General features: G+C 45.4%; 83 protein-coding genes and 2 tRNA genes. 67 read left to right on the forward strand and 18 right to left on the reverse strand.

Annotation, left to right across the window (positions count from 1 at the left end; translation table 11 throughout):
• From B3N33_RS08170 to B3N33_RS08180, 3 genes are all read left to right on the forward strand, one after another.
• Positions 1-1,143 (forward strand): S41 family peptidase (locus B3N33_RS08170; protein ID WP_292592941.1); only part of this gene is annotated, 1,143 nt, incomplete at its 5' end.
• Positions 1,144-2,274: a beta-aspartyl-peptidase gene (gene iadA / locus B3N33_RS08175; RefSeq protein WP_292589861.1), complete on the forward strand. Its 1,131-nt coding sequence runs from the start codon at positions 1,144-1,146 to the stop codon at positions 2,272-2,274.
• A gap of 5 nt (positions 2,275-2,279) precedes the next feature.
• Positions 2,280-2,771 (forward strand): flavodoxin family protein, encoded by a 492-nt coding sequence (locus B3N33_RS08180; protein WP_214079057.1) that lies wholly within the window; start codon positions 2,280-2,282, stop codon positions 2,769-2,771.
• Positions 2,772-2,783: 12 nt separating this feature from the next.
• Here the strand turns inward: B3N33_RS08180 and B3N33_RS08185 are convergent, their stop codons facing one another.
• Both B3N33_RS08185 and B3N33_RS08190 read right to left on the reverse strand, forming a co-directional pair.
• The gene (locus tag B3N33_RS08185; RefSeq protein ID WP_214079058.1) at positions 2,784-3,332 is read right to left on the reverse strand and encodes a manganese efflux pump MntP family protein; all 549 of its coding nucleotides are present in this window, start codon (positions 3,330-3,332) and stop codon (positions 2,784-2,786) included.
• Positions 3,333-4,123: 791 nt separating this feature from the next.
• Complete coding sequence (locus tag B3N33_RS08190) at positions 4,124-4,513, reverse strand: hypothetical protein (RefSeq protein ID WP_214079059.1); 390 nt, start codon at positions 4,511-4,513, stop codon at positions 4,124-4,126.
• Between the two features lie 342 nt (positions 4,514-4,855).
• Between B3N33_RS08190 and B3N33_RS08195 the strand changes: the two genes are divergently transcribed.
• The 3 genes from B3N33_RS08195 to B3N33_RS08205 all read left to right on the forward strand — a co-directional run bounded on the left by B3N33_RS08195 (position 4,856) and on the right by B3N33_RS08205 (position 6,379).
• Entirely contained in the window at positions 4,856-5,068 is a 213-nt protein-coding gene (locus B3N33_RS08195) for a non-canonical purine NTP pyrophosphatase (protein WP_214079060.1), read from the forward strand.
• Positions 5,069-5,137: 69 nt separating this feature from the next.
• Positions 5,138-5,458: a hypothetical protein gene (locus B3N33_RS08200; protein ID WP_214079061.1), complete on the forward strand. Its 321-nt coding sequence runs from the start codon at positions 5,138-5,140 to the stop codon at positions 5,456-5,458.
• Between the two features lie 96 nt (positions 5,459-5,554).
• A complete protein-coding gene (locus tag B3N33_RS08205; protein WP_214079062.1) occupies positions 5,555-6,379 on the forward strand; it encodes an alpha/beta fold hydrolase in 825 nt (274 codons plus the stop codon).
• A 22-nt stretch (positions 6,380-6,401) separates the two neighbouring features.
• Here B3N33_RS08205 and B3N33_RS08210 read toward each other — a convergent pair whose 3' ends face one another.
• The 4 genes from B3N33_RS08210 to B3N33_RS08220 form a co-directional block, all read right to left on the reverse strand.
• A complete protein-coding gene (locus B3N33_RS08210; protein ID WP_214079063.1) occupies positions 6,402-9,077 on the reverse strand; it encodes a cation-translocating P-type ATPase in 2,676 nt (891 codons plus the stop codon).
• Between the two features lie 66 nt (positions 9,078-9,143).
• On the reverse strand, positions 9,144-9,356 hold the full coding sequence (locus B3N33_RS13045) for a GNAT family N-acetyltransferase (protein WP_366934695.1): 213 nt from the start codon (positions 9,354-9,356) through the stop codon (positions 9,144-9,146).
• Positions 9,277-10,092: a hypothetical protein gene (locus tag B3N33_RS08215; RefSeq protein WP_292592943.1), complete on the reverse strand. Its 816-nt coding sequence runs from the start codon at positions 10,090-10,092 to the stop codon at positions 9,277-9,279. Before B3N33_RS08215 ends, B3N33_RS13045 begins: the two co-directional genes overlap by 80 nt.
• Before the next feature lie 209 nt (positions 10,093-10,301).
• Positions 10,302-10,706 (reverse strand): DUF4332 domain-containing protein, encoded by a 405-nt coding sequence (locus B3N33_RS08220; RefSeq protein ID WP_099828708.1) that lies wholly within the window; start codon positions 10,704-10,706, stop codon positions 10,302-10,304.
• Positions 10,707-11,599: 893 nt separating this feature from the next.
• On the opposite strand from B3N33_RS08220, the gene B3N33_RS08225 reads away from it, so the two are divergent.
• Together B3N33_RS08225 and B3N33_RS08230 are read left to right on the forward strand one after the other, a co-directional pair.
• Complete coding sequence (locus tag B3N33_RS08225; RefSeq protein WP_292589860.1) at positions 11,600-11,905, forward strand: hypothetical protein; 306 nt, start codon at positions 11,600-11,602, stop codon at positions 11,903-11,905.
• A 9-nt stretch (positions 11,906-11,914) separates the two neighbouring features.
• Positions 11,915-12,274: a Pr6Pr family membrane protein gene (locus B3N33_RS08230; RefSeq protein ID WP_292592973.1), complete on the forward strand. Its 360-nt coding sequence runs from the start codon at positions 11,915-11,917 to the stop codon at positions 12,272-12,274.
• Positions 12,275-12,382: 108 nt separating this feature from the next.
• Here B3N33_RS08230 and B3N33_RS08235 read toward each other — a convergent pair whose 3' ends face one another.
• From B3N33_RS08235 to B3N33_RS08245, 3 genes are all read right to left on the reverse strand, one after another.
• Positions 12,383-12,649, reverse strand: a complete 267-nt coding sequence (locus B3N33_RS08235) for a hypothetical protein (protein WP_214079068.1) — start codon at positions 12,647-12,649, stop codon at positions 12,383-12,385.
• Between the two features lie 788 nt (positions 12,650-13,437).
• Positions 13,438-14,424 (reverse strand): hypothetical protein, encoded by a 987-nt coding sequence (locus tag B3N33_RS08240; RefSeq protein WP_292592945.1) that lies wholly within the window; start codon positions 14,422-14,424, stop codon positions 13,438-13,440.
• A gap of 29 nt (positions 14,425-14,453) precedes the next feature.
• A complete protein-coding gene (locus B3N33_RS08245) occupies positions 14,454-15,377 on the reverse strand; it encodes a 6-bladed beta-propeller (RefSeq protein ID WP_292592947.1) in 924 nt (307 codons plus the stop codon).
• 352 nt (positions 15,378-15,729) lie between these two features.
• Between B3N33_RS08245 and B3N33_RS08250 the strand changes: the two genes are divergently transcribed.
• The 6 genes from B3N33_RS08250 (at position 15,730) to B3N33_RS08275 (ending at position 20,059) form a co-directional block, all read left to right on the forward strand.
• On the forward strand, positions 15,730-16,872 hold the full coding sequence (locus B3N33_RS08250) for a pyridoxal-phosphate-dependent aminotransferase family protein (protein WP_214060718.1): 1,143 nt from the start codon (positions 15,730-15,732) through the stop codon (positions 16,870-16,872).
• Positions 16,872-17,795 (forward strand): hydroxyacid dehydrogenase, encoded by a 924-nt coding sequence (locus tag B3N33_RS08255; RefSeq protein ID WP_292589858.1) that lies wholly within the window; start codon positions 16,872-16,874, stop codon positions 17,793-17,795. The genes B3N33_RS08250 and B3N33_RS08255 overlap by 1 nt, the downstream gene beginning before the upstream one ends.
• Before the next feature lie 31 nt (positions 17,796-17,826).
• Positions 17,827-18,006, forward strand: a complete 180-nt coding sequence (locus tag B3N33_RS08260) for a ferredoxin (RefSeq protein ID WP_214060720.1) — start codon at positions 17,827-17,829, stop codon at positions 18,004-18,006.
• A gap of 149 nt (positions 18,007-18,155) precedes the next feature.
• Positions 18,156-19,031 carry a DnaA ATPase domain-containing protein gene (locus B3N33_RS13050; RefSeq protein ID WP_422655903.1) on the forward strand — a complete coding sequence of 292 codons (876 nt, stop codon included), beginning with the start codon at positions 18,156-18,158 and terminating at the stop codon, positions 19,029-19,031.
• A 52-nt stretch (positions 19,032-19,083) separates the two neighbouring features.
• Positions 19,084-19,539 carry a helix-turn-helix domain-containing protein gene (locus B3N33_RS13055; RefSeq protein ID WP_414674199.1) on the forward strand — a complete coding sequence of 152 codons (456 nt, stop codon included), beginning with the start codon at positions 19,084-19,086 and terminating at the stop codon, positions 19,537-19,539.
• A gap of 145 nt (positions 19,540-19,684) precedes the next feature.
• Positions 19,685-20,059 (forward strand): FMN-binding protein, encoded by a 375-nt coding sequence (locus B3N33_RS08275; protein WP_292592949.1) that lies wholly within the window; start codon positions 19,685-19,687, stop codon positions 20,057-20,059.
• A 118-nt stretch (positions 20,060-20,177) separates the two neighbouring features.
• Here B3N33_RS08275 and B3N33_RS08280 read toward each other — a convergent pair whose 3' ends face one another.
• Positions 20,178-20,657: a nuclear transport factor 2 family protein gene (locus B3N33_RS08280; protein ID WP_214059889.1), complete on the reverse strand. Its 480-nt coding sequence runs from the start codon at positions 20,655-20,657 to the stop codon at positions 20,178-20,180.
• Between the two features lie 182 nt (positions 20,658-20,839).
• Between B3N33_RS08280 and B3N33_RS08285 the strand changes: the two genes are divergently transcribed.
• From B3N33_RS08285 to B3N33_RS08380, 20 genes are all read left to right on the forward strand, one after another.
• Positions 20,840-21,829: a DUF1175 domain-containing protein gene (locus B3N33_RS08285; protein ID WP_292592952.1), complete on the forward strand. Its 990-nt coding sequence runs from the start codon at positions 20,840-20,842 to the stop codon at positions 21,827-21,829.
• A gap of 15 nt (positions 21,830-21,844) precedes the next feature.
• The gene (locus B3N33_RS08290; protein WP_292589854.1) at positions 21,845-26,326 is read left to right on the forward strand and encodes an MG2 domain-containing protein; all 4,482 of its coding nucleotides are present in this window, start codon (positions 21,845-21,847) and stop codon (positions 26,324-26,326) included.
• The gene (locus B3N33_RS08295) at positions 26,323-26,880 is read left to right on the forward strand and encodes a hypothetical protein (RefSeq protein ID WP_292592954.1); all 558 of its coding nucleotides are present in this window, start codon (positions 26,323-26,325) and stop codon (positions 26,878-26,880) included. The genes B3N33_RS08290 and B3N33_RS08295 overlap by 4 nt, the downstream gene beginning before the upstream one ends.
• Positions 26,873-28,654, forward strand: a complete 1,782-nt coding sequence (locus B3N33_RS08300) for a M3 family oligoendopeptidase (protein WP_292589852.1) — start codon at positions 26,873-26,875, stop codon at positions 28,652-28,654. Before B3N33_RS08295 ends, B3N33_RS08300 begins: the two co-directional genes overlap by 8 nt.
• Positions 28,655-28,752: 98 nt before the next feature.
• Complete coding sequence (locus B3N33_RS08305; protein ID WP_292592956.1) at positions 28,753-30,117, forward strand: MATE family efflux transporter; 1,365 nt, start codon at positions 28,753-28,755, stop codon at positions 30,115-30,117.
• Positions 30,118-30,253: 136 nt separating this feature from the next.
• Positions 30,254-31,711 (forward strand): DNA polymerase III subunit gamma/tau, encoded by a 1,458-nt coding sequence (gene dnaX / locus B3N33_RS08310; protein ID WP_292592958.1) that lies wholly within the window; start codon positions 30,254-30,256, stop codon positions 31,709-31,711.
• Positions 31,712-31,713: 2 nt separating this feature from the next.
• Positions 31,714-32,079, forward strand: a complete 366-nt coding sequence (locus B3N33_RS08315) for a YbaB/EbfC family nucleoid-associated protein (protein ID WP_214059979.1) — start codon at positions 31,714-31,716, stop codon at positions 32,077-32,079.
• Positions 32,080-32,091: 12 nt separating this feature from the next.
• The gene (gene gap / locus B3N33_RS08320; RefSeq protein WP_214079079.1) at positions 32,092-33,087 is read left to right on the forward strand and encodes a type I glyceraldehyde-3-phosphate dehydrogenase; all 996 of its coding nucleotides are present in this window, start codon (positions 32,092-32,094) and stop codon (positions 33,085-33,087) included.
• 60 nt (positions 33,088-33,147) lie between these two features.
• Positions 33,148-35,115 carry a triose-phosphate isomerase gene (tpiA, locus tag B3N33_RS08325; RefSeq protein ID WP_292592960.1) on the forward strand — a complete coding sequence of 656 codons (1,968 nt, stop codon included), beginning with the start codon at positions 33,148-33,150 and terminating at the stop codon, positions 35,113-35,115.
• Between the two features lie 83 nt (positions 35,116-35,198).
• Complete coding sequence (locus B3N33_RS08330) at positions 35,199-35,444, forward strand: hypothetical protein (RefSeq protein WP_292592961.1); 246 nt, start codon at positions 35,199-35,201, stop codon at positions 35,442-35,444.
• Between the two features lie 11 nt (positions 35,445-35,455).
• Positions 35,456-35,737, forward strand: a complete 282-nt coding sequence (locus B3N33_RS08335) for a cell division protein ZapA (protein WP_214079081.1) — start codon at positions 35,456-35,458, stop codon at positions 35,735-35,737.
• Entirely contained in the window at positions 35,727-36,554 is an 828-nt protein-coding gene (gene murI / locus B3N33_RS08340) for a glutamate racemase (protein ID WP_214079082.1), read from the forward strand. The genes B3N33_RS08335 and murI overlap by 11 nt, the downstream gene beginning before the upstream one ends.
• Positions 36,551-37,513, forward strand: coding sequence for a gluconeogenesis factor YvcK family protein (locus tag B3N33_RS08345; protein WP_214060784.1), 963 nt, complete (start codon positions 36,551-36,553; stop codon positions 37,511-37,513). The genes murI and B3N33_RS08345 overlap by 4 nt, the downstream gene beginning before the upstream one ends.
• Positions 37,510-38,436, forward strand: a complete 927-nt coding sequence (gene whiA / locus B3N33_RS08350) for a DNA-binding protein WhiA (protein ID WP_214079083.1) — start codon at positions 37,510-37,512, stop codon at positions 38,434-38,436. Before B3N33_RS08345 ends, whiA begins: the two co-directional genes overlap by 4 nt.
• Complete coding sequence (gene nrdR / locus B3N33_RS08355; protein ID WP_214060782.1) at positions 38,437-38,898, forward strand: transcriptional regulator NrdR; 462 nt, start codon at positions 38,437-38,439, stop codon at positions 38,896-38,898. It begins immediately after the preceding gene.
• A 17-nt stretch (positions 38,899-38,915) separates the two neighbouring features.
• Positions 38,916-39,389, forward strand: coding sequence for a transcription elongation factor GreA (gene greA, locus B3N33_RS08360; protein WP_099828686.1), 474 nt, complete (start codon positions 38,916-38,918; stop codon positions 39,387-39,389).
• 12 nt (positions 39,390-39,401) lie between these two features.
• Complete coding sequence (gene lysS / locus B3N33_RS08365) at positions 39,402-40,907, forward strand: lysine--tRNA ligase (RefSeq protein WP_292589850.1); 1,506 nt, start codon at positions 39,402-39,404, stop codon at positions 40,905-40,907.
• Positions 40,908-40,917: 10 nt separating this feature from the next.
• Positions 40,918-41,379, forward strand: a complete 462-nt coding sequence (locus B3N33_RS08370; protein WP_214060780.1) for a GatB/YqeY domain-containing protein — start codon at positions 40,918-40,920, stop codon at positions 41,377-41,379.
• A complete protein-coding gene (locus tag B3N33_RS08375) occupies positions 41,376-42,746 on the forward strand; it encodes a GlmL-related ornithine degradation protein (RefSeq protein WP_292589849.1) in 1,371 nt (456 codons plus the stop codon). Before B3N33_RS08370 ends, B3N33_RS08375 begins: the two co-directional genes overlap by 4 nt.
• Before the next feature lie 65 nt (positions 42,747-42,811).
• Positions 42,812-42,887, forward strand: a tRNA-Gly gene (locus B3N33_RS08380).
• Position 42,888: 1 nt separating this feature from the next.
• Here B3N33_RS08380 and B3N33_RS08385 read toward each other — a convergent pair.
• Positions 42,889-43,422, reverse strand: a complete 534-nt coding sequence (locus B3N33_RS08385; RefSeq protein ID WP_292592963.1) for a dihydrofolate reductase family protein — start codon at positions 43,420-43,422, stop codon at positions 42,889-42,891.
• Positions 43,423-43,513: 91 nt separating this feature from the next.
• On the opposite strand from B3N33_RS08385, the gene B3N33_RS08390 reads away from it, so the two are divergent.
• The 6 genes from B3N33_RS08390 (at position 43,514) to disA (ending at position 51,755) form a co-directional block, all read left to right on the forward strand.
• Positions 43,514-45,448, forward strand: coding sequence for a hypothetical protein (locus tag B3N33_RS08390; RefSeq protein ID WP_292589847.1), 1,935 nt, complete (start codon positions 43,514-43,516; stop codon positions 45,446-45,448).
• A gap of 9 nt (positions 45,449-45,457) precedes the next feature.
• Positions 45,458-46,129 (forward strand): tRNA1(Val) (adenine(37)-N6)-methyltransferase, encoded by a 672-nt coding sequence (locus B3N33_RS08395; protein ID WP_243392200.1) that lies wholly within the window; start codon positions 45,458-45,460, stop codon positions 46,127-46,129.
• 5 nt (positions 46,130-46,134) lie between these two features.
• Positions 46,135-46,764 (forward strand): dTMP kinase, encoded by a 630-nt coding sequence (gene tmk, locus B3N33_RS08400; protein ID WP_099828681.1) that lies wholly within the window; start codon positions 46,135-46,137, stop codon positions 46,762-46,764.
• Between the two features lie 5 nt (positions 46,765-46,769).
• Positions 46,770-49,262 (forward strand): ATP-dependent Clp protease ATP-binding subunit, encoded by a 2,493-nt coding sequence (locus tag B3N33_RS08405; RefSeq protein ID WP_214079086.1) that lies wholly within the window; start codon positions 46,770-46,772, stop codon positions 49,260-49,262.
• 101 nt (positions 49,263-49,363) lie between these two features.
• Positions 49,364-50,689: a DNA repair protein RadA gene (gene radA / locus B3N33_RS08410; RefSeq protein ID WP_214079087.1), complete on the forward strand. Its 1,326-nt coding sequence runs from the start codon at positions 49,364-49,366 to the stop codon at positions 50,687-50,689.
• On the forward strand, positions 50,676-51,755 hold the full coding sequence (gene disA, locus B3N33_RS08415) for a DNA integrity scanning diadenylate cyclase DisA (protein ID WP_214061338.1): 1,080 nt from the start codon (positions 50,676-50,678) through the stop codon (positions 51,753-51,755). The genes radA and disA overlap by 14 nt, the downstream gene beginning before the upstream one ends.
• Here the strand turns inward: disA and B3N33_RS08420 are convergent.
• From B3N33_RS08420 to B3N33_RS08435, 4 genes are all read right to left on the reverse strand, one after another.
• Positions 51,736-53,022, reverse strand: coding sequence for an amidohydrolase (locus B3N33_RS08420; protein ID WP_292589844.1), 1,287 nt, complete (start codon positions 53,020-53,022; stop codon positions 51,736-51,738). The genes disA and B3N33_RS08420 overlap by 20 nt on opposite strands.
• A complete protein-coding gene (locus tag B3N33_RS08425) occupies positions 53,019-53,765 on the reverse strand; it encodes a WecB/TagA/CpsF family glycosyltransferase (RefSeq protein ID WP_292589843.1) in 747 nt (248 codons plus the stop codon). Before B3N33_RS08425 ends, B3N33_RS08420 begins: the two co-directional genes overlap by 4 nt.
• A 68-nt stretch (positions 53,766-53,833) precedes the next feature.
• A tRNA-Leu gene (locus B3N33_RS08430) sits at positions 53,834-53,923 on the reverse strand.
• Positions 53,924-54,023: 100 nt separating this feature from the next.
• Positions 54,024-54,725: a DUF3298 and DUF4163 domain-containing protein gene (locus B3N33_RS08435; RefSeq protein ID WP_214079090.1), complete on the reverse strand. Its 702-nt coding sequence runs from the start codon at positions 54,723-54,725 to the stop codon at positions 54,024-54,026.
• A gap of 396 nt (positions 54,726-55,121) precedes the next feature.
• On the opposite strand from B3N33_RS08435, the gene glpX reads away from it, so the two are divergent.
• The 10 genes from glpX to B3N33_RS08485 all read left to right on the forward strand — a co-directional run bounded on the left by glpX (position 55,122) and on the right by B3N33_RS08485 (position 65,595).
• A complete protein-coding gene (glpX, locus tag B3N33_RS08440; protein ID WP_214061335.1) occupies positions 55,122-56,135 on the forward strand; it encodes a class II fructose-bisphosphatase in 1,014 nt (337 codons plus the stop codon).
• Between the two features lie 141 nt (positions 56,136-56,276).
• A complete protein-coding gene (locus B3N33_RS08445) occupies positions 56,277-56,864 on the forward strand; it encodes a type 1 glutamine amidotransferase (protein ID WP_214061334.1) in 588 nt (195 codons plus the stop codon).
• A 21-nt stretch (positions 56,865-56,885) separates the two neighbouring features.
• Entirely contained in the window at positions 56,886-57,716 is an 831-nt protein-coding gene (proC, locus tag B3N33_RS08450) for a pyrroline-5-carboxylate reductase (protein WP_214061333.1), read from the forward strand.
• A complete protein-coding gene (locus B3N33_RS08455) occupies positions 57,700-58,941 on the forward strand; it encodes a glutamate-5-semialdehyde dehydrogenase (RefSeq protein ID WP_292589837.1) in 1,242 nt (413 codons plus the stop codon). Before proC ends, B3N33_RS08455 begins: the two co-directional genes overlap by 17 nt.
• Positions 58,941-60,002 carry a glutamate 5-kinase gene (gene proB / locus B3N33_RS08460; protein WP_099828671.1) on the forward strand — a complete coding sequence of 354 codons (1,062 nt, stop codon included), beginning with the start codon at positions 58,941-58,943 and terminating at the stop codon, positions 60,000-60,002. The genes B3N33_RS08455 and proB overlap by 1 nt, the downstream gene beginning before the upstream one ends.
• Positions 60,003-60,245: 243 nt before the next feature.
• A complete protein-coding gene (locus B3N33_RS08465) occupies positions 60,246-61,586 on the forward strand; it encodes a TldD/PmbA family protein (protein ID WP_292592966.1) in 1,341 nt (446 codons plus the stop codon).
• Positions 61,587-61,598: 12 nt separating this feature from the next.
• A complete protein-coding gene (locus B3N33_RS08470; protein WP_214060325.1) occupies positions 61,599-62,834 on the forward strand; it encodes a metallopeptidase TldD-related protein in 1,236 nt (411 codons plus the stop codon).
• 32 nt (positions 62,835-62,866) lie between these two features.
• Complete coding sequence (locus B3N33_RS08475) at positions 62,867-63,877, forward strand: Gfo/Idh/MocA family protein (protein ID WP_214079094.1); 1,011 nt, start codon at positions 62,867-62,869, stop codon at positions 63,875-63,877.
• Between the two features lies 1 nt (position 63,878).
• Entirely contained in the window at positions 63,879-64,853 is a 975-nt protein-coding gene (locus tag B3N33_RS08480) for a Gfo/Idh/MocA family protein (protein WP_214079095.1), read from the forward strand.
• 79 nt (positions 64,854-64,932) lie between these two features.
• Positions 64,933-65,595 (forward strand): class I SAM-dependent methyltransferase, encoded by a 663-nt coding sequence (locus B3N33_RS08485; protein ID WP_214060277.1) that lies wholly within the window; start codon positions 64,933-64,935, stop codon positions 65,593-65,595.
• Between the two features lie 432 nt (positions 65,596-66,027).
• On the opposite strand, the gene B3N33_RS08490 is transcribed toward B3N33_RS08485, so the two are convergent.
• Both B3N33_RS08490 and B3N33_RS08495 read right to left on the reverse strand, forming a co-directional pair.
• Entirely contained in the window at positions 66,028-66,168 is a 141-nt protein-coding gene (locus B3N33_RS08490; RefSeq protein WP_214060278.1) for a hypothetical protein, read from the reverse strand.
• A gap of 173 nt (positions 66,169-66,341) precedes the next feature.
• Positions 66,342-67,346: an SIS domain-containing protein gene (locus B3N33_RS08495; protein WP_214060279.1), complete on the reverse strand. Its 1,005-nt coding sequence runs from the start codon at positions 67,344-67,346 to the stop codon at positions 66,342-66,344.
• Between the two features lie 137 nt (positions 67,347-67,483).
• Between B3N33_RS08495 and B3N33_RS08500 the strand changes: the two genes are divergently transcribed.
• From B3N33_RS08500 to B3N33_RS08555, 12 genes are all read left to right on the forward strand, one after another.
• Positions 67,484-68,293 carry an alpha/beta fold hydrolase gene (locus B3N33_RS08500; protein ID WP_214079096.1) on the forward strand — a complete coding sequence of 270 codons (810 nt, stop codon included), beginning with the start codon at positions 67,484-67,486 and terminating at the stop codon, positions 68,291-68,293.
• A gap of 172 nt (positions 68,294-68,465) precedes the next feature.
• Positions 68,466-69,488 carry a 3-oxoacyl-ACP synthase gene (locus B3N33_RS08505; protein WP_214060281.1) on the forward strand — a complete coding sequence of 341 codons (1,023 nt, stop codon included), beginning with the start codon at positions 68,466-68,468 and terminating at the stop codon, positions 69,486-69,488.
• An 11-nt stretch (positions 69,489-69,499) separates the two neighbouring features.
• Entirely contained in the window at positions 69,500-70,246 is a 747-nt protein-coding gene (fabG, locus tag B3N33_RS08510) for a 3-oxoacyl-[acyl-carrier-protein] reductase (RefSeq protein ID WP_103134389.1), read from the forward strand.
• Positions 70,243-71,421 carry a TetR/AcrR family transcriptional regulator gene (locus B3N33_RS08515; protein WP_214060282.1) on the forward strand — a complete coding sequence of 393 codons (1,179 nt, stop codon included), beginning with the start codon at positions 70,243-70,245 and terminating at the stop codon, positions 71,419-71,421. Before fabG ends, B3N33_RS08515 begins: the two co-directional genes overlap by 4 nt.
• On the forward strand, positions 71,418-72,716 hold the full coding sequence (locus B3N33_RS08520) for an acetyl-CoA hydrolase/transferase family protein (RefSeq protein WP_099828662.1): 1,299 nt from the start codon (positions 71,418-71,420) through the stop codon (positions 72,714-72,716). Before B3N33_RS08515 ends, B3N33_RS08520 begins: the two co-directional genes overlap by 4 nt.
• Positions 72,717-72,726: 10 nt before the next feature.
• Positions 72,727-73,926 (forward strand): acetyl-CoA C-acetyltransferase, encoded by a 1,200-nt coding sequence (locus B3N33_RS08525; RefSeq protein WP_214060283.1) that lies wholly within the window; start codon positions 72,727-72,729, stop codon positions 73,924-73,926.
• Between the two features lie 100 nt (positions 73,927-74,026).
• The gene (locus B3N33_RS08530; RefSeq protein WP_099828660.1) at positions 74,027-75,262 is read left to right on the forward strand and encodes an ABC transporter substrate-binding protein; all 1,236 of its coding nucleotides are present in this window, start codon (positions 74,027-74,029) and stop codon (positions 75,260-75,262) included.
• Positions 75,263-75,323: 61 nt separating this feature from the next.
• Positions 75,324-76,262: a branched-chain amino acid ABC transporter permease gene (locus tag B3N33_RS08535; protein WP_292592978.1), complete on the forward strand. Its 939-nt coding sequence runs from the start codon at positions 75,324-75,326 to the stop codon at positions 76,260-76,262.
• Positions 76,259-77,197, forward strand: coding sequence for a branched-chain amino acid ABC transporter permease (locus B3N33_RS08540; RefSeq protein WP_099828658.1), 939 nt, complete (start codon positions 76,259-76,261; stop codon positions 77,195-77,197). Before B3N33_RS08535 ends, B3N33_RS08540 begins: the two co-directional genes overlap by 4 nt.
• Position 77,198: 1 nt before the next feature.
• The gene (locus B3N33_RS08545) at positions 77,199-77,915 is read left to right on the forward strand and encodes an ABC transporter ATP-binding protein (protein WP_214060286.1); all 717 of its coding nucleotides are present in this window, start codon (positions 77,199-77,201) and stop codon (positions 77,913-77,915) included.
• On the forward strand, positions 77,915-78,619 hold the full coding sequence (locus B3N33_RS08550) for an ABC transporter ATP-binding protein (RefSeq protein WP_099828656.1): 705 nt from the start codon (positions 77,915-77,917) through the stop codon (positions 78,617-78,619). Before B3N33_RS08545 ends, B3N33_RS08550 begins: the two co-directional genes overlap by 1 nt.
• Positions 78,620-78,653: 34 nt before the next feature.
• Positions 78,654-79,619 carry an alpha/beta fold hydrolase gene (locus B3N33_RS08555; protein ID WP_292592968.1) on the forward strand — a complete coding sequence of 322 codons (966 nt, stop codon included), beginning with the start codon at positions 78,654-78,656 and terminating at the stop codon, positions 79,617-79,619.
• Positions 79,620-79,802: 183 nt separating this feature from the next.
• Here B3N33_RS08555 and B3N33_RS08560 read toward each other — a convergent pair whose 3' ends face one another.
• Entirely contained in the window at positions 79,803-79,898 is a 96-nt protein-coding gene (locus tag B3N33_RS08560; RefSeq protein WP_258006229.1) for a hypothetical protein, read from the reverse strand.
• Between the two features lie 1,183 nt (positions 79,899-81,081).
• On the opposite strand from B3N33_RS08560, the gene B3N33_RS08565 reads away from it, so the two are divergent.
• The 5 genes from B3N33_RS08565 (at position 81,082) to B3N33_RS08585 (ending at position 87,627) form a co-directional block, all read left to right on the forward strand.
• A complete protein-coding gene (locus B3N33_RS08565) occupies positions 81,082-82,254 on the forward strand; it encodes an ROK family protein (RefSeq protein WP_292589887.1) in 1,173 nt (390 codons plus the stop codon).
• A gap of 12 nt (positions 82,255-82,266) precedes the next feature.
• The gene (gene xylB / locus B3N33_RS08570) at positions 82,267-83,742 is read left to right on the forward strand and encodes a xylulokinase (protein WP_214061090.1); all 1,476 of its coding nucleotides are present in this window, start codon (positions 82,267-82,269) and stop codon (positions 83,740-83,742) included.
• A gap of 14 nt (positions 83,743-83,756) precedes the next feature.
• A complete protein-coding gene (gene xylA, locus B3N33_RS08575) occupies positions 83,757-85,079 on the forward strand; it encodes a xylose isomerase (protein WP_099828653.1) in 1,323 nt (440 codons plus the stop codon).
• A gap of 568 nt (positions 85,080-85,647) precedes the next feature.
• Entirely contained in the window at positions 85,648-86,277 is a 630-nt protein-coding gene (locus B3N33_RS08580; protein ID WP_292592970.1) for a YkgJ family cysteine cluster protein, read from the forward strand.
• Positions 86,278-86,382: 105 nt separating this feature from the next.
• A complete protein-coding gene (locus B3N33_RS08585) occupies positions 86,383-87,627 on the forward strand; it encodes a hypothetical protein (RefSeq protein ID WP_292592971.1) in 1,245 nt (414 codons plus the stop codon).
• Positions 87,628-87,670: the final 43 nt, after the last annotated feature.

Consider the following 87,670-nt stretch of genomic DNA (forward strand, 5'->3'; position numbering starts at 1 on the left):
GAGTGGAGGCAGGACATCGGGTTTCTCGAAGAGAAACTGCTGAGTACTCACCCTAATGCATTCTTCAATACAGATGAGGGTACGTTCAGACAGCTTCTGCGAAGTCTGGAACGCGATCTGGAGAATCTGTCGTCCAGCGAGATCTACACAAGGCTTACAGAAATCGTCGCATCGATTGGAGACGGCCACACTGCGATCTATCCCGATAGCAGGCTTGCCGTGTATCCAATTTACACTTACTGGTTTACTGACGGGCTTTATATAGTCGCCACATCGGATAGTGAAAAGCACCTGCTGAACTGCAGAGTAGTTGAGATTGCAGGCCTGGAAGTCGAAGATGTCTTTGAACGGTTGAGAAAGGTTGTATCATTCGACAATGAATGGGGATTTCTCCAATCTCACTCTGACTATTTGAATAAAGAAGAGATTATGAAGGGCCTGGGAATGGTTGACATGGATGGAAATCTTCTTCTTAAGGTCGAAAAGGAAGGAGAGATAATTGAAGCCTCCGTAAAGCCTCAAAGAGAAGTATTTCATTGGTTACAGAAGAGAGCGGATGAGATAGACAGAACCTATCAAGGAAGGAAGTACTGGTATCAGTACTACCCTGATTCCAGGATCTTGCATTTTCATTATGCTTCATGTGGTTCGGAAAAAGGAAACCCGTTCATACTGTTTAATTGTAGAATGTTTCTATTCACCTGGACCAACCCAGTAAGCAAATTCGTTCTTGATCTCAGGGGAAATAGAGGAGGCAGCTCTGTCGTTCTGGCACCCTTTATTCTAAGAATGATGATAGATTGGAGATTGAACAGAACTGGAAAGCTCTTTGTTCTAATCGATCGCGGAACCTTCTCTTCGGCAGTTCTCAATGCCATTTCCATGAGAAAACGCACAAACGCGATCTTTGTGGGTGAACCGACCGGTGGCAGTCCGAGGCACTATGGTGAAGTAGAGAAATTTCAGCTGCCTAACTCGGGAATTTCCGTAAGTTGTTCAACCACTTATTGGAAGACTACATCCGATACATCGGAAGCTTTTATGCCGGACATATTGGCGGTGAGATCCTTCCAGGACTATTACGAAATGCGCGATCTAGCCTTTGAAGCCGTTATGACCTATGGATGGGAAGGGGAGGAATAGATGTTAACTCTGTTTAAGAACGTTGAAGTATTTGCTCCAGAACCTCTCGGAAGGAAAGACATTCTGATTTCTGGAGAGAGGATTGTCGAAATCGATGAAGGGATCGACGAATCGGCCGTTCGGTCGCTCAGGGGAGATGTATTCGACCTAGGTGAGGCGTATGCGATTCCCGGATTTGTTGACGGGCACGTGCATCTAATCGGGGGAGGCGGAGAAGGAGGCTTTTCAACAAGAACTCCTGAAGGTTCTTCGCATCAATTCGCCGAAGTCGGTACCACGACAGTTGTTGGAATGTTGGGCACCGATGGTGTTACCAGAGATCACGCTTCTTTGCTTGCAAAGGTTAGGGACTTCCGAAACTCGGGGATAGATTCTTACATGCTGACAGGCTCTTACAGATACCCTTTGAAGACGCTTACGGGGGATGTCATGAGGGATATTGTATTCATTCCCGAGATAATCGGCGTGGGCGAGGTTGCCGTCTCGGATCATAGAAGCAGTAACCTTAGTTCCACAGAGCTTCAGAGATTTGCTATGGACGCGCGTGTGGCCGGAATGCTTTCCGGCAAGGCTGGAGTGACCGTGCTGCATCTTGGAGATGGACAGGAGAAGCTTAAACCTCTTTATGAAGCAGTTGCCGACGGTACTCTCAATCCACGACAGATTATCCCTACACACATCTGTCGATCGGAGGAACTCCTAAGTCAGGGCATCGACTGGGTGAGCAACAAGGGCGGATATATTGACATCACTGCGGATGAACAAAGCACACACCTGGTTCTGAAAGACATCTACAGCAAGAAGATCAGATTCGACAGGATCTGTGTCTCTTCTGACGGCCTCGGTTCTCTTCCCAGATTCGATGATGAAAAGAACCTGGTCGGGATAAGGCCGGCACCGGTCGATACTCTTCTTAAAACCTTCACAAGATTGGTCAAAGGCAGAGGTCTTCCGATACATGAAGCTCTGAAGCCTTTTACGGCAAACCCGGCTGCGTTCTATCATCTGCAGAGAAACGGAATTGGGCTGCTCAAGAGGGGAGGCTCTGCAAACATCTTATTCATTGATCGGGATTTCCAGATAGTCGAAGTGATTTCCAGTGGAAGATCAATTTTGGAAAAAAGGCGATGATCGGTGTGAAACTATGTGCAGTTTATTACAGTAGATCTGGTTCGACAAAGGAAATTGCGGAAAGCTTTTCCGATTCTATTGGTGCAGAACTCTTCAAACTTGAAGACAAAAAGCCCTTGAAATCGATATCCGGTCTCTATGCGCTGCTTGGCCTCGGAAGTCCGTTGAAGGAACCGCTTCCAGATATCGGCAGTTTCGAATTCCTGGTGCTGTTGACTCCAATTTACGCCTGGCATCCTTCGCCTCAGATGAATACTTTCGTGAACAATGCCGATCTGAAAGGCAAGAGCGTGTTTCTAGTAGGTGTAGGAGCAGGTGAGACAAATGAGAAAGCTCTAAAGAGATTCTCCGCAAAAGCCGAAAAGGCCGGCGCGAAAGTAGTCGGGACGAAAAACTTCAAAGGATTGCAGATTAAACAGGATTTGAAGGAGGTCAAATCGAATCTTATAGAAAGCGGGAAACAATTAGCCGGAATCATCGAAAGACTTGTCCAATAGACCTAAATAGACCTAGTAGAGATGTTCGAAGAGGATCTTTAGTCCAATCGAGATTAGCACAATTCCTCCGGTTGCTTCCATCAACTTGCCGAATTTCTGACCCAGTCTCTGTCCGCCCGTTACACCTAGAGCGGAGAGCGTTGCAGTTATCAATCCCGTCATCATAGCAGTGAGGATGATTGGTTTTCCAAGGAATGCGTATGCACTCCCTACAGCCAGTGCATCTATAGAGGTAGCTATCGAAAGTAAGATGAGCGTAAGGCCTCTGGTTCGATCCTTGCATGAGACTTCTTCTTTCCTGTCAAGAGATTCGAGCAGCATCTTTCCGCCGATACTTCCAAGAAGAATGAAGGCAATCCAGTGATCGAAATCCATTATATAGTCTCGAAAGCTTGCTGCGAGGAAGTATCCGATGATCGGCATTCCAAACTGGAACAGTCCAAAATGAAATGCTACCCTGAAAACATGTCTGCGGGTTACATCCTCCAGAGAGATTCCAGCACATATTGAAACGGCAAATGCGTCCAGTGCTAGACCGGTTGCGACGAGCAGGTTCTCCATCTGAAGCTCCTGGTGTGAGATACCTAGATGGTAACACACCGAGAGACGAGAAGTCTTCAGAAAGAAGCAAAAGCATACTCACTACTGCTTTCAATCATGCGGAAACCGGTTTTCCTCTCGGCGTTTCATTCACTTCACCGGTCTTTCAGCAGAGGTCCTCTGGAGACAGAGAACGTGTGCTCTCCACCACCAGATTGTCTGACGATTCTCAAGAACCACTCTGCTCCTTCTGCGAAATTTGATAGCTTATATTCTGTGAACCGCTATAACTGACTCAATAAGCGTACCGGTATGGGTAGCGGCAGACCGGGTGGAGCCGGCAGCGGGGAAATTCTGGACGAGAGTCACCCGCGTCACGTCCGAAGCCTGCATCGTTTTGATCGCTTATGCTACGTAAAGTTCGTACAATCCTTCTCCGGAGGACGATACTCTGCCTTGAACCTGCTGTTGTTATAGAGCATCTTGATAAAGACGCCCCTTTGCTCGAAAAGCGTGGTTGGTCATGACAAGGAAGAATCGAGACTCTCAATCAAGTACAGGGTGTTATTCGCCACCGAGAGTGTGGCCGCCACCTTTGAGCGGCCTCCGAAGTCAACCAGCCAGTTCAATCATCCTAGTTGTTCAGAGGTTGATGGCTTTTGGCCTTCGGGTAGAACGATTTTTGTGATCTTCGTGTGAGTAATTGCTCCGTCACTGAAAGATCCTGGAATTCTTTAGAGGGCTTCCCGTGAGATTCGAGAAATACTGTTTGAAACATCATCTGTGAGAAAACCAGTAGAAATACTCCTCCATCATCTGCTAAGCAGGTCCTTCTCAGTTTTCCAGAAATCATTTTCAGAACTGTGAACTGAAAATCCATTTATCTGTCCTTCCATAGTTCTGAAAAGTGAATCTGTTTCACGATCCCGCTGAGCAGAATCCCAGGCTAACTCACCCGGAAGCAGGAATTTCAGTTCCGTTGATGCCTGTGAAAAGAAGTCTTGTTCTTCCCCGGATTTTTCGACGTATTCCCAGTGAATTCTGTACAGTGAAGCAAGGGCAGAAGGGGGAGCAAATTCTACTCTCGATATTCTAGCGTTTCCACTGCCGTCAATTACTATAGTGTCTTCTCTTTCATACTCCATGGAAATTGCGCTGCAAGCCACAAGGAGTAAAAACAGAACAATAAGAAATTGCTTCATATCGAACCCTCCCAGTCCATTGTCGAGGGAGTGGCTTTGATTGAGGCGGCAAGGGTAATTGGTTCGATAGGAAACTGGCAGTGAGAAGTCGACTCCCCTACGCTTTCATTATATGCTTTTGGAGTCCCAACACAATACGACCGATATGACAATCCGACTGGAACGGACCCTATGTAATCTGTTCGCTGCATTGGAGTTATCGCAGGACTATTACTTCAATCTTATAGGCCGATAGCTCATATTGCCAAGGAGCGAGAAGCCTCATCCGTATTATGGATCGCCAAATGACCGGGGTGTTATCATTGAAGAAGGGAGTACAATGTGGTTCGTAGGGGTGCAAGGATGGAGCTTGTCTATGGTAAAAGAAACCCGGCAAAAGTGAGGAGCACTAAGACGATGCTTGATGGACTGGATCTCCAGATAAAAGACCTGTGTTCACTCGATCATCTTCCGACTGTTGAGGAGTCCGGAATTAGTCCTCTCGAAAATGCCAAAACAAAGGCGGAGGCTTACTATCGCTTAATTGGCAAACCCATCTTTGCTTGCGACTCCTGACTTTACATCGAAGGCCTAGATTTTGAACTTCAGCCGGGAGTGAAGATCAGAAGGCTGGGTGACAAGGTTATGAATGACGACGAAATGATCGACTACTACAGTAGGCTTGTAGCCGGACTCGGAGGGCGGACAGTGGCTCATTATAGAAACGCCATCTTTCTTGTCTTGAGCGACGATCGAAAACGCTGGCTGATGGATGACACGATAGAAGAGACGTTTTATCTTGTGAGCAAGCCGCATTCGATAAGAGTTGAAGGGGTCCCTATGAATTCGCTCTCTGTTGATGTTCAGTCGGGTAAGTACTTTGTTGACCTTACCGACGAAGAAAGGGCCAGTGCTTATAGCTGTCGTAATGGCTTCAGGAATTTCTTCAGCGAAGCAATCCGTTAATATGTTAATATGTTGATGTGCATTCTATAAGAGCAATATCGTATCCCGCAGCTCATGAAATGCTATTAAGCAGCAAGGCAATAAAGGGAGGACAAAATGGCTTACAAGACAATTAATGGAACTCGACTTTACTACGAGATTAGAGGCAATGAAGGAGGAAGCGAGACGGTCGCCTTTTTCAATGGAGTCATGGCTTCGACGAACAGCTGGTCGCTGCAAACAGGTGTCTTTGAGAGATTCGGGTACAAGATTCTCCTTCACGATTTCAAGGGCCAGCTTCTTTCGGAAAAACCGGCTGGGCCTTACACGTTCAGAGAGCATGCTGAAGAGGCTTTGCTTCTAATGAAGGAACTGGATATTGACAAAGTGCACATAATCGGTACTTCTTACGGAGGCGAAGTAGCTCTAAGATTTGCCATTGATTTTCCTGAGATGGTTAAGTCAATTTCAATCATTGATTCGGTGAGTGAGCTCGACGAGGTTCTAAAGCTTTTTATCCGCAATTGGAAAGAAGCAGCTGGCAAAGGTGACCCTGTGAAATTCTTCTGGAATATGGTGCCGACAATCTACAGCAATTCCTTCATCAAGAGCAATATCAAGATGCTTGAAGAGCGAGCGGATGCATTGAAAAGGGTATCAGAGGACTACTTCGAGGGCCAGATAACTCTATATGATACGTTCTTGAGCGACGTGTACATGAGCGATTCGCTTGGAAGAATCAGCTGCCCAACGCTTCTAGTCTGTGGCGAAGAAGATATTCTGAAGCCCAGGAGGTTTTCGAAAATCATGGCGGACAGGATCCAGAGATCGGAATTCGCTGTTATTCCTGATTGTGGTCACGTGACAATATTTGAAAAGCCAGACGTACTGAACAGCCTGCTTCTAGGCTTCATTATGAAGAACTCAGATCTTGAAGCTTAATTAGTTTTATGACCGTTATCAGTCAAGAGCTTCTTCTTTGGAATAGCTTGAAAAGCTCCATCACTACCAACAGAGGCGCTGCACATGCCAGCAAAATCAGCCACTGGGAGATCGAAACAGGAGAAACACCGAGCAAGTTCTGGAATAAGGAAGTGTTCATTGCAATCAGGTGGAGGCCGTGTGCTGCAATAACTCCAAAAACCAGAATGTAGTTTCTCCTAAGGGGTACTCTGAAGGCCGACTCTGTTTCTGATCTGCAATTGAAAACATGAACATTTTGCATAAGGACAAACAGAAGAAGAAGTAGATTTCTTGCGGAGTCCTCTTCCATTCCGGAACCCAGAAACACCATCCAGGCAACAAAGGCAACAAGCCCCATTGAGAACCCTGACAAGAGTGTCTCTCCAATCATCAATCTGTCGAAGATCCCCTGGTCTGTTCTTCTTGGGGGATTCTTCATCACCCCGGGTTCGCCTTTCTCGAAGGCAAGGGCAACGTCTTGTATTCCATTCGTGACAAGGTTTAGCCAGAGAATCTGAACCGCAACTAAAGGGAGAGGAACATTGAAGATCACCGCGAGAACAAATAGCAGAAGTTCAGCGGCGCCAGTCGATATCAATAAGTAGATCACTTTGCGAACGTTTGCAAACGCGAACCTACCCTCCTCTATTCCCGATACTATCGAAGCAAAATTATCATCTGTGATGATTATCGAACCGGTATCTTTGGCAACATCTGTACCCGAGCCCATTGCTACACCTATGTTTGCCCTTTGCAGTGCAGGAGCGTCATTCACACCATCACCCGTAACTGCTACGAAGTGGCCTTCTCTCTTCAGTGCTTCAACGATATGAAGCTTCTGGACTGGAGAAACTCTTGCAAAGACATTAGAAGAAAGGCATAGGTTGGCAAATTCTTTGCTTTCGTGGTCGCCAGCGCTCTCGAGGTCTTTGCCCGTAACTACTTTGTCGTTCTTTCCTATGATTTCGAGTTCTTCTGCAATTGCTTTGGCCGTAGACGGGTGATCTCCAGTTATCATAATGACTTTGACTCCAGCATCCTGGCTTTCTCTGACCGCACCTTTGACTTCCGGCCTCAGCGGATCTATGAATCCGACTAGTCCGATGAACACAAGGTCGTTAATCTCATCAATCTCAATATCATCACGGTCTACTTCACCTGAAGCGAAGGCGAGCACTCTGTAGCCGCCTTCAGCCAACGAAAGCGCTTTAGCCTCAATTTCTTTGCTGTCGAGCTCATTGGTGCTACCGTCATCATTCAACACAGTTTTGCATCTCGAAAGGATCGTCTCGACCGCTCCCTTCATAGCACATATCTTTTTTCCCTGGAATTCATAAATGGCTGCAGAGTATCTCTTCTCCGATTCGTATGGAACTTCTCTCAATACCCGAGTCTCTTCACGAAGCGACTTCGGTGAAAGACCCGATTTGTAGGCCATTGAGAGAAGAGCAACGTCCATTGCGTCACCACTTTGATGCCACTGGTCGTTCTCCTTTTCGAGAACACCTTCATTGGCTATAACGGAAATCTTTATTAGTTCTTTCAGAGCTTCGGGAATCTCATGTTCGATTCCTTGAAACTCTCCTTTGTCGTTATATCCTTCACCACTTATTTCATAGTCCTTTCCAGAAGCTAGTCTTACAATTCTTGCAGTCTGCTGGTTAACTGTAAGTGTTCCGGTTTTGTCACTGGCGATGACGGTGCAACTGCCGAGACTCTCAACTGCTTCGAGCTTTCTGACAATAACGTTCCTTTTTGCCATCCTGCTCGTTGCGACTGAAAGCGCAACAGTTAGAGCAACGGGAAGCCCCTCGGGGATGGCGGAAACAGAGAGCGCCACGGCGAGAAAGAATACGTCGGAAAGAGGGTATCCTTGCAAGAGTCTGAGCAGAGCGAAACCGGCCGCTGCTATCAGCACAATATATGCAATCTTGCGCGTGAATTCCTCCATCCTAATCACGAGAGGAGCCTTCCCTTGCTCGGATCCAGTTACGACTTCTGCAATCTTTCCAATTTCGGTGCTGTTGCCTGTTGCGACTACGACTCCCTTTGCTCTACCCGTTATCACTGTTGAACCGGCAAATGCCAGGTTCTTTCGATCGCCTATCTCAAGATCTTCGTCGAGTTGATCCGTGTTCTTCTCAACGGTAGTAGATTCGCCTGTTAGAAACGACTCGTCGACAGAAAGATTGTTGGTTTCTATTAACCTGATATCAGCGGATAACCTATCACCCGACTCGGCTAGAACAATGTCTCCAGGCACCAGTTCATTTGAGTTTACCGTTCTGGTCTCCCCATTGCGTATTACTCTTGATTCCACTTTCATGATTTTCAATAGAGCCTCGGCGCTCTTCTCGGCCTTGAATTCTTGAGTTGTTCCGATAATTGCGTTCAGGACAACTACGGCAAGGATAAAGATTGCATCATCGGGTTCACCAATTATCACGGAAATGAATCCAGCAATCAGGAGTATGTAGATCAAAGGGTCCTTGAACTGCGAGAGAATTATCTGGAGGATAGTGACGGGTTTTTTCTTTGGGAGTTCATTTGGACCGAATCTGTTTAACCTCTCTTTGACTTCTTCTGATGAGATTCCCTCCTTCGAGCTATCCAGATTCTGGAGGGTTTCCTCTACCGAAAGCTTATACCACTTTGTGTTTTCAATACTCTTCTGCATTGTTCCCCCCTGCATCAACAGGAATTCGAATTTCCTGGTTTTGAGAAGGCCCTCAATGAACTGACCTCAATTGCTCTGGGTAATGAAATGCTTCACCCAAGGTCTGCAATATCTAGAAGTATCCTTGAATCCAAATTTCCTGTAGAACTCGACAGTCGAATTCATGAATGATCTTTCAATGCCAAATGATTTCATTCTTCTAATGCCTTCCAAAAGTAGTTGAGTTGCAAAACCGAGATTTCTGTAGGCAATGTGTGCCGACCGGTTCAAAGTTTCCATATCGGTTTTCCAGATCGAGCCAAATCGTACAAAAGGAGGCATGCTCGCCATCGGGACCTACAACAAAAAGGTCTAGCTCTCTCCCGTAATCAGGAGCTTTCCGAATCTCTCTGAAAGCGTCTGCTGGAGGCCAATGTGAAGGTGGACAAAAACCATGAAAGGCCATCGCCTTTGCTCTTGATCTCTTGATCGAATCGTCTTCTTCAGCAACACTGAGTACTTTGTATCCTACCGGGAAGGAAGGAGTCTCTACATCATCGTGAATCTCATAGACAAGATAGGGATTAGGTGTCTCCAGTCTGATGTAGACTCTCTCCTCTACCACCGATTCAAGATCTTTGACATAGAGTTTCACGAACCCATATCCATTTGCCCAGTCTGCAAGGTTCTCTTCAATGTAATCGATAATCTCAGGACAAAGAAACCCGTAATTCGGATGGACTTGTATCCAGGCTTCTCCGGGCTCTTCGTTTTCGGAATGTGCTACTGCAACTACTTCTCCATCGCCGGTTTCCCAGATTCCAATTCCGTTTTGCCAGAGAGGAGGTTCGTCTCTGTGGTCCACATGTGGTCTCATCGGAACGCCGAAATAACTCGGTGAATAGTACTTATGGAGAGGTATGATGTGAAATCTACAGATATTCCACCTGTCGATGGTCCAGTTGAAAGGTCCTCCATAGAGTGGGAAAGTCTCTATTATCAGGTCTCTTATCCTCATGTAGTCAATTTCTGGCACATAGCCTCCTCATGGTGACATCTTTCTTCAAAGAGATCCCTCCCTGAACATAGCATGAGACTTTCTGCACCGAATAATCGTTAATTATACCATAGCAGCAAATCCAACAACGTCCCCAAGTCTCTCGCTACAGTACAACCAAAAGAAAGGGCCGGAATTTACCCGGCCACTTTTCATCAGTCTCGAGCTGTTTAGCTTATCTGAGGAGCTCAGTACTGAATCGCTCTAGGAAGCTTCTTGGCCTGCTCAATCCAATTCAGAATCTGTTTCTTGGATGGTAATTTGCGCACGAGTCTCTTTGCTGCATTTACTTCCACTACCTTTTCATAAAGGTTATCACCGTTTCTCTTAGAGAGTTCTGGCACTGTGTCGACTCCAGCTGCTTCAAGTAGTTCAGAGTATTCTCCCCCGATTCCCTTGATTCTCATCAAGTCTGCGTGATTCACCCAGGTAAGGATGGTCTCTTCAAGAATATCGGTTTTCTTAGCAAGTTCGGCTCGTGCCTTCTTTGTTTCGCAGGTCTTCAGAAGCGCTTCGATTGAGTTTACACCCGCATCCTTGAGCTTCTTTTCAAACACGGGTCCAATCCCTTCTACAATTGTGAGTTTCGCCATTGATCTTCCTCCCTTCTATATAGTGGTTTTGATTTCAAACTATCCCGCAACTGCTCTGTTACAACTACATGATTCACTTGGCCATTTCTTGAGCAAGTCCCCAACGGAGGAACTCTCGCAATCAACAACTTGCCCCTCTTTGCTCTTGTCAAGCAAATAGGATGACATCCTCTAAACATCTCCGCCGCTGCCCTATTTACAAAGCAATCACTTGTTGGCTCGGAATCAGCATTTTCATCTTTTTACTCCTTGTCAAGGACCACCAGAAGCAACTATGCCAGTTGCCGAAGAATGTCTGAAACACGATTGGGCTATAGTTTTGTCGGCTCCCAAGATTCTTCTTCATTTCATTTTCCACATAGTCCTGTTTAGGCATCTCAGACTCTTTGGTCTTGTGAACGGCTGAGATGGATATACGGACATTCTCTGGAGTATCTTCCCGATGCTTCTTCAACCCTTTGCTGAGAGATTCAAAACCTTGCTCAGTCGAGCAGTAGAGCAAAAGCCCCTTTAAAAGCGTAGGGACACAGGTTAAGTGAGTTCTCTGACCTTCTCCGGAGTTGTATTAACGGATCGGGCTAGTTCCGAAGCGTCATCTTCTTCACAAAGCTGCTTCAGCTCGAGATCAAATAGCCTCACAAATGGCCTCCTTTGAAATTAGGTAACACCAATGTTATTATACTTCCTTGTTATAAAAAGAAAGGTACTTGGAGAGAGTCGACACTCGAGGAAATCAATACTCCTGGATTCAGTCCTTCCGAAACCTACTAATACGGACTTTAAGACTAGCAGATTCTATTATTCAGTATGTTGGCTGTGAATCATTGGAGTTCAAAACTCTTCCGAGAGCTGAATTACGAGCGCACCGAATTCTTCGATACTAGGAGCTCAAAGTGAAAAGGAAAGTGAATCTGATTTCTCAATTATCGTTGTTCTGTATCTCTCTTTCTGGAATAGCCTTTCAACTGTTATTGTCCAGGAATCTTTCGGGAGCACTGATGCAATTGAGCTACTACACTTTGCAGACGAATCTGATAGTCGCAATAGTCGCCCTCTTGAATGCAGTATTCTCCATAAGGACAGCAAAATCACAAATAACAGCCGGATTACTGCGCATTATCACGGGTGGTTCGGTGTTGTGGATAACAGTGACTATGACTATTTACCATCTCCTTCTTTCGGACCGCTATAGGCCCTGAGGACAGGCTCTGTTCGCTAACAACCTTTTGCACTACGTTACACCGCTTCTCGCGATAATCTTCTGGCTAATCTTTGAAGAAGGGAAATCATATAGGTTTTTCTATCCCTTGCTCTGGGCAGTATATCCTCTTTCCTACGCGGTTGTTTCGGTGATTCGAGGAGCCATAACAGGTTTTTTCCCTTACTGGTTTCTAGACCCCGCTGCGACCTATCCAAACGGAATTGGTTCATATCTAAATCTCTTCATCTTCACTCTTGTTGTCGGTCTGATTTTCATTGCGACCAAGTATCTAATGGTCTTCTTGAACTATCTACATCTTTCTGGCGGTCGCTTTGCAAATCTATTCAAGAATAATAACCGGATTTGATTAGAAAACTGACCTAGAAGTCAGTTTGTATTGATTCATATCTCTTGTCCTTATGTAAGTTAAGAAAAGGAGGGCTAGGCCCTCCTTAAGAGAATTAACAACTCGCTGTTAGCGTGTTCCCAAACCTTTGCGGTATCCTCTTCCTTCGCCGAAAGACTTCCCCGCTTCGCAACTACCATTTCTCAAGCGTTTCTGAAGCATCTCTCCGTCATTAGGACATGACTCTCCTACGTTGGCTTCAGTTCTTTCAGCAAAACGCGGGCACTCTTCGGAAGCAAGTCTAGCGCCCTTGTTTCCTCTGAGTTGCTGACCAACAGCATAGGTTAGAGTTGCCGCCAGGAAAAGTACAAGTACGATTATGACTACTTTCTTCATCCCTATGCACCTCCTTCATTCAAGCAGTACACAAGATATTACTATCCATTCCTTAGAGTTTCCTTAGATTCTCAACTTGGACGGAGCGAATAGCATCACCTAATCAGCAAACAGATCGTGGAGTTCCACGTAGATTTAATTATGCTGTTCATTGAATAATCGAGATTCGATATCACTGCTTTGACCGAATCCCTTCAAGAACAAAGAGGAAATACGAATTGAACCAAGTGATCTCTCCTTTCTTCCCTAGAGTAGTTGAGCATCTCTAGTTCCAAAACGTATGCTAGAACTCCCTCAATGCATTAGCATCTGCATTCCAAAGCTTTGTAGGTGATTGCATTTTCCAATTGTCGCTTTGCTAGAAGAGTTTTCGTAATAAACACTAGGGAGAATTTGAAAGGATTTTCGCTCGTTAACATTATGTTCTGCTTGAAACCCGTGAATCAATGTTCTGACATTCTGTGTTCTTGGGGACTTCTTGGAGCTCCTAGTAACCGCTTGGTCTTTCCTGCACTATCATTCTATGACTTCCCTAACGGTATTGTTCATCTCGTGAAGAATGAGAACCTCCAAGTAACCTTCTATAACATCCCTCCTTTATTGAAGGGTGACCTAAAACTACCCGCTAGCAAAGCCCCTTGAAAATCGTGACGCATTTATCTTTCGGTTCCACCGCTCAACAAAAACCTTGAAATAGAGTTTTGTCGATTTCATGCCGATTATTTCGTAGATCTGTTCAGTTTGAAAGCGGAAAAGAAGAGGGCCCTGATGAGCCCTCTCTACAAGATTCAGTAGTAAATCAATTCAAGAAGCAGGTAGAAGGTATTTATGCTTTCATGGTATCCATCTATCTCCCAGTAATACAGATCGTAGCTGCCATCGTCATATACTTCGAATTGGCAGTACACTTCTGCTGGAATCCCTCCAAGGTCGAAGGTTCCATAGAACTCTACAATATCGAGATCATCTGTTGATAGAAAGTAGTCCCAGTATGGATCGTAGAAGAAACTGTCAAAGGCTTCCCCTAGCGTCATCCAGTTGTAGTACACGTCGAAATATGAGTTCTTGACGTCCGTGATTTTCGATGCAAAGATTGAGTTCAACAACGTATTAATCAACGTATCGTCCTGAGTAACATCGTCAACTCCGAGGTAAGCGATCTCGAAGGTCCGTTCATCGACGTTTACTATGAACTGGAAGAGAGCTTCAACAAGCTCGTCGTTGCTGTAGAAGAAGCCCGAGAACTCTACAACGTCTAGATTGTCGGAAGTAAGGAAGTAATCCCAGTAACTATCGGCGAAAAAGCTGCTGAAAGACTCTCCTATTACCCTGTCGGGGAATTCGTAGAAGAAACCGTCTCTTACTATGGAGATTGCTACAGCAGCCCTATCGGGAAGAAAGATCCTCTCCAAAAAAGCGTACTGGCCGCTATTATCCTGAGGAACTCCATTGATCTCCCAATAGCTCAATGTGAAGGTAGAGTCCTCTTCTACAACCGAGAATCGCATCAGAACCGTTGAACTTCCCCTATATTCATCCGCGAAGCTGCCGTTGAACTCAACAATGTTTTGCGTTCCTTCCTTCAAATGCTTCCATCTTGACATCTCGAAGAATGAGTCAAAGGCTTCGCCTATGGGCACATCGGGGAAATTATTGAAAGTTCCGTCAGTTACAATACTGATGAACTTCGCACTGTCTTGTGGCAATAACCGCTGGGAGAAAGCGGAGCTGGCGATAAGGACTATCAAAATCAGCAAAACAGAAAATTTCTTCATAAACCAACCTCCTTTGTCCTATACCTTGATTAGTAATTGATCTTGAATCTTTGAATCCTATTTCCTAATTGCTCCAGTACAAACACATTGTCTTTACCGTCGACACATATATTGAAAGGCTTCGTAAATAAACCACTTGTAGTTCCTACACCTCCCCACTCAAAGAGGAAGTTCCCGTCCGGATCAAGAACTAGTATCATACTTGTCATTTTGTTTATAAAGAACAGATTTCCAAAACGATCTACCACAGACTCTCCAGGCTGGCCCCAGTTGCCTTCATAGGTTGAGGCCCAGTTCGAAATGTAGTTCCCTTGGGAATCAAACTTCTGGATTCTTCTCATTATGTCGTCCGATACGTAGATGTTTCCATTGCTGTCAACGCTCAACCCCGATATTGAGGCGAGATTGCCGGGGTTCATTGCCTCGAACATGTTTACCTTTGCGCCTACTGTCAGCAGAAGAGTTCCTTCCCCGTCGAAAACCTGAACTCTTTGATTGAAAGCATCGCCTACATATATTGTGTCTGCGCCATCGATTGCAATATACATAGGTCCGTCAAACTGACCGGGTTCTGCACCTTTACTTCCCCAAGACTTCACAAACTTGTTCTCGTTATCGAACTTCTGAACTCTGCCATTCTGGGAATCAGCGACGTATATACTGCCTTTTGAATCTACGACAACATCATGCGGGAAAAGGAATTCACCTCGCTCGCTGCCAAACCTTCCGAAGGACATTTGGTGCTTTCCGGTGCTGTCGAAAACCTGAATTCTATGATTAAGTGTGTCGGCTACGTAAATGAAATCTTTCCCGTCTGAGGCAAGCCCCTGAGGGTCACTGAACTGTCCGTCCTTGTTCCCTTGAGACCCCCATGACTTTTCGAAAGTCACGGACAAACCTAGCAACGAAATAGAAGAAATAATTAGAATTGTAAGAATGGCAAACCACTTCAAAAAATCCACCCCTTTTGGCATCTCATTTTGCCTGTCTGATCTTATCATCCCTGATGCTCAAAACAGAACGATTTCATACACTCGTATCGGGTGATTCCGGGTCTTCGGCCGCAAATGAAAATGAAGGAACGAGGAAGGCGCAAAACCAAGTATAAACGTGATGTGATGCTTCTACCAACAATCATTGTCCTTGTTTGAGGTTACCGGGCGTTGCCACATAAAGCTACGTGTTCTAAACTATAGATGAGATGTCGCTGATTATTTCTCATAATCGATGGTGATTCAATTTAGCAAGTACATACCCTAACATAGAATGAACACCAAAAACCAAATTAAATTGGAGGTGCCTCAATTGGCAAAGATGATTAAGAAGAATTACCTACTTGCTCCCGGACCGACACCGGTTCCTATCGATGTACTACTTGAAGGTGCTAGGGATACTATTCATCACAGAACTCCACAGTTCAAAAAAATCTTTGAAGATGCGGTAAGCGGCACTAAGAATGTCTTCAAGACGGAGAATGATCTATTCATTCTAGCTTCTTCAGGAACAGGTGCCATGGAAATGGCCGTCACGAATATTGTAAATCCCGGCGAGAAAGTTATAGTTTGCAGTGTTGGAAAGTTTGGCGAAAGATGGCTTGAGCTAGCAAAGACTTTTGGTGCAGATGTTGTCTTGTTGGAGAGGGAGTATGGAGATTTCTACACTCCGGAAATGGTTGAAGAATCCCTCAATGCCAACCCGGATGCGGTTGCAGTTCTGACAACTCTTAGTGAGACATCCACAGGCACTGTAATGGATATCGAAGGTATCAGCAAAGTTGTGAAGAAGGCCGGCAAGCTGATTGCGGTTGATGGTATAAGCGGTCTTGTTGCAGAGCCCTTGCTAACGGATGAGTGGGGACTGGATATCGTTGTCTCCGGTTCCCAGAAGGGTTTCATGCTGCCTCCTGGACTGGCCTTCATATCATTCAGCAAAGAAGCCGTTGAAAAGGCTAAGAACACGAAATCCACAAGCTACTATTTTAATCTGAAGAAATATCTCAAAGACCCTCTTCCATGGACGCCCGCAGTTAATTTGATCTATCAGCAGAGCCTTGCAGTAAAAATGCTCCTTGACGAAGGCATGGAGAATGTGTGGGCACGACACGAACTGATGGGAAAGGCAACAAGAGAAGCCATAAAAGCAATGGGGCTGGAGCTTTTTTCCAAGAGACCGGGAAACGTCCTCACTTCTGTCAAAGTACCTGAAGGAGTCGACGGCGGCAAAATCGTCTCTATTATGAGAGACGAATATGGCGTAACAATCGCAGGAGGACAGGGCACGATGAAAGGTAACATCTTCAGAATTGCACACCTCGGCTACATGTCCGACTATGACGTAGTAATTGCCCTAACGGCTCTTGAGAAAGTCTTGCGAAGACTCGGCTTCAATGTCGAGTACGGGACCGGAGCGAAAGTCGCTATGGAAGTATTCGAAAAGGAGGGTGCGTGATGCTCAGACTGCATGCTAACGATCCTCTGGACAAAACCGCTATGAAGATACTCGAAGAAAGCAATCTCTTCCAGATATCTGCAGAGCATCTCGATAGAGATCATTTGCTTGAGATAATGCCTGAGGTTGAAGTGCTCGTTGTCAGGAGTGCGACGAAAGTCACATCAGAGATAATCGAGGCAGGGAAGAAACTCAAGCTAATCGCAAGAGCCGGAGTTGGGTTGGACAATGTAGATGTCGAGGCGGCAAAGAAACACAATATCCTTGTTAGAAATACGCCTGGCGCGAACGCGATATCGGTGGCTGAGCTGACTTTCGGATTGCTTCTTGGACTGGTCAGACATATTCCAAGAGGTACTTACGGAATTAAGGAAGGAAAGTGGGAGAAGAAGGAGCTCAAGGGTACCGAGATCTTTGGCAAGACTATAGGATTGATCGGGTTTGGAGCAATAGGCAGGGAAGTAGCAAAGAGAGCATTGGCATTTGGAATGAACGTCTGTGCGTACGATCCTTTTGTTAAGGAAACCGATTTGGAAGTCGATCTGATGGACACCGTTGACTCACTTATTGAGAGATCGGATATAATATCGCTCCACATACCCCTCACTCCCGAAACGAAACACATAATTGGCGAAAAAGAGATCTCCCTGATGAAGGACGGCGTTATTATTATCAATGCAAGCCGAGGCGGGACCATAGATGAACAGGCACTCTACAACGGATTGGTTTCAGGTAAGGTTTCTGGAGCAGCCCTTGATGTTTTTGAGGTAGAGCCGCCGTCCGACGAGTTGAGAAGGAAACTTATCGGACTGGGGAACGTAATCTGCGTTCCTCATGTAGGAGCAAGTACATCGGAGGGTCAGAAGAGAGTTGGCCTGGAGATGGCCAAGATAATCGTAGAAGAATGCAAGATCATGATATAATGCACATGATTTTTCTGGTGGAGGTGTGAGTGTGAAAGTATACGTAGACAAAGATACTTGTATTGGATGTGGCGTGTGCGAAGGAATATGTCCCGAAGTCTTCAGAATGAATGATGATGGAAAGGCAGAGGTGATTGTTCCGGAGACAGAAGCGGCTTGTGCTCAGGATGCCGCTGATTCTTGTCCAGTTCAGTCAATAAAAGTAGAATAGTTTCCAATTCTTAACAATCACATGTAGGGGCAGACAAATGGTCTGCCCCTTTCTATAGTGGAACACAAAATTTGTCTATTTTTTCTGCGTGTTAAGTCTGGTATAGTAGTAATTGCTTCGGAGCTACATATTATTCGTTATTTCCTATTATGCGGTTCGCTTCAGGGTTACAGCTATCATCCGTGGAGGTCGTTGTGTCTAATTCTATAATAAGCACTCTTAAGAAGAAGGTCTCAAAGAAAACGTGGGACAACTGGTTCTCCACATTTGAATTGAAAGAAGTCGAAGATGAGAAAGTGGTTTTCTCTGTTGCCAATCTATTCATAAAGGATTGGCTCCAGACAAAATACGGAGGAGTCATTTCCGATTCAATATCAAGTATCCTTGGAAAGAAAATGCCTTTCGAAATAATCTACAAAAGCAAAGAGACCCCCTCGGAGGAGCAAAGCGATTCAAGAGTTTCCGGTTCTCTGTTGAAAAGAAAGCCGCTGATGATTTCCAACCTAAACCCGGAATACACATTCAGCAATTTCGTTGTCGGGAGCGAGAATAAGGCGCTCTACCAAGTTGCGCTTGATGTTGCCCAGAATCCGGGCAAATATAATCCCTTCTTCGTATACGGAGATGTTGGGCTGGGTAAGACACATCTCCTGCAGGCAATCGCTCAAGAGACGATGAACAGTTTTCCCGACAAGAAGGTGCTATACATAACAAGCGAGCAGTTTATGAACGACATGATCCAGTCTATTAAAGAAAACAACATTCAGAAATTCAGAGACCACTACAGAAAGAAATCCGACATTCTGTTGATCGACGATATCCAGTTTCTAATTGGGAAGAAAGGAGTTCAAAACGAGTTCTTTCATTCATTTAATGAGCTTCACGATTCGGGAAAGCAGTTGATAATATGCTCTGATAGAAATCCTGAGGAGCTTGATACTTTCCATAGCAGACTCAAATCAAGATTCCAGATGGGNNATGTCGATCCAGGAGCCCCAGCCTTCTACGAGATTTCATATTGCTAAACAGCTTGCTCAGAGAGAGTCCGTTTCACTTCCGGACGATGTGGCGAAAGTTTTGGCCGACAATATCGACGGAAACTTAAGAAGACTTAGAGGCGCAATCATAAAGTTGATAGTTCACAGCAGTGTTTTCAGATCACAGATAGACCTTTCTCTGGCAACTCAAATACTTCAGTCTTTTACGGGATCAGTGAATGTTCCTGTATCTCAGAGACCGATAGACCAGATCTATGCTGCTATTGAGAAGATTATGAAAGTTACCAGAAAGGAGATTGAATCGGGAAGTCGAAGTAAAGATATAGTTCTTGCCAGACAGCTGACAATGTACATTCTGAAAAACCACTTCGGCAAACAAGTAACGGAGATAGCAAGGGAAACCGGTAAGCAGCACTCAACAGTGATTCACTCTCTGAAGAAGATTGATAAAAGCGTCATGATGGGTAAGGGTGCCACAAAGCTCTTGTTTGATGACATTATCGGGATGCTCTCTTCGAATTCCGCTGCCGTTTGACCTCTTGGACCTGAATCAGAAATGAGTTACGTGATTTTCGGAAAATAGCCGATAAAAGTAATCCGAATATTTCATTCAGGAAATCTCTCGGGTTGTGATGCGAGGGATAATTTCTTAACAAGCTTTTTATGGATGGGAGGTATCGATGAAATACACGATTAGCGTTTCGATTTTCTTGGCTCTCGCTATGGTGATAATCGGAGTAGTATTCAACTGGCAAGTCAATAGGCCTGAGAAGATTCCACAGATCAATTCACAACCATTTGGCAATCTGGAAGATGGAGTGTATGTTGGACGAGAAGGTTACGTTGGACTTGAGGTTGAAATACTGGATGGGAGGATAATTGAGATAAGAATTGTTCAGAATCGTTCAGACAGGTATGCTAGAAGTGCAGAAGCCTTAACCGAAAGAATTGTTGAAGCTCAGAGTCTCGATGTAGATGTGATTACCGGAGCCACAGCGACAAGTGAGTCAATTGTTGCAGCGGTAAAGGCGGCAATAGGCGGAATCGAAGATTAGATCACCGTTCATGAAGAACAGATAGATTCCAAAGCAAAAAGCCGATATAGTGCGCTGCATCGTCTTACGTGTTTTGTAAAGAATATGAATACCACTTCATATTATTATATTATTGCAATTACATGCTAGCAGGCTCAAATAAACTGATAATCGGATTGTTGAATTCTCCGGAAATCTTCCATTGACTATCAATTCCCGTCAAGAAGATCATACTCTCGCCGCTCTTTGAATACTTCTCTTCCCCAGATGAATAGTCGAGAGTGAAGGACACAGTCATTGTTGCTTCTCGGGAGTCTCTTTCAACTCTATCTACTTCAACAGTGTAACTAATGCCATCGTAGAGTTCGAAGAAGTCCGCATAGAAGGAGGCAACGGTGTCTTTTGGAAGCGTTCTTCCTAATGGACTTCCCGAAGTGGCGATCCAAATCTCTTCTGCGTAGAGCTCAAGAATTCTGTCTTCCCTGCCCCTGTTGATCTCGCGCTCCAGCCTCGCAATCAAGCTGTCGGGTCTTGCCAGTATATATCCAACGCAACCAGAAGTGAGAATCATAGAGATAATCATCACCACTGTAGCAAAAAAGGCTCTTCTCCTTATCATATCGTCACCCCCCGCTCATCTTCTTCTCTTAATAATAACAGATTTGCTTATCCAAGAATCTTTCAAAAGAATAAGTGAACCTACAAAGAGGAGGATCTTAACTATCTGCTTTTCCCGAACAAAAACCTCTATCCAAAGTCCTATCATTGAAGGAGTATGATGGTTTACAGAGGGGGATTGCATTGAAAAGAATCAGTCTTGTGTATTTCGTTCTGGCTCTCTTGATAACTACTTTCCTATCTGCGACATATTTGAGTTTTAGAGGTAGTTTTGAACGGATAGTAGTTGATAGAAACGGTATTAGACGTGGCGACGCTTTCACAGTTAAGGTTCCTGATTCGCTTTTCGGAAGGCCTTCCTTAACATACGTGAGAGGAGCAACCCTGGAAAGCTTGTCAGCCGATCGAGGGTATACTCAATACTCTTTCGTTGCTGACGATAGCGACGCGGTAGTTGTTATTTCGTTTCAAGGACTATTCAAAGCACGTAAGACTGTCTCTCTAGAGTTCGAGGATTTCATCGATATCAATTCAGATGGCTTCCCCGACAATCTAGTGCTTGATTTGGAAGATACAGAGAACTTCAGAACTTGGTTTGTGAATATTTCAGCTTATCAGGTTATTGAGTTTTCCAGCAGGTGGAGCTCTCAAGAGCGGGATTGCAGCGGGCTAATAAGATTCGCAGCTAGAGAGGCTCTCAAAAGGCATGATGAACAGTGGTTTCTTGATTCGGGTATTGACAAAGAGCTTTGGTACGAAAAGACAGGAATAGACTTGCAAGCGGTACCTGACGTTAAGAAGTACAACTACCCGGATATACCAATTCTGAAGAATAGAATCTTCATCAGTAACACCGGAGAATTCACTTATTTTGCCGATGCTTACAACCTGATTCGTAGTAGTATGGTATTTGAGGGAAGAGATCTCAGCGTTGCAAGACCTGGAGATATAATCTTTTTTCACCACCCCTCTCCATCAACTTTTCACTCGATGATATACACTGGCGATGGGTTGATCTATCATACCGGACCTCTTTCCGAAAGTGATTCAGGTGTTCTGAAGCTCTGGAGAATAGATGATTATTTACGAACGATGCCTTATCAATGGTTGCCAATATACAACAACGAAAACTATCTCGGGGTATATTCCTTCAAGTTTCTACCCCGCAAGTGATGGAGAGTGAAGGCAATGAGAAGAATCTTGGTGTTTCTTATTATTCTGTTATTCACAGGTTTAACGGCACTTGCTTTTCAAATTCAGCAGTACGGTTATGAGCTTAGATCATCTTTCGTAGAGTTGTACTCTATGGACTATCCACCTACCATATACACAGACGACAAGGATAGCTACATCGATATCAAGATTTATGATTTGGACGAGCAGGATCTTACTGGGGCGATCACCATCGGGGATGTCGGAATCTCCGGCGATCCACTCTACGCTTTCAGGCAGACAGTAAAGGAGAAACAAAGGATATACTTGCCCGAGAAAGCTCTAATGGGCCTAAGACTGATTGTTGTTTCGTCGCAGTCAGGAAGTGCCAAACTGATGACAAGCTATCGTATGGTTGGAGCTCAGCTGCTTGCTTATGAAGATGGAGCGATGATGAGACTCTGGAAAAAGGAAGATTCCAGCTTCATTGACAGCTTCTCCCTTTACAGACTCATAGACGGGGAGTTATTGGGACGGACAGAAAATGGAGTGTTCGTTTTTGACTATCTTCCCACGACAGGAGATGCAATACTTGTTCAATCTGCCAATGGATCGATCCTGTGGAGGCCGGGCGAGTATGATTACTATTTCTCGTCTCGAAACATCTCTCTGATATTCACTGATCGACCGGCATACAAAGCCGGTGAAGTTGTTAATTTCAGAGCTTTCATAAGGGAGATAACATCTTCGGGCTATCAAATACCTAGAACTAATTCTGTAGAAGTTGAAATAGTAGATCCATTAAACAGGAGCGTCTTCACTGAAGAGTTGAGCCCGGATAACCTTGGCTCTGTTAGTGGTACGTTCCGAACATACTCCGAAATCACCAGGGGATCCTACAGGATTATCATCCGGTGGGAAGGAAACGAGGACTACTATTACTTCCAGATTGCCGACTACAAAAAGCCTACGTTCTTCACAACAGCGGAATCTGCATCAAAGGCATTCAGAAAGGGAGAGGCAGTTACAATCAACGTTTTGTCCGAGTACTACTTCGGAGATCCCGTCTCGCTTGGCAAAGTAGACTACACGATATACAAGGGCAGTCAGTATATTGACAATGGATCTGCGAGACTTGATGGCCTGGGTAAAGCGGTGATTGGCTACTCTGAAGAGCTTGAGAGCGGTTCATACTACGCGGTTATTACTGTCTCAGACGATACCGGTATGCAGTCACGAAGTACGGTTGACTTCAAGGTAGTACAGGGAACATTCGACTTCAATGTTGACTACAGATTCACCGATAAAGAAGCACTCGTGAAAATCGAAACAAGATTGAACAACGATACACTTGTTTCCAAGGCATTTGAGATGAAGGCGTGGTATGAAGAACCTGTAATTCTAATGGACGAAGGAAAACAGGTTGAGAAGAAGCTTAAGATCAACATTTTCAGGGAAGAACTTTCCACTGACAGTGGTGGAAGGGCAGAGATTCTGATCAATCTTAGGGACGTCCCGCCGGATACGGTTGTGTATTTCGAGGCCAACGGGGCTCCTTCAAATGAACCGGAAGTGGTTAACAGATATTCAGTCTATACTAGTGGGTACTATGACTACTACGGGTCTATTCTGGTGGATTCAGTTGAGTCTGCTGCTCCTGGCTCCAAGGCAAGAGTATCATTCTATACATCATCTCCAATGGATCTTTGGGTCATTGGTGATTTTTCGGGTGAATTCAAGCAGTTTCCTTTCAGTTCTACGGAGGGCAAGAACACTATCGAAATAGAGATCCCCGAGAACTATGGTTACGAGAACTTCATGCTCTTTATCGTTGGATATAAGAACTATCAGATTATTCAGTCAAGAGTCATCGAAGTTGAGACTGCTTCAAGAGATCTTTCAATCAATGTGCTTACTCAGGATAGATATGAACCTGGCGATACCGTCAATATGAAGCTGCAGGTCCTCGATGATGAAGGGAATCCCGCCGTTGTAGGACTGACGGTTTCAGTAGTATCTCAGGCAATGCTTTCTCTCTTTGAAGGCGATTCCGATCGGTGGAAGGAATCACTGGGCAGTCCCTTCAACAGGGGTTTCAACACTATAAGCATAAACGACCTGTATTATTCTGCCTACCCGTCAATAGCCAAGCTAGGAGATCTACTGGAATCTCAACCACCCGCGGCCGAATCTAAGGTGATTGGTGGTGCTCCTTTCGGGATGGGCGATCGTGGTGGAAATGGTGAAAGCTTGACTTCGGACGTGAGAGCCAGGAAACTTTTCAGCGACAGCGCCTTCTGGTCTGTTGGAACTTTCACCGATGAGAGCGGCTTTGCAGAACTGTCGTTTGTTGTGCCGGAAGATCTCGATACATGGACTGTCAGAACTCTTGCGGCCGACTTTTCGGGAGATTTCAGCTACGAGAAGTCTAGTTTCGAGACTTGGAAGCCCATGACCGTTAGCAGTTTCCTTCCGGAGTTTCTGATCGCTGGCGATACAGTGAATCTAGTCTTTTCCGTGAAGAATAATCTTGACACTCGTATGCCTGTCATCACCGGTTTCTATGTTGATGATGAAGTCATTGAGGAGAAGGGAGCAACTATTGACGCCTTCGGAAGTCTTTCCTTCAGCTATCAGATGGTTCTAAGAGATCTCTTGCCTTCGGAGAAGGAAGAGAGTCTCAGAGTTAAGTTTGTTGTTGAAGGAAGTCGCGGCTCCGACGGTGTTGAATACGAAATTCCTTTGAAGCCAAGGTACTCATATATCCGATTTGGCGACCTTGACTTTCTTGAAGGAAATAGAGTAATTGAATTTATGGAAGACTCAATTGGTAGTGTTACCATCTCTTCCACAATTGATCCAATTCTTCTTGAAGCAATAAGGTATCTGGTAGATTATCCCTATGGCTGTGTGGAACAGACAATGAGTAGGCTTCTTCCAGCATTGGCGGCTTCTCAACTACTTGCAGGTGCCGATGAGTCTTTTGCAGACAAAGTCTCGGTTGTAGTTGGCGATGGTCTTGAACGCCTCTTTGGCTATCAGCACTACGACGGAGGTTGGGGTTGGTGGAAAGATGACCAGAGCACTCCATTCATGACGTCTTACGTGATGTTAGGTCTATATCTTGCCACAGAAAACGGTTACGATATAAATAGGGATGTAATCGCGATGGGGTACTCGGCATTGAAGAGTCTTAACAGAGACAAGCCGGATCCTTTCCTTCAGTATGTCATTACACTGTTCAGCAGGAAACTGCGAGACCCGATAAGCTCAATCGTAGATTATAAGAATGATGTTGCTTCGATCGTTTTGACCGCGCTGACATACGAGACTCTAAACATGGACGCCAAGGCGGTTGCACTTTTTGAGGAGGCCATGGAGTATGTCGACCTAGGCGCATCTGACGTTATCTCGGGTAGCAGTTTCAACTATTTCTTTGACGATACGGTTACTCTCTCTTTCCTTCTGAAAGCTGCGGTAGATCTAGATGTACCTTCTGCAACAGTTGCAGAAATTTCCAAAAGACTCCTGAAGATGGGAAACGGCAGTTATTGGTATAGAACATCATCGACCGCTATGGCTATTCTCTCACTTTCATCAGTTAGCAGCTCGCTTTCAAAGGATGCGGAAGTTGAAGTGGTTTTTGAAGACGGGGATGTAGTCTTCGAAGGCGGGTTGGAGGATTCAATAACAATACCGATTACTGGAAAGACGATTGTTATTGAAAGCTCTGAAATGGTAGCGGTATCGATTAACGGAGAAACGGCAGTTAGGTCAGAGGAAATCAAAGCCGAAAACGCGGGTCTGATTGTCGAAAGGGTTCTGAGAAGAAAGGTAGCCGTGCCCATGGATGATACTCACGTTCTCACCACACCTCAGATAGACTCGCCTGCCGTAGTTACTTCGATCAGGACGCTGTCGGCTGACGAAGTAGGTTCTCTTGAAATAAGTGCCTCCAAGACTATTGAAGGGATGGTTGTTGCGATAGTAGACGGTGAGCTGAAGCTTTCAAACTTTGGACTCGGTCTCAAGATCTACGAAGGCGATGTTCTCGGTATTAGCAATGGCGAGATAATCGTCAGGTCGGTTGAATACAGTTACTACAATGACGCCACGATGGAGCTTTTCGCTGTTAAGCTTGGTAAACCCGGCCCGATAAGAGTCGGGGAGACGATAGTCTCCGAAGTGAGAATAAGGATTCCCGATACCGTTCCCTATGTTGTGGTCGAAGATATGTTGCCCTCCACAGGAATCTCCGTTGAGGAGAACATTGAGGGTGACACACTCGGATACACAAAATTCTACTATTTTGACTACTACTGGTGGGGATACACCTTCAAGGATGCAAGATACGACCGCATAGCCTTCTTCTTCAATGACGGAGGAGAGTTCGTGACGAAAAGCAGCTGGAGAATTCTCACCAGAGGGGAATTCATTATTCCTCCTGTACAGGCATGGGCAATGTACGATGCAGACTATCGGGCAAACACAGAATCGGTAATGCTGAACGTTGAATGAGAGCACTAGCTATTGTTGTCATTTTGCTACTTCAAGTGACGGTTTTTTGTTTCACAAGCGCGTATGTCTCATGGGAAATGCCAGAGCTTGAAGGCTATAGAAGCTTGCTTGAAAGACTAACGGGAAGATCTGTAAACGGTACCTATATTCTAATTATCGCTTCCTCGGCCGGAGAGTTCTCTGAACTCTCCGGCATAGGTTATTGGTTTCTCGCTGCAGCAACTGGAAACACGATTATTGTGCAGCCGCTTAGTCTAGTTCAGAACCTGCCGCGAACGCTTGCACATGAGATGAGCCATCTCATTCTGAGGGATTACCAACTTCCCTATTGGCTAGAAGAAGGTATTGTCTGTTATATTACGGGTGAGTGGGTTGGTCGAGAAGAAATCATTCTTGACGAGGTCAAGACTCTTGATTACTCGAAGATGGATTTCATGACATATCGTTCGTACAGTTATACTTGTTGGGTAGAAGTATCCAGGCTTCTTCGCAATAGATCTTTTGGAGAATTGATTGCAGAATTTGGAGAAGGAGGTAAACGAAGAATTGAGTGACGGGAAACTGGTTCAGTGGGATCTCACAAGATTGTACGGTTCGCCGGACGATCCCTCCCTGGAAGAAGACATACGAATTCTGATAAGTGAGAGTGATAAGCTTATTAAAGACTTCAAAGGGAGAATTCAGACCGAGAGTGTCAAGGCTAGCGAACTGAAGATAGCTATTGAAAGAGAAGAAGACCTTATGAACCGTTTTTTCAGATTATCGATGTTCTCGTTCTTGAGCCACTCAACAGACTCTAAGGAACCAGCTGTTCAGAAGCTCCTTCGTAAGATAGATGATCTTGAATCGCAACTTGAAAGCAAGCTTCTCTTTCTGAAACTCGAACTTTCGAAAGTCTCCGAGGACTTCTTTAATAGTCTTATGAATTCTACCGAACTAGCAGATTACAGACATCATCTCGATCTCATTCGAACTCAAAGGAAGCACATGCTTTCTGAGCCGGAAGAAAGAATTATGGTTCTAAAAGAGATAACGGGCAAGAAGGCGATTCTGAATCTCTATGATGAATTCACATCGAGTTTTACGTATAGAATTACTACCGGTGCATCGGAAGAGACGCTCACAGAGAGTGAAGTGGAGACTTTAAGAAGAGATCATGATTCGGAGCTTAGAAAGAAGGCCTTTGAAAGCCTCTTTAGAAAGGCGAAGGAAAACAGTATTGTTCTGACCAATCTTTACAATTCTCTTTCCAGAGATTGGGACTTGGAAGCAGACAAGAGGGGATATGATTCCCCTATTTCAATGAGGAACGAACTGAACGAAGTCTCAGATGAGGCAGTGAATTGTATCATCGACGCCACCACCGATGGTTATTCTGTTGTTCACGACTATTACCGACTGAAGGCGATAATTATGGGGAGGGAAGCCCTTCTCCACAGCGATATATATGCTCCTGTTGGAACTTCAGACAGGACATTTGATTGGCAGGAAGCGAAGAAGATGATTCTGGAGGTTATGGGAAACTTTGATCCCCGGATTGAAAGTATAGTTGCTAGATTCTTCGATGAGGATTATATTCATGGATCGATCATGCCGGGAAAGCGAAGTGGAGCTTACTGCGCGTATGCCTCGCCAAGAATGCATCCGTATGTGCTCGTCAATTACAATGGCAAGATGAGTGATGTTTTGACACTGGCACACGAACTAGGCCACGGCCTTCACGGCGTTCTGGCGTCCAAACAGACCCTAGTTAACTATGATACGCCGCTTACAATGGCCGAAACAGCCTCTGTTTTTTCTGAGATGCTTATGACGGACTTTCTTTTGAAGAACATTGAAGAAAGAGAGGAGAAGATCTCTTTTCTGGTCAACAGGATTGAAGAGATATTTGCAACAACCGCAAGGCAGAACATGTTCACCAGGTTCGAGATCTCTGCCCACGAGAAAATGTCAGGCGAGTATCTGGCGTTTGAAGAACTATCCGAGCTTTACTCCAAGGAGCTCAAACTCATGTTTGGGGACACCGTTGATTTTCTCCCGGAAAGCGAGTTCGAATGGGCTCGCATCCCTCACTTCTTTCATACCCCTTTCTATTGTTATGCTTACAACTTCGCCCAGCTTCTCGTAATTTCTTTGTACAGGAAATACCTTGAGGATGGGGCTGTCTTCAGAAGAAAGTATATCGCTTTACTTGAAAGCGGTGGATCGGAATCTCCCAAATCTCTTCTGCAGAAAGTAGGCATAGATGTCTCAGATCCTGTCTTTTGGCAAAAGGGAATTAGTTTTATCAAGGAGAATTTCCTTGATACACTGAGGAAGATGATCTAGACCTGTTCCGATCTCTAGAAAGGGTGTATAATTCCTGTGTCCATTTTGGACTCGGGCATTCTTTCACATTTCTTCACAAGGTAAGCTAGGGGGCAAAAATGGCAAGGGATCTTACTCAAGGGAGCATTCTGAAGAATCTTCTTATAATGTCTGTGCCTACAATGATAGGGTTCAGCGCACAGATGGTTTACGACATTGTAGACATCTTCTGGATTGGGCGCATCTCAGGCGAAGCAATTGCAGGAGTTACGATTTTCACCACTCTTTTTTGGATTGTGGATATTCTCAATTCGATAATCGGGCAGAGCTCAATCTCCTTGATCTCTCAGGGCTTCGGAAAAAAGGACTTCGAAGGAACAAGTAAGGCGATAGAACAGACAATTACTTTCAAGTTCATTGTTGCTCTGATTTCCGCTGTTCTAGTTGCCTCCTTCCTAAAACCATCGCTAGGATTCTTTACTGACGATATGAAAGTAATGAGATCAGCTCTTGATTACGGCTATATCAGACTGTTTTTCCTGCCAATGATGTTTTCGTCTTACTCTGTCAACACGGCTCTCAGATGCATAGGGGACGCAAAGAGTCCAATGTACATAATGATGTTCGCGAGTGTTCTCAATATTTCTCTCGACCCAATAATGATGTTTGAAAAGATTCCGGGGACATCCATTCCCGGATTTGGCCTGGGCGTTTTTGGTGCGGCCGTCGCTACGGTAATCGCTCAATCAGCAGCATTTCTATTGGGATTCTACATTCTTTTCTCAGGAAAGGAAGGCGTAAAACCAAGACTGTCCGGGCTTTTCAGGCTTGATAGAGCTATAGACAAGAAGCTCTTGACTATAGGGCTTCCAACTGGGCTGGAGGGGTTCTTCAGGAACTTGTCAGCTGTAGTAGTTCTGAAGTTCGTTGCCTTCTACGGGACTGCTGCGGTTGCGGCAGTAGGAGTGACGGGGAGGCTTTTTGGACTAGCGTTTATGCCTCTTGTAGGGCTTAGCATGGGCGGCTCTGCGATGGTCGGTCAAAACCTGGGAGCTGACAACGCCGACCGTGCAAGAACCACAGCCAGAACCGCTGCCTTAATCGGGTTCTTTTTCATGTTTTTCTTTGCACTAATAGCCTTCTTTGCAGGCGAGCATGTTATCGCTGTGTTCAATAAGGATCCGGAGATAATTGCTTACGGTGCCAGTTTCCTGAAATACGGCTCACTCGGCATTTCTGTCTTGGCATACGGTTTTGGTCTCTCATCGGTCTTCGGAGGGTCCGGGTACAACTTCCCGTTCGTGGTGGGGAGCGTAGTATCCAGGTGGCTTATTCAAGTGCCAATATTGGTCATTGCAGTGTTCGTGTTGAAGGCCGGCATAGTTTGGGTCTGGCTTTCATATGTATTCTCGGATATTGCAGAGGCTGCGGTGATGGTCTTTTACTATTTAAAGGGTAAGTGGGTGAAGAGAAGGGTCTACTAGCGAAAGTCGAATTCATTCCCAAGTGCTGCAGATGGATGAGTTAGTTATGAATTTCACTAACTGTTTCACTTCGGTCATCTCTGCAGCAAACAAACTTTGGGTGATCTGCTATAATTCAGATGAACGGGTGATTAAGATGTCTGAGGTTTTGTATAGGAAATATAGGCCTAGAAAATTTAGTGAATTGGTTGGGCAGGATCAAGTGAAAGAGATCCTAGGAAGAGCAATAGAGAAGGATTCGGTTTTTCATGCTTACATATTCTCTGGCTCTAGAGGTACCGGGAAGACAACTAGTGCAAGGATCGTCGCCAAAATGCTGAACTGTCTTGCAGAGGATTCTGAGAAGCCTTGCGGTATTTGCGATTCATGCAAAGCGATTGATGCTTCTTCACACATGGATGTCATTGAGCTGGATGCAGCTTCTTACAGAGGCATTGACGAGATCAGGAAAATCCGGGATGCAGTATCGTATAGACCTGTCATGGGCAGATTCAAAGTGTACATAATTGATGAATTCCATATGCTGACCAGGGAAGCTTTCAATGCACTTCTTAAGACTCTTGAAGAACCTCCCGATAAAGTGATTTTTATTCTTGCAACTACCAATCTTGAGAAGGTTCCTGAAACAGTTCTTTCACGATGTCAGATCTTCTATTTCAAACCACTCATCGAAAGAGACATAGCTATTTATCTGGAAAGAATCGCAAAATCTGAAGGTTTGGAATATGACGACAAAGCATTGAGGTTCATTTCGAAAGCCGCACACGGAGGCATGAGAGACGCGGTTAATCTTATGGAGAGAGTTGTCTCTTATTCGGGTGATGTTAGTGAAGAATCTGTTAGAGCTACTCTTGGTATTCTGCCCGAAGAAGTTGTTAAGGAGTTCATTACTGCATTTTCTTCGGGAGAGCCGGCTTCGATATTGAAAATCTCTGAAGAGATCCAGTCTGCAGGATATACTTACGAAGTCTTCCTTGAACAGGTGATCGATACTGTGAAGGATCAGCTGATCGCTGAATCAACTGATGAGCGTTTCAAGCTCTTGCTTTCTTTATGGGAGATCACTAAAGAGCTCAAATTTGCCGAGGATAAGAGAGGAACATTTGAAGTAATGGTCCTTCTGAAGAGTGGTTATGAGAAGTCGGCAGTAGAGAGAATTGGTAAGTCTGAAAACGTAAAAAGCGAAGTTTTTGAAACGAGTGATAAGTCCGAGAAAGCTCCAAAAAGAGACACTGCGGAAGAGAATAGTTTGTCCAAACTTATCGACCATCTTCGAAATAACAACTTCGTTCTGCTCTGGACTCTTCTAAGTCTTTCGAAGATTACTAGAAGCGAATCTGGCGGGGTATTAACTCTGGAAGCGGACAGCAACTATTCTTACGATCTTCTGAAAGATAGACTTGAGTCGCTGAACGGGATTGCAGAAGATTTAATCGGGAAACGATTCCTTCTCTCCAATGAATCAGTTGGAGGCAATCTCTTTGAAGGTCTGGATAAAGATTCTCAGGAATACGTTAACTTTGTGATTTCAAGCTTGGGGCTGAAGGACGACATATATAAAGGAAAGATAAAGATAGACCTTGAGGAGGACTAACAATGGCAAAGAAATTTAGAGGTCTCGGCGGAAAGAACTATGGAGGTTCCAGGAAGGGATCAAACATGAGTGAACTTCTGAAACAGGCTCAGAAAGCACAGGAAGAAATGGAGAGCCTGGAAGAAACCTTCAAGACTTTGGAGGTGACGGCTTCTGCCGGAGGAGGAGCGATAAACGTTGTTGCAACTTGCGACTATCGCATTAAGTCGATCGAGGTCGAGCCTGAGATAAGAGAAGAGGATTTTGAGATTGTTCAAGATTTGATAATTGCGGGGATAAACGAGGCGTTAGCAGAGGTAGCGAAGAGAAGAGATGAAGAAACGGCTAAGGTTACAGGATCGCTCAATCTACCTGACAATATACTTTAGGAGGTGTAAGAGATGTACAAAGTAGCAATTAACGGTTTTGGAAGAATTGGAAGACTTGTTTTTAGAGAGATGGTAAAACGCGGGGATTTCGATGTAGTTGCAATCAATGACCTAACCGATGCAGCTACCCTGGCTCATCTTCTCAAATATGATTCGGTTCACGGGAGATTCAAGGGTTCAGTGGAGGCTAAGGATGGAGCGATTGTTGTAAATGGCAAGGAGGTTAAAGTTTTCGCAGAGAAGAGTCCTGCAAACCTCCCCTGGAAGAACCTTGGCGTTGAACTGGTCATTGAGTCTACAGGCGTCTTCAGAAACAGAGAGAAGACAATGCCCCATATTGAAGCCGGGGCAAAAAAGGTATTGATTACTGCCCCTGCAAAGGGTGAAGTGGATGCGACAATCGTACTTGGTGTCAACGACGATATGCTGAGGCCGGAGATGAAGATTGTCTCTAATGCCTCCTGTACAACTAACTCTATTGCGCCAATAATAAAGATCTTGAACGATAGTTTCAAGATTCAGAAAGGTTATTTGACGACGGTCCATGCTTATACGAACGATCAGAGAATTCTTGATTTGCCTCACAGTGACTTGAGAAGAGCGAGGGCTGCTGCCGCCAATACGATACCCACTTCAACAGGCGCCGCTAAGGCAGTAGGGCTTGTCATTCCTGAACTCAAAGGCAAGCTTGATGGAATAGCTATGAGAGTTCCTGTAACTGACGGTTCAATAACTGATCTAACCGTGGTTCTCGAAAAAGATACAACAGTGGAGGAAGTAAATGCGCTCGTGAAGAAAGCGGCGGAAAACGAACTGAAGGGAATAGTCGAATATACTGAAGAAGAACTCGTTTCCTCGGATATTGTCGGAACAACGGTGTCTTCAGTATTTGACAGCAAGCTTACTGCAGTGATGGGTAATCTTTTGAAAGTTTGCGCTTGGTATGACAATGAATATGGCTATTCTTGCAGGGTAGTCGATCTTGCTGAGAAAATGATGAAGATGTAATTCTCGATTTTTTCTGACGGGGCCTGGAGGCCCCGTTTTATTGAGGAAAGGAGGTAAGAGATGTCTAAAGTTCTAACACTAAGAGATGTTGATTTGAGTGGAAAGAGGGTGCTTGTAAGGGTCGATTTCAACGTTCCTCTAGATAAAGAGACTGGTGAAGTGAGTGACGATACTAGGATTGTGGCTGCAATACCAACGATAAAGTACGTAGCCGAAAATGGTGGAAAGACAATCCTTGTTTCCCATCTGGGGAGGCCCAAGGGCAAGAGAGACCCTAAGTACTCAATGGAAAAGGTTAGCAAAAGTCTGGAAAGGCTAATCGGCAAGCCCGTTGCCTTTGTCCCTGATTGCATCGGAGATGAAGTGGAGAAAGCTGTCTCAAAGATGAACAACGGAGATATTCTTCTTCTGGAGAATGTTAGGTTCTACCCTGAAGAAGAGAAGAATGATCCGGAGTTTTCGAAGAGGCTCTCTGCGATCGCGGACATTCACGTAAACGATGCTTTCGGAACAGCACATAGAGGTCATGCATCGAATGTGGGTGCTGCCCAGTACTTGACCAGTGTACCTGGTTTCCTTATGCAGAAGGAAATCGAAATGCTTGGCATGGCCGTTGAGAGTCCCAAGCACCCCTACGTAGTCATTTTAGGAGGAGCAAAGGTTTCCGATAAGATCGGAGTCATTACGAATCTTCTGGAGAAGGCCGATAGAATACTAATCGGCGGTGCGATGATGTTCACATTCCTTAAGGCTCTGGGGAAGCAAACTGGTGACTCCCTGGTTGAAGAGGACAAGATCGAGCTGGCAAAGGAGATAATGAGGAAAGCCGAAGAGAAGAAGGTTGAGCTCGTCCTCCCTGTTGACACGGTTGTGTCCAAGGAAATCGCTGCAGGTAGTGAATCGAAGACGGTTCTCATAGATGAAGGAGTCCCATCCGGCTGGAAGGGACTTGACATCGGGACATCAACTATTGAGCTATTCAGAAGCAAGCTGGTTGACGCCAAAACCGTTGTTTGGAACGGTCCTATGGGGGTCTTCGAGATCGATGATTTTGCGAAAGGAACCGAATCGATCGCGAAGACGCTGGCTTCGCTCAAGGGTGCAGTAACGATTATCGGAGGCGGAGACAGCGCAGCCGCTATCAACAAGTTTGGCTTGGCCGACAGAGTTTCTCACGTATCAACCGGTGGCGGGGCTTCTCTTGAGATGCTTGAGGGAAAAGAGATGCCTGGTATAAGGAGTCTAGCGACTAAAGAAGGTAAAAAAAAACGTAGAATAATGGTCGCCGGAAACTGGAAGATGAACAAGTCGCCCAATGAAGCGCGAATGTTCGCCGGTTTCCTTGCATCTTCAATCGGTAACGAGAAGGCCGTTGATGTTGTAGTATTTCCAACAAGCCTTTCAGTTGCTGGGGTGGCAGACATCCTCAAGGACACGTCGATTAAGGTCGGAGTCCAGAATGTCTATCCTGCAGATAGTGGAGCCTTTACAGGCGAGATTTCTGCGCCTATGCTTTCGGACCTTGCGGTGGAGTACGTTCTTGTTGGTCATTCAGAACGAAGGCACATATTCGGCGAGACAAGCGAGATGACTAACGAGAAAATCAAGGCAGTATTAAGAGAGGGCCTAGTTCCAGTATTCTGTGTTGGGGAAACTCTTCAAGAACGGGAATCAGGCAGGACGGAGCAGGTTCTCGAAGAACAGATCAGAAAAGGTCTTGCCGGCCTTGACAAGAGTGAGGTTGAGCAAGTGATCATAGCGTATGAACCAGTATGGGCGATCGGAACTGGTGTTGTGGCTACTCCCGAACAGGCCGAGGCCACCATGAAGTACATAAGGAGTTTATTATCGTCGCTATACGAGTGCAGCGTGGCAGAGCGAACAAGAATTCTCTATGGTGGCAGTATCAGACCGGATAACTTTGATTCCCTAATCGCTATGGAGAACATTGACGGTGGTTTGGTGGGAGGGGCCAGCCTTCAAGAGAGCTTTGTCCAACTGGTAGCGATAGCAAAGATTTACGCTTAATCAGAGCGATATAGCAACCGCCCGAACGGGCGGTTGCTCGCGTTTTCTTTCTCTGTTGAGGTGTTATAATCTCAAAATAGGGGGTGTCGTTCTTGGACAGTTATCAGGAGCTTGAACTAGTCGTAGACAAGATGGTTGAGGAATTCAACCGTCTCAGGAAGGAAAACGAACAGCTCTGGACGCAGCTCGAGACAGCACAGAAAAAAGTTGAGGAATCCGAGCTAAGAATCCGGGAACTTGAACTCCGCCTTGAAAGTGAGTCAAGGACAATTTCTTCATTAATAAAAAGGGTAAGAGGCAGCCTCGTCGAAGACAGCAAGAAAGTATAAGGAGTCGAACAATGAAGCGATCAGTCACTCTGGACCTCGGAGGAAGGAAGTACACTTTTCTTACAAGCGATCCTCAGGAACTCGTGGATCAGGTCTTTTCAAAGATTACGGAGATGTACATTTCAATGAGCAAGAACGAAGAGGAAGTGGGCTATGAGAAGTTGCTTGTGGGGATTTCTGTGAACCTTGCACACGACCTTGCAAGAAGTCAGAATGAACTACTTAGGCTAAAGGTGAAATATGAAGAGGTTCTTTCGGAATACTTCCAGGGACGTGACGAGGTTGAGAAATAGTCTGAGGATCGGAGTCTTCGATTCTGGAATTGGTGGCCTCACAGTTGTGAAAAGACTATTGGAAGCCTTTCCCGAGGGAGTAAGCCTGCACTACTTTGCCGACACTGCGAGGGTACCCTATGGCTCAAAGCCAGTTGAGACACTGAGAAGGTATGTCAGTGAGATCTTCGACTTTTTTGCCCAGTTGGGTGTCGATGCAATCGTCACTGCCTGTAACACTTCCGATTCTATACTCTCTCAAAGGGAGAAGACGGAGCTGACTACTCCATACTTCAGCATCATCGATCCAACAGCGAAGTTTCTTGGGGAGACTGCACCCGACAAGTCGACAGTTGCAGTGATCGCAACTGAGAATACTGTGAAGAAGTCTCTATATTTAAGAAGGCTGTTTCGTTATGAAAGCATCAGCAAAATCTTACAAAGGGCCTGCCCGCTTTTCGTTCCTTTGATAGAAGAGGGAATCTGGGAGGGTGAAATCGTTGATTCGATCGTCAAGTATTATTTGACAGACCTCGCTAAGATTCAACCGGACTTCTTGATTCTTGGATGTACTCATTATCCGTTTATTAGGAGTTCGATCGAGTCGCTTTTGTCTCCCAGGACAAGGATCATAGACCCCGCGGAGTACATTGTCAAGAATGTTGCCGATTGGGCAACGATTTCCTCGCATGATTCATCTACTGTTGAGTATTATGTAAGCGGTAATATTCGCTTTTTCCAGGAGATTCTTGGAAGATATCTAGGAAAGGCGGAAAACGTCAGGGGCGTTGACCTTACGTCTTCAGGGATTGCTTTGAAGGAACGAGTTACATCATGAGCAAGACGGTTTTGATAGGTGGCGGAACTGGTCTCTCTACCTTTGCAAGGGTCCTGAAGCATTACGATAGTAGTTTAACGCTTGTAGTTGCAGTTACGGACGATGGTGGAAGCTCAGGATTTCTCAGGGAAGCCATGAGCATGCCCCCGCCAGGGGATGTAAGGAATAACGTGATTGCTTTGGCTGATGATGAGGAATTCCTAACAAAAGTCTTTTCGTACAGATTTGAGGCTCGCGCTATGAATGGTCATTCTCTTGGCAATATAATTATTGCAGGTCTTACTGAGATGTTTCAGAGCTTTCCAGAAGCGGTCCTCGCAGCCTCAAGAATGCTGAATATCAAAGGGAGAGTCTTGCCCGTAGCTGACGATCTTGTGCATCTTGTGGCTGAGATTGATGATGGATCATTCATTAAGGGAGAGTCAAAGATATCGGCTGCCGGAAAGAGAATTGAAAGGGTATTTCTCGATAAGGCTGTGAAGGCACTTCCAGAGGTTTTGGACGCAATAGAATCTGCAAAGACGGTAATTGTGGGCCCCGGCAGCCTGTTTACAAGTGTTGTACCCAATTTCCTGGTTTCCGGGGTCAGAGAGGCCTTCGGGAAGTCTAGAGCAAATAAGGCCTACATATGTAACATTATGACCCAACCTGGGGAGTCTACAGGTTTTTCACTTGCCGATCACGTCAATGTCGTTGAAGACTATAGTGGGGTGACTTTTGACATGATCTTTTGGACTGAAGTGGGAGAAGTAGAGCCTGCCGTGCTGAATAGGTATTATGAAAGGGGTTCTATGCCGGTGAGAAACGATATGCTTACCGATACTCGAGTTAGGGTAGTTTCAGGCGGTACTGCAGAGCTGATTGATGACGGACGGAGCCGTCTGGTCGTTCGTCATTCGAGAGACAGCATTCTGTCGATCCTGAAAGAGCTGAATCTATTGGGAGAGGAAAAGATGTGAGCTATGCCGACAAACTCAAAGAAGAGCTTTGTCATCTCCCGTTGGACGACCAAGACGAGTGCAGATCTGAATATCTGGGTTTTGTTAAGTCGAGAGGGACATTACGATTAAGAGGAAGTACCGCTTTCCTCGTTATCCCGCTTACATCTATAACGAGTCTTAAAAGGCTGTTTCAGATTTCGAAGAAGCTTTCCATGCCGATTCATGAAACACAGGTAATAGAAGAAATCAGATTAGGAAGAAAGAGAGGCGGAGAGCTTAGTTTTCGCTTTGAAGAGGTAGAAGAGTTCCTCCGAAAGAATGGCATTTCAGTCAGAGATGACTCCATACCAGAACCCGTTAGAGATGATCCGGTCTACTTCGGTGCGTTCATCAGGGGACTGTATTTGGCTGGAGGTTCGATTGTTGATCCATCCAAGGAGTATCACCTGGAAATAACGCTTGATACTACTGAGGCTTTTGTTAGTTCACTGAAGGAGTACATATCAGACAATTTCAACATCAAGATCGGAATAGTAAGAGTAAGAGATAAGTTCAAAGCATATGTGAAGTCATCGCTTGACCTAATAGAACTGCTTTCTCTCATGGGGGGAAAGAAGACGGTGACGAGACTTTCGAGCGCGGTCGAAGTAAGAAAGATCAGGAGCGATGTAAGCAGGACTCTGAATTTCCTTACAGCAAATGCAAACAAGTCTGCTCAGGCAATGGCAAAGCATGTAAGAGCCATAAGAATCATCGATAGGAAGTACGGCATCGACAGATTGGATGAGGATCTTCGTCAAGTTGCAATCCTCAGGATTGAAAACGAGGATCTTAATCTGAGAGAGCTGGGCGAGATTATGAATCCGCCGATGAGCAAGTCAGCAGTATATAATAGGTTGAAGAAGCTCATGGCATTGGCGGAAGAGTTGGGAGATAGCTAGATGAAATGTCCTTTTTGTGGTGGAGATTCGACAAGAGTTCTTGATTCAAGGCCGACCGATGAAAGCACTTCCATTCGGAGAAGAAGAGAGTGCGAGAGTTGTGGTGCAAGATTTACTACCTACGAAAGGTATGAGAGGCTTCCTTTCTTAGTTGTTAAGAAGGATGGAAGGAGAGAGAAGTTCAGCAGGGAGAAACTCCTAAACGGGCTACTCAGAGCCTGTGAAAAGAGGCCCATATCTGTAGACACAGTCAACAGGATAGTAAATCAAGTAGAAAACGAGGTAGTGAAATCGGGAAAATATGAAGTAATCTCAAGCGAGATTGGTGAAATGATAATGGCGGAACTTAAGTCCCTGGATAGGGTTGCCTACGTCAGATTTGCATCTGTTTACAAAGAATTTAGGGACATAGACCATTTCATGGATATAATTGAGGAACTCAGAGACGATAGAGATCGTTGAATGGAGGGATTCAGTTCGTGAAAAAGCAGGTTATCTACCTCACGCAGGAAGGTTTCGACAGAATGAAAGAGGAGCTCGAGAGCCTAAGGAAGAAGCTCATGTATGATATTGCGGAGCGGATTAAGGAGGCAAGGGAGCTCGGAGACCTTAGCGAAAATAGCGAATACGACGAGGCTAAGAACGAACAGGGAAGAATCGATAGCAGGATAAAGCAGCTTGAGGAAATTCTGAATAATGCCGAGATTATTGAAGATGACGGAGATACAAGCTCTGTGAAGCTCGGTTATGTAGTTGAGCTTCAGAATATAGAGACAGGCGAAAAATCTCAGTTCAGAATTGTTAACGCACAGGAAGCCAACATTTTCGAGGGAAAAATCAGTTCCGATTCTCCGATTGGGCGGGGAATCCTGACTCACAAAGTGGATGAAGTGGTGAGGGTGAAAACCCCTGCAGGCTGGGCTAAGTACAAGATTCTTACCATCGGCAAGTGATGGGGGATATTTATGGGTGAAGAAGCACGAAGACAAAGAATTGAAGAGATTAATCAGATGCGCAATGAAGGAATCGAGCCGTTTCCGTATCGTTTCGACAAGACTCATTGGGCAGATCAAATCAAGAGAGAGTTTTCCTACCTCAAGGACTCCGAAACAAAGGAAGATACGACTGTAAGAATCGCGGGAAGAATCGTGGCGATGAGAAACCACGGAAAATCAGCCTTCTTTGTTATCCGAGATAATTCCGATAGGATCCAGGCCTATGTAAGGCTTGATGGGGTCGGTGCCGAGAACTTCGAAGTCTTCAAGAAATTTGTGAATATCGGAGATTTCGTCGGAGTAGTCGGTTTCCCATTCAAGACTCATACAGGTGAGATGTCGGTCTTCGTCAAGGAATTTGAAATACTCTCAAAGGCGATACGAATGATGCCCGAAAAATGGCACGGAGTAAGGGACAAGGAGATAATCTACAGGCAGAGATACGTCGAAATGCTTTCAAGCGATGATGCTCTCAGAAGGTTCAAGGTTCGTTCGGAACTGTTCAGGCTTGTTAGAGAGTTTCTTCAGTCTAAGGATTTCATCGAAGTGGATACACCAATGCTCCACTACTTGACGGGAGGGGCATCAGCAAGGCCTTTTAGGACTTACATAAACGTTTTTGAATCGGACATGTATCTTAGAATCGCCGAAGAGCTATTCCTCAAGAGGTATCTCGTTGGTGGATTTGAAAGGATATTTGAAATCGGAAAGAATTTCCGCAATGAGGGAGTATCCTACAAGCATCATCCTGAGTTCACTATGATGGAGCTGTATTGGGCTTATGCGGACTACAACGACATAATGGACATCACCGAAGAGATGATCAATTACGTCGTGCGTGAAATCACGGGTTCTGAAAAGATTACATATCAGGGAAAAGAAATCGACTTTTCCAGACCATGGCGAAGAGTGAGGATGGCAGATTTTATCAAGGAGAATCTAGGCGTAGATATTTTGAAAGACTCCGATGAAGAACTAATAGCCATTCTGAAAAAGAACAATACTGAACTCGAAATCAAGGAAAGGGGCCACTTGATTGAGAAGCTCTGGGATCTCGTCGAACATAATCTTGTGAATCCCACTTTTGTGACCGAGCATCCGGTGATAATCTCCCCACTGTCGAAAGTCCACAGAGAAGATTCTAGAGTGACCGAAAGATTCGAGTTGATAATCAGCTCAATGGAAATGGCCAACGCCTTTAGTGAACTGAACGATCCGATAGAGCAGTACAACCGTTTTCTTCACCAGGCTAGCTTGAGAGATATTGGAGACGAGGAAGCTCAGATGATGGATCAAGACTTCATAAGGGCTCTTGAATACGGAATGCCGCCTACTGGAGGCTTGGGGGTGGGTTGGGATAGAGTAATCATGCTTGTTACAGATTCGCCGTCAATTAGGGATATCATTCCGTTCCCGCTCGTGAGACCGATCTCTTTTGATGAAGAAGAGTCGCTAAGCGACATCGAGGATCTGTAGAGGTGATTTTATGAGTCTGTTTGATCGAATCCAACAAGAGATGAAAGAAGCCATGAAATCCAGGGATTCCCTGAAAACCAACACACTTAGGGGAGTTATCGCTTCAGTGAAGACATATCTTGCGTCTTCTGAAGAAACAAGAGGCGCAGAAGTTACCGATGAGTTGCTGATAGATCTCATTGCGAAGGAAGCTAAGAAACGCGAAGAATCTATTGAGGCTTACGAGAAGGCCGGGAGAGACGATCTCGTTGCAAGCGAATCGGCAGAGCTGGAAATCCTTAAGCGATTTCTTCCTGAGGAAATGACCGTTGATGAAATTCGGAAACTTGCATTGAAGACGATTGATGATTTAAAGGCCAATAATCCGTCAGATCTGGGCAAGGTAATGAGAGAACTGATGGCTAGACTGAAGGGAAGAGCAGATGGCAAGCTGGCCAACAGGATCGTAAGGGAGCTCCTTGAAAGCAGATGAGAATTGAGTTCCTGACTGCAGAAATCGGGAGCACCACTACGGTGCTCTCTGCTTTTTCTTCTGACGCTTCTGGATCGATGAGGTTTCTTGGACAGGGTGAATCCTATACTACAGTTGATGAGCAAGATGTGACAATTGGGATAGAGAAGGCTTTGAGAGCTCTTAAGATATCTCTTCGCATTGACAGTCTTGAATGGGATGCATTCCTCGCATCTTCGAGTGCGGCCGGTGGACTCAGAATGACGGTTCATGGACTTGTTTATGATATGACAGTAAAAGCCGCCAGAGAAGCGGCGCTTGGGGCTGGCGGAGTTATCAAGTTGGTAACTGCTGGCAAGCTCTCAGAAAGAGATCTGAAGAGGATAATGGAAACAAGTCCTAAATTGATTCTTCTTGCGGGCGGGGTAGACTATGGGGAGAGAGAGACGGTAGTGCGCAACGCTGAAGTTCTAGGAAACATAGATCACGAAATCCCCATTGTCTATGCAGGCAATTCCGCGGCAGCCGATGAGGTGGAGGAGATAATCTCGCAGAAGGGGCGAGATATTCACATTGTAGATAATGTGTACCCTCGCATAGATGAACTCAATGTCGAGCCTACCAGAGAAGTAATCAGAGAGGTTTTCTCGAAAAACATTGTAAAAGGACCTGGTATGGAGAAGATCTACTCAATGATCAACAGACCAATAGTTCCTACTCCAGCTGCGGTAATGCTTGCAACAGAGTTATTTTCCAGTTTTCATGGGGACGTTGTTGCTGTAGACATAGGAGGGGCTACAACGGATGTCGATTCCGTTACAGATGGAGACCCCAAAATCGCTTCAATGCTGGTTTCTCCTGAACCGAGATCCAAGAGAACAGTTGAAGGAGATCTGGGGATCTACGTTAATGCCCGTCACGTTGTTGAACACATAGGCAGGGACAAACTGAAAATCGAGTTTCCTCATCTAGATAAAATCGTGAGCAACCTTACTCCCTATCCCAAGGACGCTAATGATGAGGCGTTCTCTGCTCGTTTGGCAACGTATTGTTTCGAGACTTCAATCAGAAGACATGCCGGAGGCCTCAAGCAGTTCTTTGGGCCGACTGGAAGAATAGAAGTGGCTTACGGCAAGGATCTGACTGCCGTTAGGTCAGTAATTGGCACAGGAGGAATTCTCAGCAGGTCTCGGTTTGCCTCGAAGATTATGGAGAGTATAAGAAGTCTATCGGCGAAACATGAAAAGGAACTCCTTCCAAGAAAGGAAGTCAGTCTTTTCAGGGATAGAGACTATATTCTTGGAGCCATAGGTCTGATATCTACTGTAGACTCTTCGTCTGCTGCGGATCTTGCGAAAGCTTCTTTAGAAGAACTTGTAGACATTTGATTGGAGAACGATCCTTCTAGAGTGATTGACAAGCATTTCACCAGGGTGATAGAATCTCCATGAATGCGGGTGTAGCTCAGTTGGTAGAGCATCAGCTTCCCAAGCTGAGGGTCGCGGGTTCGAGTCCCGTCGCCCGCTCCATCTATTTCACATCATAGACCATAAGAGTTGCTTCACCGAGTTGACGGGACTCTCTGAGTTTCATTTCCATTTTACGACTAAGGTTTTCTCCCAACCCTTTGATTCCCTTGCTCAAGATGGGTTCAAACGTGATATGGAGTTCGTTGATTAAACCTTGATTGGCGAATTGATCAAACGTTTCTGCTCCACCTATTAGGCATACCTCCTTGAAACCTCTCTTCTCAAGCTCTTCAAGTAGTTCAAGGAGCGTAGTCGAAGTAAAGAGCAATTCTCTCGAGTTCCGGTATCTCTCCGGATGCCTTGTCAAAACTATATTTAACCTTCCGGATAGAGGTCTTCCGATTGCCTCGTGGGTTTTTCTACCCATAATGACTACTCCTATTCTTGATGTTAGAGATTTGAAGTACTTCTTATCTTCGCTGGATGTCCATTCGCTTCTGTCATCATGAGACAGCGCAATTTTACCGTTTACCGTGCTTGCAAATACTGCAATAACTCGCAGGTTGAACACCTCCCGATCCGCATTTGGTTTCATTACTCGTTGATTGTATCTTTTTTCCCCAACTTCTGGCAACATTCCGAGAGTCAGTTTCAGAAAGATGTGTTATTCTTCTTAAGATGGGAGTGTGAAGGACATCAGGAAGATTAGGTGGCTATTTGTCGTTACGTTGTTGGTCGTAATACTTGGTGCTTGCAGTGACAGTACGAGTCACAGCTTGTCAATAGTGAACATCGAATGTGAAGGTACTATGTGTTATTTGAAGCTGGATGTGTCTTCTCCCGGCAGAGACCTTCCTTCGGTTCTGGTTACCGTCGGTCGATCGCCCCTTGACGGCAATGATGGAATGAAGTTCAAAGGCTCGGAGATCTCCTTTGAGCTGAAAGAGCATGGCACTCATTCGATTTATGTGACTCTGATCGAGGGAAAGAGATTCTTGACTACGCCGGCCTATGCGAAAGCAACCGTAAATCTTCAGCCACCTAACGCTCCGGTATTTCGATGGAATCTCGCACATGGAGAGGTGACTCTGACTTTGGAGACAGAGACCAATGGTTCAGTTACCGACTACCTTATTCTCGTTAACGATACCGAATATGGTTCATCGGATGGGGTCTTTACTTTTCCTATTGAGAGGGACAACGAATACATAGTAAAAGCATTCTCAAGATCTGGTTCCATCACTTCAAAACCCTCAGTAATTGATTTGAGACTTTCTGAGGATTTTCCTCCTGTCGTCGACCTGTCAATAGGACAACCGTATTTGGGAGGGTCACTTGGAGCAGCAATAAGCGACGATTGGGACAGCGTTGCCGATCTTTCGATTAGGGCCTATATTGAAGAAAGTGGAATCCCCCTTCTCTTTGACGGGACAAAGTTGATTCCGGAGATACCTCTTCCGGAAGGACTGAATACTCTTGTAGTTAAAGTGATAGACTCTTCCGGCAACAAGACCGAATGCAGAAGACAGATTCAAGTTATTCGCAAGACTTCGGTTGATCTTCCCGAGCTCTATATTGAAGAGGGTACAATCAGAAATGCAAGATGGAGTGCTTCAGAAGGTCCGGTCGAATTGCAGAGATACAGAGATGGCGAATGGATAACACTTTCTACTCATATGCCAAACGAAAGGTCTTCTGTGATAACCAAGGAAAGCATATCTGAGAATGGCGACTTGTACAGAATTGTTTTCGAGTCAGATAGAGAGAGATTCATGCCTTCAGTTCCGGTGTTCGCGAAAGAAAGTCTGTTCAGGAGATTCAGTACTGAGGTTATCTCGTCCTTCTTGGGAATGGACGCTCTACTAGTTGGAGGTAACGACTACAGGTTCTACGGAAACATTGTTGTAAGAGACGGATCGGTGATGAGAGCCGAATCTGGCTCTTCTCTTACAATTCCTAAGGGTAACACCCTTTTGGTGAGCGGAGTTCTTGATCTAGAAGGGCGGAAGGATCGAATTTCGGTGAACCCGGGAGGTTCAACCGGTACTATTGAAGTTGCAAATAATGGGGTCCTGATTGCGAGAAGCGTGGATTTCAACAACACCAGAATACTGGTTAAGGAAGCTGCTGTAGTTGTCTTTGAGAATTGCACCTTTTCCAGAGGGCTCGAGATAGAAGGAGCGCGTACTGTCCAGATATACGGGAGCAACGTTAAGGGCGAAGTTGTCGTTGAGAACGTTAGAGAAATGCTTGTTCATGTTAGCGACTTTTCGGGAACCGAAGTCACTTTCAGCAATCTCGGAATGGCAATGCTCTCCAGGAGCGATATGAAGTCTCAGACCCTTCGAGTTATCAACTCGCGGATCGAAGTGGTTGATTCTCTTATCGAATCGAAGAGTGTTCTGGTGAACAAGACCTCCCGATTCTCATTTATCGGAGGTCCGTTGATCGATACAGTAATTGAAGTCTCCGGTGCGTCTTCTCTTCATATTGATGAACCTCAAATAATCGGAAGTGTTACGATCGACATTAAAGAGCTGTCGCGTCTATCCGTTCAGAAGAAAGTGGAGGGGTTACTCGAGATTCTTTCAGATGAAAAGTCTGCAATCAAGGTGTTCTGAGCTATGGGAATGAGTTTTAGAGAATTCGATCCGCATGTTCTTGAGCGATTGAAACTGGATTTCACTTCTCCTCATGCTCGTGTAAACCACGGCACGGTATTATTATCCTGGTTTATTGATCCCCCAAAGGGCTCTAGGACTGTTCTTGAACTGGGTTCTGGGAGTGGAGCAATATCGATCTTTCTTGCGAAGACCTTCGGCCTGAAGGCTACCGGGCTGGAGATCGATAGAAATCTCCGCGATATTTCGGTCAAGAACTCATATTCGAACTGCGTGCAAGAACTCACAACTTTCATCAATTGCAATATAGAAGAATACTTGAGAGACAAAAGTGAAGAGGTCTACGATGTAGTGATCGCTAATCCGCCGCATTTCGTTCACTCAGGAGTGGAAAGCCCCGATGAAAGAAGAAACATTGCAAGAAGGACCGATCGTGAATCCGCGAGAATATTCGCCTTTGCCACAGGTAGACTCTTGAAGAACAGAGGCGCGTTCTTTTTTCTGCTGCATCCTAGAGATATGACGAAGTGGTTTCGTCTTCTGGAGGATCAAGGTCTTGGGATTCACAGAGTACGTTTTGCACATGGATCTCTTGACAAACAAGCTCAGCTAGTTCTTTTGAGCGGAAGAAAGGGTTCATCGTCTGAAGTCGTTGTAGAACCTCCAATAGAGATGAGGTGAAAGCTATGTTCGTTAGTATAGAAGGAATAGACGGATGTGGAAAGACCACTCAAATCAAACTCCTCGAAGAGTATTTGAGTCTATTAGATGTGGAGTTTGCAATTGTCAGAGAGCCTGGAGGAACTAGAGCTGGCGAGGAGATCAGGGAGATACTTCTCCACAAGGATTATCCTTTATGCGCCGAATCGGAATTGCTCCTATTCATGGCTGCCCGCGCTCAGATTGTCAGAGAGGTCATAAAGCCAGCTCTTGAGAGCGGTCGCATAGTCATCGCCGACAGGTTCATGGACTCATCAGTTGCTTATCAAGGAGTCGGAAGATGTCTTGGGCGTGAGATTGTCCAGTTGATGAATTCTTTTGCAGTGGCAGACACATTACCTGACATCACCTTGTATATTGATGTACCGGCTGATGTTGCTATCTCGCGGATGAGAAAAGAAAGGAAAAATGATAAAATAGAAGTAGAGAGTTTAGAGTTTTTCGAAAGAGTAAGAAAAGGATACGAAGAATTGATGGCTGAGAATAGAGAGAGATTTGTTGTTATAGACGGAACAAACAGTGAAGAGAGAGTGCAACAAGACATCAGAAAGGCTTTGTCAGTTTTCTTAGGAAAGAGGAAGCCAAATGGGAGGTGACGATAATGTACTTCGACAAGTTTTCTGAAGGCGCTGCCCAAGTATTTGTGACAGCCCAGGACGAGGCTAGAAGTCTCGGCCACCCTTACGTTGGAACTGAACACCTCCTCCTAGCGATCATCAAGGTTGATAATGAGCAAACAACTAGGATTCTGAGAAACTACTCGATTACATACGAGAGAATCTCCAGAGAAGTTACTTCTATGGTTGGAACGAATGTACATCAGTCTGTAGTTGGGGCTCCACAGATGACCCCGAGAGCAAGGAGAGTTATCGAGCTAGCAAATGACGAGTCGAAGATGCTCGGACAAGACAAGATTGATGTGGAACACATTATGCTCGGGATCGTTCGCGAAGGAGAAGGAATCGCGGCCCACATTTTGAAGCAGATGGGAGTGAACTTGTCGCAGCTTAGGAGAGAGATCATTGAAAACATCACGGGCGACTGGGAAGAAGGAGGAAGTGAGCAGCCTGATAATGTTTTCGTTCAACAAAGTCCGACAATGAGTTCAGCGATTAAGCAGCTTGAGGGCTTTGGCACCGATCTTACTGCTATGGCCAAAGCGGGAAAACTAGATCCGATTGTTGGTAGAGAGATTGAAAGGCAGAGGCTAATGGAGGTTCTTTCCAGACGGAAGAAGAACAATCCCGTCTTGATTGGAGAACCTGGCGTCGGAAAGACGGCGATTGTTGAAGGACTCGCACAAATGATTGTTGATGAAGAGGTTCCCGAGACACTCAAGAATAAAGTCATTTTTGCACTGGATGTAGCTTCACTCATAGCCGGGACAAAGTACAGAGGTGAATTTGAGAAGAGACTGAAGAAACTCATCCATGTTGTGAAATCCAACGGGAATATCATTCTGTTCATAGATGAAGTCCATACGATAGTTGGCGCTGGTTCGGCTGAAGGTGCCGTAGATGCTGCAAATATCCTAAAGCCAGCTTTGGCCAGTGGGGAGATTAGATGTATAGGCTCGACAACTCCTGATGAATACAGGAAGTACATAGAAAAGGATGCAGCTCTGGAGCGGAGATTTCAGAAAATCTATGTGACCGAACCGTCTCCCGAACAGTCTGTAGAGATTCTGAAAGGTATAAGACACAAGTATGAACTTCACCACAAAGTTCATTATACAGATAAGGGTCTGGAGGCGGCGGTAACTTTGTCACATAGGTACGTGTCTGACAGATTCCTTCCTGACAAGGCAATAGACATCATTGACGAGGCAGGTTCCAGGGCCAGACTGAAGAAACTCACAGTACCGAATGAGTTGAAGAACATGCAGGGAGAGATCGAGGTTCTTAAGATAAAGAGAGAGACAGCTGCAGCAGATCAAGAATATGAGAAGGCGGCTCAGCTTAAAGAGAAAGAACGTCTGATACAGCAGAAATATAGAGACGGTTATAACGAATGGAGAAGCAGGGTCGATTCCGAGATAGTAACTCTCGATGATGATGAAGTCGCCGAGATCGTATCCAATTGGACTGGGATTCCGCTCAGAAAACTTGAGGAGACCGATAGCGAGAAGTTGCTGACTCTTGAATCCGCGTTACACGAAAGGATAGTATCCCAGGACGAAGCAATTACCGCCGTTGCAAAGTCAATTAGGCGTGCTAGGAGCGGTCTTAAAGATCCTAGAAGACCGATTGGAGCCTTCCTATTCTTAGGTCCTACAGGAGTCGGAAAGACTGAACTAGCGAAGGCCTTAGCCGAGTACTTGTTTGGGGATGACAAGGCCCTTGTCAGGTTCGACATGTCGGAGTATATGGAAAGGTTCTCCGTTTCCAGGCTTATTGGAGCACCTCCAGGCTATGTTGGTTATGACGAAGGCGGAACCCTGACAGAACGAATAAGAAAGAGGCCTTTTTCGGTGATACTTTTTGATGAGATTGAGAAGGCACATGCCGATATTTTCAACATTCTTCTACAGATAATGGACGATGGTAGACTTACCGATTCGCAGGGTAGACAGGTCGACTTCCGGAATACCATAGTTATAATGACAAGCAATTTAGGCGGGGAATTCATAAACAAAACGAAATCTTCGATAGGTTTTGTCGAGTCTATTCAGGAGGAAAAAGAATATGAGGCCATGAAAACTTCTGTCCTCGAAGAGGTAAAACGAACTTTTAGACCTGAGTTCCTTAACAGACTCGATGAGGTAGTAGTATTCCATCAACTAACCAAAGTTCAGATTAAGTCGATAATCGATATACTAATGAACGATATGAGAAAGAGACTTAAGGAGAAACGCTTGAGATTGCTTCTTTCGGAAGCAGCTCAGGACTTTCTGGTCGATGAAGGGTTCAACCCTGTATATGGTGCTCGACCACTGAAGAGAGCTATCCAGAAGTACGTTGAAGATCCTCTTTCCGAAGAACTTCTCAGAGGAAGATTCCAAGAAGGGGATCTAATAACGGCTGAAGTTGACAACAGAGTTCTCGTCTTCAAGAAGAAGAAGGATGAGAAAACTGAAGTGAAAGCAGTTACCTAGAGCTCATTCCAGATAAGATAGCAAGGGGGGCAGTTTCTCGCCCCCCTTTCTGGAATCTAAGGATAGGGGGTGCAGTAGCCGCAGCAAAGCGGTTGTAAATGATGAAGAAGAGAAGAAGTTACGTTTGCGAAGTCTGTGGTTATGATTCCCCTGCCTGGTTCGGCCGTTGCCCTTCCTGCGGCGAGTGGAATACCGCGGTGTCTTTTACTGCAGAAGGAAGCCGCGAAGAAGCTTCCTCGATTGCAGACCTAGAGGCTAGACCTCTTTCTGAAATCGACACTAGACAATCCTTGAGAATAGACACTCACATCGAAGAGTTGAACAGATCTCTTGGCGGCGGTATAGTACCCGGTAGCGCAATTCTTGTCAGTGGAGAACCTGGAATTGGGAAGTCTACTCTGATGCTGCAACTATCAGACTTGGTGGCAGATGAGAGACCCGTTCTTTATTTATCTGGGGAGGAATCTGTCCATCAACTGAAGTTGAGGGGCGACAGACTTCGGCTACTAAACAAGGAACGAATAGAAGTTGTATCCACTAACGAAATAGACGCTCTCAGATCGCTTGAGATTGGAAAGTACGGAATGCTGGTGGTAGATTCATTGCAGACCATAAGGGTGTCAAGCGCTCCTTCTTTACCCGGTTCTGTGGTGCAAGTCAAGGAGTGTGCAAACATGCTCGTTTCACTGGCGAAGACCTCTGAAATACCTGTTATGATAGTATCTCACATAACTAAAGGTGGGCAAATCGCTGGTCCAAAGCTTGTGGAGCATCTTGTCGACACAGTCCTTTATTTCGAATCAAGCAAGACGGGATACAGGTTCCTTAGAACCGTGAAGAATCGATTTGGTCCATCCGATGAAATCGCCGTCTTCGAAATGACTGCGGAAGGGCTGAAAGAGGTTCCTGACATAAGTAGCCTCTTTGTTGAGGATTACACAAGTGCTCCCGGCAACGTAGTATCGGTTATCTACGAAGGCTCGAGATCCTTTCTGGTAGAAGTTCAGGCGCTCGTTTCGAAACCAGTATATGGAACCCCCAGGAGGCTATCAACCGGAGTGCCACTAGAAAGACTGCTTCTAGTAACCGCCGTGCTGAATAAGAGGGCGGGTATTCCACTGGACAGTCTTGATCTATACCTTAACGTTGCAGGAGGGCTTCAGATAGAGGATACCGGTGTTGACTTGGCAATTGCAGCAGCTTTGATATCTTCGTACTCCGATACATCAATGTCTGAAGGTGTAGGCTTTTTTGGTGAGATCGGCCTCGACGGGACCATTCGCTCAGTATCTTCAACAGAGAAGAGGCTGGAGAGAGCTAGAAAATCATCTTTCTCAAGGATAGTCTCGCCAGAGGGAAGAAATGGTATAAAAGATGTGAAGCAACTCTTGAAAATCATCGGAGGTATGAAGAGTGGAAAGGAGTGAACTAATAGAGAAAATCAAGAAGATTGCGCCGGGGACTCCTTTAAGACATGCTCTCGATGATATACAGGATGCCAGCGTGGGAGGTCTGATTTTCTTTGTCGATGACTACAAGAAGTATGGTCAGCTTATGCAGATAGGGTTTCTTCTGAACTGCCAGTTCAATCCTAACAAGTTGTATGAGTTAGCCAAAATGGATGGTGCGATCGTGGTGGATGATGATCTCACAACGATAGTCGGAGCTAACGTTCAGCTGATTCCCGATCACACGATCCCGACCAATCAGACAGGCATGAGGCACAGGGCTGCCGAAAGAATGGCTAAAGAGACGGGCAAGATGCTTGTTGCGGTCTCAAAGAGAAGAAATACGATGACTATCTTTTTGGGCGATTACACTTATACCTTGAACAGTGTTGAGACGCTTACCTCTAAAATAACTCAGACAATAAGAACGGCAGAGAAGTACAAAGAGGCCTTCATTGAGGCGCTGCAGGGAATAGAATTCATGGAGCGAGCAGGTTCACTCACGCTCTTTGATGTTGTTAAGACAATACAAAAGGGACTGATGGTCCTTCTAATTTGCGAGGAAGCAGAGTTTACAATAGCCGAATTAGGTAACCACGGAAGATTCCCTGCATTGCAACTAGCAGAGATTTTGGTGAATGTTAATGAAGAAATCGAAAGTCTCGTCCTGGATTTCAGTGAACAGTTACTTGATCAGGATAATCTTGAAGAGGCAATCGGAAAATTGAGGAATCTAAGCGAAAAAGAGATAAGCAGTTTCGGGGTAATATTGAGACATCTTGGATACGAAATTAACACTGCCTCTCAGGCTGTTGAGTATTTCATTAGATCAAGAGGAATACGTTTTGCTCGGCATATACCTAGAATTCCTCTTCAGGTCGCAATAAACCTGGGCAAGGAATTTGGGACGCTATCTAATCTTCTTGAGGGAACGGAAGACGAACTGATGGATGTCGACGGAATTGGCGAAAAGCGTGCCTCTGCAATAAGACACGCAATTGAAGTTTACAAGAAGTCCGGCGAGATCACAATTCCAGGTTTCTGAGCTCCTTAGAGAGATCTTTAAGCTCTTTCTTCGAAATTCTCTGAGGGAAACCTTTGTCAAGAATCAATTCCCCTGAATTCCAAACCTTATCAAAACTCGTGTCAAAGAACGATTTCAGGACCAATTGAAGTGTTATAGGCAAATGAGAATCGAACTTTTCCAGGTCAAGGCAGGACCTCGACAACGCCAGGTCGGCCGAATAGCCTTCTTTAAGCACTCCCGTACTTTTTCCGAACAACTTCTGGAACAACCTGTGGTTGTTATCGAAGAGAGTCTTTCTTATCTCATAATCGATGAGATAATTGTCGAAACCCCTGTGGTACCTTTCAGTAAGAATAACTTCCTTTGCCTCTCCCAACATATCCGAACCAATGAATCCTGTACCCAAACAAACTTGCATCCCCCGACCGAGTAGGTCGGATATGTTTGACTGAAAGCTACCTGCGTACATTTCTGATCTGAGTGATTTCGTCACGAAGATTCTCCGGGAAGAGATAATATCCATGTCAGTTTCGCTTAGATTACCTCCGTAGATGACACCACATTCGGATCCAAGGATACCGTTTTTCAGGAGTCTCTCTATAAGACTCTCTCCCCACCTGAGAAGGCAAGTCTCATTCTCTCTCTTCATGTCGAAAATGAAGAGGTTCAGATTCATCCCTTTTTCGTACAGCTCTCTCAATTTTCTCAGGCTATCTTCGTTATAGGTGGCAAGCTCACTTACGTAGACTATTGGGCAGAACGTGGAGTCGCGAGTAACGCTTTCCCAGCGCTCCGCGATGTTGTCAATTGTCTCCTCGGTCAATATAGGTCCGACAGCAAGGTAAACTCCGTACTTGGCTGCGACTTCCTTGTAGAATGTTGGATCGATTTCAGGATGATCGACTATTGGGCTGCTGATTGCGACAGAACCACTCCTGATTGCTTTCAATACGGCGACTTCCGCAGAAAGCCTTACTAAAGAAGGGTTAATCTCGCTTCTGACGGATTCCAGCAGATTGCTGAAAAAGCTTTTGTTAGTCTGATTATCTTTAAGAAGTTTCAATGGGTATGAGGAGATGCTGGAATAGACGCTGTAATGTGCATTAAAAAACGAAGGCAAGAGAATTCCCCTTTCGCCGTCGATTATCTCTTCGTCTTCTTGGATGCTGTACTCTCTCCTCGGTCCGACAAAAGTGATCTTCCCATTCTCAAATCTAACCAAAGCATCATCCACAAGAGGGTTCTTCAGATCATTTGTGAATGCCAAAACATTAGTTACGATCATCTGGAACCACCTCTTTTTGATTCGAAATAGGATCTGATAACGTAACACTCAAAGCTGAATAATTTAGGGATAATCTTGAGTCGTTTTCCAGGTTCTTGAAATATCCTGTACAGCCACTCAAGGCCGGCTTTCTGCATGAACAAAGGAGCTCTCTTCAGATCGCCTGAGATAACATCAAAAGAACCACCGACTCCCATCAAAAGCATGGCGTTAAGTCTGTCAAGGTTCTTCGCAATCCAGATATCTTGTCTTGGAACACCCATACCGACAAAAACAATATCCGCTGATGAATTGTTTATTTTCGAAACGATTGTATCACTTTCCTCTTGTGTGAAAAAGCCGCTGTGATACCCAACGATGTCTATTAGTGGAAATCTTTGTTTTAGTTTTTCGGTAGTCTTTGTTACGATACTCTCTTTCGACCCCAGAAGGAATATCTTTTGACCCACCCCGGATGAAAGTTCGCAGATTTTAAGCATTAGGTCTATTCCGGGTACTCTTTCAATTCTTTGTTTTGAAATCAGCTTGATCGCTTTCAGCACACCGCTACCATCGGGAACTACATAATTGACTGTACTCAGAGCCTTCTTGTATTCTTCGTTGTTGATGTATTCATAAGCAATCAAGGCGTTGAGCGTGAGCACATGTGATCTCACTCCCAATTGCGTTCGCTGTATGAGCTCATCGGCTGCAGAAACGAGGTCTTTTTCCTGGAGATCAAAATCAAGGAACTGCAAACACACACCTCCACACTTCATTAAAGCACAAATGAAAACCTTTTCAACGAAAAGAGGAAGGCTAAGCCTTCCTCTGGTGCCGAGGGCGGGAATCGAACCCGCACGGGGCTCTCAACCCCAGCGGATTTTGAGTCCGCCGCGTCTGCCAGTTCCACCACCTCGGCCAGCAATAAAACTTTACCATCAATGATTATTGGTGTCAACGAGCGTTCACTCAGAAATAAGCATAGAAATCACTTTGGAATGCAAGCCAGGTAAGAGTTATCAGTTGCCAAGCAACTCCTCAAGCGAAAAACAAAACTCAGGCATTCCAACTGCCCAGGGACCGATTTCGTACGGTTGGAAGTAAATGCAGAGCCTTCCTCCCTTAAGGTAGAAGCCCTGATCCGACGTGACTCCTTCAAAGTACTCAGGCCAGAGATCATCGCGGGCAGAGATTTCTTCCTTAATCAATCCGTTCAATTTCTCTTCAGTTTTTTTGCTTCCGAGAATGTTGTGCAAAGCAACAAGTCGGGACTTCTCCAGATCGATGTTATACGTTCTTCTCGATGCGTTTGGATGTGCGCCTCCGGTGAACTCACTGAAGACCATGTCTATGCTTAGAATTCCATCACTAAGATAAGCGGAGTAAACAACATAGACATCGAAAGTTCTGAATGGCCACTCAGAAGTCTTAGACTCTTCAAAAGCTTTCCGGGCCAATTCCTCGATTTCGCTTCTATACTGGGATATTTCACCCTCGATAGTAGAATTCAGAAACTGCTCGAAAGGTCTGTCTCTAAGTCCATTGACTGAAGGTATCTGTACATTTACGGCACAGATTTCGGAATCCTCAATTAAATTCTCTCCAAGAACGGAGATCAGTTTCCCTTGAGAAACAAAGATCTGCTCAGGAAGATCGACCGTATAGGAGAAGACAACGGCCAGTGCAATAAATAGATAGCCTGCTATCAACAGCTTACGCATACAATTCCCTCCTTTTGATCACTTGAAAGACCGGTTCGGTATTCTTCACAACCGGAAGCGTTCTCCTGCGATCATCTAGTAAGATCATATCACTGACAAATCGGGATTAGTTGCCTATCAAGAAAGTGTGGATCGTGATCATTGAGAGATCAATGGCTACAGATATTGATTGTCGCAGAATCAGGAAAGTTTCTAATCGTTCAAGCTCTGTTATCGTTTCTCACAACGGTCTTCTGTACAGAATGAGCAGTGATTTGCAGCAAATATCGGTTCCGAAAAAGCACAAACGCTTCGCAATGTTTCTGACAACTACAGAATTCGAAAACGGGCGCTGAATTCATTCAGCAAAAAAGCCTTATTCCGGTGCTATGATTATCACATGGGGGGGTGATAGTCTTGATTGCAGAAATAACCCTAGATATGGTGAGGGTGACAGAGGCGGCGGCCCTCTTTTCTAGTGTTTATCTTGGCCGCGGTAACAAAGAAGCAGTAGATCAAAGAGCTGTAGATGCAATGAGAGGTATTTTAGATTTGCTCGACATGAAGGGAACCATAATCATTGGCGAAGGAGAAAAGGACGATGCACCAATGCTGGCTGCCGGAGAGCATGTTGGAAAGTGGAATGACGACGATCCGGAAGTCCTTATCGCTGTTGACCCGGTAGATGGAACCAGGTTGGTTGCGAATGGAAGATCTAATGCGTTAAGCGTGATTGCAGCAACTGAAGGAGGCAAGGTAGCTCCTTTACCAACCTACTATGTAGACAAATTGGCGGTTGGAAAGGAGCTTGCAGGAAACCTGGATATCGACGCAACTCCACGAGAAAACCTCCGTATCGCGGCAGCTATCCTTGGTGTCAAAGTATCGGAACTGACGGTGACAATGCTCGATCGAGAGAGGAACTACCCTCTCGTTGAGGCCGTTAGAGCTGTCGGTGCAAGAATCAGACTGATCAATGATGGAGACATTGCTGCGGCAATCGCGACTGCTCTTCCTGATGGAGGGACAGAAATCTACATGGGCGTTGGAGGCTCTCCAGAAGCAGTTCTGGCTGCAGCGGCACTTCAGTGTATGGGTGGTGAGATCCAGGTGAAGTGCTGGCCAAGAGATTCAGAAGAGATTGAAAAGGTAGATAATTCTTCGTTTGAGCTTGATAGAGTCTATCGAACAAAGGATCTGATTGATGGTGAGGAGGTTGTCTTCAGCGCCACCGGAATAACTGACGGTTCATTCCTGAAGGGTGTTCGCTTCACCCATAACCAGGCTATAACCGATTCTATCGCCATGCGATCAAGCACCAGAACGGTTAGGAGAATAAGGGCTTATCACGAAATCGCCTATAAGACCATTACAACGAAATCGGGAGGTGAAGTCTTCATTTTCAACAGCTTGCTTGGTAAGAGAGGTTAGTAGTTTATCCGCAGTTCTTTACTTCCCTGAGTTTGGAGGTCTGAAGTCGTTTCAAATCACAATTGATCTGCTTTTCATTTTGCGGACAGCTACCACTAGTTAAAGTGCTATAATTGCCGCAAAACAGAGGGGGGAGACTCTGTGATTTGCGTCTTGGTGAACGACACCGATTTTGGGACATCTGTATCGCCTGTTGAAAGCGCTTTGGAGACAGCAGGCGTAGCATACAGAACCTGGAGGATATTTCTTGAGGGCTTTCCTGAAGATGGATCGGGATGTGATGGTCTGGTTCTGTCAGGAGGCTTCTCGATGAGCGAGTATTTCGATGGTGGTGCTCTTTCTTGGGGAGCCTCATTTGTTAAGGATTTTCATGGTCCTGTTCTGGGTATTTGTCTGGGAATGCAAATCTTGGCTCGGCTCTTTCAGGAATCCTTGGTAGCCTCGCGTGAGCTCGGAGTATCAAAGGTTAGGTTGGACACTTCGAATGAGCTGTTCAGGGGAATGAAATCGGAAGTGAATGCCTATCAGCGTCACAACTATGGCCTTCCATACATTCCCGGTGGCTATTATCAAATTGCATGGGGGGAATCGACCTTCATACAAGGGATAGCTTCTCTTGACGGATCGCGATTCGGTGTGCAGTTCCATCCAGAGGAAATCGAACTTGGTTCTGAAGAAGAGTTGCTGAGAATCTTCTCCAACTTCTCGACTATAGTTAATTCTCGCTAGACAGCTATTCAGGAGGGGAAAATGAAAATAGGCATTATTGGTGTTGGCAACATAGGTGGTATTTTTGCGAACAGACTGCTTCACGAGCTGCATGACCTTGAGCAGCTTTACTTGCTGGACAGGAATCTCGACAGACTCTCCGGTCTTTCTGCCGAAAGTGAAAAAGTGGTAATCGCAAAGAGTCCAAATGAAGTTCTTTCCAATTGCACCCACGTGATCATTTCGGTGAAACCTCAAGACTGTGGGGAGCTATTCCTGGAGATAATTAACGGAAAGAACGACGGTCCAGTGGTTATCAGTACTATCACCGGGATAGAAATCAAGGTCATTTCGAAGAATACAGGACTGGAGAAGATTGCAAGGATCATGCCAAATGTTCCGAGCGCTATCGGACGAGGGGTAACGGGATTCGTCTGCTCGACTTCTTTGACCGGAAGGGAGAAGAGAGAAGTGGAGAGAATTCTTCTTACGATGGGCGACATAGTTGAGGTCCGTGAAAAGGACCTCGCAGCTGTAACGGCTTTGAGTGGAAGCGGTCCTGCATTCGTCTTCGTGATAGTGGAATCGCTGATCGATGTTGGTTTGAAGATGGGCCTTTCCTATGATGTCGCTAGAGAGCTAATTTTAGGAACTCTCGGAGGGTCTGTTGAACTCCTCAAAGTTAAAGGCAATCACCCGGGCGAATTCAGACATCTAGTAACTTCCCCAGGAGGAACAACCATCGAGGGAATTTACTCCTTGGAAAGGGAAGGACTTAGGGGAACCATAATGAAAGCGTTGTTTGACACTTACCTAAGAGCAAGGGAGATAAATTCCGAACTGGAGGTGACCGAAGATGGATCTGCTAAGTAAGGGAGAGAGAGTTAGGAATGCCTCCAGAAAACTCAGGCTGATCACCACAGAAGAGAAGAACGATGCAATTTCAATGATTGCTAAAGAGATTGAAATGCATAAGGATGTGATTCTCAGAGCAAATGCTGTCGATGTCTCCAACGCCAGAGAGAAAGGAACGAAGGAATCGCTGATAGACAGGCTAGCGCTTTCTGAAAGTAGGATACAAGCCATGGTTCAGGCTTGTCGCGAAGTTATAGTGCTGCCTGACCCGGTAGGCGAAATAGAGAGTACGCGGCTACAGAAAGACGGCCTTCGAATTTCGAAGGAAAGAGTGCCGATAGGAGCCATCGGAATGATATTCGAGTCAAGGCCCAATGTAACTGTTGATGCATCGATCCTTGCCATAAAATCGGGAAATTCTATCCTTTTGAAGGGAGGAAGCGACGCTATTAACTCGAACAAGGCCATCGTACTGATAATGAAGAAAGCACTTTCTCTGGCCGGGCTTCCGGATGGTTCCATTGAGTTGGTTGAAGATACTTCACGCGAAGTAGTGAAAGAGATGTTGGAGATGAACCAGTACCTTTCTCTTATAATCCCAAGAGGTGGCGCTGCTCTCATCAAGTTCGTTGTTGACAATTCTAGAATCCCGGTTATAGAAACCGGTACTGGTAATTGTCACATCTTCGTCGATTATGGTGCTGATTTGGAAAAATCGGTTTCGATTGTCGATAATGCGAAGACTCAGAGGCCAGGTACCTGCAATGCAGTCGAGACATTACTTGTCCACAGAATGATTGCGGCCGAGTTTATTCCTCGGGTCGCCAGTGTTCTTACCGCAAAGGGAGTAGAGCTCAGAGGTTGCGCAGAATCGATAAAATACTGGAAAATGAATCCTGCGACCGAAGAGGACTACTTCGATGAGTTTCTCGATCTAATACTTGCAATCAAGGTCGTAGAGAACGTAGAAGAAGCTATGCAGCACATTGAGAAGTACTCATCGGGACATTCGGAATCGATATTAACAAATGACTACTCCAACTCCAGGCAATTCCTTAGATGCGTAGATTCTGCTGTTGTCTACGTAAACGCTTCAACAAGATTTACGGACGGTGGAGAGTTTGGGTTCGGGAGTGAAATAGGTATCAGCACCCAGAAGCTTCATGCACGCGGTCCGTTTGGCCTGAAGGAACTTACAAGCTACAAGTATACGATACTAGGGGATTACCAGGTGAGAAAGTAATGTCAAGAATCGTGTTGAAAGTCGGATCAAACCTCCTGGTAAAAAGAGATGGCGAGATCGACAAGAAGTACATAACAGAGCTAGCAAGGGAAATAGCTATTCTGAAGTCGTCAGGTAATCAGGTTGTTCTTGTCTCTTCAGGGGCTAAAGCAGCGGGCTTCGGTTATCTTGAAGGGAGAAGAACATCTAGCGATTTGTACATGAAGCAGGCTCTTTGTGCTGCGGGTCAGGTTCAGCTAATGAAACTATACGAAAACGTGTTCGATCTTTTTGGCGAGAGAATAGCTCAGATCCTGGTCAACAGAGACGATTTTGGAGACAGGAAGCGATTTCTTAACCTGCGGAATACTCTTATAGGGTTGATAGAATTGGGTCTGATCCCTGTAGTGAATGAGAACGACACAACATCTACCGAAGAGATAATGTTTGGAGACAATGACATTCTCGCCTCGATGTTTGCAATAGGATGGCAGGCCGATCTTCTGATACTGATGTCCACTGTAGAGGGAATCGTAGACGAAAACGGTGAAGTGATTTCGGTGTTTGATACATCTAGGAGACTAAAGAACATAGAGAACTCCTCGTGGGGTACAGGAGGCATTAAGACCAAAATAAGAGCTGGACGGGCCGCATCTGCAAGCGGTATCAGAAGCTGCATCTGTAATGGGAGAGACTTGAATAACATAGAGAGATTTGCAAAGGGTGATGACATTGGAACCGTATTTCCCTCGATAGAATCGCCAGGTGCCCGGAAAACGTGGATTGGATTTCTCTCTACTCCGAAAGGGAGTATTAAGATCAACCGAGGCGCAGAAGGCGCAATTGCAAGAGGAAAGAGTCTCTTGGCCATAGGCGTGGAAGAAGTATCTGGAGACTTTTCTGAAGGCGAGGTGGTTAGTATACTCTCGGTTGATGGGTCGGAAATTGCGAGGGGAATCTCTAACTTCACCTCGCTTGAAGTCGATAAGATAAGGGGAGTTAGAAGCGACAGGATATCATCGATTCTTGGTCACGACTGCGCAAAAGTTGTGGTCCATATTGATAACTCTTACCGTATCTGATAGCTCTGGCTGAGCAAAGATTAGCTGCCTTCTACAGAGGGAAGGAAACCGGGATCAGCGAACTATCACTGTAATAGTAAACCGCCTCATGAAATGCTTGACGACAGCTTTCTAGCTTTGTTTTCCGGTCAAGCCGGTGAGAATCTGTGAGAGACGCTTATTTGGCGCTAAGCCGAGAGTAATTGACTTGTTTCTATTGACATCGTTATATACTCTTACTGAAATAGTCGTTGGAGGTAGGATATGTTTGATTTTCCCGAATATGTTTACTCTGATGTTAGGGTAGAGGAAGTCTCGAATAGCAATATAGTTGTTACTCTAGGAAGAACGGATAACATGAAGGAACAGAAATACGTTGCGGCTTTCATCAGGATTTTCGATGGAGAGAGGTGGTATTTCAGTTCTACTACGGACCTGAACTCTGTTCAAGGTGAGATCTACAGGCTGGCAGATCTTGCTAAAAAGAATCCATCTATCGAAGCGAACCAGATAGTTCAGAAGTTTCAGGTAAACAAGGGTTCGTTTTTGAGATTCGAGAAATCATCGGATATCTCAACTATACCTCTTAAGGAGAAGCGCGATATTCTTTCTACCTATTTTCCCATAGTCGAAGAAAGTGGTCTCGTGAGATTTTGGAGGGGCCAATACGTAGACCAGAGAGTTGTCAAGAGCTTCTTATCCAGCAAGGGAGCAGATTTGAAGTTCGATTATCAAAGGGTGGGCTTCAGAATGCTCTATCAAATGGCCGATGGAGAAGAGCAGCTTATGGACAGATTCGACCTTGCCGGTAACGAGTTAGAATCGATCAAAGAACTTTCCGAGGACGTCAGGAAGTCAGTTGAAGCTTCTGAATACTTCATAAGAAACGCAAAGTCTGTGATCCCTGGAAGATATCCGGTGGTTCTTTCTCCAGAGGCGGCAGGTGTGTTTGCGCATGAGAGTTTTGGTCATAAGAGTGAATCAGACTTCATGCTCGGAGACGAGACGATGATGAAAGAGTGGAAAATAGGCAGAAAGGTCGGCAGCGAAATCCTTTCAATAGTAGATGATGGAAATAAACCTGGAGTAGGTAACGTTGTTTTCGATGACGAGGGAACAAAAGCTGAAGAAACTTACTTGATAAAGAACGGTTGTCTTTCAGGGAGGCTTCATAGTGCCGAGACTGCTGCCGCTCTAGACGAGGAGTTGACGGGAAACGCCAGGGCCGTGAGCTTTGAGTTCGAACCTGTAGTTAGGATGACGACTACCTACATCCTGCCGGGAAGGCTCTCCTTTGATGAATTACTTTCAGGTATCAAAGAAGGACTCTATGTCGATTCACTAAACCATGGTTCAGGAATGTCTACATTCACTCTCGCTCCCTGCAGAGCTTATATGATCAGAGATGGAAAGATCGCTGAGCCTGTGAAGATTTCTGTTGTGACGGGAAGTGTTTTCCAGACTCTTAACGAAATAGAGGGACTAACCGAGGAATTCAAGCTTCTGTCATTTGCGCTTGGAGGATGTGGAAAGATGGAACAGTACCCTCTTCCCGTTGGATTCGGCGGACCGTACGTGCGTGTACGTTCGTTGAATGCTCACTAGGAGGTGCTGACTATGACTAAAGAGAGACTTGTCGTTCATTATACAGAGAGTGCTGTGAAGATAGTTCAAACTCGGGTTACTTCAGTAAGAAAGAAAGACATTCTTCGAACTTCAATTCGTCTTTACGATGGTAAGTCAATGGGTGTTGCCGGTGCTTTTGGAAATTGCGATGAGCGAGAGCTCATAAAAAAAGCAAGAGAATCTCTCGAGCTTGGAATTCCTTATGCTTGCGAACCTTGCAAAGAACTAAAGAGAGAAGAACAGCACGAATCAGATCTTCAGAACGAGGCGGAGCTTCTGGAAGCTGCAGAAGATATCCTTGAGAGACTGAGAAGAGATCAGCCACAATTCAGTTTCAGTCATTTATTCAAGTCGGCTAGGGTAGAGTCTTTTCTGGAGAATGATCTCGGTCTTGATCTGAGATCGTCTCGAGAATCTCTCAGCATGGAACTAGTAATAAAGGACAAACAGTCATCTAACATTATCGATGCAATGACAGGATACGAAGGAAGAGAGTTCCGAAAGGATTCGTTTGTAGGACTGACTAATATGATTTGTGATGCATACAAGAACCAGCTCCACGACATAGAAGAAGGAGTATATCCGGTAGCTTTCATGTCGGGCGACATGACGTATTACAAGAAACTCTATGAGTCTTTGAATGGGATGCTGTTTGGTTCTGGCGGATCCCTTTTGTCAGGGAAAGTCGGTGAGAAGATCTTTTCCGATAGAGTCACTCTCTTGCAGACGCGTAACGTCGATGATGGTTTCTTCGAACCGTTTTTTGATCTAGAAGGGACTGTAAATCAGTTGGATAGATTTGCTCTAATTGAGAGCGGAGTGCTAAAGTCGCCATATACGGATAAGAAAACGGCTACAACTTTTAATCTACCTCATACTGGTTCTGCAGGTGGAGAGTACGATGGTTTGCCGGAGCTGGGGATACCGAAGCTTAAATTCGCTGAATCACAGGAAACTGCAAAACAGCTTCTCAAAGGTCAGAAGGCTATCTTCATTCTAATTGCCAGTGGAGGAGACTTCACACAGGACGGGCGCTTTGCAACCCCGGTTCAACTTGCCTTCCTGTTTGATGGAGAGAGGTTTGTCGGAAGGCTCCCCGAGCTGAGTTTGAGTTCTCATATGTATGATATGTTTGGCAAGGACTTTCGCGGGGTCTCAAACGACGATTTTCTGGGAGCGGAGAATTCGAAGATGACGATAATAGATATGAAGGTGAGCAAACTGTAGCGTTTTTCTTCCCAATAGTCTGGAGGTGTGATGTGCGCCCGATAGCAATAGTTGGAGCCGGAATGATGGGAAACGTTCATGCTCGGTCATATAGAACGATAGATGAAACGAGTCCCTTATCGATAGTCGATCCAGTTGGAAGCAGAGCGAAGGTTATCTCCGACAAATATCGAGCAATCGCTGCAAGTTTTGATGAAATCCTTGCAGATGACGAAATAGAAATAGTTGATATCTGCACGCCGACTTTCACTCACAGAGATCTTGTAGTCAGAGCTCTCGAGGCGGGCAAGCATGTCTTCTGCGAAAAGCCGGTAGCACTGAAGATTGAAGACGCCGTGGCAATGGACAAGGCGGCCAAAAAAAGCGGCAGAGTGTTTATGGTGGGCCACGTCGTACGCTTCTTTCCGCAGTATATTAAGGTTAGAGAACTCGCTTCCTCAGGTGACGTTGGCGAAATCGTAATGGCTAGACTTTACAGAGGAGGATCCTTTCCCTCGCACGGTATAGATAACTGGTTTGCAGATATCACCAAAAGCGGCGGGGTCTTCATCGATCTCTCCATACACGATTTTGATTTTCTTAGAAAACTGCTTGGCCCGGTGAGAACCGTCGAAGCGAGGTCCGTAGAACTCAGCTCGACAGTGAAAAAGCCTTCTTTCGATCACGGCATGGCGATTCTGAGGTTCGAGTCCGGCGCACTGGCCCACATCGAAGGCAGCTGGGCCGAACCGGCCGACATGCCGGTTGGATTTGGAACATCTTACGAGTTCATCGGCACTAAGGGAATGATCACGAACAGCTACGAGAGAGAAACTACGCTTCGCCTTCAAACCTCAATCGACGGCAAGCCCCTATACTCTCAAGAGAATCCGATCTTGAATGATCCATATACCGAGGAGCTGAAATCGTTCATACTATCGATAGAGGAAGGCAAAGAAGTCCCGGTGAGCTGTGAAGAGGCTACAGAATCGTTGAGAGTTGCACTGGCAGCCAACCTGTCGGCGAGACTGTTGAGACCGGTAGAACTCTCGGAGGTGTCGTGAGATGACTAGAATTTCGATTCTTGGAATAGCTCACATGCATGGCTACAGCTACGTCAAAGCGTTGAAGGGGAAAAGAGATGTTGAGATTGTTGGGATATATGACCACGACAGATCAAGGATGGCAAGAGCGAGCACTGCTCTTGAGGTTAAATCGTACGACCACCCCGAAGAGCTTGTAGCTGCAAGCGACGGAGTAATAGTTGCAAGCGAGAACTCAACTCACAGAGAGTTCGTGGAAATCGCTGCTCGATGCGGAAAACATGTATTGTGCGAAAAGCCGATTGCCACATCTGTTGAAGATGCCGAGGCTATGATAGACATATGTCATATAAACAACGTTAGGCTTCAGATGGCTTTTCCGGTGAGATATAGTGCCTCCGTAAGAAAGGCCAAAGAGTTGATCAAGAATGGTCTTTTGGGTGAAATCGTCAACCTTGTTGGAACTAACCACGGGAGAATGCCTGGAGGCTGGTTCATAGATCCCGAACTTAGCGGTGGTGGCGCTGTTATGGACCACACCGTTCACGTTGTTGACACCGTAAGATGGCTCCTCGACTGCGAGTTCAAACAGGTCTACGCCGTATATGACACCCTGATTCACGATACACGTGTCGAAGACTGCGGACTGGAGATGTTCAGACTTTCAACGGACCAGTACATGACGCTTGACTGCAGCTGGTCGAGACCGAGAATCCATCCTTACTGGGGTGATGTGACTATACACATTGTGGGAACCAGAGGTACTCTCTTTCTGGATATCTTCAACTCTAAGATTGAAGTCAGTTCCAGCGAGAAAGGAAATCGCTGGGAAAACTACGGAGATGATCTCGATCAGCTTTTGACGAGAGAGTTTCTTGAAGTGATTCATTCTGGGAAGGAACCTTTGACTAATGGAGAAGACGGATTGAGAGCTCTTGAAGTGGTCTCTGCTGCCTACAGGAGCTTTCGGGAAGGAAGGGAGATCGAGATTGTTTGACTCGATCTTCTTTTTTCGCCTTGCTTATTCATAAGGCGTATAATCTAGGTGTTATGATAACAGTCATGAGGTGAGTTGTTTGGAGCAGCAGTATGACCGTAGAAAACTTGAACAGGAGTTTGACAGCCTTCCCGAAGCTTCGCCTATAGCAGATATCGACCCATTCAAGGGAGACATAATCGCAATGGTGGGAGCTCTTGCTCTTGATTTTCTTGAGCTTGGCGCGGATGACGTTCTGCTAGATATTGGAACCGGGCGAGGGAGATGGGCCGTGGCAGCCAGTCAGCATTGCAAAAAAGTAATAGGTATAGACATAAGTAAAAGGATGCTCGAAGATGCAAGAATGAACGTTGCAAGCGCGGGAGCCGAGAATGTAGAGTTCTATAGAGGATCTTTTGAGGACCCGTGTGAAGAGACGGATATTTCGCAAAAGAATGTAAACAAGATAGTCGCTATATACTCTCTTCACCATCTTACTGATTCTATGAAGGCGGAGGCAATCTCAAAGCTTTCAGCGATGCTTAAACGTCCTGGGCGGATTGTTGTCGGCGACATCATGTGGTTCGATGACCCTGGCAAGTACAGGGACGAATGGGATGAGGTCTATTTTGATGACAGCGAGACAGATCATCCGGCGAGCATCTCGTTCATGCGAGAGATCTTTGAAAAATCTGGTGCAGAAGAAATCGAGATTCTTCAAATTCATCCGTTGGTGGGGTTGATATGCGCCTCCTTTTCCTAGCGATGTCTTCAAGATAAGTATATTCTGAAAGTCTCCAGAAGCCTTGAACCGCGAAGTTTTGATGAAAACTGGAGCTTCGCTTTTTTGTGCCAAGTCGAAGAATTCATGTATAAGAGAAGTCTTGATCGATGAATCCGATTTAGGTGGTATCCTATACCCGGATTCTTACCTCATCGCTGCACACATCATCATCTTTGGAGTTCAGTCACCTTATTACTGAGTTCCTGAACTAGTAATCGTTATCAATAGACCTGATGTCGCATTTCTACGCTATTGATTATAAGTCCCCGCATGAGCTGGAGAGACCGCTTTCGGCTCAAAGACCCGCTTGTCAATAAACGCTGCACGCTGAGCGCTGTGAAAAGCCAAGAAGCAAAAATAGAGACTGCCCGGTTTCTGTGGTCTATACCATTCTTCGCCTCTTTTGTTCTGTCATTCTGCAGTGATGTTATACGGGATCTGCTTTCTCTCCTCACTCTTGGTAATCTCGAATATGGTTTTTCTCGAAACGGAGCTCTCGGTGTTGGTCCCTCTTAGTCTTGCACTCGTTCCTTCAGAGACACCCTCCGCCAATGCGTAGCCCTCCTTCAAGGGAGGACTTAGGATCAGGATCATCAAGAGCCAAATACAGCATGTATTGTCAAGGGCGAAGGAGCATGATATGATTTCTCACTTACTCCCTAACCTATAGGTAGTGATGAGGACATCGTACGGGTGGGAACTTCTGCAACAAGTACTCTATATTTCTATTCCTTGGTCGTTACTTTCGTTCCGTAGACTCCTGCCCCAGGATCGAAACCCCGGTTTCTCGCTATCTCTTCAACGGACTTCTGAAGAACATTCATCATCGGAATTGAGGCAAGCACTTCGTCTAGACCTTCGGAAACATATATGGACTCTACACTCTCTTTCTTTAAATTCGTTAGCGTTATTAGGTCACACTTGTCTGAAATATCTCTGTGTAGTTCCTGCATCAGGTTTTGGGTTACACCTTCCGGATTCATAGTGAGTACAACCGGTCTGTCAATCAACAGATCAACAGGGCCATGCCTGAAGGCTGCTCCTGCGTAGAAAATCAAGCTAATCTTAGCGACTTCGGCAAACATAAGTCTTGCCATGCTGCCAACTCCGAGGCCGTACCCTCTTGCGACAAGAATCTTCTCCCTCTTCTCAGAAAGAAGAGTGGCGAGCCAAGACAAATCAAGAGAAATCGCCTCTTCTATTCTTGAAGGCAGTTCAGAGAAATTCAACGATCTTCCCGTCTTTGAAGCAGCAATCAACAACATTAAGACTACGCTGTTTACGAAAGTCTTGGTAGCACCCATAGATCTTTCATTTCCGGCCTCAAGGAGGAAAACCCTTTCACCTGGAAGAAAATTCGCGGCACTGCTCTGTTCATTGTTCGTGATCAATGCCATCACTGGAAGTAGTTCCGTGTTATCTTCAATGAACCTCAGCAGCTCAGCGCTTTCACCAGACTGACTGATCAGGAAGATGGTGGAATACAGTTTGAGGAGCTCCCTGGATGAGTAAGATATAAGTTCGGACATTTCAAGACTTGCGGCGTCTACCCCTGATGATTTTAGAAAGGTAGCTGCCGTCTCCGCCGCATGGAGTGAAGCTCCCATCCCTGTAAAAAGTACCCTCTCGAAATTAAGACTCTTCGCCTTCTTCGAGATAATGCCAGAAGAGGAAAGGAGTCTTCTAACGGCATCTGGTTGCTCTAGCATATCCTGCATGAATTTCGACATGTTTATCATCCTTTCATTGTGGGAATTCTCGATCCTAAAGGAATTGATAATAGCTCACCATTAAGAGTTTATCATCTCGGAAGAGTGTTTTGACTAATCGGTGGTATTGGTGCCATAATTAGTGCGGAGGTGAAGCTATGTCGTTAGTCACAACAAAAGATGGTACCCGGATATATTACGAAGAACATGGAGATGAGAGCAGACCATCGCTTGTCATTCTTAACGGGATAATGATGTCCACGAGTTCATGGGCGGGTTTTCTGACAGATTTCTCCAAGCATTTCAGACTGATACTCATGGATTTCAGGGATCAGGGACGGTCCGAAAGGAAGCAGTCACAATACTATATCTCTGTTCACGTGAATGATCTTGTCGATCTACTTGACTTTCTGAATATCTCTAAAGGAAATATAGTAGGTCTCTCTTATGGTGGACAGGTGGCGGAGATGTTTGCAATAAAGTATCCAGAGAGGGTCAAATCATTGGTCCTCGCGAACACCCCTCCAAGAATCTCACCTTTCCTTGCTGAGTTAGGCGAAGCGTGGAAGGAAGCCGCAATGCTATACGATGGGGAGAGGTTCTTCAAACTTGCAATTCCGTTTATATACTCCGACTTGTTCTATAACAGAAACCTGAACTGGCTGAAAGAAAGGCAGAAGACCTTTAAGTCAACTCTCAATCGGGAATGGTTTGAAGGTTTCATAAGGCTTGTCTCTTCAAATCCTGATTTCAACGTGCTGGATGAGCTTCACAAGATTGAGTGTCCAACGTTACTTCTTGGTGCTGATAGAGACATTATTACCCCAATTGAAGAGATAGAGATGATTCACGAAAAAGTAAAAGGCTCCGAGTTTTTGGTTATTAAAGATGCGGGTCACGGAGCTTTCCTCGAAAAGTCAGGAGAATTCATTACGGCTGTAATAGGCTTTGTTCTAAAGAATTGTTAGTAAACAAGACAATGTAGAAGTTATTCATCTTACTTCGACAATAATCCTCGTTAAACGGCTCAAATCGAACTTAGAATCTCAACGCGTTTAGTGTATTCTTAAAGTGAGAGATGATTCATCTTTCATTTATGAGAGATGAATCACGCCGCGCAAAGTGTGAGGGGTGATCTTGGTGAGTTCAGTTCCGGTAATTGGCATAGCGGGAATCGGGACATACATACCCGACAGTTACATGACGCCCGACCAGATAGCTGAGGCGACTGGAATTCCTCGAGACGTGATAGAACTGAAGTTCGGGGTGAAGAGGAGATTGCTTCCAGGACCAGAAGACACAACGAGTAGCATGGGAATAAGAGCCGCAAGGAAAGCTCTCGAAAACTCCGGTACTCATCCCAAAGATGTCGATTTGATAATCTGGAATGGAGCTCAACACAAGGATTATCCTTGCTGGTTGGCCGGATTAAAGGTGGCCGACGAGATTGGGGCAACAAATGCCTGGTCGTTCGATATGGAAGCCATGTGCGGCTCGATGATGGCTGGCATGGATATCGCAAAGAGCATGATGATAGCGCGAGACGACGTGGAAACAGTGCTCCTTGTAAGCGGCTATAGGAATGTTGATCTGATGAATCTCTCCGAGCCCTCTACTTCTTTTATGCTGGATGTTGGAGCAAGCGGAGCGGCAGTAGTCATGAAGAAAGGGTATAACGAAAATGTCGTTCTCTCCTCCGCATTCAAAGGTGACGGCTCCTTTTCCGAACTTTGTGTCGTCCCGGTAGGCGGAACAAAAAAATGGCCGATGAGCAGAGAAGATGTGTCGGAATACCATTTTCGTGTCCAGGGAGACACAGCAGAATTCAAGAAGCGTCTTGGAGAGACGACAATGCCCAACTTCTATTGGGTTATCAGAGAGTCTCTAAGAAAGAGCGGCTACTCTGAAAGTGATATCGATTATTTAGCAATTCTACATTTTAAAAGATCGGCTCATTTTGCAGTTCTTGAAGAGCTTGGGCTGAAGGAAAATCAGAGTACGTACCTTGATTACTACGGCCATCTTGGACAAAATGATCAAATTCTCTCAATTGAATTGGGTTTGAGAGAAGGAAAGATCAAAGACGGTGATGTGATCGTTATGGTCGGCGCCGGATTAGGCTTCGTCTGGGCCGCAACAACCGTAAAATGGGGCAAAGTTTAGGAGGCGTAAAGGTGAGAATGGAAGGTAAGGTTGTCATCATTACTGGTGGCGCAAGAGGTATTGGTAAAGCAGCAGTTGAGAGATTCACGAGAGAAGGGGCGATAGTCTATGCCTGCGATATGGATACTGAAGGTCTTGAAGGCTTGAAGAATGAATTCGCCGAGCTCCCGGGAAAGGTAATACCAAAGAAGCTGAATGTGACGGATAGAAAGGCAATAGCTGATTTGGTCAACGAAATCAAGAGTGAGTATGGTCACATTGATGGGCTTGTTAACAACGCTGGAATCACTAGGGATGCACTGATCCAGAGAATGACGGAAGAAGATTGGGATCTAGTTATCGACGTGAATCTGAAGGGTGTATTTAACATGACACAGGCTATTGCGCCTGTGATGCTTGATCAAGGTTATGGTGCAATTGTCAACACCTCTTCAGTTGTCGGAGTGTTTGGAAATATCGGTCAGTCAAACTACTCCGCCTCCAAAGGAGGAGTAATAGCCATGACAAAGACTTGGGCAAAAGAGCTTTCTAGAAAAGGAGCCAAGATCAGAGTTAATGCTGTCGCTCCTGGTTTCATTAAGACTCCAATGACTGAGAAAATGCCCGAGAAGATAATTACAGCGCTCGAAGAGAGGATACCGTTGAAGAGAATGGGTCTTCCCGAGGAGATTGCAAATGTGTACTTCTTCCTGATTTCTGACGAAGCAAGTTACTTAACCGGTCAGGTGATCGGTGTCGACGGGGGACTCGTGATTTGAAGATCTCTCGAAGTGAGAGAACAAGATTACAGATAAAGCAGGCGGCTGAAGAGCTGTTCAGTCGTCTTGGTTTTGAGATGACGTCTGTTGCCAATATATGTAGGACCTGCGGATTGTCTAATGGAGCCTTTTACAGACATTACGCAGGAAAAGAACAGGTGTTTAAGGAAATTGTACAGGACATTAAGGCTGAATTCGAGGCCGCAACAACCTCGATAACCGGTCGTGATTCCAGAGAAAGACTCTTCAATCTGTATAGAACTGTCTTCAATATTCTTTGGGGATCGAGGAAGAAATTTATCGCATTCCACGAAGCCGAGTATAGATTTCCCGATGTTGAGAGTTCGGTCGACAAGACCTATAAGGATTCTCTTCTTTCAACTATCTCTATAGGCAAGTCCACACTTTCAATGCCCGAGTTTTGGTTTCTTGTTGGTAGTTCGAGATTTACTGCTATCTACTGGATTATCTACAACGGAACAAGGGTTCCTGATTCCACTGTAGAGTCGTTGGTTGATTTTACTCTGGGTGGATTTGTTAAATCTGAGCAATTTGACAGAGAAGCACTTGATTTCACTTTTGACAGAACAATGGCAAGCGGAGGTACCAAGGCGAAAGAAGTCATTCTTCTTGCTGCGGAAAGGCTTATGGGCGAGAAAGGGTATTTCGAGACTTCGATTTACGATATCACGAGTAGGGCAGGTTACGGTCAAGGTACATTCTACTTGCATTTCGAAAGCAAAGAGAAACTCCTTCAGGAGCTTGTTTATCAGGCAAACAGGAATCTCAGGAGAACAATGAGAGACGCCGTTTCCGGCGTTGAAGGAAGACTAAACAGAGAGATCAGGTCTTACAAGGCGTTTCTTCTGTTCATGGATGTTCACAAGGAGCTCTACAACATCGTGAGAGAGTCGGAATTTGTGCAGCCGGAGACAGGCCGCTTCTACTATGAAAGACTCCTCACATCATACATAAGTTCGCTTGAAGAGGCCAGATTCAAGAATGAGATTAGACAGATTGACTCGCGAGATCTTGGAGTCTTCTTGATGGGGATCGGACACTTCATGGGTCTGGATCTTCTCTTTAGGAATGAAAAGGAATACGAGAAATGGGACGAGCATCTGATAGAACTTGCTTCGCTAATGGCAAAAGGGTACGGAGGTGCTTTTAGTTGAATTGGAAGGATGAATATAAGAAGAAGAGAATTAGCATAGAAGAAGGCCTCAGGAACGTAAGATCTGGTACAAAAATCGTGACCAGCATGGCCGCTATGGAAGCTCGGGGTCTTCTTGAAAATCTCCACAGGGTTGATGGTGTCGAAAACGTAGCAGTAGCAACTTGTTTGAACATTGGCGAGTACCCCTTCTTTGTTAACAGAGAGTACGAAGGAAGATTCCTTAATGAATCATGGTTCCACTCGACGGGTGCTAGGAAGGCAGTTAGCAACGGACTGAGGACTGTAACCTACATTCCGAATAATCTACATACTGCTGGCGTGGAACGTATTATGGCCAACAAACCCGACATATTCTGGGGAGTCGCATCTCCCATGGACAAGAATGGTTACATGACGGTTTCCCTTTCTACCGTTTACGAGAGGGACATGGTTGAGAACGCGAAAATGGTGATCCTGGAAGTAAACGACAGGGCTCCAAGAACCCATGGGGACACACATGTTCACATAAGCGAAGTTGACTATGTGATAGAGAACAGTTTTGATATTCCTGAGCTTCCCGATACCGAACCCTCGGAGACGGAGATGCGAATTGGCGAGCATATATCGTCATTAGTTGTAGATGGCGCCACTCTGCAGATCGGAATCGGCGGTATTCCAAATGCCGTTGCCAAGTTGATGGAAGACAAGCATGAACTTGGAATACATACCGAAATGTTCACGGAGTCCATGATTCATCTCTTCGAAAAGGGAGCGATAACGAATTCGAGAAAGAGTCTCTGGAAAGGAAAGTTCATTGCTACTTTCGCCCTTGGAACGAAGAGAATGTACTCCTTTGTGGAAGACAATCCTGGGGTTCTTTTGCTTAGAGGGAGCTATGTGAACGATCCTTACGTCGTTGCGCAAAACGATAACATGGTATCCATAAATACTGCCATATCCGTTGATCTAACAGGACAGGTGTGTTCGGAAGCAATCGGAACAAGGCACTATAGTGGCACAGGAGGACAGCTTGATACTCACAGAGGGGCCTCTATGGCGAAGAACGGAAAGGGGATAATTGCTCTGAGGTCCACCGCCAAGAAGGGAACCGTTTCCACAATCGTTCCTCTTCTCCCTCTGGGTTCTCCGGTAACTGTGCCTAGGCAGGATACTGATTATGTTGTCACTGAGTTTGGAATCGCGAGGTTAAAGGGTCTAAATGTCTTCCAGAGAGTAGAGTCTTTGCTTAACATCTCTCATCCCGATTTTAGATCTGAGTTAAGAAAACAGGCCAGCGAGGTTGGATTGATTTAGGAGGTTTTTGATGAAGAAGGTCTTCATAGTTGGTGCAAAGAGAACAGCAATAGGTACTTTCGGAGGGGCTTTGAAAGATGTTCCGGCGGTCGAGCTTGGTGTTACTGCATCAAGGGCTGCGATAGAACAATCAGAGGTAGACCCCAAGAACATCGAAGAAACCATAATGGGTTGCATATTGACTGCCAATCAAGGTATGGGACCGGGAAGGCAGGTCTCAATCGGAGCAGGCGTACCTATCGAGAGTCCCGGATATCTAGTGAACATGCTATGCGGATCCGGAATGAAATCGACGATGATCGGGGCCCAGGATATCCTTACGGGCGAAGCCGATCTGGTCTTGACAGGTGGTATGGAGAACATGTCTATAGCCCCTTACATGCTGGACAAGGCAAGGTTTGGTTACAGAATGGGCAGCGGCTCCATAACGGATCACATGATAAGAGATGGGCTAACGGATGTTTTTAACGATTATCACATGGGCGTTACTGCGGAAAATCTCGCAGCAAAATACAGCATAAGCAGACAGGAGCAAGACGAATTTGCACTTGAAAGCCAGAAGAGGGCAAAAGAAGCAATCTCCGCAGGAAAGTTCAAGGATGAAATCATTCCCGTTGTCATAAAGCATAGAAAGGGAGACATTGTATTCGATACCGATGAGCATCCTAGAGATACAAGCATGGAGATTTTGGCGAAGCTGAGACCTGCATTCAAGAAGGATGGTTCAGTAACGGCAGGGAATTCATCGGGAATCAATGACGGTGCAAGTGCAACCGTCCTGGCAAGTGAAGAAGCAGTAACGAAGTACGGGCTTAAACCGATTGCAGAGATAGTCTCATTTGCTCAGGCGGGAGTCGATCCAGCATATATGGGATACGGTCCTGTTCCAGCCGTTGAAAAGGCTCTCAATAAAGCTGCGATGAACATCAAGGATGTAGGGCTTATCGAGCTCAATGAGGCTTTCGCTTCTCAGGCGCTTTCCGTGATTAGAGGACTTATGGAGATCTACGGAGTCACAAAGGAATGGCTGATTGAAAGAACCAATGTTAATGGAGGTGCAATTGCTCTTGGTCATCCCATTGGAGCCTCAGGGAACAGAATCATCGTTACGCTCGTCCACGAAATGGAGAAGAGAGATCTCGAATTCGGGCTTGCTTCCCTTTGCATCGGCGGAGGAATGGGAACCGCAGTAGTTGTCAGGAGAGTCTAATTTCTGAATCACAGGTAATGCCGCTTTTTGGGAAAGAGTTTTCTTGTTCCAACGTTCTTTTGAAATCATCTGGAGTACAACCTACGTAGGAGGTGGGAAAGTGAAAAAGGTATTTTTGGTTCTACTTATGGCTGCTGTAACTTCACTAATCGTTTTTGCAGCTACTCCGATCAAGATCGGTGCTGTTCTTCCCTTGGGTGACATCACCGGAGATCAGGCTGCAAAGGCAATGAGACTTGCAGTAAGTGAAATCAACGCAGAAGGCGGTTTACTAGGACGACCTCTGGAGTTGATAGTAATTGATGACGAAATGACGCCGGAGAAGGGTGCGGCAGCGATCTCCAGGCTTGCTACCGTTGATAGAGTGGACTTTTTTGTCGGTGGTATGAGCACTGGAGTTCACTTCGCGCAGATTCCTGTTATGAAGAGCTTCCAGAAGGTCACAATCTGGATAGGTGCTGCCGGTTCGCAATGTGAGGTTGCAGTCGGTCCGGACGCAGACTGGTATTTCCATCTGCATCCATGGGATTATCAGCAGGGAGCCAGCTACGGCCAGGGTTGGACGGATCTGGCCGAAGCCTATCCTGATATTGAGATCAACAAAGTCTTCCTGGCGTATGAAGAAGGAGCTTTCGGCACCGGTTCTCATGAAGCATATTTGGTCCTTCAGGCACTGGCTGCAGAAGGCCAGGGAGCTTGGGCAGAAGTCATGAGCGACTACATGGGAGTTTCGTTCAAGAGTGCTGCACTTGGCGGAGGAGATTACCGAGCGATGCTTCAGCAGGCGAAGAAATATGACCCGGATCTTTTCGTTTGGGCGGGTTATGACGCGGATGCTCTTCCAATGCTCCAGCAGGCAAAGGAAGTCGGGTTCTCACCAAAGTTCTTTGTTGGAGCACCTCCAGGATGGCCGGCACATTTCGGCGACTCTCCCCTGGCAGAAGGAGTTACCCTATACGGAATGTGGGCTCCAACGATCAACAGAATCAGCCCCGTAGCCGAGCACTTCTGGAATGCCTACATTGAGATGTTCAAGGAAGAGCCGGCAACTTACTTTGCTCCTCTCGGTTACACTAACATTTACTTCCTTGCAGAAGGAATCAAGGCTGCAGGTACTATTGAGAAGTCTGCGCTTATCAAGGCCCTGGAGCAGGTGGAATATGCGTCTCCAATCGGTGATGTCTTGAAGATTGCGCCAAGTAACGTCATAAAGCACCAGGGCTTCACTGCTCAGAAGATACTTCAGTGGCAGGGTGGCGAACAGCACGTAATATGGCCTCTAGAGTTAAAGACAGCTGAACCTGAATATCCATTCCCTTCCTGGGATGGGAGATAGTCTGATTTAGGTCGGGCAGCAATGCCCGACCTTATTATCTGAAAAAGTTGCTACCAGGGTGGTGAAAGACTTGGAAAAGATCTCTTTCTTGAGAAAGCATAGAGGCATTTTGATACTTGTCGCGATACTTGTGGTTGTCGCGGTCTGGAGGCCGCTAGCCGCGATTTATGGCGTTCAGAGAGGTAGTCTTTATGCACTGATAGGGCTTCCTCTGGCTCTAACTCTCGGAGTAGTCGGAATAATGAACCTTGCCCACGGCGATTTGCTATCGCTGGGAACTTATATTGTTTATCTATTTGCAGTCAATACCGGTATGGATCCTCTTGTTTCGATAATCCCCGCGTTTTTCCTGCTATTCATTCTAGGAGTTGTTATCTATAAGCTTACGGTAACCAGGGTTCTTAAAGCAGGACACCTTAACCAGCTGCTTCTCACTTTCGGGATATCGATGATAGTTCTGGAACTCATGAAGGTTATCTGGACTACCCGGCCAAGAAGCGTCTATGTTGACTATTCTTCGTCCTCAACGACGATTGCCGGCGTTAGATTCGGTACTTACGAGTTGCTTTACGTTGTGTTAGCGTTTGCAGTGCTAATCGCTCTTCAACTCTTTCTAAAAAAGACAAGATTAGGGCAGGCTACCTTTGCAGTCGGTCAGAATCCTCGCGGAGCAAAGATTGTAGGGATAAACACCGATTTCGTCTATCTCTTTGTTTTTGGTTTATCGGTCGCCATACTTGGTATTGCAGCAGGGGTAATGGTGCCGAGATTTGCAATCTTTCCTTCTGTGGGCGCGGCATTCACTATGAAATCATTCAGTCTAGTTGCAATGGCAGGTCTCGGTAACCTAACCGGGATTCTGATAAGTGGTATTGTTCTAGGAGTGGGAGAGGCAATCGTTCAATCGATTCCCGGATATGCCGGTTGGTCTGACATCGTGTTCTTTGGAGTACTGATAGCAGTTATCATGATTAGATCCTTAAGGAGGCAATCACTATGAAGATTATTAAACCGATTCTCCTTCTGATTGTTCTCGCAGCGGCTGTGATGCTGCCACTGCTCACGGAAGCATACTTCATAAGTGTTGCCATAACGATACTTACGTTCATGACTCTTGCATTAAGCTGGGACATGATGTTACGAACGGGTCAATTGTCATTTGGCACAGCAGGCTTCTTTGGTCTGGGAGGATACGCAGGAATCATCGCTGCAGCTGATCTTGGAGTTGATCCTATCACAGGAATCATAATCGGTGGACTTGTCGCCGGAGTTGTATCTCTGGTTCTGGGTATGGCAATCCTCAGACTTAGAGGTCTTTACTTCGCTATTACTACAATGGCTCTAGCGAGCGTTTTTATGGTCATCATAAGGAACCTTCACAAGATCTCGGGTGGTCCGAGCGGTAAAGTCGTTTTGAGCACCCTCTTCAACTACGATTCCAACAAGGTCTACTGGTTTATGCTGGGTGTTGCCTTGATTACAATAGTAATTTCAGAAGTATTCCAAAGAACCAGAATACACTTCGCCATTGACTCTATCAGGGCGGATGAGACCGTTGCTAAATCTCACGGAGTGAACATATACAAGTATTTGATATTCGTCTTTGTTGTAACTTCGATGATTCAGGGTGTGGTCGGCGCGACTTACGCTCTGCAGTACGGCTTCGTTTTCCCCGAGAGCAGCTTTTCGGCTCATTATCTTCTCTTGCCGATAGCGATGGCCCTGGTTGGGGGAATCTACTCAACAATAGGTTCAGTAATTGGAGCGATAATTCTTGGGCTATCCTCTGAGTATCTTAAACTGATCATGCCGTACGGCCACCTGATAATCTACGGTGTGATTATTGTTGTGGTAGTCCTCTTCTTACCCAACGGTGTATATGGCGCAATCAAAGATGTTCTTGGTTTCAGAAAACGCCGTCTGGAGGAACGATAACATGAGTATACTCAAAGTTGAAAAAGTAACTAAGCGCTTTGGCGGGCTTGTAGCTGTAGATGATGTCACAATGGAGATTCGGCAGGGCGAGATTCTAGGGCTAATAGGTCCCAATGGCGCAGGAAAGACAACGCTTACAAATGTGATATCGGGACTACATACTGTGAGTGAAGGCAGAATATTCTTTGATGGTACGGATATTACTTTTCTGCCTACTCACAAGAGATGCCATTTGGGTATAGCCAGAACTTTCCAGATTGCGCGCCCCCTTAAGAATCTCACCGTAGCTGAAAATGTTATGGTTGGTGGGCTGTTCGGAAACGGAGAAAAGCTAAAGGATGGTCGAAAGAGCGCGATTAAGCTTTGCGAAACGATCGGTCTTGCTAAACCTAATGAAGTCCTTGATAAGATAACTGTCTTGGATATCAAGAAGATCGAAATCGCCAGAGCTATGGCAACAAAGCCAAAGCTTCTTTTTCTAGACGAGGTTATGTCGGGTTTGAATATGGATGAAACCAGAGAGATGATAGACACTGTAAGAAAGATTAGAGATACAGGTGTGACAATCTGCATAATAGAGCACGTCATGAGTGTAATTAGAGAGATTACTGAGAGAGTTATTGTGCTAGACAGAGGAGCAATTATCGCTGAAGGTCCATATAGTGAGGTTTCACAGCAACACAACGTGATCACCGCTTATTTGGGGGAGGATGCCTGATGCTTGAAGTCAAGAACGTAAACGTCTCATACGGGAGAATTCAGGTTGTAACGGACTTCTCTTTTTCGGTTGGAGAAGAAGCCGTTGGACTTTTCGGCCCCAATGGAGCGGGAAAGACCACCCTGATAAACTCAATCATTGGTTTGGTTAAACCTACGAGCGGAGAAATACTGTTTGAAGGGGAATCTCTCATCCCGTACGAAACCCATACGATAATAAGAAAAGGTATATCTGTAGTGCCTCAGGACGGTGAGCTCTTTCCTATTATGAACGTTCTCGAGAACCTGAAGATTGGAGCTGCCTACATCAAGGAGGCGAGAGATAGAATTGAAGAGAGGCTTGATTTTGTATTCAAGATCTTTCCGATTCTTAAGGAACGCGCTTATCAGCTGGCGGGAACTATGAGCGGAGGTCAGCAGAGAATGCTTGCAGTGGGCCGTGCTCTGATGGCGGTTCCTAGACTTCTGATTCTAGATGAGCCTTCAGTGGGACTCCAACCTTCTCTGGTTTCAGAGCTCTTTGAGAAACTCTTAGCCATAAAATCTGAAGGAGTCTCTATGATTCTCTCTGAGCAAAACGTTAGGCAGGGTCTGAAAGTAATCGACCGGGGTTACGTCATAGAGAACGGAACTCTTGCAATCGAGAGTACTGCGGAAGACCTTATGCATAATGAATATGTCAAGCGCTCTTATCTTGGTTTGTAGGGTAGACTAAGAGGCTTCTTAGAAGTGATTTGAAATGCGAGAGAAGCAGTTGGCAGTGGTTCTGATGACCTACCTGGTCTTCATGACAATCGGTTTTGAGAGAAATGCTTTTGCGCTGGAAGTTGGTGAAAGTGCTTCGATTGTGTTCAAAGATGTTAATACGAAAGATAATGATCGAGAAACCAACTTGCTAGACGGGAGGGAGTTATTCATGAAGAGGCAGATTGCTAAGAAGTACGTTAAAGTTGTCGACAAGAAGATCTTCTATCTTGAAACCGTGGATTCTGAAGGAATTCCAGTGGTCTTTGTCCATGGAAACTTCGCCTCGAGCAAATGGTTCGAGCCTTCTCTAGAGATTCTTCCGCGGAGATTCAAAGGTTATGCAATTGACTTGCCGAATTTCGGAAGGTCGGATAGGCTTGAAGAAGTAAGTATTGAAGATTACGCGAACTATGTTATTGATTTCATACTTGAGATGAAAGTTGACCGAGTAGTATTAGTCGGTCACTCTTTAGGTGGAGCGGTTGCTCAGAGCGTGGTTGTGAAGAGACCCGATCTGATCGACCGGGTTGTTCTTGTCGATCCGGCTCCGCCTGACGGACTTACTACACCTGAAGAGGCCTATCCATATCTTGAGATGTATAAGGGCAACAGAGACCTCCTGAAGAAGGCTCTTGTTGGGGTTATGCCGACAAGAGCGGAGGACGAGTTTCTAGAGGCTCTGGTTGAAGAGGCGCTCCTGATGGACGGAAGGTGTTTTGTCGAAAATGCCAGGGCTCTTGACAGATACGATTTTACTCAAGAGCTAAAAGGGACCGAAGTTCCCTTTCTGATCATCGTGGGAAAGCTAGATCAGATAATCTCAGAAGAGATGGCGAGGAGATTTGAAAGAGTCATTAGGAATGTGCAAGTAAAGGTCCTTGAAGAGTATGGACACAGTATTATCGTTGAGAACACTGAGCTGTTTATGGACTTGTTCATTGATTTCGTTGGTAAATGAATCTCTTTCAAATGATTACGGGGCCTCTGGCCCCGTTTGTTTGGAGTGTAAGTTCATAATCGATATTCATTCGGTCTTTTCCTTGAGTAGTCTGTCTAGTCTATCGCTGGCCAATCTCTTAATTTCGTCGGCCCTAACGGTGTATTTCACATGTTCACCATCATAGACACTCTCCAAAAGCCTTCACTTCTTCAGTTTTTCGAGGTGGTTGCTTAGATCTCCGGCGGAGATCTTCAGTTTCTTTGCAAGCCTAACTGGACGATGTGGTTCTCTGCTCACTTCTCTCAAAATAGCAAGTCTCTCCTTGCTGGCAAGTGCGTCAGAAAAATCTATACACTCCAACGCTCGTCTTTTTCTCTGAATGGTACTTCTATTCTGTCATAGCCAAGAATGAAAAGATACCTGTCTTTATTGATCATCAAACTTGCCTGGTCGAGACCAACCAAGAAAAGGAGAGACACTTAGTTCTAGAGTAGTGACTGTTTCAAGAACATCAAAAAGACTGACGACATTTTGACTCTCAAGGTATGATGTTCCATCATCTTCAACATGTCTTTCGAGCAATCTCAGATATTTCCGGTTAGATTTCCTTACATCATTCCTGATCTTATTGAAAACATTTTCAGGAACCATTCAAATAGATATAAGAGATCCTCTTTTGTCTGAGACGGGTTTTCAAGCAGTTCAAGGAGATTTGCTTTCTGAACAGATGATAAAATCGCGCTCTCAGTTATGAAAAGTAGCATCTCCTTCTCGTCTACGGTTTCTCTATCAACTCTTCAAACTGAGAATCATCTCTTTCTTTTATGTCCGAACCGAATCAAGTCCTGAGGAAACGTCCGAGTGCTCTTCTCAGAATTCTGCTTTGCAAAGCATCAATGAACCCATACAAAGAAACTATAATCACTCTTAATCATGAAAGAAAGACAATAGCCAGCATATTCAGAGTCATCGTTAAAGAAGGTTATAAAGATTCATACAGGAATTTGAACGCATTCTTGGCTGAATACAACGAAGGTTTGGGAAGAAGGTAAAGAAAGATGTTTCTGCGGAATGGCATTCATGGATCCTTCTCAACTAATCTGACAACCTTTGGCTGATCATCCAAGTGAATTATTGAGGCAGTTACCGATAGAGAAATAAGCACTGGAATGAGAATGCTCAGCCGATTGTTTTTGATTATTTATCCTTAATCAAACATGGTTCTTTTCTCTGTCTTCATCCTTTCCCTCTGTTAGAATTGTCATGCAATAAGGTTGAATTGTTCTCAAGCAGTGAAATAAGAACTATCAGAGGATACCAACAGTGAAAAACTCTTTCATTTTTTTGCGGCAATAAATAAATTAGGAAAAGACAAGTTAAGAGTGATATTCCTTAACAACCGCCTCTAAATGCTCCTGTTGAGATTTATTCTAATCTGTATTAGGTAGTAAGCTAGAGTAGAAAGGGGGATTTCGCCTTGGTGGGAAAGAAGCTGGATTCAGAAAACATTGGAAGATCTAATAGAAAGCTGATTCTTCATTTGTTGAGGAAGAGTCCTGTCACAACTAGACGAGACCTTGCAATTGCATCGGGTCTGAACCCCAGTACCATAACAAAAATAATAAAGGACTTTTTGTCTGTTGGGCTCTGTGAAGAAGTAAGAGCGGAGGAGACCGGTCGTATTGGAAGAAAGGCCATCGTTCTTCGCCTCAACAGAAAGGCCTTCATGTCTATTGTAATAGATATTGGCGTCGAAGAGACTACAGTAGGTAAAGGATTCTTCGATGGGTCTGTTTCGGTCATGAGCAAATTCAGAACACCTCCCGATTTCTCTGAGTTCATGAAAATTCTTGCCGAGAAGGTTTCGGTAATTTCCAAAAATATCCCTAAGTATAGATTTCTCGGTTACTCCGTATCAGTCCCTGGAATTGTCGATGTTGAGAACTCAAGAATAGTATACGTTCCTCATCTGAACTGGAAAGATCTTGTGCTCAAAGAAAGGCTATCCAGACGCTACCCTGTATTTCTTGACAATGAAGCAAATCTCTCTTTGATTGCCGAGAAGTGGAATAACCCCGCTCTTGCAAATGCAGGAGATATCGTTTTTGTATATGTGTCAGAGGGAATCGGGTGCGGGATAATGTTCGACGGGCAGATTTATAGAGGCCGGGACTACTCTGCAGGCGAATTGGGGCACATGACGGTTCAGACAGATGGGAAGCAATGTTATTGTGGAAACTTTGGTTGCTGGGAGACTATAGCTTCTACCGAAGCAATAGTTGGTCGGGCAGAAGAGATGGGATTTGCTCTGAGAGGAAGTAGTAACAACGAGAAGTATCTAGGTGTGTTGAGTTCGTCAGATCCAGAATATAAGTACCTTCTTGAGGAGGTTGAAAGAAGCCTGGGTGTAGGGATAATCAACATAGTTAATTCACTCGATCCCGAAGTTGTCGTTTTGGGCGGCGTCGCGTCAATGCTTCCCGAAAGATCTTTGCGCAACCTTGTTGATCTGGTCAATTCAAGGGTTCTATACGCCACCGGACAGAACATAAGAGTCATAAGAAGCGTACTTCACGAAAAGGGAAGAGCAAGTTCCAAGATGATTGGGGCGGCTCTTCACATAATTGATAAGAAGACCATCGATTTTGTTTAAAGGAGTACGACTATGAGCATTTTCTTAGGAATAGACATAGGAACAAACTCTGTGAAGGGAATAGCGGTCGACGAAAATGGGAGGATTATCGCTTCTTCCACGGAGGAGATCTCAATGGAGACGCCGAGGCCGGGCTGGGCTCAACAAAACCCCGAGATCTGGTGGAATGCAGCCGAAGTCGTCTTAAAGGATTTAGTTCAAAGAAACAGAGTTATTCCCGATGCGATATCAATCAGCGGACAGATGCATTCATTTGTCGCATTAGATGAAGATGGAGACGTTGTGTATCCGGCGATTCTCTGGTGTGATCAGAGAACTGAAAGACAGTGTGAAACAATTACCGAGTTGTATGGCGGGGAGAAAAAGATCGTTGAGAGATTTGGAAATCCTGTGTTGACAGGGTTCACGCTTCCCAAGATCCTCTGGCTTGCAGAAAACGAGCCCGATAAGTTCAGGAAGATACGTAAGTGGATGTTGCCAAAGGACTACATAGTCTTCAAACTCACGGAAAGATCTGTGACTGATTTCTCAGATGCTTCCGGTACTTCTATGCTCGATCTTGAAGGCGGCTTCGACAGAAGTATTATGGAGATCGTAGGTATTGAGGAGTCAGCAAGTCCGGAGCTGATCGAATCGGGCAAGATAGCGGGAACGGTAACGAGCGCTTCGCTTCCTGAGCTGAGAAACGTTCCCGTTGTAGTAGGTGGTGCCGACAACGCGGCATCGGCTTACGGATGCGGTGTCGAGAATCCGGGTGACGCAATGGTCAGTATCGGTACCTCTGGAACTGTTGTTGCACTGACTAGGAAGGGAAGACCCGACCCCAAAGGTGCGGTTCATCTCTTCCGGCATGTTACCGGCAATGACTTCTATCATATGGCCGTGATCTTGTCCGCGACAAACTCCTTAAACTGGTTCAAAGAGAGGTTTGGTGCGGGCCTCTCTTTCGATGCTTTGGAGAATCTAGTAAAAAATGCGCCAGCGGGTTCGAACGGAGTTGTGTTTCTTCCATACCTGAACGGCGATCGGACTCCTCATCGTGATCCGAATGCAAGAGGTACCATATTCGGCTTGTCATCCTTCCACAGCAAGGGGGATATTTTCAGAAGCATCTACGAGGGTGTGGTTTATGCCTTGAGAGAAGGGGCTGAGCTGATTGAGGGCCTAGGATCAGACATGAATGATGTGAGAATCGTCGGGGGAGGTTCGAGAAGCGATACTTGGTGCCAGATAGTGGCAGATAACCTTGGGAAGACGATTTGGCTTCCCGAAGTCGATGAAGGTCCCGCGTACGGTTCTGCTCGCCTTGCTTCTAAGGCATTGGGTCTGGATTCTTCATCGTGGATAAAGATGAAGAGAGAATACAGACCAAACGAAAACGCGAAGAGTGTATACGACAGGGTATTCAGGATATACAAGGATCTATATATTAGCATGAAAGAACGTTTCGGAGAGATTAGCCGCTTGCAGCAGGAAATTGTCAACTGAAAGGAGGGACTGCAATGAGCATTTTCGACAAGATAGAGAGAATTCAGTACAAAGGGCCGGATAATCGCGACCCGCTTGCGTTCAGTTTCTACAACCCTGAAGAGACAATCATGGGGACCACTATGAGAGAGTATCTGAGATTTGCTGTGGCTTTCTGGCATACCTTCAAGGGTGATGGACTAGACATGTTCGGTCAGCCGACAGCGAGAAGAAGCTGGGACAGCGTTAAGGATCCTATGACTCTGGCAAAGCTTAAGGTCGATGCAGCGTTTGAGTTCTGCGAAAAGCTAAGCATTGACTACTTCTGTTTTCATGATCGAGATATTGCCCCTGAGGGAAATACTCTGCGGCAGACAAACAACAATCTCGATGAGATAGTGAGACATATTTCCGATCATCTAAAAACAAGCAACGTCGGAATACTTTGGGGAACGGCAAACTTGTTTGCGCACCCGAGATTCATGCATGGGGCTGCCACATCTTGCGATGCGGATGTCTATGCCTATGCTGCTGCTCAGGTGAAGAAAGCGATTGAAGTTACAAAAGAGCTGGGCGGTAAAAACTACGTATTCTGGGGAGGAAGAGAAGGGTATGAAACTCTTCTTAACACCAATATGAGTCTAGAGATAGAAAATCTTGCCAGATTCTTCCACATGGCTGTAGATTATGCGAAGGAAATTGGGTTCGAAGGCCAATTCCTGATAGAACCGAAACCCATGGAACCTACGAAGCACCAGTACGATTTCGATGTGGCAAATGCATTGTCTTTCCTGAGAAAGTACGGTCTTGAAGAGCACTTCAAGTTCAATGTTGAGGCCAATCACGCAACCCTTGCCGGACATGACTTTCAGCATGAACTGAGATTTGCCAGGATCAATGGTCTTCTTGGAAGTGTTGATGCAAACCAGGGAGACTTGCTTCTAGGATGGGATACGGACCAGTTTCCGACAGATGTCTACTCCACAACACTAGGAATGTACGAGATAATCAAGAACGGGGGTCTCAATCCCGGTGGTTTGAACTTCGATGCTAAAGTGAGAAGGGGTTCTTATGAAGAGAAAGATCTCTTTTCAAGCCATATAGCTGGTATGGATACATTCGCTCTGGGACTGAAGGCCGCCGCCAAACTCTTGCAGGAGGGCACGCTGGAAGACCTCTTGAAAGAAAGATACAGAAGCTTCGATTCAGGAATAGGAAAGGAGATTGAAGAAGGTAGAGCCAGCTTCAAGTCGCTTGAAGAATACATCATAGATAAAGAGAGTCCCCTTCCGGAGCCTTCTAGACAGGAGTATCTCGAAAGATTAGTCAACTGGTCGATCGTTTCTGCAGGTAGATAATTGGAGAACTCCTTAGCAATCTTGGAGAGCAGCTGCTTGAGGCTGCTCTCCTTTCGGAATGTAGAGGAACCCGCTGAGTTTCTAGAGATGTCAGTGCGCGTTGCTCCAGATCCGAATTTCAGTTCTATAAAAGGTTCACGCGTGAGAATGATTCGCGGGCGTTGACGTGAATCAGCCGGCGCAAGCAAGCATACACAAAGTACTTTTAAATGCCCACAGATTCTGTCAAAGAGGAAAACCGCAACAGCCACATCTTTTGTGTTTCGATTAGTTCAGCTCTTCTTAGGTTGAAACTCATATCTTCGTCTTTCCGTAATCTCGGCAGATGCGGATCTTCCAACCATTCCAGATCGACGTTGATACAGGCAGTTTAGCAAGCGAAATGCCAACAAAGCTCTCACGAGAAAGTACAGAACAAGCGCCTTGCTTAGGAAGTATAACTGCCTCTTTGTGATAGTTTTGTCATCACACACTCGCGATAACTCCATGCAGAATTTACTTGTGAAGGATTGATTTGCGCTGCTAGAGGTGAGAAGATTTCTCCAGCGTGTCTGGAGGAGGAACGTCATTGATAATCGATCTGTCGTTCAAAGACTTATATGGAAAGGCACTCGAAGTACAGGAGCTGTTTGATTCAGTTGAAGAGCTAACAAATCAAATCCGGATCGAAACCGGCTTAAGATGCCCCCCCTCCTGCAGAGAATGCTGTAGAACTCGCGACGATGCTATTCAGGTAACAATCACCGAATTTCTTCCGCTTTCTTTGAAACTCTGGAATGAGGGTAGAGCCGAGCTGTTTCTTTCGACATTGGAGACCGTTTTGGACGACGATAGTTGTATTCTTTTTGAGAGCTCACCAGAATTGAGCAAGGAAGGCGGATGCACAGAATACAGATACAGGCCACTGCTATGCAGGATGTTTGGTTTTTCAGGTGTAATGGACAAGTTCGGTAAGGTAGTTCCGGCGATATGCAGGCTTTTGAAGACAAACTGTCCAGAATGTGTCAGCAAGCTACTTGAAAGGATTTCTGAAGGGTCGCGAATTCCAGTATTTTCCGAGTTCTCCAGTCGTATTCAGGGAGTTGATCCTTATATGGGAACAAGGACTTATTCAATTAACGTGGCTCTGAGAAGAGCGCTTGAGTATGTGGGCATGAGAGTTGACTACACGACAAAAGGTTTCGACAGAACGGCGTAAGTTCGTATTAGGGTCCCGATTTGAGTATCATAAACCAAGCTCTGGTAGTAGAATTCTTCTAAGAAGTCTTTGCGTTTGAGACTCAAAGAAAGAGGAGGCGCACGTATGAAAAGACTGTTCATTATTTTTGTGATGATTCTTGTTGCTGCTACCCTTTCTGCACAGCTCGGATTGAGGACTCTTACTCCCGAGCCTACAGAAACCATCGAAGCTACTGATTTGGAGGCGGTTCCTCCCGCTCCGGAAGGGTTGCCTGCTCTTACTCTAAGAACTGTAGATTCACTACTGGTAACCTTCAGAGAAGGGTGGAAAGGCCCGGATGATCCTGCGTGGAAGACCGAGACAATTGGCACTTCGAAAATAATGATACCCGATAGTTACTCGATCTTCCAGGAGAAGATGGGTTTGAACTACGACGCTCAAATCTTCGATGAAGACAACGCTTTGTTCGGTAGGCTCTTCTTCTATCAGCTTGAGTCTTATGAGCGTGAAGAGTTGGTTGAGGCGGTGGTCGCTTCTCTTTATGGCGAGAGCGCTTCGACTGACAGGGCATATGAAGAGACAGTAGAACTTGAGAGCGGGCTCGTTGCTTATCTTGCATCATTAAAGGTGAGACCGGAAGCAGAGTATCCATTCATTGCCGTGTACTATCCATCTGAGGAACTGGATGTGACGGAACCGGGACCGGTAACGATGTTCGTTTTCGAGCTCGCGAATTACCAAGGTTCAGAACTCGAAATGGCGAAGGAAATCATTTCCAAAATCGTCGGAAGCTTTATCGATGTGGAAGAAGAATTGGAAGAAGAAGTAGTTGTTCCTGAATTGGAAAAGAGTGAACATACAGATCTTTTCGTCAAGATGATCGACTCACTTCTCAAAGAAGATGATATTGATATCAATATTGATGACTGGCTAGAGGTTGAAGGCGACTATTTCGGATTCTTGATGCCGCCAGAATTCTCAGTGCAGTTTTACCTTTCCGACTATTTTGAGGTAGCCGATTTAGGATTGCGTGGAACTATTGTCGGCAAGCTTTTTGTCGGTGAGACAGACGAACCTACAAGTACTGAAGGCGTACTTAATGAGCTCGTTTATGAGTATCTTGGTGGATTTGGTAATTTCGAGGTAGTTGATAGCTATTCTGGAAATATCGGTCGGGAGTCAACAGTAAACGTTTTCGCTCTGGACTTCTCTGGACAACTCTGCTGGATAGCACTGTTCTCCGAATCTGTTGATGCCGAAGTGTTCGGTCCAGGAGAGTACTTTGCTTTGGTTGGACTGGCCGATTCGCAGGATGCAGAAAACTGGGCTAAATGGTACACCGGAATTCTCGCAACGCTAGACTTCTAGTTCGTTTGCAAATGACGATTCGACAGGCGCACCTGAGAAGGGG

This window comes from Mesotoga sp. UBA5825 (assembly GCF_002432955.1).
GTDB lineage: Bacteria > Thermotogota > Thermotogae > Petrotogales > Kosmotogaceae > Mesotoga.

Coding starts and splice junctions, on each gene's coding strand:
- tmk (WP_099828681.1), top strand. CDS start 46,135: ATGTTCGTTAGTATAGAAGGAATAGACGGATGTGGAAAGACCACTCAA.
- B3N33_RS08280 (WP_214059889.1), bottom strand. CDS start 20,657: ATGATAAGGAGAAGAGCCTTTTTTGCTACAGTGGTGATGATTATCTCT.
- B3N33_RS08525 (WP_214060283.1), top strand. CDS start 72,727: ATGAAGAAGGTCTTCATAGTTGGTGCAAAGAGAACAGCAATAGGTACT.
- B3N33_RS13045 (WP_366934695.1), bottom strand. CDS start 9,356: ATGGAAACTTTGAACCGGTCGGCACACATTGCCTACAGAAATCTCGGT.
- B3N33_RS08545 (WP_214060286.1), top strand. CDS start 77,199: ATGAGTATACTCAAAGTTGAAAAAGTAACTAAGCGCTTTGGCGGGCTT.
- B3N33_RS08585 (WP_292592971.1), top strand. CDS start 86,383: ATGAAAAGACTGTTCATTATTTTTGTGATGATTCTTGTTGCTGCTACC.
- B3N33_RS08500 (WP_214079096.1), top strand. CDS start 67,484: ATGTCGTTAGTCACAACAAAAGATGGTACCCGGATATATTACGAAGAA.
- iadA (WP_292589861.1), top strand. CDS start 1,144: ATGTTAACTCTGTTTAAGAACGTTGAAGTATTTGCTCCAGAACCTCTC.
- B3N33_RS08205 (WP_214079062.1), top strand. CDS start 5,555: ATGGCTTACAAGACAATTAATGGAACTCGACTTTACTACGAGATTAGA.
- B3N33_RS08495 (WP_214060279.1), bottom strand. CDS start 67,346: ATGTCGAAATTCATGCAGGATATGCTAGAGCAACCAGATGCCGTTAGA.
- B3N33_RS08295 (WP_292592954.1), top strand. CDS start 26,323: ATGAGAGCACTAGCTATTGTTGTCATTTTGCTACTTCAAGTGACGGTT.
- B3N33_RS08195 (WP_214079060.1), top strand. CDS start 4,856: ATGGAGCTTGTCTATGGTAAAAGAAACCCGGCAAAAGTGAGGAGCACT.
- B3N33_RS08405 (WP_214079086.1), top strand. CDS start 46,770: ATGTACTTCGACAAGTTTTCTGAAGGCGCTGCCCAAGTATTTGTGACA.
- xylA (WP_099828653.1), top strand. CDS start 83,757: ATGAGCATTTTCGACAAGATAGAGAGAATTCAGTACAAAGGGCCGGAT.
- dnaX (WP_292592958.1), top strand. CDS start 30,254: ATGTCTGAGGTTTTGTATAGGAAATATAGGCCTAGAAAATTTAGTGAA.
- nrdR (WP_214060782.1), top strand. CDS start 38,437: ATGAAATGTCCTTTTTGTGGTGGAGATTCGACAAGAGTTCTTGATTCA.
- proC (WP_214061333.1), top strand. CDS start 56,886: ATGAAAATAGGCATTATTGGTGTTGGCAACATAGGTGGTATTTTTGCG.
- B3N33_RS08345 (WP_214060784.1), top strand. CDS start 36,551: ATGAGCAAGACGGTTTTGATAGGTGGCGGAACTGGTCTCTCTACCTTT.
- B3N33_RS08370 (WP_214060780.1), top strand. CDS start 40,918: ATGAGTCTGTTTGATCGAATCCAACAAGAGATGAAAGAAGCCATGAAA.
- B3N33_RS08550 (WP_099828656.1), top strand. CDS start 77,915: ATGCTTGAAGTCAAGAACGTAAACGTCTCATACGGGAGAATTCAGGTT.
- B3N33_RS08470 (WP_214060325.1), top strand. CDS start 61,599: ATGACTAAAGAGAGACTTGTCGTTCATTATACAGAGAGTGCTGTGAAG.
- B3N33_RS08480 (WP_214079095.1), top strand. CDS start 63,879: ATGACTAGAATTTCGATTCTTGGAATAGCTCACATGCATGGCTACAGC.
- B3N33_RS08385 (WP_292592963.1), bottom strand. CDS start 43,422: ATGAAACCAAATGCGGATCGGGAGGTGTTCAACCTGCGAGTTATTGCA.
- xylB (WP_214061090.1), top strand. CDS start 82,267: ATGAGCATTTTCTTAGGAATAGACATAGGAACAAACTCTGTGAAGGGA.
- B3N33_RS08190 (WP_214079059.1), bottom strand. CDS start 4,513: ATGAAGCAATTTCTTATTGTTCTGTTTTTACTCCTTGTGGCTTGCAGC.
- B3N33_RS08305 (WP_292592956.1), top strand. CDS start 28,753: ATGGCAAGGGATCTTACTCAAGGGAGCATTCTGAAGAATCTTCTTATA.
- tpiA (WP_292592960.1), top strand. CDS start 33,148: ATGTCTAAAGTTCTAACACTAAGAGATGTTGATTTGAGTGGAAAGAGG.
- B3N33_RS08315 (WP_214059979.1), top strand. CDS start 31,714: ATGGCAAAGAAATTTAGAGGTCTCGGCGGAAAGAACTATGGAGGTTCC.
- lysS (WP_292589850.1), top strand. CDS start 39,402: ATGGGTGAAGAAGCACGAAGACAAAGAATTGAAGAGATTAATCAGATG.
- B3N33_RS08465 (WP_292592966.1), top strand. CDS start 60,246: ATGTTTGATTTTCCCGAATATGTTTACTCTGATGTTAGGGTAGAGGAA.
- B3N33_RS08185 (WP_214079058.1), bottom strand. CDS start 3,332: ATGGAGAACCTGCTCGTCGCAACCGGTCTAGCACTGGACGCATTTGCC.
- radA (WP_214079087.1), top strand. CDS start 49,364: ATGAAGAAGAGAAGAAGTTACGTTTGCGAAGTCTGTGGTTATGATTCC.
- B3N33_RS08290 (WP_292589854.1), top strand. CDS start 21,845: ATGAGAAGAATCTTGGTGTTTCTTATTATTCTGTTATTCACAGGTTTA.
- proB (WP_099828671.1), top strand. CDS start 58,941: ATGTCAAGAATCGTGTTGAAAGTCGGATCAAACCTCCTGGTAAAAAGA.
- B3N33_RS08395 (WP_243392200.1), top strand. CDS start 45,458: ATGAGTTTTAGAGAATTCGATCCGCATGTTCTTGAGCGATTGAAACTG.
- B3N33_RS08435 (WP_214079090.1), bottom strand. CDS start 54,725: ATGCGTAAGCTGTTGATAGCAGGCTATCTATTTATTGCACTGGCCGTT.
- B3N33_RS08240 (WP_292592945.1), bottom strand. CDS start 14,424: ATGAAGAAATTTTCTGTTTTGCTGATTTTGATAGTCCTTATCGCCAGC.
- B3N33_RS08210 (WP_214079063.1), bottom strand. CDS start 9,077: ATGCAGAAGAGTATTGAAAACACAAAGTGGTATAAGCTTTCGGTAGAG.
- B3N33_RS08375 (WP_292589849.1), top strand. CDS start 41,376: ATGAGAATTGAGTTCCTGACTGCAGAAATCGGGAGCACCACTACGGTG.
- B3N33_RS08540 (WP_099828658.1), top strand. CDS start 76,259: ATGAAGATTATTAAACCGATTCTCCTTCTGATTGTTCTCGCAGCGGCT.
- B3N33_RS08255 (WP_292589858.1), top strand. CDS start 16,872: ATGCTCAGACTGCATGCTAACGATCCTCTGGACAAAACCGCTATGAAG.
- gap (WP_214079079.1), top strand. CDS start 32,092: ATGTACAAAGTAGCAATTAACGGTTTTGGAAGAATTGGAAGACTTGTT.
- B3N33_RS08335 (WP_214079081.1), top strand. CDS start 35,456: ATGAAGCGATCAGTCACTCTGGACCTCGGAGGAAGGAAGTACACTTTT.
- B3N33_RS08275 (WP_292592949.1), top strand. CDS start 19,685: ATGAAATACACGATTAGCGTTTCGATTTTCTTGGCTCTCGCTATGGTG.
- B3N33_RS08220 (WP_099828708.1), bottom strand. CDS start 10,706: ATGGCGAAACTCACAATTGTAGAAGGGATTGGACCCGTGTTTGAAAAG.
- B3N33_RS08455 (WP_292589837.1), top strand. CDS start 57,700: ATGGATCTGCTAAGTAAGGGAGAGAGAGTTAGGAATGCCTCCAGAAAA.
- B3N33_RS08555 (WP_292592968.1), top strand. CDS start 78,654: ATGCGAGAGAAGCAGTTGGCAGTGGTTCTGATGACCTACCTGGTCTTC.
- B3N33_RS08235 (WP_214079068.1), bottom strand. CDS start 12,649: ATGAAGAAAGTAGTCATAATCGTACTTGTACTTTTCCTGGCGGCAACT.
- B3N33_RS08200 (WP_214079061.1), top strand. CDS start 5,138: ATGAATGACGACGAAATGATCGACTACTACAGTAGGCTTGTAGCCGGA.
- B3N33_RS08420 (WP_292589844.1), bottom strand. CDS start 53,022: ATGATCGTAACTAATGTTTTGGCATTCACAAATGATCTGAAGAACCCT.